Here is a 114,417-nt window from a genome sequence, read left to right on the forward strand (position 1 = left end):
CGTCTACCCGGACTGGGTGCAGATCGACTTCAACGGCATGCAGACGATCAGCGAAATCGATGTGTTCACGCTGCAGGACAACGCCTACTCGCCCTCAGTGCCGACGCTGGCGATGACGTTCAGCAACTTCGGTATCCTGCACTTCGAAGTCCAGTACTGGAACGGTGCCGGGTGGGTGGRTGTGCCGGGCGGCAGCGTCATCAACAACAACAAGGTGTGGCGGCAGTTCGTCTTCGCGCCCATCACCACACAGCGCATCCGCGTGCTGGTGAACAGCTCGGCCTACTATCTCTCGCGCATTGTCGAGGTGGAGGCGTGGACGCCGGGCAGCATGGCCAACCAGGCGCCGGTGGCCAACATCAGCGGCCCGACCAGCGGGCAGGTGGGCGCGAACCTGAGCTTCTCCGGCGCCGGCAGCACCGATGCGGAAGGCCCGATCGCCAGCTACGCGTGGACGTTCGGGGACGGCACGAGCGCCAGCGGGGTGTCGGYCACGAAGAGCTACAGCGCGGCAGGCAGCTACACGGTGACGTTGACGGTGACCGACGCTGGAGGCCTGACCCACAGCAAGACGCAGGCGGTGGTGATCACGGCGCCGGCCAACCAGGCGCCGGTGGCCAACATCAGCGGCCCGACCAGCGGGCAGGTGGGCGCGAGCCTGAGCTTCTCCGGCGCGGGCAGCACCGATGCGGAAGGCCCCATCGCGAGCTATGCATGGACGTTCGGGGACGGCACGAGTGCCAGCGGGGTGTCGGTCGCAAAGAGCTACGGCGCTGCAGGCAGCTACACGGTGACGTTGACGGTGACCGACGCTGGAGGCCTGACCCACAGCAAGACGCAGGCGGTGGTGATCACGGCGCCGGCCAACCAGGCGCCGGTGGCCAACATCAGCGGCCCGACGAGTGGGCAGGTGGGCGCGAACCTGAGCTTCTCCGGCGCCGGSAGCACGGATGCGGAAGGCCCGATCGCCAGCTACGCGTGGACGTTCGGGGACGGCACGAGTGCCAGCGGGGTGTCGGTCACGAAGAGCTACAGCGCGGCGGGCAGCTACACGGTGACGTTGACGGTGACCGACGCTGGAGGTCTGACCCACAGCAAGACGCAGGCGGTGGTGATCACGGCGGCAACGGGAGGACAGGCGGTCAATGTCGCTGCAGCCGCCAACGGCGGCGTCGCCACAGCGTCCAGCACTTTTGACTCCAGATTTCCCGCCAGCGCGGTCATCGACGGCGATCGGCTGGGGCTGAACTGGGGAGCTGGCGGTGCGTGGGCGGATGGCACTTCGGGCGTCTACCCGGACTGGGTGCAGATCGACTTCAACGGCATGCAGACGATCAGCGAAATCGATGTGTTCACGCTGCAGGACAACGCCTACTCGCCCTCAGTGCCGACGCTGGCGATGACGTTCAGCAACTTCGGTATCCTGCACTTCGAAGTCCAGTACTGGAACGGTGCCGGGTGGGTGGATGTGCCGGGCGGCAGCGTCATCAACAACAACAAGGTGTGGCGGCAATTCGTCTTCGCGCCCATCACCACACAGCGCATCCGCGTGCTGGTGAATAGCTCGGCCTACTATCTCTCGCGCATTGCCGAAGTGGAGGCCTGGACCGCATCTCAATAGTCAAGATGGCCAGGCCGTTGCAGGTGATGGGATGGATGCCCCAACCCGAAGAGGGCACCCAACCGTCAAAGTGGATAGGTCAGCAACCGCTTGATCGGTAGGAGGGACTTGCAGCCCGTCGTTCAGGCGAGCCGGTAGTCTGGCGCATGCCGGCGCAGCCACTGCTCCAGCATCATCAGGATCCAGACCATCTCGCCGTAGTAGCCGGCATGCTCCTTGAGCCGCTGGGTCAGCAGGCTTTCGACGAACTCGGTGCGCACGATGCCGCGTGCCGCCACGCCGCGCAGTGATTCCGCGGCCAGTGCGTTCAGCGCCGCGTCCTTGACGGCCCAGGGGCCGAAGGGCAGGCCGAAGCCATGCTTCTTCTTGGTCAGGATCTCGTCGGGCAGGAAGCCGCGCAGCGCCTCCTTGAAGAACCAGCGCAGCTTCAGGCCCTTGAGCTTGTAGCTGGTCGGCAGCTTCAGCGAGAAATCCAGCAGCCGCGTGTCCAGCAGCGGGAAGCCGACGTCCACACCAGCCAGGGCTGTCGTGCCGATGACCTTGGGCAGGTCGTTCTCGGCCAGCGTGTAGCGCCAGTCGAAGGCCAGCATCTGGTTGACGAGGCTGGCCTCGTGCGGGCCGGCGGCCCAGGTGGCGCGCTGGTGGTCGCGCGGTGCGCCGGTGTCCACGGCGGCCAGGAAGGCTGGCGTCAGCACCTCGCTCATGCCCAGTCGGTCCAGCAGGTTGTAGCTCTGCATGCGGTCGGGCATGGGCACGCGGGCCTGGCGGATGTAGCTGGTGCCCTTCTTGAGCAGCGGGATGTTGCCGGTGACCGGGTTGACGAACAGCGGGTTCAGCACGCCGGTGCGTAGCGGCGACGGAATCTGGCTGTAGACATGGAAGACGCGCTCCTTGGCATAGCGGGTGTTGCCGCCAAAGAGCTCGTCGCCGCCGTCGCCGGCCAGCATGCGGTGGTAGCCATCGTCATGCGCCTTGCGCGCGCAGTAGAAGGCGGGCACTGCGGAGGAATTGCCGAACGGCTGGTCGTAATGGGCGGCGACGTCGGGGATGGCCGCCACCAGATCGGCCGGTGTCACGTAGTACTCGTGATGGTCGGCGCCAAACGCCTTGGCGGCGATGCGCGCGTATTCCATCTCGTCATAGCCCTCGGCCTCGAAGCCGATGGAATAGCTGGCCGGCGCCTGGCCCGTGGCCTCGCGCAGCAGGCCGGCGACTGTGGAGCTGTCGGTGCCGCCGCTCAGGAAGCAGGCGGTCTTGCCGTCGGCGCTCAGCCTGTCCTTGACCGCCGCGCGCAGGATGCCGTGGAACTCCTCCTTCAGCGCGTCGAAGCTGGGCCGGGCCTGCTCGTCGAAGCGCGCGACCCAGTAGGGTGCGACGGTCAGCTGGCCGTTCTCGAACAGCGCGTAGTGGGCCGGCGGCAGGCGGTGGATGCCGGCGTAGATGGTGCGCGGGGACGGGATGCAGTGATGGAAGAGGTAGTTGAAGAGGGCCTGGGTATCCAGCTCGCGGATGCCGAGCTGGCGGGCCAGTTCGTCGGCCCGCGTCGCGAAGTGCAGGCGGCCGTCCCGCACGGCGTAGCACAGGCTGTGCACGGCGAAGCGATCGATGGCGAGGTAGCTGCCCCCACCGGGGAGGTCGAGCGCGACGGCGAATTCGCCGCCCACGTCGGCCGCGCAGGCGGCGCCGCGCGCGGCATAGGCTTGGCGCCAAGCGGCCAACGCATCTCCGGCGCGCGCGCTGAAGCGGGGGGAGCCGGAGGCGAACGGCGTGTCGGGCGGCAGGGCTTGGGCTTGCATGCGGGTCTTGGGGTCAGGACGCGGGATTGTCGTTGGGATGGGCAGTGCTTCGCAGTGCGTGCAGGCGCCGCCAGGCATTGCCGACGGTCTGGCGCACCAGGCCGACCAGGCCGCGCAGCGTCAAGGGGTCGTAGGCGACCAGCCCGAGGCGTTCGCGGCGCTGGCTCATCCATTCGGCCTTGTACGGGGCGTCGCCGATCAGATAGTCCACCTCCTGGACGCGCTCCAGGTCGAGCGCCTGCTCCATCAGCAGGGCGGTCAGCAGCGTGCCCGGAGCCAGCGCCTTGTAAGCCTGGTCGTAGGCCAACTTGTAGATGTTGGCACGGCCGTTGGCGATGATCCAGATCTGGGCCGCCACCGGTTTGTCGTGAAGCCAGGCCAGGCCCAGGCGCAGCCAGCCGCGGCGCGCGCACAGGCGGATCAGGCCTGGCATGAAGTCGGGGTAGGGCTCGGGCACCTTCCAGCTGTGGGCGTAGACATCGCGATAGGCGGCCAGTGCGCCTTCGAGCGCGTCGCCGTCGCGCACGACCTCCAGCCGACCGCCTTCACTCGCGAACTTCTTGCCCATGCGCTTGATCGTGCTGCGCAACTGGCCGCTGCGACCCTTTAGATAGTCGGCCCAGTTCTGGCGCACCGGCTCATACCAGTTGCCAAACGAGAAGTAGGCATGCGTGCTGAGGCCGGCAAGAGTCAAAGCCCTCTTGAGCAGCGCGAACTCTCGCGAATCCGGGTCCATCGGCGAGAAACGATAGGCGGCCGCGCCGCCGCCCGTCCGTCGCAAGGCGCGTGTCAGCGGCAGCAGATCCTCGGCCTCGACGTCGTCTTCCATCGCCAGCGCGTAGATGGCTGTGTAGAAGTTGGACAGCGCGCTGATTTCACGGCCCAGTGCCCCGCTCTGCGCGACGGTGGGCAGCACGGCCAGCACGCGCCCCTGGCGGCGCAGCACGTGGATGCGCACCTGGGCCTGCGGCTCGCTGGCATAGACGGTGTCGATCAGGTTGGCGTACCAGTCTGCACCCAGCTCGACATGGCGCTGCTCGGCCTTGTGCATCAGGGCAAGTGCATCCGCCGGCAGCTCGCGCACGTGGACGTAGGTGTCGACGCTGGCGCCGCTGCGGCTCACCATGATGTCGGTGTCCACCGGTTGGCTGGCACGACCGTGCCAGCCGCGGCTGCCGCGCCTGAGCAGGCCATAGAGGGCCGGCAGGCCGCGGTGGCGATAGACGCTCACATGGTTGATCCAGCGCTGCGACGTGGACCATGCCAGCAGGTCGGATTCGGCGTTCGTGTAGAACTCGACGCCGCCGCCTGGTGCACGCGTGAACAAGTCCTCCAGCGTGCGCAGCAGCAGGATGCGGCCGGGCGCAAAGCGCTCGAACTGCTCGTGGAAGGCCGTCTTCAGCATGACGGCCATGCCACCACTCAGCAGCAGCATGCGCGAGGCCAGCAGTTCTTCGCCCAACCAGAGTTCGTAGACCAGCGCCTCGCCGCGGGCGGCGAACTCGCGCATGACTTCGGCGTAGAAGGGCCCCTGCGGGTTGTCGCTGCTGACGGCCGTGCCTTCGCGGCCTTTCCAGCCGCTGGACTCCAGCCCCGCGTAGCGTTGCACCGCAGCCTCGATCGACTCGGGTGCGCTGGTGACGGTCAACCGTTCTCCACCTGGCTCGGATTGCAGCCGGCGCAGGTAGCGGCGCATGTTCTGGATGAGCTTGCGCGGTCGTTGAGCCCAGTAGTCATCGAAGCTGCCCTTCAGGCTGACGCTCATCGTCAGCGCATGCGGCTGGCTCTGCACGGGCAGCCTGGGCAGCTCGCGCAGGTCGCCGAAGTGCGGGTCGTTGCACAACAGGTCCAGCTCGCTCGCATAGCCGGGCAGCGCAACGAGCAGGCCGCGCAGCTCCAACCCGGCCGGGATCAGGCTGGGGCCGATCTGCGTCTGCGAGGGCAGGAAGCTGGACCAGACACCCAGGCCGCGCGTCTGGGGGTTGATGAGCAGCATGGCGACGGCCTCGCCTTCGCGGCTGGCGATGGCGAGCAGCACGCCTTGCGCCGCGAAATGGCGCAGCAGGGCATCGACGAACAAGCCATCGAGCATGCCGTGGCCGCCCATGAGCTGCCCGTTGAGGCGATCCCAGGCCTCCCGGTGGGGGCCGAGGCCTTGCACCGGGGTCAGCGTGTGGAGTTGCCAGTCCAGGCCGGGGTTCATGGGGTGTCGAGATCCAGGAAATGTGCGCCCGTCCTGGCGCAGAGACGGGCATGGTGGCGGATGCGGCCCAGCTCCGCCAGCACACGCAGGCTGGCCAGCAGGCTGCCGAGGAAGGCCTTCAGGTCGTGGTTGGCAAGCAGCTCAGCCAGCGGCTGCACGACGCCAGCGGCCAGCAGCCGCAGCAACTGGCCGGGCAGGCTGCCGCCGGGGCGCTTGAAGTCCAGCAACAGCTCCGAGCGCTTGCGCTCACCGCGGCTGCTGACCTGGCTGCCCCAGCTCTGCGGCGGCCGGGCTGCCTTGGCGCGCAGATGCACGATGCGCGCGGCCGGCAGCAGCGCTGTGTGCAGGCCGTGATGGGCGAAGCGCTCGATGAGGTCGTCGTCCTCGCCGTACATGAAGAACAGCGGGTCGAAACCGCCGACGTGGCTGAACACCCTGGCGCGCAGCATCCAGGCCGCCGCATTGATGCCGCGGATGGGGTAGTGCGGCTGCACGCGGCCGAGGCAGGCGTCGGACAGATAGCCCGGCGCATGGCGCTGCAGATAGGCGCTCTGGGTGTTCGGGTCGACTCGCCCCAGGTCGGGGCTGCACTGCAGGGGACTGACGATGTCGAAGCCCGGCTCGGCCTCCAGGAAGGCCACGAGCTGGGCTATGGCTTCGGGCGTGACGTAGGCGTCCTGGTTCAGCAGGAAGATCGCGTCGGCGCCGGCGCGCAAGGCGTGGGCGATGCCCAGGTTGTTGCCGCGGCCGAAGCCGAGGTTGGTGGCGCTTTCGATGAGCACGGCTTCGGGGAAGTCCCGGCGCACCAGGTCGCGAGTTGCATCGGTGGACGCGTTGTCGACGACGACGGCCGTGCCGGGATGGTTGCTGTCGCGCAGGGACTGCAGCGCGCCGGCAATCCAGGCGGCGCCGTTGAAGGTGACGATGACGACGAAGACCTTCATGACGCGGCCGCCGCGGCACGGCGTCGATCGAGGAAAGCGCGGATTTCCGCGTACAGCGGATGGCCAAGCAGTTTCAGTCCGACCAGCCAGATCAGCACGGTCAGGCCGGCGCAGGCCAGCAAGGCGTGGAGGGCGAGCGGTTGGCCGGCCGGGCGCAGCCAGGCCGCCACCAGGGCGGCGGGCAGCAGGCAGGCCAGGGCCAGCAGCGCATTGCGCCCCAGCTCGCGCGCAATGGCGCCGAAGTCACTGGGCAGGCAGCGTTGCTTGAAGGCATAGAAATAGGGCACGGCCACCACGGCCATCGCCAGCACGCCCAGCGCCAGCGGCTCCAGCGCCCGCCAATGCCAGATGACGGCGATCAGCAGCAGCGCCTTGACCGGCTGGATGATGAGGTCAGCCAGCGCCACCAGCTTGGCATGGCCAGCGGCCAACATCAGCGTCGGGATCAGGCTGTTCAGCACGCTGACCGCGCCGGCGGCGCAATAGATGGGCACCAGGGGCGCCGACGCATCCCATTGCGAGCCGAACATCAGCCGCAGCACCTCGAGCGCGAACAGGCCGACGAAGCCGTAAAACGGCCAGGCGACGGCGCTGACAGCCCCCAGGCTCTGCACGAAGCGCTGCTCCAGCCGCTCATCGTCGCGGTGGGCTTGGGCGAAGGCCGGGTAGGCGACCGAACGCACCGTGCCCATGATGTCGCGGTGGAAGAGGTTCATCAGGCCTTGCGCGCGGCTCGCGATGGCCACCTGGCCGAAGTCCAGCAGCTTGCCCACGGCCAGGTCGTTGATGTCCATGGACACCGAGGTGACGACATTGGCTGCCGTGACCGGGCCGCCGAAGCGCAGGATCTCGCGCCAGCGGTGCAGCTGTGGCCGGGCGAGCCGCCCCCAGGCGCCGGCCAGGCTGACACCCAGCGCGGTAATGAGGCTGGCGCCGACGTCGCCCCAGGCCAGGCTGGCCGCGCCCACGCCGGCCCAGGCCAGGCCCAGCGTCGTGAAGGTGCCGACGACCGCGGCGGCGACGTTGACGCGCATCAGCACGTCGAAACGCATGTCGCGCCGCAGCAGCGCGATCGAGATCGAGTTGAAGGGCAGGATCAGGAAGTTGATGGAGATGATTCGCACAATGTGCGTCAGGCTCGCGTCGCCATAGAACTCGCCGATCCACGGCGCCACGGCGTGGATGCCGGCAAACAGGCCGCCGCCGAGCAGCAGCGAGGTGCCCAAGGCGCTGCCGACATCCTCAGGGCCCAGGTCCTTGCGCTGGATCAGGTAGTTGGCGAGGCCGAAGTCGCGCACGACCTGGGCCATGCTGATCAGCGCCATCGACACCGAGTACAGGCCGATCTGTTGCGGCGTCAGCAGGCGTGCCAGCAGCGTGAACGACAGCAGCTGCAGGCCGATCAGCAGATAGCGCTCCAGGAAGGCGAAGCCGAGCGAGCGGCGGACCGTGTTCATCAATACAGGCCCTGCTTCTTCTGCGAGTGGCGTTCCACCCAGGCAGAGTAGGTCGCCGGAGACCAGTGCGACCGCCAGCGGCTGTCCACGCGACCCCAGCAGCGCAGCAGGCGCAGTTCGCGCGCAAAACGCTCGGCCACGGGTTCGCGCCGCAACGGCCCGAGCAGCCAGCCGATGCCGTCCTGCAGCAGCTGCAGGTATTGCCACAGCGGCACGCCGGCGAACTCGCGGCTGCCGGGCGGCCACCAGGACGACAGGCCGGCCTTGAAGGCCCAGCGGCGGAAATAGCGGCGCGTCAGCACGGCCGCGTCGACGGGCGCAGTAATGCACAGCGACGGCTCATAGGTCACCGCCTCGCCGCGCGCCTGGCAGCGCTGGCCGAACTCGAGGTCCATGTGCCGGAAGTGCAGTTCGGAGAACAGGCCGACGCGATCGAACAGCGCTGCGCGCGCCACCAGGTTCGCGCCGGCCGGTGCGTACTCCGGCGGGGTCGGCGCGATGCGCTCAGGCCCGAGGTCGGCGCCGCCGACCACCGCGGCCATGCTGTCGTGATACCAGGCGGGCCGGCCACCGGGGGGCCATTGCAACTCCGTGCGTCCGCCGGCCAGGGCCGGGCCATCGGCGTCGAACACGGCGGCGATGTTCTCCAGCCAGTCCACGGGGAAGAGGATGTCGTCGTCGGTGAAGGCCAGCACATCGCAGCCCAGTTCGCGGGCGCGGCGGATGCCGGCGTTCAGCGCGAACTGCTTGCCCTGGCGGGGCTCGAACAGCACATGCAGGCGGCCCAGCGGCCAGCCCGGTTGCAGGGCCTGGAGTCGCGCCTGCGTGTCGTCGGTCGAGTTGTTGTCCACCACCAGCACTTCGACGGCCGTGTCGGCCGGCGCGTGCATGGCGCCGAGCGAGGCCAGCGTGGTCGCGAGCAGGGCGGCCCGGTTCCAGGTGCAGACGATGACGGCCAGCCGCTTCATCGCTGGGCGGCCACGCGGCGGTAAACCTCCAGATGGCGGCGCCAGCTCTCGCCCCAGCGAAAGCCCTGGGCCCAGGCGGCGGCACGGGCCGCCTTGTCGGCACGTGCCTCGGGAGGCAGCGTCGCGGCGTCGTTCAGCGCGGCAGCCCAGGCCGCCAGGTCCTCGGCCGGCACCAGCGTCGTCAACGGCCCGACCAGTTCGGCCAGGCTGCCCAGCGGGCTGAAGATGACGGGCGTGCCGGCGGCCTGGGCCTCGACGGCCGGGAAGCCGAAGCCCTCGTAGAGCGTTGGGTAGAGCACGGCGACGGCGTCGCGGTAGAGGGCCTGCAGTTCGGCGTCGGACAGGAACTCGGCAAATACGACCCGGCCCTGCAGCTCGTGGGGCAGGGCCTTGCGCGCGGCCTCGCGGGCGTCGGCGCCAAAGCCGCAGGCGACGAGTTTCAGCGTCGCATCGGGCTGGGCGGCCAGCGTCTGCAGGGCCCAGTCGAAGCGCTTGCGCTGCATCGGCCCACCGAGATAGACGGCGAAGCGCGCGCCGGCCAGGGCCGCCGTCAGCGTGGCCGGCAACGTGCTGATGGGGGGCTCGAAATAGGCCTCTTCAATGCCGTGCGGGATGACGGTCAGCTTGGCCTCGAGCTCGGGCCAGCGCGCCAGGATGTCGCGCTTGGACGACTCGCTGATCGTCACGACGGCCGCGCATCGCCGGAAGGCCGCCGGCATCAGCCGGTGCCAATACCAGTGCTGCCAGCGCGTGTCGGTCTCCATCTCCCAGGGGATGGTGTCGTGGATGGTGACGACGGCCGGGCAGGGCTGCCACCAGGCCATGGTGTTCTCGGCCCAGTGCAGCACGTCCAGGTGGTGCTGACCCGTGCGGCGCGGCATGCCGACCTGCTCCCACAGCGAGAAGCGGTCGCCGGGGAAATCGAAGATGTCGGCCTGCACCTGTTGCTCGCGCGGCAGGTGCATGGGGCGGCGCGCGTCCTGCGCGAACAGCGTCCAGGCCACGCCGTCCTCGGGCCGGGCCTGGCTGCACATCTCGAGCAGGTATTTGCCCATGCCGCGCAGATGCGCGGTGTTGAGGCTGGTAGCGCTGATGCCGACCCGCAGGCGTTCAGTCATTCGGCACCCAGCGGCGGAACAGCGATTTGCCCATCTTGGTCAGCGTGTGGCCGCGATCGGGGCCGCTGCGCAGCAGGCCGGCAAAGGTCTTCAGGCCCAGCGACAGATCGCCCTTGGCGGTGTGCGCGTCGGCGAAATTGCACCAGCCCTTGTGCTGGAAGCGCCGCAGCGCGACGGGGTCCACGTCGTGCCCGGCTGGCGAACTCATGCCGAAGCGCCGGATCAGCTCGGCGCGCATCAGCTCGGTGGTGTTGGTGGCCGGGATGCGGCGCGACAGCGAGACGGGATGCTGGCGGTACAGCACGTAGGACTCGGCCAGGCGTATGAAGCGGTGCTGGGTGCTGGCGCGCACCAGGTATTCCCAGTCGTCAGTCTGCTGGTTGTCCGTCAGGAAGCCGCCCATGCGATCCCAGGCGCTGCGCCGCCAGATGACCGAGGAGGGCAGGGCGTAGTTGTCGAGCACCAGCACGGGGTAGATCCAGCCGGACCGCGACTCATCGATGGTGCCCTGCCGGGTTTGCCTGAAATAGTCGGGCCGGGGCTCGCCATGCCAGACGTCGAATGCCGAGTAGCAGAAGTCGTGATCCGGCCTGGCCTGCAAGGCCTGCAGTTGCAGGCGCAGCTTTTCCGGGTGCCAGAGGTCGTCGGCATCCAGCAGCGCGACGAATTCCGAATCCGTTTCGGCCATGCCGCGATTGCGCGAGCGCGACATGCCGCGGTTTTCCTGCGAGATGACGCGCACGCGGGCGTCGTCCAGGGCGGCATTCGCGGCCGTTGCATCCTTGGAGCCGTCGTCGATGACGGTCACCTGCAGATCGGGGAAGGTCTGGCCCAGTGCCGAGCGGACGGTGTCGGCAATGAAGGCCTCGGCGTTGTAGGCAGGGATGACGATGTTGACGCGCGGCATGAGGCTCAGCGGGAGGTCTGCGAGGGAGTCGAGGCGGCCTGAGTGGCAGACGCAGCGGACGCGGCGGCGTCGGGGCCCTCGGTCGGCTCGGGATCCTTCCAGCGGCCGACCGAATTCAGTCGGTCGCGCAGCTCCGGCCTTGTCATGCCCATGGCCATGGCGCGGTGCGCCTGGGCCAATGCCTTGTCGTAGTCCTTCATGTCGAAATACAGCAAGCCCGCGTTGAATTGCGTCAGCGGGTTGTCGCCGGCCTGCTCCACCACGTAATCGAGAGACTTGCGCGCGTCGTCCATGCGATTGCGCCGGATCAGATAGCTCACGTAGAACATCCGGAACACCAGGTCGTTCGGTACGAAAGCCATGCCGCGGGCGTAATAGCACTCGACGGTCATGTCTGTGCCTTTGGCGGGATCCGATTTCTCCTTTTCCGCCAGGCGTTCGACGGACTGGATGGCGCGTGGATGGTTGGGAAATACCGCCAGCGTGTATCCGATGTCGTTGCCGAATGGGCCGGTAGCACCTCGGGTCAACGTCTCGACGCCATGCGTGAAATGCGCAATCTCGACGATGTAGCGCTGCGACTGGTGGGCCGTGCGGTAATCGAAGGGTCCATAGGTGTTGTGCGTTTCGCCACAGCCAGGCGGCGCCAGCGCCGGGCGCTGCATCTGCGCGGAAACCGGCAGCGTGGCCAGCGCAACGGTCAGGGCCAGCAGTGCTCGGCCGGCGCAGTTCATGGGGTTCAGATTGCTAGGCATCGCGTCCTCAACCAGTCCAAACAGATGCGACATTGGGAGTCCTGGTCCTGTATCGCCGAAAACGTGTGATCGGCCGTGGGCATGTCGTGCAGATCCAGCGTCGGGCGCACGAGCAGACCCTGCCAGGCCGCCGAGGACCGGGCAAAACCAACGAACTCCCGGGCAGTGTAGTCATCGCCGCTGAGGATCAGCAGCACCGGTCCGTTGAAAGCGCGCAGGCCGGCGGCCATGCGATCCTGGAAGCTGCGCGAGTCGGTCTTGGCCTTGCCGGCGCCGCGGGCCAGGCGCAGGTTGCCGCCCAGGGTGCGCAACGCCGTCAGGCCCACGCCACCGCGCAGCAGCTTGAGCCAGAAGCCCTTCTCGCGCAGCCGGCGCCAGTAGTAGTGCTTGACATGGGTCTGCGCCAGCGTCGCGGCGGAGCGGGCCCAGGGATTGAGCAGGGCCACGCCGGCGACGCGCGGGTCGCCGGTCGATTCCAGGTAGAGCAGGGCGGCTGAGGCCGCGTCGCACAGGCCCCAGAGCACCACACGCTTGAGGGCCGGGCGGGCCGCCAGCAGCGCGGCGATGGCCGCGGCGATGTCGGCGTCGACGCCGAGGAAATCGCGCGCTTCTCCGGGGCTGTCCCCCATGCTGCGGTAGTCGAAGCGCAGAGCGGCAACGCCGTGGTTCGCCAGATGCCGGGCCAGCAGCGTGAACTGGCGATGGCTTCCGACGCGGTACTGGGGGCCGCCGACGACGATGACCACGCCCACCTCGGCGGGTGCGGTGTTCGCCGGTTCGGCCAGGATGCCGATGAGGCGCTCGCCCTCGCAGTCGAAGTTCAGCACCGATTCCTTCATGACAAGGCCTCCGCGGTGCGGGCAATCAACTCGGGCGCCAGCTCGATTTCACTGGTGGCCCAGAAGCCCGGCCCCTGCACGATCTGCGGGCGAACCGCCCAGCCGGCGTCCTGCCAGGCCTTGACGGCCTGTTCGCTGACGGGCGTCAGCACGGCGTCCTCGCGGGTGCTGAGCTCCAGCCATTCGACGCGGCCGGGCGTGCCGGCGGGCGCGAGTTTGGCGGCTTCCAGCCCGAGGGCGAGTGGCGCGCCCAGCCGGTAGCCGGCGACCTCGACCGGGCGGCCCGCGGCCAGTTCGGTTTTCATCTGGTCCATCTGGCCCTTGTTCGCACCGTTGGCCATCTCGGCGGCCAGCCTCAGGCGCAGGAACTGCTGCAGTGCCAGCTTGCCATTCGTCATCGGCTGCCAGAACAGGTAGTTCACCGGCCGGCCCCAGTCGGCGGCGGCAAGCAGGCAGCCGGCGCGCAGGCCCCAGATCCACAGCGGTGCCTGAACCGAGTCAGGCACGCGGGCATCCAGGCATTCCAGGCCCAGACGCACATCGGCCTGCCAATCGGCCCAGCCCGCATCGCCAAAGTCGGCGGAGGAGTCGCCGCAGCCGCGCAGGTCGATCTGCAAGACCGCGTGGCCTGCCTGGGCCAGCGCGCGGCAGGCCAGGGTGGCCATGCGGCGCGACTTGTTCATCTCCTCGGCGAAGGGATGCAGATAGAGCACCCGGCTGCGTGGTGTACCTGCCGGCGCATGGAACAGGCACAGCCGCTGCTCGCCGCCGGCTGGCAGGAAGAAGGCGTCGATTGAGGCTTTCAAGCTGCGCGGGTCTTGCTGCGGTTGAGCCAGTCCTGCAGCGCCTTGAGCCAGGCCCACCGGTAGGCGGTCAGGTGGAAAAGCTGGCGGCTGTTGTCGGTCCAGCGCGTATGCCACTCCATCACGCGGCCAAAGAACTCGATGCGCTTGAAGCGGCCTTCGTCGAAAAGAGCTTTGAACTCCTCAGCGCGCATCAGCGTCGACGGGGACACCGCCTGGTGGGCCTGCTGATAGGCTGTCTTCAGGATCACCAGGCAGTCGTCCTGGTGCACGCACAAGTCCATCGCGACGACTTCGTCGCCGAACCAGTAGCGGTAGATCCGGGCCCGCCCGGCTGCTGCTGCGCTTTCCAACGCCTGGCGGTAGAAGTGCCCCTGGATGCCGTCCACGGAAATGGCGGTGCCGAGCTCGGCCTTCCAGCCGCTGCTTTCCAGCGTGCCGTACTGTTCGATGGCCAGTGCGACCGGTCCGGGCGTGTCGATCATCTCCAGCCGCGGCGTCACACCGGTGGCCTCGACCTTCTTCAGCTGCTTGCGGGTGTTCTGGCGCAGGTTCTTGCCGCGGCCCTCCCAGTAGGCCTCGAAACCGGTCTCGACGTCGACCCAGGCCGTGTCGATGTAGTGCTGGTGGCGCAGCCGCGCGCTGTTGAAAGGCCCGACGTGGGCCAGCGAGTCCAGTTGCGTCAGCCCGACGGTCAAGGCCAGGCCGGGCAGCGCCCGCAGCAGGGACTGCAGAGACGCCTCCAGGCTTTCGTCCTCCGGCAGCAGCACGGGTCCCAGCGGCAGCTGGGACGGCTGGAAGCTGTTCCAGCGACCCTGGCCCTGGGGCTGGATCAGCAGCGCCGCCGTCCAGCCCGTGCCGTCCTCGCGATAGGCGAGCAGCTCTCTACCCTGGCCGAACTGGTCCAGCAAGCACAGCAGGAAATCGCTGCGCAGGAAGGCATGCGGCAACGCCTTCGCCTGCAGTGCATCCCACTGTGTGGCCAGGGCGGCCAACTGCTTTGCCGGAACGAGTTTCCAGTCCATCTTTGAAGTTGTTTTCAAGGCAATCAACTCTTGCGGTAGGTGAGGAGAGAGTCGATCACCCAGTGTCGGTCCTGGTCGCTCATGTCTTGATGGCAATGCAACTGCAGTACGTGGCGGGACCAGGTTTTTCCTTGATCACCGGCCAGATCCGGCACTCCTGGCCACAGCCAGTCCCAGCGCGATACGGGCACGCCGAGCGCTCTCAAGGCCTGGTAGACGGCGTCCGGCTCGTCCACCCACAACGGGAAGACGTAGGGTGCGCTGCCCTCGGGCAAGGCCGGGAACAGGGGATGCATGCCCGCCTGGTTGGCCAGCGCCTGGGCCAGCGCGCGGTAGTGCTGCTGCCGCCTGGCGACGACGCGACCGCGGGACGTCAACAACGCCGCGCGCCTGGCAGCGCGCGTCGGTGCGCGATGGCACAGCGCCACGTCGATGCGTGCATAGTCGCCCGCTGGATCAAATTGGGCAGCTTGAGGCGCTGCACTGGGCGCCGGCGCGCTGCCACCGCGCAGCAACTGCTTGAGAGCCAGCAGCGGGCTCGCCCAGAGGCGCCAGTGCCCCAGGCGGCCATGGCGCGCACTGATTTCCAGATCGTCCAGCGACGCCTTCAGCTGGCCCTTCAGGCCCACGGGCGTCAGCGGCGCCACCGGCCGGGCCGGCTGCCGGACCAGCAGCAGGCCGCCGTCCTGCGCCGCGAAGAACTTGGGCAGGCTGGCAATGACCACATCGCCCAGCGCGCCCACGGCGCCCCCTTCACCCTGGCCGAACATGGCGTGCGCGCAGTCCTCCAGCATCAGCACGCCGCGGCGCTGGCACCAGGCGTGCACATCGCGCAGATCCAGCGGCAGGCCGAAGAAATGGGCGACGCACAGCACGCGCGTATCGGCGGGTGCATGCTGCTCCAGCCAGTCCAGGTTGGGGCGGCCATCCGCGTCGATGGGATAGAAACCCAGCTGATGCCCCAGCGTCAGCACCGGCGACACCATGGTGGGGCAGTGGTAGCTGGGCACCAGCACGCGCTGCTCCGGCGTGAGCGCCAGGCTCTCCAGGCCAAGCAGAATGGCTGCACGGCCGCTGCTGGTCAGCAGCGCTCCCGGCCGGTCAAGCAGGCAGGGCAGCGTCTGGGCCTCTGCGTCGACCTGCCTGTTGTGCGGTCCCGGCACCGGGTGCCGGGGCGCCAAGCGAGGCGTGAGGTCGACGTTCATTCGCGAATTTGATTCGGTCAGAGCCGGGCGGCGACGAAGTCCGCCAGCGAGCCCACGGTGGCAAAGGTGTCGCCGTCGATGTCGTCATCGTCGACGGCGAGACCGAGTTGCTCCTCCAGTGCGGTGATCAGGCTGACCACGGCCATCGAGTCCAGCTCGGGCAGGGCGCCGAGCAGGGCGGTGTCGCGGGTGAAGGTCTGGGCGCGGCCGTTCAGGCTCAGCACCTCGTCGAGAAGCCTCAGCACATGGCTGAGAACCTGATCTTTGTCCATTGGGAGCTTCCAAAAAGCAGCCGCGCAGTTTAGCCGTCCTCCCCCCCTTGCTCCCGGGGCGCTCACCCCTTGGCTCAAGGGTCGCGTGAGATACTTTTTTCATGCCCGAATCGACCCTGTTGCACGAGTTGGTGGCCGTTGCCGCCGAGCGCACGCCCGACGCCCCGGCCCTGACCTATGGTGCGGCGACGCTGAGCTATGGCGAACTGGATGCCGCCGTGCGCGGCTTTGCCAGCGGCCTGATGCAACTGGGCCTGGCCCGTGGCGAACGGGTCGCCATCTACCTGGAAAAGCGCTTCGAGACCGTCGTCGCCAGCTTTGGCGCGCCCGCTGCCGGTGGCGTTTTCGTACCGCTGAACCCTTTGCTCAAGCCCGATCAGGTCGGTTTCATCCTGCAGGACTGTGATGTACGGGTGCTCGTCACATCGCCCGAGCGCCTGGCGCAACTGGGTGACGTGCTGACGCAATGCCCATCGCTGCGCCATGTCGTGCTGACCAGCGGTGCGGGCTCGGCACCGGTGCCGGTGCATGACTGGGCTGCGCTGCTGCAAAGCCCAGCGCATGCCGGCCATCGCGTCATCGACACCGACATGACGGCCATCCTCTACACCTCGGGCTCCACCGGGCGGCCCAAGGGCGTCGTGCTGTCCCACCGCAACATGGTGGCGGGCGGCAAGAGCGTGGCGAGCTACCTGGAAAACCGTGCCAGTGACACCCTGCTGGCCGCGCTGCCGCTGTCCTTCGACGCCGGTTTCAGCCAGCTGACCACGGCCTTCCACAGCGGCGCCCGCGTCGTGCTGCTGAACTACCTGCTGCCCAAGGACGTGCTCAAGGCCATGGAGCGCGAGAAGGTCACGGGCCTCACTGCCGTGCCGCCGCTGTACATCCAGCTGACCCAGCTCGAATGGCCGGCCGCCATCGACGCCAACCTGCGCTATTTCGCCAACACCGGCGGCCGCATGCCGCGGGCGACGCTGGACCTGCTGCGCGCCAAGGCGCCATCCGCCCAGCCCTTCCTGATGTACGGCCTGACCGAGGCCTTCCGCTCGACCTATCTGCCGCCGGGCGAGGTGGACCGCCGGCCGGACTCCATCGGCAAGGCCATCCCCAACGCCGAGATCCTGGTGCTGCGCGAGGATGGCAGCGAATGCGCGCCAGACGAGCCGGGCGAGCTGGTGCACCGCGGTGCGCTCGTCGGCCTGGGTTACTGGAACGACGCCGAGAAGACGGCCGAGCGCTACAAGCCGCTCCCGGTCGGCGTGGGCGGGCGCGAAGGCGGCCTGCAGTTGCCGGAGTTCGCGGTGTTCTCTGGTGACACAGTCAAGCGCGACGCCGAAGGCTTCCTGTACTTCGTCGGCCGCCGTGACGAGATGATGAAGACTTCAGGCTATCGCGTCAGCCCGACCGAGGTCGAGGAAGTGCTGTACGCCACCGGCCTGGTGGGTGAATGCGTGGCTTTCGGCGTCTATCACGACACCCTCGGCCAGGCCATCCAGGTCATCGCAACACCGCCGGAAGGCGCTTCCGAGCTGGATCTGGCTGCGCTGACTGCCGCTTGCAAGGCGCGCATGCCCGCCTACATGGTGCCGCACGGTGTCGATGTCCGTTCGGGCCCGCTGCCGCGCAACCCCAACGGCAAGATCGATCGCAAAACCCTCTCGACCGACTGGCTTGAACAGCACGCTGCATGAGCGATCCCATCCCCCAGAAGCGTGCCCTTGAGCATGCCCCCGTGCTCTTCCCCCGCGATGCCAACGGCGAACTGCTGGTCGGCGGCCAGCGCCTGTCCGTGCTCGCCGAGCGAGTCGGCCAGACGCCGTTTTACGCCTACGACCGCGGGCTGCTGAAAGCCCGCGTCGCCGAGTTGCGCGCGGCTCTGCCCTTGGGGCTAGAACTGCACTATGCGATGAAGGCCAACCCGATGCCGGCGCTGGTGCAGCTGATGGCCGGCTTGGTGGACGGTATCGACGTGGCCTCGGCGGGCGAACTGCAGGTGGCGCTGAACGCCGGTGCCGACCCGCACGAGGTCAGCTTTGCCGGCCCCGGCAAGCGCGACATCGAGCTGGGCCAGGCCGTCGCGGCCGGCGTGCTCGTCAATGTCGAGTCGGTGCGCGAACTGGTGCCGCTGGCCCGTGCCTCGCAGCGCCTGGGCCTGCCAGCCCGCGTCGCGCTGCGCGTGAACCCCGACTTCGAGCTCAAGGGCTCGGGCATGCGCATGAGCGGCGGCCCCAAGCAGTTCGGTATCGACGCCGAGGCTCTGCCCGAGGTGCTGGCTGAGGTGGGCCGGCTGAGCAGTGATGGCCTGGCCTTCGAGGGCTTCCATCTGTTCGCCGGGTCGCAGAACCTCAAGGCCGAGGCCATCTGCGAGGCCCAGCTCAAGAGCTACGAACTGGCCCTGCGCCTGGCCGAGGCCGCGCCGTCGCCCGTCAAGTTCCTGAACCTGGGGGGGGGCTTTGGCATCCCGTATTTCCCAGGCGAATCGCGGCTCGATCTGGCACCCATCGCCGGCAACCTTGCCGGGCTGCAAGCACGCGCCAAGACCGACCTGCCGCTGGCCAAGCTCGTCGTCGAGCTGGGTCGTTACTTCGTCGGCGAGGCCGGCGTCTATGTCAGCCGCGTCGTTGACCGCAAGATCTCGCGCGGCCAGGTCTTCCTGGTGGCGGATGGCGGCCTGCACCACCACTTGTCGGCCTCGGGCAACTTCGGCCAGGTGCTGCGCAAGAACTACCCGGCGTCCGTCGAACCCCAGGGCCGCAGCGAATCAGCGACCGAGCCGGCCAGCGTCGTCGGCCCGTTGTGCACGCCGCTGGACCTGCTGGCCGACCGCATGGACATGGCCAAGGGCGAGATCGGCGACCTCGCGGTCGTCTACCAGAGCGGCGCCTATGGCCGCAGCGCCAGCCCCGAAGGCTTCCTGGGCCACCCGGCCTGCGTGGAAGTGCTCGTCTAAACGTGCAGCCCAGGCCCTGGCCCATCGTGCGTGGTCGCCAATCGGGTCAATGCCCCGCGGGTCTGTCGGCATCCGGCTGCAACGCCGGAGTCGCCAGCCGGAACGCGTCAAGCCCGGCGCAGGCTTGGTCGATGCCTGCCAGGCGCGGCCAGCGATCGATGTCGACCTTGAAGCGCCGCGCACTTTCAATCTGCGGCACCAAGTAGACGTCAGCCAGCGTCGGCGTGTCACCGTAGGAAAACGGTCCACTGCGGCCGTGCGACGCCACCAGTGCATCGAACGCGTCGAATCCCGCTGCAATCCAGGTGCCACACCACTCGTTCACCGCCGCATCGTCGGCACCAAAGCTGCGGCGCAGTGTTTCCAGAATTCGCCGGTTGTTGACCGGGTGGATATCGCAGCCAACGACGGCCGCGAGCGCTCGAACCGTCGTTCGCGCCTGGGCGTCTTCGGGCAGAAATGCTGGCTTGGGAAAGCACTCCTCCAGCCACTCGATGATGGCGGGGGTTTGCGTCATCACCGTTGCGCCGGTATCGAGGCTTGGCACCAACTGCTGCGGATTGATTTGCCTGTACTCGGCCGTCATGTGTCGCTCGGTGCGCAGGTCGATGGGCACCTGTTCGTAGGCGATGCCCTTGAGGTTCAAGGCGATGCGCAGGCGGTGCGAGGTGCCGCTGCGGAAGAAACCGTAGAGCTTCATGCTCAGACTCCCAGATACTGGTGGATCAGGTGCGGCTGACTGCGGATGGCATCGGAATCTCCGCTCCAGACGACACGGCCCTTCTCAACGACGTAGTGGCGGTCCGCCAGGTCCAGCAGTCGGTTGATGTTCTTGTCGATGATGATCAGGGCGAGGCCTTCCGCCTTCAGCTGCCGGATGGTTCGCCAGATCTCGTCGCGGATGACCGGTGCCAGGCCTTCGGTGGCCTCGTCCAGCACCACCAGGCGCGGGTTGGTCATCAGCGCCCGACCAATGGCCAGCATCTGTTGCTCGCCGCCCGAAAGCTGCGAGCCGAGGTTGGTGCGGCGCTCCTTCAGCCGAGGGAACAGCGCGTAGATGCCGTCCAGCGTCCATGCCTTCGCCGGCCCTGAGGCCGCAGGCCCTCGGGCGGTCGCCACGAGGTTCTCCTCGACCGACAGTTCCGTGAAGATCTGCCGGCCCTCAGGCACCAGTGCCAGGCCTTGCCGGGCGATGCGATGGGGCGCCCGGCCATTGGCCCGTTCGCCGGCCACGGTGATGTCGCCGGCGAGGCAGGGCAGCATGCCGAACAGGCATTTGACGGTGGTGGACCTGCCCATGCCATTGCGGCCCAGCAAGGTGACGACCTCGCCCGGCCGGACGTCGAAGCTCATGTCGAAGAGCACCTGGGCACGGCCGTATCCGGCCTGCAGGCCGCGGACGGACAGATACGGCTCGCGTTCATTCATACCGTCTCCTCGCCCAGGTACACGGCGCGCACCTCGGGGTGATTGCGGATCTCGTCCGGCGTCCCCGTGAACATCACGCGGCCATAGACCAGCACGGAGATGCGGTCCGCCAGCGAGAACACGGCGTTCATGTCGTGCTCGACCAGGACGATGGTGTAGCGACCTTTCAGCTGCTGCAGCAGTGCCGTGACGGCGATGGATTCCTGCGCGCTCATGCCGGCCATCGGTTCGTCCAGCAGCAGCAGGGAGGGCTGGGCCGCCAAGGCCATCGCCAGTTCCAGCTGGCGACGCTGGCCGTAGGCGAGTTCGCCGGCCAGCGAACCGTGCTGAGCCGACAGCCCGGACAGGCCGATGGCCTCCTCGGCGGCGGTGCGCGCGGCCACGTCATCGAGCAGTGGACGCCAGAAGCGCCAGGGCTGGCGCGCAACGGCCATTGCCGCCAGCGTCGCGTTCTCGAGCACGGTGAATTCCTCGAAAATCGACGTGATCTGGTAGGAGCGCAGCAGCCCGGCGCGCGCCCGGCGGTCCATGCTGTGCCCGGTGACGTCGCGCCCGTCGAAATGCACGCGGCCTTTAAGCGGGCGCAACTCGCCACTGAGCTGGTTGATCAGCGTCGTCTTGCCGGCGCCATTGGGCCCGATGACGGCGTGCAACTCGCCGGGCCGGATGTCCAGCGACACGCTGTCGGTCACCAGCAGCGAGCCGTAGCGCATCACCAGGCCATCTGTTCTGAGTGCGGCGGCGGCCATCACGCATGCCCTTTCTGGATGGCCTGAACGACCGGGCCGGTCGCGGCCGGTTTGTGCAGGCGCTGCAGCAGGCCGGTGAGCCCTCCACGCCCCAGCAAGGCCATCAGCACGATGAGCGGGCCGAAGACGATCATCCAGTGCTCGGTATAGCCCTTGAGCAACTCCTCCACGCCCAGGAAGACCACCGCGCCCAGCACGGGGCCGAACACCGTGCCCATGCCGCCCAGCACCACCATGACGATCAGGTCGCCGGAGACCGTCCAGGCCATCGTGCTTGGCGAGGCATAGGCGTTCATGTTCGCCAGCAGCATGCCGGCGAGCCCGCAAATGGCGCCCGACAGCACGAAGGCGGCCAGCTGCACGCGGCGAGGCGCCAGGCCGATGGCCTGCACCCGGCGTGCGTTCTGGCGCGCGCCACGCAAGGCCATGCCGAAGGGCGACAGGCGCAGCCTGGCCACCCACAGGGTCAACAGCGCCAACAGCATCCAGGCCGTGCCGTAGAGCACCGGCGAAGCACCGAGATCGATGCCGGCGCCGAAGCGGCTGGTCGTCGCGATGGCCAGGCCATCGTCGCCGCCGTACTGCTTCAGGCTGACCAGCAGGAAGTAGCCCATCTGCGCGAAGGCCAGCGTGATCATGATGAAGGACATGCCCGAGGTCCTCAGGCTGATGGCGCCGACAGCCAGCGCGACGAGGCTGCAGACGCCCAGGCTGATCAACAGATGCACCCAGCCGCTGTCGATGCCATGCGCCGCGGGCAACGCCACGGCATAGCTGCCCAGGCCGAGGAACAGCGCATGGCCGAAGCTGACCAGCCCGCCGAAACCCAGCGCCACGTTGAGCGCCGAGGCGGCGATGGCGTAGATGAGGATGCGTGTGAAAAAGGAGATCCAGAACGGCTGGCCCGTTGCCTGGGCAACGAAAGGCACGGCCAGCAGACCCGCGAACAGAACCAGCGGAACCAGCGTTGCCGGCCGCAAATAGGCAGTGGACATCATCACTCTCCGATCAGGCGCGTCGAGCCGGGAACAGCCCCTGCGGCTTCAATGCAAGCACCAGGGCCATCAACAGGTAGACGCTCATGGACGCGAGCGCCGGGCCGGCCGCATCGGCGATGGAACGTTCGGCGATCTGGCGCAGCAGCAACGGCAGCAGCACGCGGCCGAAGGTGTCGACCACGCCGACGATCATGGCCGCGTAGAGGGCGCCCTTCACCGAGCCGATGCCGCCGATGACGATGACGACCAGGGTGGTGATGAGCACGGGCTCGCCCATGCCCGACTGCACCGAAAGCACCGGCCCTGCCATGGCACCCGCCAACCCGGCCAACGCAGCGCCCAGCCCGAACAGCACCGCGTTGAGCAAGCCGATGTTGACGCCGAGCGCGGACACCAGCTGCGGGTACTGCGCGCCGGCGCGTATCAGCATGCCCAGGCGCGTCTTGTGGATCACAAGGTGCGACCCCACGGCCACGGCCAACCCGACCGCGATGATCGCGAAACGGTAGGCGGGATAGGTGAAGCCGAACAGGTTCACGGTGCCCTCAAGCACCTGCGGCACCTGGACGAAGAGCGGCTGCGGCCCCCAGACCATGCGCACCAGCTCGTTGAAGAACATCACGAGGCCGAAGGTCGCCAGCACGTGGTCGAGGTGGTCGCGTCGGTACAGGCGCGAGACGATCACCACCTCAAGCGCAATGCCGACCACCAGCGCCCCACCGGCCGCCGCCAGCAGCGCCAGCGCGAAGGAATCGGTGGCGCCGTAGGCCAGCGCGCCGGCATAGGCGCCGAGCATGTAGAGCGAGCCGTGCGCCAGGTTGACGAAGCTCATGATGCCGAACACCAGCGTCAGGCCGGCGGCCAGCAGGAAGAGCAGCACCCCGTACTGCAGCCCATTGAGCAGCTGCGCCAGCAGCAGCGTGGCATTCATGCCCGCCTCCTCAAGGCAGCGGGCACTGCTGCCCGTACGGGTCGGCGTGAGCGCTCAGCGGCGTGCCGACCAGGCGCGTCGCGATCTTGCCCGCGTCGCGCCAGGTCTCGAAGGCGTAGTAGTTCTGCACCGGCATGTTGTTCTTGCCGAAGCGGAACGGGCCGCGCACCGACTTGAACTCGCTGCCCGCCGCCTTGACCGCCGCGGCCAGCTTCTTGGGGTCGCCGCCTGACTTGCGCAGGGCTGCATCGAGCAGCTGGGCCGCGTCATAGCCGGTGGCGGCATACAGGCTGGGCGTGCGCTTGTACTTGGCCTGGAAGGCGGCGACGAAGGCCTTGTTCTCGGGGCTGTCCAGCGATGCGTCGTACGTGGCGCCGCTGATGGTGCCGACCGCCGCGTCGCGCAGCGACGGCAGGGTGGTGCCGTCCACGGTGAACACCGAGTACAGCGGCAGCTTGCCCATCAGGCCGGCCTGGCTCATCTGCTTGACGAAGTTGATGCCCATGCCGCCGGGGTAGAAGACGAACACCGCGTCCGGCGCCGCCGCCTGAAGCTGCGCGATCTCGGCCGAGTAGTCGGGCTGGTTGACCTGGGTGAACACCTCGTCGACCACCTGGCCCTTGTAGTAGCGCTTGAAGCCGGCCAGCATGTCCTTGCCGGCCTGGTAGTTGGGGGCCATCAGGTAGACGCGCTTGATGCCCTTGTCCTGGGCGAACTTGCCCATGGCTTCGGCGGAGCCGTCGTTCTGCCAGGCCATCGAGAAGATGTTGGCCTTGCACTGCGCGCCGGCCAGCGGCGAGGGGCCGGCGTTGGTGGCAATCGCGACAACGCCCGACTCGACCAGCCGCGGCAGACTGCCCATCAACACGTTCGAGAAGGACAGGCCGACGATGGCATCGACCTTGTCCTTGTCGATCAGCTTGCGAACGGCCTGCTGGCCGATCTCGGGCTTGAGCTGGTCGTCCTCCTTCAGCAGCGTGAGCGGCTGGCCGCCGAGCTTGCCGCCGAGTTGCTCGACGGCGAGATTGAAGCCGTCGACCTGGTCCTGCCCGACGAGGGCCTGCGGCCCGGACAGCGGTGCCACCAAGCCGATGACGGCCGCTTGCGCTGCGCCAGCAACGGCCAGCGCAGTGGCGGCCAGGATGGCGATCTTGGATGTCGTGCTCATGCTTGTCTCCTTGTAGTAGTGGGTCAGTCGATCTGCAGATAAACGCGCTGGCCGTCGATCTTCACGGGGTAGCTGCGCAGGGCCTCGGTGACCGGCTCGCACATCGGGCGCCCGTCGCGAACGTCGAACTTGCCCTGGTGCAGCGGGCACTCGATCTCGTGGCCGTCCAGGAAGCCGTCGCACAGCCGCGCATGGCCATGCGTGCAGATGTTGTCGGTGGCGTAGACCTCGTCGCCGACGGTGTAGATGGCGATGTCGCGGCCGGCGACCGCCACGCCGATCACGTCGTCGGCAGGCAGCTGATCGCGCGCCAGCGCGTCGATCCAGTTGTCATGGTTCATGGCAGCGCTCTCAGATGGGATAGATGATGGAGTTCGGGATCATTTCGCTGTCGTAGATGCACTCGCGCGACGCGAACTTGAAGCCGCCCGGCGTGCGCACGACCACGTCGATATAGCGCCCGACGTTGAACACGGTGCTGGCCTCGGACAGCTTGGTGCGCAGCACCGCGTAGTTCGCTTCGGACTCGATGCAGTCGGCTTCAGCGCGGCGCACCACGGGCGCACCGACGATGTGGCGCTGGTAGTAGGGGTCGTGGAACAGCGTCTCCTTGATGCCGTAGACCCTGTCCTTGAGCATGCCCTTGCTGGTGAAGGCCAGCGTGGCCAGCGGGAAGCCGCGCTCATGGTTTTCGCGGGGCTGCAGGCGGTAGACGCAGTCGTCGACGAAGAACTCGGGCCAGAGGTCCCAGTTGCCGGAGTCGACGGCGGCGGCGTAGTCGGCGTACAGCTGGCTCAGCGCCAGCCAATCTTCGAAGTTGATGGATGCGGCCATGGCTCAGTCCTCCATCACCTGGCGCCAGTAGCGGTACATGCCGCGTATCAGCGTCTCGGTGACCATGTGCTCCGTGTCCTCGACCTCGCGCCCGCCCAGCTCGGCCAGCGTGCGGTGGAAGGGCTTGCTCTCGAAGGCCTGCTGCGAGAACTCGATCACCTCGCCGTCATCGGCCGAGACGAAGCCGGCCGGGCCGAACAGGTTGGACTGGCGCAGGCGCCGCTGGGTCATTTCCTCGGTGTCGTCCTCGTAGCCGAAATGGGTCCAGACGAAGTCGAAGCTGCCGTGGCCGCTGGGCTGGATGTGGCGCGTGGACACGCTGTTGACCTGCTGCTGCAGGATGACGCTCGGGAAGATCGTCGTCATCACCGCAGTCGGCCCGCCCCACCAGGGCTCCGGGACGATGTCCAGGAAGCTCGGGTCGTGCAGCTGCATGGTCTCCTTGAAGCTGGAGACCTGGGTCACCTGCTCGGACTTGCCGCCGCTGCCGCGCGTCGAGATCATGGACGCATGGCGATGGTGGTCGTCCATGCGGAGTTGCGACTTGTTGTCGGCGCGCCAGAGCCCGAAGGTGACGAACCAGGTGTGCAGCAGGCCCGGGTGATACGGGTCCTTGATGTTCTCCTGCATCAGCTTCCAGTTGCCCGGGATGCGCTGGCGGTTGTAGCCGAGGATCTTGAGCTTGCGGCCGTTGAACATGCGGTCGAAGTAGCCCAGGATGGTCGGGCCCATGAAGTCCTCGAAGGACTCGACGTCAGCATCGAACGAGGCGAACACCACGCCGCCACGCACGGCAACCTTGAGCTTGGTCAGCGCATGGTCGCTGGTCTTGAAGTCCGCCGGCATGCCGCCGTGCACCTGGCCGTCCTGCTTGACGCCGCGCCGGAAGGGCACGCCTTGCAGGTCGCCCTTGAGCGTGTAGCTCCACTGGTGGTAGGGGCAGACGAACTCCTTGCGGTTGCCGTGCCGCTCGCGGCAAAAGCGCATGCCGCGGTGCGCGCAGACGTTCTCGATCACGTTGATCGCGCCGTCGTTGTCGCGCGCCATGATGACCGAGCGCTCACCGATGACGGTGCGCTTGAAATCGCCCACATTGGGCACCTCGGCCTCCAGGCCGACGTAGCACCAGTGGTTCTTGTAGAAGAAGCGCTCCAGCTCGCGTTGGTAGAGCTGCTCACTGGTGTAGGCCAGGAAGGGGATGCGGGAACTTCCCGCGCCTTCCCACCGGGCCTCGGTTGGGAAGATGGTGGACGTGTCGGCCATGCCTGTCTCCTTGTTGTTCTGGGCGCTCAGCCTTCAGGCCGCGACGCGTACTTCGATCTGCCCGAGGCCGGTGATCGCGCCGAGCATCACGTCGCCCGCCACCACGGCGTTCACGCCCTCCGGCGTGCCGGTCATCAGCACGTCACCGGGCTGCAGTTCGTCGTACTGGGACAGCACGGCAATCGACTCGGCGACGGACCAGATCAGCTTCGCGATGTCGGACGACTGGCGTGCCTGGCCGTTGACGGTCAGGCTGATGGCAGCTTCGGCGGGATGCCCGATGTCTGCGGCCCGATGGACCGCACCGATGGGCGCCGATTGGGAGAAGGACTTGCCGAACTCCCAGGGTCGGCCCTTGTCGCGGGCTTCGAGCTGCAGGTCGCGGCGCGTCATGTCCAGGCCGACGGCATAGCCGTAGACATGGTCGAGCGCCTGTTCGACCGGGATGTTGCGCCCGCCCTTGCCCAGCACCACGACGAGTTCGATCTCGTGGTGGTAGTTCTTGGTGTGCGGCGGATAGGGCAGGCTCACCGGCGCGGCCGCGTCGATGACGGCGCTGGCCGGCTTCATGAAGAAGAACGGCGCTTCGCGGTCCGGGTCCTTGCCCATCTCGCGGACATGGGCGGCGTAGTTGCGGCCGACGCAGAAGACGCGATTCACGGCAACGCGCTCGTCGCTGTTGGCGATGGCGAGGGTGTGCAGCGGCGGGGCTTGGAGGGCGAGCTTCATGTGGGAGTCCATGGATCAGGGTTCATTGGCGTTGTTCGCGGAACAGGCCCAGCGCCTGTTGCACGGGGCGGTCAGAAAAGCTGAACAACAGGCTGTCGCGGTCCGCACGCAGCTGCAGTGCGTGCCAGGACGGCACGACGAAGACGTCGTTCTCCTGCATGCGCAGCGTCAGGTCGCCGATGCGCGCCTCGCCACCGCCTTCCAGGCAGACGTAGACGGTGCTGTCCGTGCTGCGATAGCTGCGGGTCTCGAAGCCGGCCGGCAGCCATTGCGCAAAGGCGCCTATGGTGGGCATGGGCGAGGCCCCCGTCGCCGGGTTCACGTAGCGCAGCTTGTGGCCCAGGTGCGCATCGATGTCGCCGCGCGAAACGCCTTGAAGCGCGGCGCGGGTGCGCTCGAACGGGTAGACGAAAACACGGGTCGGCTCCGCCAGCCGCGGCTGGTAGTCCACCGGCAGCATGTTGGCGCCATAGCGGGCCAAGGCATCGCCTTCAGGGCGGCGCAGCTGCTGGCTCGCGTTCTCGCTCTTCTCGGAGAAGCCGGCGTCCAGGAAGCGGACGATGGGGATGTCCAGCCCGTCCAGCCACACGACCGGATCGGTCCCGAGGTTGCCGTGGTCGTGGAAGGTCCAGGCCGGGGTGATGATGAAGTCGCCGCGGCGCATCGTCGTGCGTTCGCCGTCGACCGCGGTGTAGGCGCCTTCGCCATCGAGCACGAGGCGCAATGCCGACTGGGTGTGCCGATGCGCGGGTGCGACCTCGCCAGGAAGGATCAGCTGCAGGCCCGCGTACAGCGACTGCGTGATCGACGAATGGCCCCGTAGCGCCGGGTTCTCCAGGATCAGCACGCGGCGCTCGGCTTCCTCGGCGGTGATGAGCCGGCCAGCCTCCATCACCTGCTCGCGCAGCTCCGCATAGCGCCACAGCGCTGCCTGCAAAGGCGAGCGGGGCTGCGGCGGCACCAGCGCGCCGAGTACCTCCCACAGCGGCGTCATGTTCCGGGTGCCGATTCGTTCGTAGAAGGTCGCGCGCGCGGCCCGCTGCTCGGCGCTCAAGGCGGCAGCATGCATAAGGGGTCTCCTCAGGTTCCTTGGGTGTAGAAGGCGTCGGCATGGATGCGCTCGGGCTCGATGCCCTTGCGGCGCACCATCAGCGAGGCCGCTTCCACCATCGGTGGTGAGCCGCACAGGTAAGCGCGCCAACCGCGCAGGTCACCGAGGTCTTGCTCGATGGCATCGGTGACCAGGCCACAGCGGTGCAGCTTGGGATCGCCGCCCGAGGCGACGACGATATTGAGCTTCAGGCCGGCGTGATCGCGGGCCAGTTCCTGCAGCCAGGACAGGCCATAGACGTCCCGTGGCGAGCGCACCCCGAAGTACAGATGGATGGGGTTGCGCATGCCTTCGGCAACCGCACCGCGCAGGATGGACAGCACCGGTGCCAGACCCGTGCCTCCCGCGATGCAGAGCATCGGCCCGTCGTGCTTGCGGCGCAGGTAGGCCGACCCCAGCGGCCCGCTGACGCGCACGGCGTCGCCAACCTTCAACTGATGGGCGATGTAGCCGCTGACGCGCCCGTCGGGCACGACGCGCACATGGAACTCAAGATCGCCGCCCTCGAGCGGAATGCCTGCCATTGAATAGGGCCTGGCATGTTCCGGCGTGAACTGCAGTTGCGCGTATTGCCCTGGCGAGAACGCCAACGGCTTGGCCGGCTTCAGCACCACGCGCTTGATGTCATGCGTCATGTCCTCGAGTGCCGTGACCGTGGCTTTCAGGACGCGCGCCGGGTGCACCACGATCTCGTCCGGCTCCGGGATCTCGATCACACAGGGTTCGGTCAGATAGGTCCGGCACGCCAGCACGTAGCTGTCGGCTCCATCCAAGGGGCGCTGCTGCTCCTTGCCCCCCTCCAGCACCTCGCCCTCAAGCAGCTTGCAGCGACAGGTGCCGCATCGGCCGGCCATGCACGAGTAGGACATCGGCACCTGGGCCGCCTGCAATGCCTCCAGCAGATTCGCGCCCGGCTCGACATGGATGACGCGATTCAGTGGTTGGATGAGGACTTCCATGCAGCTTGCCGGCCAAGTCGTTTGCGATTGGCGGCATGTTGTCCACTTCGGTGACCTCAGCCAATAGAATCTGATGAATAGATCACATCACCAGGAATGATGTGACGGCGGAGACGACGCATGGAGCTCGGAGACATCGATCTCAACCAACTCGTGCTGTTCCACCACTTGATGGCGGAACGCCGGGTGTCCAGGGTGGCGGAGCTGATGGAGCTCACGCAGCCGGCCGTGAGCAACACGCTGGCCAAGCTGCGCAAGCAGTTCGGTGACGAGCTTTTCGTGCGAACGCCCAAGGGCATGATGCCCACGCCGTTTGCCGAGCAGCTGGCGGAGCCCATCGGCTACGCGCTCTCGATGATTCACAGCGGCATCAACCAGCGCGTGGAGTTCGACCCCGCCCAGGTGCAGCGCGCCATGACCATCGGCATGACCGACATCGGCGAGATCGTCTTTCTGCCTCGCCTGATGGAGCGCCTCAGCCGGGAAGCCCCCGGCATCACCTTGAACACGGTTCGCAACACCGCCGTGAACCTCCGGGACGACATGGAGGCCGGCCGCGTCGACCTCGCCATCGGCCTGCTGCCCATGCTCAAGGCCGGCTTCTTCCAGCGGCGCCTCTTCAGCCAGCGCTACGTCTGCCTGTTCCGGCGTGGGCACGCGGTGGAGAAACGCAAGCTCACGCTCAACGACTTCCGCAACGCTGAGCACCTCGTCATCGTCTCGGCCGGCACGGGCCATGGCAAGGTCGACGAACTGATACGCCGGGCGGGCATCAACCGCACGGTGCGGCTCTCTGTGCCGCACTTCGTCAGCGTCGGGCACATCCTGCAGGATTCCGATCTCGTGGCCACCGTGCCGGAGCGGTTGGCGCAGCAACTGACCGGCCCTTTCAACCTCAGCTACCTGCCGCATCCAGTCAAGCTGCCCGACATCGCGATCAACGTCTTCTGGCATGCCCAAGCCCATCGTGCGCCGGCCAACCAATGGCTCCGTGGCGTGATCTGCGAGATGTTCGGCGGCGACTGAAGCTTGGCGCCGCATGGCGCGGGCAAGACAAAGCAGTGAGCCGCCACCATCGTCACGTCTGAAATCTGTGGGTAATCACGTCGACTTGGACAGCGACCTGCTTGCGATTCGGGCCGCTTCCTGGGCCAGGAGCCGCACCTGCGAAATCAGCCTAGGACTTCCCGACGATGCAGGTCATTGTTTTGGTTCGCAAGCGACGTCCTCCCAGACGCCGTTCTTCAGGATCTGGTGGGGCCTGAACCCCGCCTTGTAGGCCATCTTCGGGCTCTCCTCGATCCAGTAGCCCAGGTAGAGGTGGTTGAGCTTGAGCTCCTTGGCCTGCTGGATCTGCCACAGCACGCCATAGGTGCCGAAGCTGCCCGGCACGTCCGGGTCGTAGAAGGTGTAGACCGCCGACAGGCCGTCGTTGAGGATGTCCAGGATGGACACCATGCGCAGCGGTGTGCTGCCGTCAGGCATCGTCTCGCGGAACTCCACGAGGCGCGAGTTGATGCGCGACTGCAGCAGGAACTGGGTGTACTGGTCAACGCTGTCATGGTCCATGCCGCCGCCAGAGTGCCGGCCGGCCTGGTAGCGCAGGTACAGGGCGTAGTGCTCGGGCGAATAGCCCAGGCGCATGACCTTGGCCTGCAGGTGGCGATGCGCCTTCCAGGCCCGCTTCTGGCTGCGGGTGGCCTCGAAGCTGGCGACCGGCACGCGCAGCGCGATGCAGGCGCGGCATTGGTCGCAGTAGGGGCGGTAGGTAAAGAGCCCGCTGCGGCGAAAACCTGCGGCAACCAGGTTGGAATAGGCGTCGGCGTGGATCAGGTGGCTGGGCGTGGCGACCTGGGAACGCGCCTGGCGGCCCGCCACATAGCTGCACGGGTAGGCGGCCGTGGCATAGAACTGGATCTGCGCGAGCGGCAGTTCTTTTGGATGGGTCACGTCGAGGTCAGAAGCCTGTGCCAGTAGTCCGGATGATAGGTCCAGGGGCCGGGCGTAGGTCCACCCACCTGGGTGGCGAGGTGGTCCTCGAAGGCTGCCCGTGGGACTTCTGCCGCACCCAGCGAGGCCAGGTGGGGGGTGTTCTGCTGGCAGTCGATCCAGGGGATGCCGAACTGGCGGCACAGGCAGATCAGGGCGCAAAGGGCGATCTTGGAGGCGTCGGTGCGGCGCATGAACATGGATTCGCCATAGAACATGCGCCCCAGGTTGACGCCGTACAGGCCGCCGGCGAGTTCGCCGTCCATCCAGGTCTCGATGCTGTGCATGGCCGGCCAGGCGAGATAGGCAGCCTGCAGTTCGGGCACGATCCAGGTGCCTGACTGACCCTCGCGCGGCGCGCTGGCGCAGGCACGCAGCACGGTGGCGCGATCAAAGTCGACGCGGATCTCACAGCCGGGCGTGGAGGCAAAGCGTGCCACCGTCTTGCGCAGCGAGCGCGAAAGCTTGAAGTCGGCCGTCTGCAGCACCATGCGCGGGTCGGGCGCCCACCACAGCGGCGGCTGGCCGGGGCCGTACCAGGGGAAGATGCCGCGCCGGTAGGCCGCTTCCAGGCGATCGGGGTCCAGGGTGCCGCCGGCGGCAAGCAGGCCGGGGGCATCGGTGCCAGGGCCCAGCGCCCGCGAGCTGGGTGGAAAGTCGAGGGAAGCTTCGTCAAGCCAGTCGATCATGGAGCCATGGTAAGTTGGCGCCCATGATCACCGTCTATGGCATTCCCAACTGCGACACCGTCAAGAAGGCGCGCTCCTGGCTGGCCGAACAAGGCCTGGAAGTCGCTTTCCATGACTTCAAGAAACAGGGCGTACCGGCCGAGCTGCTGCCGACCTGGATCAAGGCCTTTGGCCGCGACAGGATCGTCAACCGCCCCGGTAACACCTGGCGCAAGCTGGACGACGCCGCCAAGGCCGCCGTCACTGACGACGCGTCGGCCGCGGCGCTGATGCTGACCGAGCCTAGCGTCATCAAGCGGCCCGTCGTGCGCTGGCCGGACGGCCACTGGACGCTCGGATTTGGTGCGGAATCGTTCGAGAATAGTGCATTGAATGCACCAAAAAAGAGCTGATCGATTGCTTTGCTGCTTTCTGGCCGCGAATTCACGCCTTAAAGGCGGGCATTGAATTTGCAATTTCGGTGCGGTTTGGTTTGGATTGGTGCATGTCGCCCAAGTCTGGAGCCGCCGGCCGGAGGCAGCGTTGGAGTCATCGATCAAGCAGGGCGCAGACGCGCTCTTCATCCTACTGGGCGCCATCATGGTGCTCGCCATGCATGCGGGCTTTGCCTTCCTCGAGCTGGGCACCGTGCGCAAGAAGAACCAGGTCAATGCCCTGGTCAAGATCCTGGTGGACTTCGCGGTGTCCACGCTGGCCTATTTCCTGGTCGGCTACCTGGTCGCCTACGGCAGCCACTTCTTCGTCGGCGCCGAGCAGTTGGCGCAGAAGAACGGCTATGAGCTGGTCAAGTTCTTCTTCCTGCTGACTTTCGCGGCGGCCATTCCCGCCATCGTGTCGGGCGGCATTGCCGAGCGGGCCCGCTTCGGCCCGCAACTGGCCGCCACCTGCGTCATCGTTGGCTTCATCTACCCGGTGTTCGAAGGCGTGGCCTGGAACCAGGCCTTCGGCATCCAGGCCTGGCTGAAGGCCGCCACGGGCGCCGAGTTCCATGACTTCGCCGGCAGCGTCGTTGTGCATGCCGTGGGCGGCTGGATAGGTCTCGCCGCCGTGCTGCTGCTCGGCCCGCGCCTGAACCGCTACCGCAAGGACGGCGCGATGAGCGCCCACCCGCCGTCCAGCATTCCCTTTCTGGCCCTAGGCGCCTGGGTGCTGACGGTGGGCTGGTTCGGCTTCAACGTGATGAGCGCGCAGACGCTGGACAAGCTTTCCGGCCTCGTCGCCGTCAATTCGTTGATGGCCATGGCCGGCGGTACGTTGGTGGCCGTGCTGCTGGGTCGCAACGACCCGGGCTTTGCCTACAACGGCCCGCTGGCCGGCCTGGTGGCCGTCTGCGCCGGCTCGGACGTCATGCATCCGCTCGGCGCCCTGGTCACCGGCGGCATTGCCGGCTGGGTGTTCGTGCAGTTCTTCACCCTGACGCAGAACCGCTGGAAGATCGACGACGTGCTGGGCGTCTGGCCGCTGCACGGCCTGTGCGGCGCCTGGGGCGGCATCGCCTGCGGCGTCTTTGGGCAGAAGGCGCTGGGCGGCATCGGCGGCGTGTCCTTCAGCGCTCAGTTGATCGGCACGCTGGGTGGCGTGGCCTGGGCGCTGGCCGGTGGCTTCGTTGTCTATGGCGTCATCAAACGCATCACCGGCCTGCGCTTGGATGCGGAACAGGAATTCGAAGGCGCCGACCTGTCCATCCACAAGATCGGCTCGACGCCCGACCGCGAGGTCAGCTGGTAAGCTGGCCCGAACGCTGTTCAAAAAGGCCTCCTTGGAGGCCTGTTTTCCATGTTCACAGGCATTGTCCAGGGCGTCGCCCGCGTCGAATCCATCGAAGCCCGTGAGGGCCTGCACACCCTGCATCTGAAGTTCCCGCAGGGCTTCGACGCGGAGCTGGCTATTGGCGCCAGCGTCTCCTGCGACGGCGTCTGCCTGACCGTGACCGAGCGCCCAGCCTCCGACGTGGCCAGCTTCGACGTGATGGCGCAGACGCTCAGCCTCACCACGCTGGGCGGCCTGATGGTGGGCTCTGGCCTGAACGTCGAGCGCGCGGCCCGGGAAGGCGTCGAGATCGGCGGCCATCCGCTGTCCGGCCATGTGGACGTCTCCGCCCGCATTGCCGAGATCCGCAAGCCCGACAACAACCACGTCATCCGCTTCGCGCTGCCCGCGCCGTGGATGCGTTATGTCTTTGCCAAGGGTTACATCGGCGTCAACGGCTGCAGCCTCACCGTCGCCGAGGCCCGGCGCGAGCGCGACGGGTCGGGCTGGTTCGAGGTGTGGCTCATTCCCGAGACGCTGCGCATGACGACCTTTGGCGACAAGGGTGTGGGCGACGCCATCCACATCGAGATCGAGCGAAGCACGCAGGTGGTCGTCGACACGGTGCGCGACGCGCTGGACGAGAAGCTGGGCCCGCTGCTGCCTGTGCTGGAGGCGATTGCGCGGGAGCGCGGCATCGACATCACTCAGCTCGCGATAAGCAAATCTTGATGCTTTCTTGATACCCCCCGCCTCGATCTTGGCGAGGCTTTGAGGGCGCAATTTCCAGAATCACTTCCATCGTTATGGAGGTGTCATGGACATCATGTTTCTGGTTCTGGGCGCGGCTCTCGCGCTGTTGACCGGGCTCGCGGCCTGGGGCTGCGAAAAATTGGCGAGGAGGAAGTCATGAGTGGCTTCGAACTCGCCGCCGCCATCCTCGTCGTCGGGCTTGTCGGCTATCTGTTCTGGGCGCTGCTGTTCCCGGAGGACTTGTCATGAGTACCTCTGCCTGGGTCCAGCTCATCGTCTTTCTTGTCGTGCTGCTCGTGCTGGCCTGGCCACTGGCACGCTGGATTCACGCGGCCATGGAAGGCCGCGTCGGGTGGCTGCGCCGCGTCGAGCGCGGCCTGCTCAAGCTGGCCGGCGTGGATGCCGACGCCGAGCAAGGCTGGCTGCGCTATGCCCTCGGCCTGCTCGTCTTCAATGCCCTCGGCATCGCTGCCGTCTATGCGCTGCAGCGCCTGCAGCATCTGCTGCCGCTGAACCCGCAGGGCCTGGCCGCGGTGTCGCCAGACTCGGCCTTCAACACTGCCATCAGCTTCGTGACCAACACGAACTGGCAGGGCTATGGCGGTGAGTCGACGATGAGCTATCTGACGCAGATGCTCGCGCTGACGGTGCAGAACTTCCTGTCGGCCGCTACCGGCATCGCTGTCGTCATCGCCTTCGTGCGTGGCTTCGCGCGCCACAGCGCCCAGGCCATCGGCAACGTCTGGGCCGACCTGACCCGCGCCGCGCTGTGGGTGCTGCTGCCGCTGTCCTTCGTCTTCGCCATCGTTCTCGCCGGCATGGGCGTCGTGCAGACGCTCAAGCCTTATCAGGACGTCACGACCATTGAGGCTCAGACATGGCAGGAGCCCAAGCTCGACGAAGCCGGCCAGCCGCTGAAGGGCGCCGACGGTCAGCCCGTCATGGAAGACAAGCACGGCCAGAGCCAGAGCATTGCTCTCGGTCCGGTCGCTTCGCAGCTCGCCATCAAGATGCTGGGCACCAACGGCGGTGGCTTCTTCAACGCCAACTCGGCCCACCCCTTCGAGAACCCGACCGCGGCGACCAATGCGCTGCAGATGCTGTCCATCTTCCTGATCCCGGCGGCGCTGTGCTTCGTGCTGGGCCGCCAGGTGGGCGACATGCGCCAGGGTTGGGCGCTGCTGGGCGCGATGACGGCGATGTTCGTTGTCGCTGTCGTCATTGCCACGGCGGCCGAACAGGCGGGCAACCCGCATCTCACTGCGCTCGGTGTCGACGCGGCCCAGACGGCCACGCAGTCGGGCGGCAACATGGAGGGCAAGGAAGTGCGCTTCGGCATCGACGCCTCCTCGCTGTTCGCCGTCATCACGACGGCGGCCAGCTGCGGCGCCGTCAACGCGATGCACGACAGCTTCACGCCGCTGGGCGGGGCCGTGCCCATGGTGCTGATGCAGCTCGGCGAGGTCGTCTTCGGCGGCGTCGGCGCGGGTCTGTACGGCATGCTGGTGTTCGCCATCCTGGCCGTCTTCGTCGCCGGGTTGATGATTGGCCGCACGCCTGAATACCTCGGCAAGAAGATCGAGGCGCACGAGATGAAGATGGTCTCGCTGGCCATCCTGCTGACGCCATTGGCGGTGCTCATCGGCACGGCCGTCGCCGTGATCGTGGAGCCCGGCAAGGCCGGCATCGCGGCGCCTGGCGCGCATGGCTTCAGCGAGGTGCTGTACGCGCTCTCGTCCGCCGGCAACAACAACGGCAGCGCCTTCGCCGGCCTGTCGGCCAACACGCCTTTCTACAACGGGCTGCTGGCCCTGGTGATGTGGATAGGCCGCTTCGGCGTCATCGTGCCGGTGCTGGCCATGGCCGGCTCGCTGGCGGGCAAGAAGCGGCTGGCGGCGGGCGAGGGCACCTTGCCCACGCATGGCCCCCTCTTCGTCGTGCTGCTGATCGGCGCCGTGCTGCTGGTCGGCCTTCTGAACTATGTGCCGGCGCTGGCCCTCGGACCTGTCGTCGAACACCTCATCCTCTGGAGCAAATCATGAGTGCCCCCGAACCTGTCGCTGTGCGCCAGGCCCCCCGAGGGGGGCAAGAGAGCTCGGGAGCGGCCCGTCGCTCTCTTGAGACTCGCGCTGGTTTTTCCCTCCTCGACCCGGCGCTGACCCGTGCCGCCCTGGTCGACGCCTTCCGCAAGCTGGACCCGCGCACGCAATTGCGCAACCCGGTGATGTTCGTGGTCTATCTCGGCAGCCTGTTGACGACGGCGCTGTCCGTCGCGCAACCGAACGGCTTCGTTGTCGCGGTAACGGTCTGGTTGTGGTTCACCGTGCTGTTCGCCAACTTCGCCGAGGCTCTGGCCGAGGGCCGCAGCAAGGCGCAAGCGGCGTCGCTGCGCGGGTTGAAAAAGGAAACCTGGGCCAAGTTGACCGACGACTGGAAGCCCGGTGCGCCACGTGACACGATCAAGTGGCACCCCCGCGAGGCCGGCACGCTGCGCAAGGGCGAAGTCGTGCTGATCGAGGCCGGCGATGTCGTGCCGGCCGATGCCGAGGTCATCGACGGCGTCGCCTCGGTGGACGAGAGCGCCATCACCGGCGAGTCCGCACCCGTCATCCGCGAGAGCGGCGGCGACTTCTCGGCGCTGACTGGCGGCACCCGCGTGCTGTCCGACTGGGTCGTGGCCCGCGTGGCCGTGAACCCCGGCGAGACCTTTGTCGACCGCATGATCGCCATGGTCGAGAACGCCAAGCGCAAGAAGACGCCCAACGAGATCGCGCTGACCATCCTGCTGGTCGCGCTGACGCTGGTCTTCCTGGGTGTCTGCACCACGCTGCTGCCGTTCTCGCAGTTCAGCGTGGCGGTGGCCGGCGCGGGCGAGCCGGTCAGCCTCGTCGTGCTGGTGGCGCTGTTGGTCTGCCTGATTCCGACCACCATCGCCGGCCTGCTGTCGGCCGTCGGTGTGGCCGGCATGAGCCGCATGCTGCAGGCCAATGTCATCGCCACCTCGGGCCGCGCTGTTGAAGCCGCGGGCGACGTCGACGTGTTGCTGCTGGACAAAACCGGCACCATCACGCTGGGCAACCGCCAGGCCGATGCGTTCTGGCCGGTAGAAGGCGCCAGCGAGGCTCAGCTCGCCGAGGTGGCGCGCCTGGCGTCGCTGGCCGACGAGACGCCCGAGGGCCGCAGCATCGTGGCGCTTGCCGACCGCAAGTTCGGCGCGGCCACGGCCACGGCCACGGAACGGGGCGAGTTCGTGCCCTTCACGGCGCAGACGCGCATGAGCGGCGTGGATCTTGGCGCCCGCCGGATCCGCAAGGGTGCTGGCAGCGCGGTGCGCGCTCACGTTGAAGCCCTGGGCGGCCGCTGGCCGGCCAGCGTGCAGGCCAGCGTCGACGAGGCCGCCCGCCGAGGCAGCACGCCGCTGGTTGTCGTCGATGACGTGCGGGTGCTCGGCGTCGTCGAACTCAAGGACATCGTCAAGCCCGGCATCAAGGAGCGCTTCGCGCAGATGCGCCGCATGGGCATCAAGACGGTCATGGTCACCGGCGACAACCGGCTGACGGCCGCAGCCATCGCCGCCGAGGCTGGCGTGGACGACTTCCTCGCCGAGGCCACGCCCGAGGCCAAGCTGGCGCTGATCCGCGAGCACCAGGCCCAGGGCAGGCTGGTGGCCATGACCGGCGACGGCACCAATGACGCCCCGGCGCTGGCCCAGGCCGACGTGGCCGTCGCGATGAACAGCGGCACCCAGGCCGCGAAAGAGGCCGGCAACATGGTCGACCTGGACAGCAACCCGACCAAGCTCATCGAGATCGTCGAGACGGGCAAGCAGATGCTGATGACGCGTGGGTCGCTGACGACCTTCAGCATCGCCAACGACCTGGCCAAATACTTCGCCGTGCTGCCGGCGGCCTTCGTGTCGACCTATCCGCAGCTCGGCGCGCTGAACGTCATGCGCCTGGCCAGTCCCAACTCGGCCATCCTGTCGGCGGTCATCTTCAACGCGTTGATCATCGTCGTGCTGATCCCGCTGGCGCTGAAGGGCGTGCGCTACCGCGCCATCGGCGCCGCCGCGCTGCTGCGTCGCAACCTGCTCGTCTACGGCCTGGGCGGCGTCATCGTCCCCTTCATCGGCATCAAGGCAATCGACCTGCTGCTCGTGGCCCTTCACCTTGCTTGAATCATGAACACCCAACTCCGCCCCGCATTGACCCTGTTCGTGCTGCTCAGCCTCGTCACCGGCCTGGCCTACCCGCTGGCCGTCACCGGCCTGGCGCAGGCGCTCTTTCCCCATGCGGCCAATGGCAGCCTCTTCATCCAGGACGGCAGGCCGATCGGCTCCGAGCTGATCGGCCAGGCCTTCACCGACCCCGGGCATTTCTGGAGCCGCCCCTCGGCCACCGCGCCCTCGCCCTACAACGCGGCCAACTCCGGCGGCTCCAATCTCGCGCCGACGGCGCCGGCCCTGGTCGATGCGGTCAAGGCGCGCATCGACGCCTTGCGCGCGGCCGACCCGGGCAACCTGGCGCCGGTGCCGGTCGACCTCGTCACCGCCTCCGCCAGCGGCCTGGACCCCCACATCAGCCGGGCCGCCGCCGACTACCAGCTCGCCCGCGTCGCCCGCGCACGTGGGCTGCCACCGGAGCAGGTGAGGGCGCTGGTCGAGCAGCACACCGAGGGCCGCCGGCTCGGCTTCCTCGGCGAGCCGCGCGTCAACGTGCTGGCCCTGAACCTCGCGCTGGAGCGTGCGACGATCACCGCAAAATGACTCCAGGCAGACCGCCATGCTGATCAACAGCGCCGTGTACGAGGATGGCCGCATCGTGGCCGAGCCCAGCCTGGAGGGGGTGTCCGAGGCGCTGGAGAGAACGAGCGGCTTTGTCTGGATCGCGCTGCGCGACCCGAGCGATGAGGAGCTCAACCTGCTGCAGCACGAACTGGACTTGCCGCCATTGGCCGTCGAGGATGCCCGCAAGGGCCATCAGCGGCCCAAGGTGGAAGAGTACGGCGACATGCTGTTCGCCGCGATGCATCTGTTGGAGACCAGCACCGACGGCTTGGAGGTGGGCGAGGTGCACGTCTTCGTCGGCGCGCGCTTCATCGTCTCGGTACGCCACCGCAGCAGCCAGGGTTTCCTGGGCGTGCGCGGGCGTGCGGAGCGCGAGCCGCATCTGCTGCGCCAGGGGCCAGGTTTCGTCTTCTACGCACTGATGGACGCCGTCGTGGACCGCTACTTCCCGCTCATCGACGCCATCGAGGCCGAATTGGAGCAACTGGAAGCGACCATGTTCCAGCCCCATCAGGATCGCCAGTCCGTCGTGCAGCGCCTGTTCGCGCTGAAGCAGCGCCTGGCCACGCTGCGCCATGCCGTCACGCCGCTGCTGGAGGTGACGGCCAAGCTGCACGGTGGCCGCGTGCCCGTCGTCTGCAAGGCCCTGCAGGACTACTTCCGCGACGTCTACGACCACCTGCTGCGCATCCAGGCCAGCATCGACGCCGCGCGCGAAACCATCATCGCGGCGACCCAGGTCAACCTCACCCTGGTCACGCTGGACGAGTCCCTCGTCACCAAGCGCCTGGCCGCCTGGGCCGCCATCTTTGCGGCGTCCACGGCCCTGGCGGGCATCTGGGGGATGAACTTCGAGCACATGCCCGAGCTGAAATGGACGTTGGGCTACCCGATGGCGCTGGGCGTGATCGTCCTCGTCAGCGGGGCGCTGTACTGGCGCTTCAAGCGCCTCGGATGGTTGTGACCGACACCCGCCCCGACCCCGACGCGCTGCTGGCCCAGTTGCAGCGCGACGAAGCCGCCGCCCAGCGCGGCCGGCTGAAGATCTTCTTCGGCGCCAACGCGGGTGTTGGAAAAACCTTCGCCATGCTGGCCGCCGCGCATGCGGCTCGCGCCCAAGGCCGGGTGGTGCGCATCGGCGTCGTCGAGACCCACGGCCGCGCCGACACCGAGGCCATCGCGCGCGATCTGCCGCGCCTGGCGCTGAAGGACATCGTCCACCGCGGCCAGACCCTGCGCGAGTTCGACCTCGATGCCGCGCTGGCCTGGGGCCGCGAGCAAGCGGGCGGCGTGCTCCTGCTGGATGAGCTGGCCCACAGCAACGCGCCGGGCTCGCGCCACGCCAAGCGCTGGCAGGACGCGCAGGAGCTGTGCGAGGCCGGCATCGAGGTCTGGACGACGCTGAACGTGCAGCACCTGGAGAGCCTGAACGACGTCGTTGGCGGCATCACCGGCATCCGTGTCTGGGAAACCCTGCCCGACAAGGTCTTCGATGCGGCCGACGAGGTGGTCGTCGTCGACCTGCCGCCCGACGAGCTGCTGCAGCGGCTCAAGGAAGGCAAGGTCTATTTGCCGAACCAGGCCGAGCGCGCCGCCAAAAATTTCTTCCGCAAGGGCAATTTGCTGGCCCTGCGCGAGCTGGCCCTGCGCCGCACGGCGGACCGCGTGGATGACCAGATGCAGGCCTACCGGCGCGAGCACAGCGCCGGGACGGTGTGGCCCAACCGCGAGTCGCTGCTGGCCTGCATCGGCCCGGCGGCGGCGAGCGAAAAGGTCGTGCGCAGTGCCGCCCGGCTGGCGCAGCAGCTCGGGCTGGACTGGCATGCCGTGCACGTGCAGACGGCCCAGGGCCTGAGCGACGCCGCCCGCCAGCGCGTGCAGCGCACGCTGGAGCTGGCGCAGTCGCTCGGTGCCCGCACCGCCGAACTGTCGGCGCCCGAGGTCGCCGCGGCCCTGGTGGGCTATGCGCGCGAGCACAACCTGGCCCGCCTCGTGGTGGGCCGGCGCGAGCAGGCCTGGCGCTGGCCTGGCCGGCCGTCCCTGGCCGAGGCGTTGAGCCGCCTGGCCGACGAGATGGACGTGTTGCAGGTGGCGCTGCCCACCGGTGCGCGCGAGCAGCCCGCGGCGGCGACGCGTGGTGCCCTGATTCCTCTGCAGGCCTGGCGCGGCCATGCGGCGGCGCTGGCGGGCGTCGCGCTGACGACGGCCCTGGCCCACGTGTTGCTGGGTTTCATGGCGCCGACCAATATCGCCATGCTCTATCTGCTCAACGTTGTTGGCGTTGCGCTGCGCTTTGGCCGCGGGCCGGCGGCGCTGGCGGCGCTGCTCGGCGTGGCTGCCTTCGACTTTGCCTTCGTCGAGCCGAGAGGGTCGTTTGCCGTCGGCGATGCGCAATATCTCGTCACCTTCGCCGTGCTGCTGCTCGTCGGCCTCGTCATCGGCCAGCTCGCGGCCGGGCTGCAGGCCCAGGCCCGCGCGGCCCAGGAGCGTGAGCGGCGCGTGCGCGGCCTGTACACGATGTCGCGCGACCTCGGTGCCGCGCTGGTGGTGGAACAGGTTGCCGAGATCGCGACGCGCTTCCTGCGCGCCGAGTTCGGCGCCGCCTCGGCCGTGCTGGCGCCGCCGCCAGGGGCCACGCCCGGCCGCGAGATGCTGGTTGCGCTGCCGGGCGCAGGCGTGCAGCCGGACCTGGGTGTCGCCCAATGGGCCTTCGACCATGGCCAGCCGGCAGGGCAGGGCACCGACACGCTGCCGGCCAGCCCCTGCCTGATGCTGCCGCTGACCGCGCCGATGCGGCTGCGTGGCGTGCTGGCCGTCCAAGGGCAGGGCCGCCGCTGGTCGCCCGAGGAGCGCGAGCTGCTGGACACCTGTGCAGCGCTGCTGGCCATTTCGCTGGAGCGCATCCACTACATCGAGGTGGCCCAGCAGAGCACGTTGCAGATCGAGTCCGAGCGGCTGCGAAATTCGCTGCTGACGGCCGTGTCCCACGACCTGCGCACGCCGCTGGCCGCGCTGGTGGGGCTGGCGGATGCGCTCAAGCTCACGCCGCTGAACACGCCTCAGGCCGAGGTGGCCGATGCGATGCGTCGCTCGGCGCTGCGCATGACTGCGCTGGTCGGCAACCTACTCGACATGGCGCGGCTTCAATCCGGCACGGTGCAGCTGAACCGGCATTGGCTGCCGCTGCAAGAGGTCGTCGGCAGCGCACTGGCCAGCCTGGAAGAAGCCTTGATCGACCGCGATGTTGTCGTGGATCTGCCGGCGGACCTTCCCCTGGTCGAGCTGGACGCCGTGCTGATCGAGCGCGTGCTCGTCAACCTGCTGGAGAACGCGGCCAAGTACGCGGCCGGCGCCATCCGCATCCGGGCGCGCACGGCGGGGCGGCATGTCGAGATCGACGTCAGCGACGCCGGCCCTGGGTTTCCCGCGGGCCTCGAGGACAAGCTCTTCGACAAGTTCGAGCGCGGCGACCGCGAGAGCGCCACGCCCGGTGTCGGCCTGGGCCTGGCCATCTGCAAGGCCATCGTGGAGGCGCATGACGGCCGTATCAGCGCCCACAATGTCGCGACCGGCGGTGCCTGTGTGCGAGTGGAACTGCCGCTCGGCCAGCCGCCGGCGGAGAAACCAGAGTGAGCGCTGCACGCGTGTTGATGATCGAGGACGAACCGGAGATCCGGCGCTTCGTGCGCATGGCGCTGGAGAGCGAAGGCCTGGAGGTCTTCGAGGCGGCGACTTTGCAACGCGGGTTGATCGACTCGGCCACGCGCCGTCCCGAGCTGGTTGTGCTGGACCTGGGCCTGCCCGATGGCGATGGCCTGGACTTCATCCGCGAGTTCCGCGGCTGGTCGCAGGCGCCCGTCCTGGTGCTGTCGGCCCGTGAGGGCGAGGACCGCAAGGTACAGGCCCTGGACGCCGGTGCCGACGACTACCTCGTCAAGCCCTTCGGCGTGGCCGAGTTGCTGGCCCGCGTGCGCGTGCAACTGCGCAGGCACGGCGGCGGCGGCAACGACGCCGACCCGGTGCTGCGCTTTGGTGACGTCGCCATGGACCGCGCGTTACGCACGGTCACCAAAGCCGGCGAAGAGCTGCACCTGACGCCCATCGAATACCGGCTGCTGCAGGAGCTTGCCAACGCTCCGGGGCGCGTGTTGACCCACCAGCACCTGCTCAAGGCGGTCTGGGGCCCGGGCCATGCCGAGGACGTGCATTACGTGCGCGTGCACATGGCCAATCTGCGCAAGAAGCTCGAGGCCGATCCCAACCGGCCGCAGTGGCTGGTGACTGAGGCGGGCGTGGGCTACCGGCTCAAGACATGAGGGGCGAGCCGGGTGCACCCGGGCGGATACACGAAATCCTGCGTTCGAATCGGGCGCTGCGCGTGGTGTTGCTGACCGACTTCCTGGTCCGCCTTGCCGAGTTGGGTGCGATGGTCGTGTTGCCGTGGTGGATCACCAGCAGCGGTGGCGCCCACGCGATCGCGGCATTCGGGGTGGCGTTGGCCGTCACGACCTTCATTGCCGCACCGGCTGTCTCGCCCTTTGGCGACAGGATTTGCAAGCGCCGGCAGATCACCTGGGGGCTGGCCTGCCTCAGCCTCGTCGCCGCAATGCAGCTGGCGCTGTCACTGGCCAGCGCCTTCAATCTGGCAGCCCTCATGATGCTGGCGGTCGTGCAGGTGCTGGCGACATCGTTCGTGGACCCGGCGCGCGATGCCGTGTTGACCGAATTGCTGCCGCCGGAGCAGTTGCCCGAGGCGATCCGTTTGCGCAAGACGGCACAGGCGGTCAGCGGCGTGCTCGGGCCGCTTCTGGCAGGCGCGGCGATCAGTTCGGCGGGCGTCACCGGTGGGCTGTGCTGCTATGGCGGCTTGATGTGCATCGCGATGCTCGCTGCATCGCGCCTCCCACGTACTCCCGTCCTCGAACTGCCAGCCCGCGGGTTGGCCCTGTGGTGGCGCGATCTGCGCGCCGGGCTGGCCGCCAAGTGGCTGATGCCGATGGAGCGCGGCTGGACCCTCGTGAATTTCGCGGTCTGGATCTTCCAGGGTCCCGCCGTCGGCCTGCTGATCCCGCTCAAGGTGCATTCACTGGGCCTGCAAGGCAGCTGGCTCGGCGTCAGCTTGGGGGCTCTCTCGTTTGGTGTTCTGCTCGGCAGTGCCGTTGGCTCGCAGCGGCTGGTGAACCACTTGGGTCGGTATCGCGTTCGCGTGGGGCTGGGGCTCGCCGAGGGCCTCGCATTGGCCGTGGTCGGGTTTGTCACCTCGCCCGCGCTGATGCTGGTCGGTCTGGCGGCTGCGGGCTTTTGCAATGCGTCGATGGGCCTGGTGGGAGCGACGCATCGCGCCCTGGCGGTGCCCAAGGCCTACCGTGTGCGCATCTTTGCGGCCGGCTCAATGACCACGCAGGTCGCCGGTGCCATCGGCCCGGCTCTCGTCGGCGTGGCGCTGGCGAGCTACAGCGTGAAATGGGTCTATACGGCCTGGGGTTTGCTCATGGCCACCTGCGTTCTGGGCCTTCTCGCCGTGCCGCGCCTCAAGGAGTTCCTGACGCTCGGCCATGACGAGATCGCGGATTGGTATCGCCTCCAATACCCGACCGTCTTCAAGTAGCTGCAGGCCGGCTGAGCCATCGGTCAGCCCTCGACACCATCAAGGCAAACTGCGGCGATGAACCCGGAAGATCTCCTCAAGCTCGTCACGACCGAGATGCCCTTCGGCAAACACAAGGGCACGCTGATCGCGGACTTGTCCGGCAACTACCTGGGCTGGTTTGCGCGCGAGGGATTTCCGAAGGGCGAGATCGGACGGCTGCTGGCCTTGATGTACGAGATGGATCACAACGACCTGCGGGGCCTGCTCAAGCCGCTGCGGGGGCGTGGCCGATGAAGCGGCTGCTGCTGGCGTTGGTGCTGGGGTCTGCGCTGGTGGTGGCCAGCCTGGCTGCCCGCGCTGAAGGCGATGGCCGCTTCACCGTCGTGCGCGTGGACCTCGCCACGCAGAAGCTGCGTCTGTTCTGGCAGGATGACCGGGGCCGGGCGCTGCGCCGGCTGGACAAGTTGTCGGCCTGGTTGAGAGGACAGGGCAAGACGCTGGCTTTCGGCATGAACGCCGGTATGTACCACGCGGACGCAAGCCCCGTCGGGCTGCTGGTCATCGACGGGCGCGAGTTCGCGCCGCTCAATCTGTTGAGTGGAGAAGGCAACTTCTTTCTGAAGCCCAACGGTGTTTTCCTGCTGACGGCTCACGGAGCTCAGGTCGTCGACGCGGTGGACTACCCGGCGCTGCGCGAAGGTGTCCTGTTCGCCACGCAGTCCGGGCCGCTGCTGCTCAAGGACGGCCAGATCCATCCGGCCTTCAGCGCCAATTCGGCGTCGCGCTACATCCGCAACGGCGTCTGTGTGCTGGGCTCGCAGGCCCTGTTCGTCATCACCGAGCGGCCTGTCACGCTGCACGAGTTCGCCAGCTTCTTCCGCGACGAATTGCACTGCAAGGAGGCGCTGTATCTTGACGGCGCGGTGTCCAGCCTCTACGCGCCCAGGCTCGGGCGCAACGACCATTGGAGCGAGCTCGGGCCGCTGTTTGGCGTCGTCGAATGACGCCGGCCCAGGCCGCGCTTTCGCCGGCCTGAACCGCGCGGTGAGCGGTCTGTCGCAAGCGCGTTGGAGGCTGGCCTCTGGATCTCTAGGCTGCGCTCATTCACAAGATGAGGAGCGGCCATGCTGCAGATCCAAAACGTCTCCAAGACCTTCGGGAAACTCAATGCCGTCGACGGCGTGTCGCTGGAATTGAAGCCCGGTGTCGTCGGCCTGATCGGCCACAACGGCGCGGGCAAGAGCACGCTGATGCAGATGCTGGCCACGCTGACGAGGCCCAGCAGCGGGCGCATCCTGCTGGACGGTGAGGACATCGTCGCCAAGCCCGAACTGATGCGCCGGCGCCTGGGTTATCTGCCGCAGGACTTCGGCGTCTATCCGCACCTGACCGCACTCGAATTCCTGCAGTACTTCGCGGCGCTGAAGGGCGTGCGCGACCGGCAGCGGCTGCATGACCTGCTGGAGCTGGTGAACCTGCACGAGCAGGCCCACCGCCCGGCCATCGGCTTCTCGGGCGGCATGCGCCAGCGCCTGGGCATCGCGCAGGCCCTGCTGAACGACCCCGACGTGCTCATCGTCGACGAACCCACGGCTGGTCTCGACCCCGAGGAGCGCCTGCGCTTTCGTCACCTGCTGGGCGACCTCGGGCGCAAGCGCCTGGTCATCGTGTCGACCCACATCGTGTCGGACGTCGAGAACATGGCCTCGCACCTGGCCGTCATGCGTCAGGGCCGCCTTGTCGCCTTCGAAACCCCTGAAGCCGTGATCGCTCGCGCCGTGGGCAAGGTCTGGATGGCCCAGCTCGCGCCAGCCGATTACGAAGCGCTGAAGGGCCATGTGCAGGTGCTGCAGGCCCAGCCTCAGGGCAGCCGCATTCAGGTGCGCATGGCGCATCCGTCGCGCCCCTTTGCCGAGGCCGAGCCGGCGAACGCCAGCCTGGAAGAGGCGCTGATGGCTCAACGCTATGCCGATGCGCGGGAGGCCGCATGAACACCAGTCTCTACAAGACCCTGGTGCTGAACGAATGGCGCTTGCGCAGCCGCCGGCTCAGCAGCCTCGTCATCCTGCTGGCCGTGGTGGCCGTGAGCTGGTTGATGGTGCTGGACCCGAAAAGTGGCATGGCCATGATGGTCGTGAACAAGCAGCGCATCGCCTACGAGAGCCAGGCACTCGCCTTTGCGAGCAACCTGATCGCGTCGCTGCTGTTCGGCCTGGCTGGCTTCTACCTGGCGCGTGGTCGCACGCAGGAAGACGTGCGCTGCGGCACCGCTGCCGTGCTGGCCGCCACACCCGTCAGCAACGCGCAGCTGCTGGGCGCGCGCTGGCTGGGCGCCTTCGGCTTCCTGCTTTCGCTGGGCACCGTCGTGATGCTGACGGTCTGGGTGTTGCAACTGGTGCGCGGCGAAGGCCCGCTGCAGCCCTTGCCCTATCTGCAGATGCTGGTGTTCGGGCTGGCGCCCGGCCTGATGCTGTGCGCCAGCCTGGCCGTGCTGGCCGACGCCTGGGCGCCGCTGATGGGCAAGCGTGGCGACGCGCTCTACTGGGTCTTCTGGATGGTGCAGTTCGCCTTCATCCCGGCCACGCTGGGGCAGGGCGCCGTGCGGCTGACCGGCTGGCAGGTGTTCGACATCAATGGCATGTCGCCGTTGCTGGTCGGCGTGAGCCAGTTGATGGACGTGACCCACATCAGCGTCGGTGGCAGCCCCTTCGACGCGACGCTGCCCAGCCTGCACATGCCCGCTGGCCTGTGGAGCGCTGAGTTGATCGCTTTGCGCCTGGGCTCGATGGCGCTGGCCCTGCTGCCGCTGCTGCCCGCCGTGATGTTCTTCCATCGCTATGCACCAGACCGCGTGAAGCTGCGCAACCCCGCCGGTCGCTGGCGCATCGTGCAGTTGCTGCAATGGCTGCTGCGCCCGCTGCTGCGGCCTTTCACCGCCGCCCTTGGCCTGTTGCTGCGCGCCAGCGCCCGCCTGCCAGGCCTGCCCGGCCGCTGGCTGGCGGACGTGAGCCTGGTGTTGCTCAGCCAGCCGCTGTTGGCCTTGGCGATGGGGGCCGGCACGGTGGCCTGCGCGGTGGCGCCGATGGACCTCGTTCCCGCGCTGCTGGCCGCAACGTTGTGCGCCTGGGGCATGGCGGTGGCGGACGTGAGTTCGCGTGATCTGCAGAGCGGCACCTTGGCGCTGGCCAGTGCCGTACCTGGCGGCGCGTGGGAGCGCCGCTGGCGCCATGTGCTGGCGGCCTTGGGGCTGGGGTTGCTGCTGGCCTTGCCGGCCTTGCTGCGGATCTCAACGGTGCAAGCCTTGGCCTGCGTGGCCGGCCTGCTCTTCTTGAGCGCAGCCGCCACGCTGCTGGGCCGGCTGACCCAGGGCTCGCGCACCTTCCTCGCGTTGTTTCTGTTCGCGCTCTACCTCAACCTGCAAAAGACCGGTGTGGCGGCGCTGGACCTGTTGGGTGTGGACGGCGCGGCCAACGCAGCCAGCGTGGCCGGCTATGCGCTGGCGGGCGGGCTGGGGCTGGTAGCACTGCTGGCCTGGCCGCGGCTGCGTCGGACCTGAGCCGCCGGCCCTGGCCTACAGCGCCCATGCGAAGAATGGCGCAAGATTGCCAGGCCATGACTGCACGCTTCGCCGTCCTTCTGCTCGCCGCCACCTTTTGCGGGATGGTCGGCGCTGCTCAGGCCGAGGAGCTGCCCAGATCAGCGGCCTGTCGCACCGCGCTGAATGCGCTGGACGAAGCGGAGGAGGCCATCGCGGCGGCCGCTGCCGCTTCATCGACCAGCTTGTCCGATCAGCAGCGCCAGCACTCGGTGGCCGTGCGTCTGCAGCCGCTGCGCAAGCGCGTGGCGGATGCCTGCCTTGGCGGGCTCACCACCTCGCCGCCGCCCTCGCAGCACAGCTGGGTGGTGCCGACCGCGCCCGCACGGCCCGGCGTGGTGGCGCCCAGAGTGCCCATGCCGGCGCTGCCGCCTGTGGCCTTGCCGCGTCCGCAAGCGCCGGTCACCGTGACCCAGTGCAATGCCGCCACCTGCCTGGCCAGCGATGGCTCGACGCTGACGCGGGTCGGCCCCACCCTTGTCGGACCGCGCGGTTCATGCACCGTGCAGGGCGTCTTCCTGCGCTGCCCGTGATCAGCGCCGCGACCTGCTGGCCAGCACCAGCGCAATGCCGCCGAGGATGGCCGCCGAGGCCGCCAGCAGCCGCGGCGTGACGGCCTCCGACAGTAGCGCCACGCCGCCGAATGCGGCAATCAGCGGCACCGACAGCTGCACGGTCGCGGCCCGCAGCGCGGACAGCCCGCGCAGCGCGGCGTACCAGATGACATAGCCGATGCCGGACGTGACGGCGCCCGAGGCGACGGCCAGGGCGATACCGGTGGTGCTGGCGCGCGCCTGGGCTGCGAACAGCAGGCTCACCAGCAGAGCGAGTGGCGTGGCGCGCAGGAAGTTGCCCGCTGTCGCCGCCAACGGGTCGCTCACGCCGCGGCCGCGCAGCGAGTACAGGCCCCAGGCCAGGCCCGCTGCCGCCATCATGGCCGCGCCGAGGACCGGTGGCGCCGCCACGCCGGGTGACACCAGATAGATCAGCCCCGCCACGGCCAGAGCGAGGCCGAACCAGGCCAGGGGCCGGAACCTCTCGCCCGAGCGCAGCCCCGCGCTGAACATCGTCACCTGGACCGCGCCGAACAGGATCAGGGCGCCCGTGCCCGCGGACAGGCTGAGGTAGGCGAAGGAGAAGAAGGCGACGTAGGCGAACAGCATGGCTGCGGCGAGCCAGTCGGAATGAGTGGCGGCGGCCTGGCCGGGCCTGAGCCGCACGATGGCCGCGAGCGTGACCGCCCCGGCGGCCAGCCTGATGCTGCCGAAGCTGGCCGCATCGATGAGATCCTGCCGCAGGGCGAGCCGGCACAGCAGCGAATTCGCCGCGAAGGCCAGCATCGCCGTCGTGGTCAGGGCCAAGGTCTTCAGCAGGGGCAGGCCGGCGCGCGACTCAGACATGGACCCCCACCAGGACCGCGGCCCAGCCCAGCAGCGCGACGCCCAGCGGCGTGCTCAGCCGGTGGCCCCAGCGGACATTCTTCTCAACCGCCATGACCGCGGCCAGCAACAGCATCCAGCCGAGGCTGCCGGTGCCGAGCGCAAACATCAGCAGCATCAATGCCCAGCAGCAGCCGACACAGAACAGGCCGTGGTGGGCGCCCAGCATGAACGCGTGCCGCGCCTCGGCGTGGCCGCGCCAATGCTGCATGACGAAGCTCAAGGGGGTGCGGCACTTCTCCAGGCAGCGGTGCTTGAGGCTGCTGAACTGGAAGGCCCCGGCCAAGGCGATGATGGTCGTGCCGATCAGCCAGCCATGCCAGGCCAGCAGGGGCACGCCGTTGACGAGCGCCAGCAGCCCCGCGTGCAGCACATGGGCCACGAGCCCGAAGCCGCCCCACACCGCCATATAGCCCAGGCCCAGCAGCAGGAGCAGCCGGCGGTGGTCCGCCCGCCGCGCCGTCAACCGGTCGAAGGCATTGAACAGGGGCAGGGTGGTCGGCAGCATCATGGCCGTGGTCATCAGGATCCAGGCGGCGCTGTAGAGCAGCGCGGGCACGATGACGTTGCCACCGGGGATCGCCCGGCAGACGGAGGCGGCCGGGCCGGAGGCCGTCCAGTCGCCGTGTTCGAGGTAGCGCCCATAAGGGCTGCCCGCCCAGGCCCACAGCGCCAGCCAGGCGAGCCCGGCCAGCGCACTCAGCACGACGAGGAACACGCGGCGATGGCGGGAATCGCCGGCTGGCGGGTCCGCCGCTACGGCGCCGCCAGCGGCGCTCAATGGTGCACCCTTCGGCCTGCGGCCTTGCCTGGCCGACAGCGCGGCCAGGCGTTCGCCAGGCAGGGGATGCCCACAGGGCATCCCATGTCCGGGCTCACTCCCGCCAAGCGGGAGCGAGCTTGCTTGGGGCGGCCCGGCGCGGCGCTCATGCGTCGAAGACGAAGGTGCTCTGCAGCGCGTTGTGATTCTTGAGATCGAGATCGATGCCCAGTGCCGGGTTCTTGGAACGGTAAGTCGGGGCCTTGCCGACAAACACCGGCGCGCCCGGCACCGTCGAGAACACGGTGTCGGACAAGGTCGTCAGCCCACCCATCGCACCGCGATAGGGCTCGAGTTCGGCGTAGTAATTCGTGCCGATCTCGAGGATGCCCTTGCCGTCTTGCACGGTGAACTTGATGGGGGCCCGCTCGACCGACACCACCGTGCCAATGAGGGCAGCGAGATCGGCGACCGGCCCGCCGGCCTGGCCCGTGTAGACCTTGAGCAGGGCCGCCTCCTGCGCCGCCGAGGCCTTGTCATCGACAAAGATTGCGGCGGTCCAGTTGCCTTTGAGGATGTTGCCGGGGACGTGGGCCACGGCCGCGATGGTGTTGCCGCCGACGTCCACGCCGTCGATCACGCCCTTGTCGATGCGCCAGGCGACGATGGTGTCGCAGGTGCCGTTGTCTGGGTCCTCGCCGATCCAGCAGGGACACAGCACGTTGCAGTTGCAAACCTCCAGCAGACGACCTTCCAAGTGATAGCCCATATGACTCTCCGTCAAAGCCAAACACAATGAACTTGTCGCCGTGGCTCGGCCGGCAAGGCAAAAATCATCCTACGCCGCGGTGCCGGGTCGAGTCCAGGTTCGTTGAAGACGGCATCCTCAATCGATCACCCCTACTTCGTCGCATCTACTCCGTCGCATCGGCATTCGCCGCCCGCAGCGGATCCGACACCTCCAGCCAATCCAGATCGTTCTCCAGCGTGTGGAAGGCGTCGTCGCCGATCTCGCCGGCGTCGCGCATGGCCAGCAGCACCTGCCGGGCCGCCTGCAGCGCGGCGCGGTAGCTGTTGTCGTACTCGGCACCGAATGAAGCGAACGGGCTGCCGCTGTCATGCAGCGGCCGGCCCAGGTGCATCTTCAGGTTCTTGCGCACCAGGCTCACGGCGGCGGAGCTGTCTGCGGGCAGTTGCTCAAAGGCGGCCTCCAGCATGCGCTGGCGCGCGGCATGCTCTTCATGCGCCACCGGGTCGCCGTCCTTCAGATTGAGCGCGCGCAGCAAAGGCTTCAGTGTCAGCCCCTGGATCAGCAGCGTGCCCAGCACCACGAGAAAGGCCGTCAGCACGATCAGGTCGCGGGCCGGAAAGCCTTCGGGCAGCGCCAGCGCCGCCGCGAGCGTGACGATGCCGCGCATGCCCGCCCAGGAGATCACCAGCCCGCTGCCCACGCTGGGCCGCAGCATCGGCCGCGGCGGATTGAAGCCGTGGCGGTGGTCACGCCAGCGGATCGCGGCGTTGAAGGACATGTGCCAGGCGACGCGCACGACGATGACGGTAACCAGCACGGCGGCGGCCACCAGCAGGTATTGCGTTCGCGCCGACGGCTCCAGCGCCATCAGGATGGGGCGGATCTGCAACCCGATGAAGATGAACGCAAAAATGTTCAGCGCGAACACCACCGTGGCCCAGACCGCGTTGGTGGGGATGCGAACACGGGCAGGGATGCGCGCCGGTGCCATGCGCGCCAGCGTCATGGCGAAGCAGACCGTGGTCAGCACGCCCGACAGCCCGACATGCTCCGCCAGCTGCCACACGCTGATGGTGCCAATGAACTGCAGGATGATGGCCGTGGGAATGTGCTGCACATGCTCGAACATGCGCTGCACCAGCCAGCCCAGCGCAGGCCCCGCGATCAGGCTGCCCAGCACGGCCAGCAGGAAGGTCGGCGCCACCGCCTGCACCGAGAAGCCGCCGGCCGCCACTGCACCGACGGCCAGGCGGTAGATCAGCAGGGCGCTGGCGTCGTTGAGCAGGCTCTCGCCTTCGAGGATGCCCAGGATGCGCTGCGGCGGGCGCAGCGGCCGCAGCACCGCAGTGGCCGCCACCGCATCGGGCGGCGCGACGATGGCGCCCAGCGCCACGGCCGCGGCCCATGGCAGGCCCGGCACGAGGGCGTGAGCCACCATGGCCACTGCGGCCGTCGTGAGGCCGACCGCAAAGATCACCAGGCTGACCAGAGGCGCCCAGTTGTCTCTGAGGTCCCGCAATGACGCGTCGTAACCAGCGTCGACGAGAACCGGCGCGACGAACAGGGCCAGCACCAGTTCGGGCGGCAGGCTGGGGCTGGGTGCACCCGGCACCAGGGCCAGCAGCGCGCCGCCAATGGCCAGGAATACCGGGTAGGGCGCGCCCGCACGCCGCGCGGCGGCAGCCAGTGCCACGGCGGCGACGAAGAGGACCAGGATTTGTTCGAGCTCCTGCACCGGCCGGAGTATGGCGACCTCGCCCTGGCAAAGGAAGGCGGGCCCGGCAGGCCTACGGTCGTAGCATCGCTTCCCAACACCCAGTCCCCAGGCCGCGCCATGAAGGCGCGCCGGTTGCTTACCGAAAGCAAGTCATGACCGGCATCTCCGAGCGTCTGCTCACCGCCTTTGAAACGCACGACGTTGAAGACATCCGGGCCGTCCTCGATGCCGGCTTCGATGCGAGTTCAAGCATCGGCGGCAAGACGGTGGTCAACCATCTGATCGAGATGTACTTTCGTTCGGACCGGTTTGCCTCCTGCCTTCGGTTGCTGCTGGAACGTGGTGCCGTGCTGGACGACCCGCACCTGGCGCCCGTGCTGCTCAACGACGCCGACGCGCTGGCCTCGGCCGTGGCGGCGAACCCGGTGTTGCTGCGTCACCGCACGCAGATGCCCTGCACCTTCACGCCGCTTGACGGCGCCACGCTGCTGCATGTGGCGGCGGAGTACGGCCACGCAGAGGTCGCCGAGCGGCTGTTGGCACTGGGCGCAGACCCGAACGCCGCGGCCGATGTCGACGCCGACGGGCTGAACGGCCAGACGCCGCTCTTCCACGCCGTGAACTCGAATGCCAACCGTTCGGCGCCCGTCATGCGCCTGCTGCTTACGGCTGGCGCGCGGGCTGATGTGCGAGTGCGAGGCATCACCTGGGGCCGCGGCTTCGACTGGGAGACGGTCTGCTACGACGTGACGCCGCTGTCCTACGCCCAACTCGGCCTGCTGCCGCAGATGCAGCGCACCGAGGCCGATACCTACGCCAACATCGTCGAACTGCTCGCGGCCCTGGGGCGGCCCGCGCCGCGGCTGGGCAATGTGCCGAACCGGTATTTGCGCTAGCGCTCCCGCAGGCGATCCAGCACCGGCTTGACGTCGATGATCGGCGTGCCGTCGAAGGCTTCGAGATGGAGTGCCTGGTAGCGAAGCGGGCCGTCTTTCTCGACCAGCGTGACGCGGTGTAGCCCCACGGGGTTGGGCCGGTCCTGCGAGCGCGTGCTGAATACGCCGCGCAGCGGGGCGTTCAGGTCGTCGCGTGGATGCACGCTCAAGGTCTCGCGCTGGCCGCGGTCCAGCCAGGTCAGCAACAGGATGTCGTCGCCGACCTGCAGGTCGCGCAGGCCCGCCTCGAAAGCGGGCAGGAACTCCAGCCACGCCGTGGGGGCGCCTTCATCGCCTTGCTTGGGCGCCTGCTTCCGGCTCGTCAGCGGTGAGCGCACATGGCCGATGGGTTGGAGGGCGAACATGTGTCTTGCGCGGCGGTGGGGCGCCAGGCCTCAACGCTGACGCCAGGGCGGCGGCGTTTCGTTGGTGATGTCCGTCGCCCGCGCCCGCTCGGCGTCGAGGGGGCGGATCTCCAGCGTCAGACCGAAGGCCAGGCAGGGGTTCTGCGCGGCGAGTTCGGCCGCTTCCTCCAGGCTCGTGGCGACGATGAACCAGTAGCCGCCGACGATCTCCTTGGTCTCTGCGAAGGGACCGTCGGTGACCAGCCCATGGGCAACGAGCTTGCCTTCGGGCGCCAACCGGCTCCCGGGTTTCATCCGCCCTGCCGCCAACTGGCTCTCGTACCAGACGTAGAACTGATCGATGGCGCGCTGGACGTCCTCGCGAGACGCTTTTTCGTCCCACTGGCCGCGCGACACAACGAGGTATTCGTGCTGCGGTTGGTTCATGGGTGGATGGTAAATGCAGGGGGACCGTGGAGCGTTCTGTGGAGGCCGAGTTGAGGAGCCAGACCTCCCGCGCCACGGCCTTTGCATCGACCGCTGAAGCCTCCGATAGGCAGCTTCAGGCTGGCTGCCGTCATTCAATTTTGGTGGCCCGATGGCCGTTGCCGTCGTGAGCGGTCGTCCCGGGACGGGTGTTGCACCGCAGGAAAACGGTAGCCAGGGAGTTTGAACGGATCGCAGGCTGATGGTCGTTGGCCGGTTGCCTCGGGTCTGAGAGCCATTCGAGGTGCATCTTGGTGCGACTCCGGCCCTCAAGCGTGCATGCGCGCCCCAACTCCGCGCCTTTGCACCTTCCGGAAGCAATGCTGCCTCGGCTTTCCTGGCATCGACCTTGCGGAAGCTGTGGAAGGAGCAACTGGAGTGTGCGGTGGTCGTCAGCGATATTGACGTTCGGCTTCTCAGAGTATTTCGCGCTGTGGTTGAGGCCGGCGGGTTTGCGAACGCCCAGGCCATTCTCAACGTGGGCGCCTCAACGATCAGCGCGCAGATGTCGCAATTGGAGACACGGCTGTGCTACGTCGTGTGTCATCGCGGCCGCGGGGGATTCAAACTCACGGAGAAAGGCGAAGCCCTTTACCGTCTAGTTATCGAACTCTTCCAGTCGGTTCAAAGCTTTGAGATGCAAGCTAGCGAGCTTCGCGGCGGCATGAACGGACAACTGCGGATCGGCTTTATAGACAACATCATCTCGGACCCCGGATCACCGTTTAGGCCGGCTGTCGATCACTTCCGTAGACAGCCACGCAACCATGCAAGGCTCCTGTTCGAGGTGCTTTCGCCGCAAGAGCTCGAGCGCGGCTTGCAGGACCACCGCATCGACGTCGCCGTCGGAGTGTTCTACAGCCGGCTGCCGGGCTTGGCGTACGAGCCGTTGTATCTGCAGCGCGACGTGCTGGTCTGCCACCGCGACCACCACCTGGCACGCATCGAAGATCAGGCGGAGCTCGCCAACGCGATACCGTCTTGCCACAAGGTGCTGCGCTCGTTCTTAGGCACGAACGAGTTCCCTTACGCGAGCCCTGGCGGAGAGACGATGGTGTCGAGCTTCAGCCACATCGAGGCTGCGGCTCTGATGATCCTCACCGGCGGGTGCATCGGTTTTCTGCCATTGCACTACGTGAAGCCATGGATAGATTCCGGCGAGCTGGTGGTGCTTCTGGCGAACGAGCTGTATCGCGATACGCATTTCTCAATAGCAACGCGCGCTGACCAAGTCCGGCCACCACCGGCACTGCACACTTTCTTGAGCTGCCTGCGCGCCGCGAAGGTGCAGGATGTGGGCACCGCTGAGGTGCATCAGCCGTTCACTTCGATCGCTGCGTAAGTTACTTCGATTCGCGACGATTTTCCCGAACCGAAGGCGTCCATAGAGTCCATTCCATGACGCGTCCCGAGCAATTCGCGAGGGGCGTCTGGCACAGAAGGACTCAAGATGAAGACGTACGTCGTCACGGTTTGCGCGGCTGCGCTTGCAATCTCAGGCGCCGCTATGGCGGCCGACAAGCCCCTGACCAAAGTCAAGGCCGGCCACCTCGTCGCCATCGACTTGGCGCCACTGTTTGTCGCCAAGGAAAGCGGGTGTTTCGCACAGCAGGGACTTGATGTCGAGACTGTGTTCTTCGCCAACCCGGGCGACAACAATGCTGCGCTCGCGGGTGGCGCCATCGACTTCAGCACGAACCCCTTCACGCTGCCATTCTTCGCGGCCAACAGCGGCGTGCCAATTCGCGTCATCTCCGCCGCCGGTGGCTGGGGTGCGGTCGAGGTAGTGGCTCAAGGCAAGCTCGGCTTCAAAACCATCGATGACATCAAGGCGTACACGAAGTCGGGCAAGCCGAAGCTCAAGATCGCAACGCTCCAAGGAGACACCCTCGAGTTGATCCTCAAGCGTGATTTCGCACGCCTGTCGATTTCTGAGAAGGACGTCGAGCTGGTGTACTTCAACGACCTGATGGCGATGGTCGAGACCTTCCGAAGCGGCCAAGTCGATCTCTTGAGTCACATCAAGCCCTACACAACCGACATGGTTGTGAGCAAGGGCGCGGTGGTGCTGACCTCGAACGCCAAGACGTACTCGACCACGACGCCGAACTCGGTGGTCAGCGTCCTCGAGAAGACGCTCAAGGACCGGCCGCAGGTGGTTCAGGCCTATCTACAGGGCTTGATCTGTGGCGCGGCGACTATCAACAAGCAGCCCGAAAAGGCAGCTGACTACCTCGCCAAGGGCAACTACTACCGCGTAGATCCCAAGGTCCTGCTGCAAGCGCTGAAGACCGCGCCAGCGCCTGTGTCCTTCACTCCCGATGTCGCCGTGATCCAGAGCGTCGTCGACGAACTGACCAAGCTGGGCTACGTCAAGGGGACAACCAAAGCCGCAGACATCTTCCGCCTCGACACGATCAAGGCGCTTGAGAAGCAATGAGCGACGCTGATATGCCTACCGACGAAATCACAACGTTCGAGAGCTTGCCGCCGCTGGCGCGTGCCGCCGTACCAACGTACTCAACGACTTTCAAACCCGACCTGACTCTGTGGCGTGAACGCATGCCCGGCGGCATGCACTGGTCTGGCCTGCTGCGACGCGGCAACAGCCTTCGAATCACGACGCTCGCAGCAGGCGCCAACGTGTCCGCGCTCTTCTACAACTATGAAGACCGTGGTGAACGCTACAACATGCCCGACACGCTGAAGGAACAGAGCACGGCTTTCCTTCGCCAAGGCCTTGTCTGCTATTCAGACATGGGACGCGTGTTGTGCTCGCTCACCGAGTCGAACTGCGACTGGCACGACACCATCGGCGGGATGTCGGACGCTGCAGTAGTTGAGCAGCGCTACGGGACCAAGCGCTATCAGGAGCACCGCAATGCCATGCATCGCAACGCACGGGATGGCGTCCTGACGCAACTCGGCAAGTGGGGCATGGGCAAACGCGACGTCGTGCCCAACGTCAACTTCTTCAGCCGGGTCGTCGTGAACGACAACGGCGACATGCGTTTTGTCGATGGGCATAGCGGCAAAGGCGACTTCGTCGACTTGCGCTTCGAGATGAACACCCTTGTCGTGCTGTCAACCTGCCAGCACCGCCTCGATCTGAACCCTCGCTATGAACCAGCAGCGGTTGAGATGGTGTGCTGGCGTTCAGGCACTGCTGGCAGGGACGACCCATGCCGACTGTCGATGCCCGAGAACGGGCGCGGGTTCATCAATACCGAACGCTATTACCTCTGAACGGGCCGACCATCATGAACGCACAGATCGTTACGAGCGACCTTGACCCGGCCGACGCCATCTTTGATTTTGAGCATCCTCCCGGCACGCCCTGGACTCACGAAATCAAGAGGGGCCAGTTCTTCCGCATCGTCGACCTTGAAGGCAATCAGGCCGTCGACACGCTCTTCTACAACGCCCGCGATATCCAGGAGCGCTACAGCTTGCTCCACACCATGCTGGCACAGGAGAACCTCTACCTGGGCGTGGGTACGAAGATCATGTCCAGCGAGGGTCGGCCCATGTTGACCATCGTGGCCGACACCTGCGGCCGCCATGACACCGTCGGCGGCGGGGCCTGCTCCTCCGAGAGCAACACGATCCGCTACTCGCTTGAGAAGCGCTTCATGCACAGCTGCCGCGACAACTTCATGCTCGCCATTGCCGACCACCCGTCCGGGCTGACGAAGCGCGACATCGTCTCCAACATCAACTTCTTCATGAACGTCCCGATGACCCCGGCGGGACGGCTTACCTATGAGGATGGAATATCCGGGCCGGGCAAGTACATCGAGCTTCGCGCGGAGATGGACATCCTGGTCCTGATCTCAAACTGCCCTCAGTTGAACAATCCGGCGAACGGCTACAACCCCACGCCCGTTCGCTACCTCGTTTGGGATGCCACCGCAAATACTGTGGGTGCCGCATGATGGCGAGCAAGTCGTTGCGGGCTGCCGCACCTGCCGTCGTCGGTCTCGCGTCAGTCGCTGCGGTGCTAGGCGCATGGGAAGCCGCTGGCGCAGGTGGCGGCGCACTGGCCAGCGTCTTGCCGCCGCCTTCCCAGTTCCTGCGCAGCATCGCCGAGAGCAACTTCCGCATCGGGCTGGGGTCGCAGGCGGCGACGGTCACGCAGTCGCTGATGGCGACGTTCTTGCGAGTCTTCGTCGGCATGGGGATCGCCTTTGCTGCCGCCATCCTGACCGGAGCCTTGTTGAGCCTGTCCCGAGTGGCAACTTGGAGCCTGTCCCCGATCTTGCAGTTGCTCGCACCTATCGCGCCCATCGCGTGGATTCCAACGGCCATCGTGGTCTTCGGCATCGGGGACATCACGGCCATCTTCATCGTCTTCATGGGCGTCTACTTCATCTTGACCCTGGCGACGCTGGCAGAGATTCGGCGCATACCTCCCGAGTTCCAGACGGTTGCAGGCAACCTCGGCGCGACGCCGCTTCAATGCTGGCTCTGGGTGACGCTCCCGGCCATCCTTCCCGGGGTCTTCATGCTGCTGCGTACCAACTTCATCGCCGCATGGATGGCGGTTCTGGTTGCGGAGATGGTCGGCCTTCGAGACGGCCTGGGCGCCATCATCATGATGGGACGCAACCTCTTCAACAACGAGCTGGTGATGTTCGGAATGGTCGTGATCGGCCTCACCGGCTTCATCGTCGACAGACTGCTGCAGTTCATCGGCCAGCGGGTGCTGTGGTGGAGGGTATGAGCGTGCTCAAGAGAACCGAACCTGCCGTCGCTTTCCAAGTCGAGCGATTGACAGTTGACTTTGGCACGGACAAGACCGGTCCCCTGCAAGACTTCTCACTGAACATCCGCCAGGGAGAGATTACGTGCCTGCTCGGTCCATCGGGCTGCGGCAAGACGACGCTGCTGAAGTCGTTGGGTGGCTTCGTCGTCGGGCGAGACAGCGGTGGCGTGCTGTTTGAGTCGAGGTATCTCAACGGCCCTACGCCCGAAATCGTGATGATCTTCCAGGAGAACAACCTGTTCCCATGGCTGTCCGCGCGCGGGAATGTTGAGTTCGGCCTGAAGTTCAAGGCAGCCAAACGTGACGGCAAGCAGGTGGTGGACGAGATGCTCCGCATCGTCGGTCTCACCGAGGCTGCCGACCGGTTTCCGAATCAGCTCTCAGGCGGTATGCGGCAGCGCACCGCCATCGCTCGGGCCCTCGTTTCAGATCCGCATGTGCTCCTGCTCGATGAGCCCTTCAGCGCACTGGACATCAGTCTTCGCCGACGGATGCACACCCTGATGCTCGATCTGTGGAGCAAGACGGGCAAGACGATGGTGATGGTCACCCACAGCATCGAAGAAGCGCTTCAAGTTGGCCACCGGGTCATCGTTCTTGGCGACCGCCCAGCACGAGTCTTGATCGACGCCGACACCAGTGCCGACGCAATGAAGGACCGCTACTCGCCGGAGTTCCTGGAAATGCAGCGGCGGATCGAGGCCGTCATCTACTGAGCCCGACGCCAACAAACAACTTCTGCAGCATCAAGCCAACCATGCACCAATCTCTTGAGCCAAGCATCCGTTCTCTCGTCCAGAAGGCCGTCACGGGGGATCTTCATCCGCTGACCATCGTCGACGAAGTCCTGCATCGCCTCAACATTCATCGGGACAACCCGATCTTCATCTCAACGACGCCAGCAGATGCGCTCCGTCAACGGGCGGCCGAACTGGCAGAGCTGCCCGCCGCGACCCGATCTGCACTGCCTTTGTACGGCGTACCTTTTGCCGTGAAGGACAACATCGACGTCGCCGGCACGCCGACGACGGCCGGCTGCCCCGAGTTCGCATACGTTCCTGCCAAGAACGCATTCCTCGTCGACCGGTTGCTTGCTGCAGGCGCCATGCTGATCGGCAAGTGCAATCTGGACCAGTTCGCGACCGGGTTGACTGGCATGCGCTCTGTCTACGGCAGTCCCATCAATCCGTACAGCCCGGACCACGTCACCGGTGGCTCCAGCTCTGGATCGGCAGTCGCCGTCTCCTCCGGGATCGTGCAGTTCTCCCTGGGAACGGACACGGCCGGCTCTGGGCGCATCCCTGCCGGCTTCAACAACATCGTGGGCTACCGCCCCTCTAGCGGCCTGCTCAGCGCCTCCGGTGTCGTGCCGTGCGCGCGCTCACTCGACACGGTGTCCGTGTTCGGCAACTGTGCAGATGACGTTCGGCGCGTCTTGACTGTCGCCGCGGCGTTCGATCCAGCCGACCCCTACTCGGTCGACCTCGCACCGCGAGCTCTCCCCCTCGCGGCGCCGGTCTTCGGAATTCTGGACTCGCAAGACGACTTTTTCCTCGGTGACCAACAGGCCCGGGCGGCATACGAGCAAGGCATTGCAAAGCTCCAATCTCTCGGTTCCGCCACAGTCGTCATCGACTACGCGCCGTTCAAGGAAATTTCAGACATGACCTACTTCGGTCCATCAATGGCGGAACGCACTGCGGTCCTTGGCGACTTCATCTCGAGCCATCCGGACGCGTCTTACACGCCGGTCGTTCGCGACGCTCTGGTCAAAGCAGCCTCGTTTACCGCCGTGGATGCCTTCAAGATGCTTCATCGACTCAAAGCGCTAGAGCGCCAGATCGAGCTCCAGACTTGGTCCCAGGTAGACATGCTCTGCATCCCAACAGCACCGACCATTCACACTCGCGCCGACGTTGAACGCGACCCGGCCTACGGGTCAACAAGCCTTGGTGCGTATACCAACTTCGCGCCTTTCTTGGGTTTGCCTGCAGTGTCCGTGCAAAACGGCTTCCGACCAGACGGGTTGCCTAGCGGGATCATGTTCGTCGGCCAGCGGGCTGATGACATGAGACTGCTTCAGGTTGCAGAGGTGTTTGCAACCTGAGCGCAGCAGAACGCGCATCGCCGCGAGTCGTGAGCTCGTCCGTCCCCGTCGGGAGGGCAGGTTAGGCTCTATCGGACAGCAGATGAGCGCCGCCCGCTGCCTTCACCGCTAATGTCTGCATGACGGCATGTACCAGTCCTAGGYGCATGGTTGTTGAACGACGGCAACCGCTGCAAAACGGAATTTCCGCGCTCTCCGTTCGACAAATCGCCTAGCGCCGACAGCCACCTGAATGCCGAACCCGCGCCGGCAAGCATGAGTGACCCTCAGTAGTCGATCCCCACCCGAATCCCGTAGGTCCGCGGGTCGTTCCAGTAGGCGCGCACGAAGCCGCCGCCGTCCTGCACCGCGTTCTTGGTCATCTTGTTGGTCGCGTTCAGCACATAGAGCTCGGCGTGCCAGTATTTGGGCGCCTGCAGCTTGAGGCTGGCGTCGATCTTGGTGAAGGCCTTCTGGCCGTCGGAGATGTGCGGGTTGTCGAGGTTGAGCAGGGTGAAGTACATCTTGTCCTGCCACTTCAGGTTGACCCAGGGCGTCAGCTCCCAGCCCTCGCCCATCATGAAGCTCTGTGAGAAGTTGATGCCGAAGCTGTACTTGGGCGACAGGGGCAGGTGGTTGCCGGTGATGTCCAGGATCTGGCGGCCGGCGAACTCGCGGATGGGGCCGCTGTAGGGCTCGGGGCAGTGCGGTGCGCCCATCTCCTCACGCGCACCGCAGTTCCAGGTGTCGCTGTAGGACGGGTAGTCCTTCATCTTGCTGTTGATGTAGCTGAAGAAGGCCCCCAGGCGGGCGCCGGGCCAGGGCTTGTAGTCGACCTCCAACTCGATGCCCGGGATGCTGACGACGCCGACGTTGACGGTCTGCCACTTGGTGACGATGTCGCAGGTTGGGTTGTCTTCGGGGCAGGGCTCGGTGCGCTTGATGCGCGAGGCGAAGTTGTCGCCCGTGACCTGCATGTCCTTGTAGCGGCTGAAGAAGAGGGTGGCCGACAGGCTCAGGCGCTTGTTCAGCAGCAGGCCCTTGTAGCCGATCTCGAAGTTGGTGACGGTTTCAGGCTTGTAGGGGAAGAAGGTGTACTGCGGGCCGGCGGGGCCGTCCACGCAGTCGTGGCCGCCGCAGCGGTCGTCCTTGTCGCCGAAGCCGCCGGCCTTGTAGCCGGTGGACAGCGACGTGTAGACCATGTCCAGCGGCGTCAGCTGCTTCTGCAGGCCCAGGCGGTAGGTGACCTTCTTCCAGCTCTGGGCGTTGTCGTTGCCGGCCGGCAGGCCCCATTCGGCATAGGCGCCGGTGCCGGCGAAGGGCCCCATCTGCTCGGTCAGGTCACGGCCGTTGTGGGCGCGAAAGCCCGGCTCGCCGGGCGTGCCGGGATGGAACAAGCCGTTGTAGTAGGCCGGCGTGGAGCCGTCCCAGCCACCGAAGACCTGGCCGTTCTTGTCGGTCTTCTTGTCATGGCTGTAGCGGGCGCCGAGGGTGGCGGTCCAGGTCGGCGTGAACTTCCAGTCGGCCTGCGCGAAGACGGCCTTGGCGTCGATCTGGCGGTCGGGCTGGTGATAGAACTGGCTGGTCGGGAAGCCATAGGGGGCTGTGACGAGCTGCTCCTGCGCATAGTCGATGGCGTTCTTCTCGTGCATCCAGAACAGGCCGGTGACGAGCTGCAGCGTGTCGGTGTGGTGCTTGAACTGCAGCTCGTGCACGCTGGACTTGTAGGTCGAGCCGAGCGTGAACGAGGTCATATCGCTGACGGGCCAGGTGCCCCAGTCGCCGTCGGGGCCGACGGGCAGGCTGGCCGTCACCTGGCTGGCGATGGGGTGGTAGCCGCCGTCATCGTCGGACTGCTGCGTGCGCTTCTGGTTGGCGAAGGCGAAGCCGTATTCGATGCTGCTCTGCGGGCTGAGGTTCCACACCAGGTTGGAGCGCAGCGTGCCGATGGACATGTCGGTCTTGCCCGGCACGTTGATCTTGACGTCCCATTTGCCGCCGGTGCAGGCGAAGGCGGTGCTGGCTGCCATGTCGCAGTCCTTCATCGCGACGTCGCCGGCGCCATTGTTCTGGAACTTCTCGTAGGCCACCAACCACTCGATGTTGTCGGTGAGTTTCAGCCGCCCGGCGATGCGGGCCGCCCATTCGTCGCGGTTGTAGTAGTACTTGCTTTTGGAGACCAGGGTGTTGCGGCGTTGGTCCACGTCAGGGATGCCATCGGCGACAAAGCCATGCGCCGGCAGATTGACGTCATAGAAGTCCTGCTGCTGGTTGATCCAGCCGTCGCGCGTGACCTTGCTGACGGTGGCGCGCAGCGCGAACTTGTCGTTGACGGCGATGTTCTGGATCAGGTTGATCTGGCGCTTGCGGTAGTTGCCGAAGTCCGCTTCGACATTGCCGTAGGTCGAGCCGAACTCGGGCTTGGCCGGGATGATGTTGACGCTGCCGCCGGTGGAGTTGCGGCCGAACAGCGTGCCCTGCGGGCCGCGCAGCACTTCCACCTGCTCCAGGTCGAACATCAGCGCGAGCGCCCCTTGCGGCCGCGGCGAGTACAGGCCGCCGACATGCAGGCCGACCGCGGGGTCACCGATCTCGGTGAAGTTGGTGGAGCCCACGCCGCGGATGTTGATCTGGATGCCGGAGTCGGCGCCCGAGGAGATCTGCAGATTGGGCACGGTGCCGGACAGTCCGCGCACGTCGTGGATGCCTTCGCGGCTCAGCGCCTCCTGGGTGATGGCGGTGACGGCGACCGGCGTCTTCAGCAGGTTGGAGTTGACGCGCGTCGCGCTGACGGTGACGGTGGGCAGCTCATTCCTGGCGTTGTCCTTGTCCGTCGTGGCGGTCGTCGTCTCTTGGGCAAAGGCCGCGCCGGCCAGCAGGCTCACGGCGGCTGCGGTGACGGTCTTGGCGTATCCAGCTCGGTTCGTTCTCATCGCTCTCGGCTCCTTGTGTCTGTGTATGGGCGGCCGCCGTCCTGGCCCGAAAGCCACGGCGTGTTTGAGTCGGGAAGTCAGGCCCCGGGTCTGGGCTTTGGTTTAGTGCCGGACAACAACTGCGCCAGCGAGATGGTCTCGTTGCGCACGAGTGGCCTCGCCCAGGCGCTGACGCTCAGGATGTAGGCCAGGGTCAGGAAGACGGTGGTCATGGCGGCGCGCAGGCCGATGGCGTCGCCGAGCACGCCCACCAGCAGCGGCACGACGGCGCCGCCGAGGATGCCGGTGCACAGCACGCCCGAGAAGGCGCCGTGGTGGCGGGGTACGGAGTTCAGGCCCAGCGAGAAGACGATGGAGAACATCACCGACAGGCAAAAGCCCGAGGCCGGGAAGGCCCACAGCGAGGCGGCGGCCGAGCCGAACAGCGCGATACCGACGCAGCCCATGGCCAGCACCGTGAAGCCGGCCAGCACGATGCGTGAGTCCAGCAGCTTGAGCAGCACCAGGCCGAGCAGGCAGCCGACGGACATCAGGCCCCAGAAGCGCGCGACGGCGTCGGCGCCCTCGGCCGTGGCCGAGATGCCGTGATAGGTGGCCAGGAACTGCGACATCCAGTTGGCCAGCACCTGCTCGGTGCCGACATAGGCCAGGATGCCAAGGAAGAACAGGCGCACATCACGCCGCGCCAGCAGCTCCTTGTAGGCCGCCCAGCCGCCGGCGCGCTCGTCGTCCTTGAGCTCGACCTGGGGCAGGGGCAGGGTCTGGTTGGCGAGGATGAGGGCGACGAAGCCGGCCGTGAAGATCCAGTAGAAGGCGACCCACACCAGCGGGCTGCCAGCGGCACCGGGGCGCTCCATCAGCAGCTGGAAGGCCCAGGGGCTCAGGAAGGACGCCAGCCCGAAGACGAGTTGCCCCATCACCGAGAAGAAGGCGAAATGGGCCTCACCGCCGGCCGTGCGCAGCAGCGGGTTGATGACGACCTGCAGCAGGGCCATGCCCAGGCCGATGACGAAGAGACCAGCGATGGCCGTGCCATAGCTGGGCCACATCGCGATGGCCAGCGACCCGGCGAGGTTGAGCAGGAAGGCGATCAGGATGGTGAAGCGTGGTCCGCGCGCCTCGACCAGCATGCCGCCGGGCACCGAGACCAGGCCGTAGGCGAGGAAGAAGGAGAAGGGCAGGAAACCCGCGAGCGCCAGGCTGAGCTTGAAGTCCTGGATGATGATCGGCATCAGCGGGCCGATCAGGTTGGTGACGAAGGAGATCACGAACCAGATCAGCAGGATGTAGCCGACGATCAGCGCGCGGTGCTTCATGGCATTCAGGCGGCGACGCAGTCGGCGAATTCGCCGGCGCGGATGGTCTTGCGGGGGAAGCGGGCAAGGATGGCTCGCGCCGTGCGGCAGCCTGCGGCAAGAGCTTCGGCAAGAGGGGCGCCGCGCAGGCGGGCTGACAGATAGCCAGCGTTGAAGGCGTCGCCGGCGCCGATGGTGTCGAAGATGTCAGCGGGTTCTGTGTCATGGGCCACGCGCTGGCCGTTCTCGAGCCCCAGCGCCCCGCGGGCGCCGACCTTGACGACGAGGCTGGCGCCGGGCTTCAGCGCCTTCGCGATCAACGTCAGCGCATCGTCCAGATCCTTGGTGCCGGCAATGCTTCGCGCCTCCAGCTCGTTGATGAGCAGGTGGTCGCAGTGCGGCAGCCAGCCCAGCACCTCGTCGCGGTCCCAGCCCTCGGGCGGCCAGCCGGTGTCCAGCGCGATGCGGTAGCCGCGCGAAGCCGCTTCGGCCAGCAGGTCGGCGTAGCGAATGCGCAGATGGGGCAGTAGGAAGGGCGCCGTGAAGAGGGCGATGGACGGCACCGGCGTGGCGTGCAGGTGCTTGAGCACATGCTGCACCGACAGCTGCTGCAGATGGCCGTGGGTGGTGAAGAAGTTGCGCTCGCCGCAGCTGTGCATCAGACCGACCGAGATGGTGGTCTCGCGGTCGCAGACCTCCAGATTCGTGCGGATGCCGCTGAACTGCTCGGCCAGCCAGTGGCCGAAGTGGTCGTTGCCGACGGCGGAAATGAAGTGGGTGGCCTGGCCGATATGGCGGGCAGCGAGGGCTGCGTTCGCGCCGGAGCCGCCGGCACGCAGCTCGCTGCGCGGCATCAGCAGTTCGGTGCCGATGCTGGGCCAGCCCTCCAGCGAGCCGAGAACCAGGTCGACGCCGACGTCGCCGACGACGCTGAGCTGAGGGGTGAAAAGGGCGCGATCCGTGTCCATGGGCGCCGACTATAGGAGCCCGCCGGAAGCCGTGTCAATAATTAAATCCAATGGATTGAAATATTTATCAGCTTCGTTTGGTGGCGGGGCGATGGCCCAGCAATTCGCCCACATCGAGGTCGCTGCGGCGGTCCTGCTGCAGCACTTCCAGGCGCGGCGACAGCATCTCGTAGATGGGCAGCACGGCGGCGCCGAGGATGGAGGAGTCGTCCTGGCGGTCGGACAGCACGATGCGGGTCTCGGGCGCCGCCATGCCGCCACGCACCGAGCGGTGCCAGGGCAGGGCCAGCGCCACGAGATGCTCCACCAGCACCTTGGGCGCGGAGCCGCCGATGACGATGGAGCGCGGGTCCAGCATGTTCTCGATCATGCAGACGGCGTCGCGCAGGCGGTCGGCGGCCTGGCGGCACCAGCGGTGCAGGGCCTCGTCGCCGGGCTGCTGCAGGCGTGCACTGAGGTCCAGGGTCCAGACATCGTGGTCGCTCACGCCCAGGGCCTCGGCCAGGGAGTGCATGGAGACGTAGCGCTCCAGGCAGCCGCGGTTGCCGCAATAGCAGGGTGTGCCGCCGGGCACGATGGGCACATGGCCGATCTCGGTGGCATTGCCGTCGGCGCCGGGGTAGGCCGAGCGGCCGATGACCAGGGCCCCACCCAGGCCCAGGCCCAGGTGCAGGTAGAAGAAGTCGTCCAGGTGCCTGGCGACGCCGAACAGCGTCTCGCCCAGGGCGCCGGCAACGCTGTCGACGCGGTAAAAAAGAGGCAGGCCGGTGGTCTCGCGCAGTTCGTCCAGCACGGACAGGTCGTTCCAGCCTTCCAGCGCCGTCGGGCCGACAAAGCTGATGTCGGTGTGGCCGAGCGGGCCGGGCAGGGCGACGCCGATGCCCCAGAGGCGCTCGGTCGATTCACGGCGCAGGCGCGCCACGAGCTGCAGCATGGACGCCAGCATCTGCTGGCGGTCGCCGGTGTCCAGCTCGACTTCGCAGCGGCTGCGGATCTCGCCGACCAGGTTGACGAGGGCCGCCGAGGCCCGGCCCGGCTCCAGGCTGATGCCGATGGCGTTGCCAGCCTGCGGGTTCAGCTCGAAGGCGATGGGCGGCTGGCCGCGCGATTTGTCGACCTTCTGGCGCCGCGACACGATGAGGCCGATGGCCTCCAGGTCGTTGGTGATGTTGGCCACCGTCTGCGGGCTCAGGGACACCATGTCGGCGATGTCCTTGCGCGAGGCGGCGCCTTGCTGGCGGATGAAGTCCAGCACCACGCGGCGGTTGAAGGGGGCGCTGGACTGTTGGGTGGCTCCTCGGCCGGTGGTTCTCATGCGTGCTGACGGCGCTTTCGTGGTGCCCATGATAGGTGGGGCCTGTGCCCGGACCGCGATTCTGTCCGAGGCTGCTGTCGCGCTGCCGACTGCGTTTGAAATAAATTTATACAACCATTGGATTTAAATATTGACGATGCCGGCTTGGCGGCCCTACATTCGCCGCCCATGAGACGTGAAGTCCCGTTGGAGGGACGAGGTCTGGCCCGGCGCATCCAGCAGTGAAGTTGCGCTCCTCGCCGGCAGTGCGTGCGCTGCTCGTGGGCATCCACAACCCGTGGCTCTTCCATCGCCACAAGACTTCGTTGAGGCAAACATGCAATCACTCCGGATCGGCTCGTGTGCGGCCCTCGCCCTGTTGAGCCTGTCTTCGCTCGCAATTGGGGCTGGCAATGCGGCCGGCAGCAATGCCGCCAAGAGCACGGCCTATGTGCAGGACGGCTGGCTCTATACCAAGACCGAGACCGCCAGCGGCCAGGCCCTGGTGACGGCCGTCCAGCCGGCGGCGGCCAGCGGCGTCATCCCCGTGGGCGACGCCAAGGTCTACGGCAACGTCTTCGACAAGAACCGCAAGCTGACCGTCGCCCAATGGCAGGCCGTGCTCAGCATGGACGCCTACCCGGAGAACGGCACGACCAACTACCAGGACGTCGGCCCCTGGCGCTATTGCGAGGTGGACTACGAGGCCAGCCAAGGCATTTCCGACTACCGCGGCGACACCTTCGGCCCGGTCGGCGTGACGACGGTGGGCGACTTCCCGGATTACTTCAAGAATGCCTTCGCACCCTATGTGCTGGGCAAGACCGGCGCGACCAACACCGACATGAAGAACTGGGGCGTGCAAGTCACCGGCGTGTCGGCCGCCAACTTCAAGGCGGATGATTCGCGGCTCGACCCCTATCCCAACCTCAGCCGCTCCAACTCCACCAAGCGCGCGGCGCTGACCAAGATCTGCAAGGCCCTGCAGTCGGCCTTCGACAACCAGCAGGACAAGTATGTGATGAGCCATTACGCGCACATCAACAACGACAAGCTGCTGCCGGTCCTGAGCGCCTTGAAGGGCATCGGCTTCACGGCCTTCGACAAACACAACCTCGTCGGCATGGCCTTCCAGGTGCAGGTCAACACCGGCTCGATTGGCAGCGTCTCGGCCTTCACCTCGGTCAAGAACGCTGGCAATTGCGGCAGCCTGAGCGCCGAAACCTGCTTCGCCACCTACCTGACCGACCAGTACATCCGCTGGCTCAAGTCCTCCAGCCTCGGCGACGATGCGGGCAATTGCTGGCGGGCCAGCATGGCCCTGGACATCTACAAGAAGAACCCGGCCATGAACAGCGTCAGCACGGTCAACTCGGTCATCAACAGCAGCTACCCCGACAACAGCGGCAAGTGCCCGACCTCGGGCATCAAGTGGTCCAAGAACATGGCATGGGAATGAAGCGAATCCTGATTGCAGCGGCCCTGGCGACCGCCATGCCGCTGGCCGTTGCCGCCGAGGCGGCTGCGCCGGTGACGACGGTCTCGGTGCAACTGCCCACCGAGCCGCTGCTGGTGCAGATCAACCAGGTGGCGCTGGAGCGCGTCGGCCCCAAAAGGGCTGTCGTCGAGTCCACGGGCCCGGCCCAGGCTGGGCGCTACCGCGTGCTGGCCGGCGCCAAGGTCGTCGCCCAGGGCGAACTGAAGGCCTTGCCCGAGTTCTCGGCGTGGGGCGCGGGCAAGCGCTACTTCGAGGTCGACTTCTCGGCGGTCGAGAAGTCGGGCGTCTACCGCGTCGAAGCCGTGTTGGGGGGCAAGCGCGTGGTCTCGGCGCCGGTTCGCGTGCGTGACCAAGCCCTGTTCACGACCATTGCCGACAAGACGCTGGACTACTTCCACCGCAGCCGCCATACGGCCAAGGGGGACAGCCGCATCCGCATCTTCGAGACCGACCGTTTCGTCGACGTGCACGGTGGCTGGAAGGACGCCGGCGGCGACACGGGCAAGTATTTGTCCCACCTCGGCTACGCCAACTTCTTCAACCCGCAGCAGACGTCGATGGCGGCCTGGGTGCTGGCCTACACGTCGCACACCTCGGCCGACCTCTACCGGCGCGCGGGCCTGCTCAAGCGCGCCGAGAACGAGGCCTTCTGGGGTGCCGACTATCTGCACCGCATCCTCGACGCGGAGGGCTATTTCTACACGACGGTGTTCGACAAATGGGGCGACGAGAAGGCCGAGCGCATGGTGGTCGGCTACGAGGGCGAGGACGGCAAATACACCCGGCTCTACCGCTCGGCCTATCGCGCCGGCGGCGGCATGGCCATCGCCGCGCTCGCGCGGGCCTCGCTGCTGGCCAAGCAATCGGACCGGCAGGGAGAGTTCAGCGGCGCAACCTATCTGGCCGATGCGGTGAAGGCCTTCGACCATCTGCGCCAGTTCAATGCGCAGTACACGGCCAACGGCGTCGAGAACATCATCGACGACTACACGGCGCTGATGGCCGCCGTCGAGCTCTTCCACGCGACGCGCGAGCCGCGCTTTCTCGACGCGGCACGGCTGCGCGCCGAGAGCCTGATGGGCCGCCAGACCGCTGCCGGCGGCTTCATCAGCGATGGCGGCTCGCGGCCCTACTACCACGCGGTCGAAGCCGGCCTGCCGGTGCTGAKCCTCACTCACTATCTAGCCATCGAGACCCAGGAGGCGCGTCGCGGCCGCGCGACCGCTGCCATCGCGTCGGCACTGAAGCATGAGATCGCCATCACCCAGCGCGTGTCCAACCCCTATGGCTATGCACGCCAGTCCTTCCAGCTCGCGCCGAACGGCAAGGCAGAAGGCTCCGTGATGGAGGGCTTCTTCATCCCGCACAAGAACGAGACCGGCTATTGGTGGCAGGGCGAGAGTGCGCGCCTGGCCTCGTTGACCACGGCCATGGCGGTTGCCAGCCGCCAGCTCGGCACCGGCATGCCCGAGGGCTGGGCCGGCTATGCGCAAAGCCAGCTCGACTGGACGCTGGGCCGCAACCCCTACGGCATCTCCATGCTCTACGGCTTTGGCAAGCGCAACCCGCCGGCCGTGCCGTCGAGCGCGGGCGACATGTTTGCCGGCGGCATCTCCAATGGCATCACGGGCGCCGTCGGCAGCGATACGGGCGAGGATATTGCGTTCGGACCAGGGCCCGACGGCGAGCAGTGGCGCTGGGTGGAGCAGTGGCTGCCGCACTCGGCCTGGATGCTGCTGGCGGCGGTGGAGATCGCGCGCTGATGTCACAAATTGGGGGGGTGTTTCGTCAGGAGGGAGTTGAACCACGAAACTCCCGCCATGACCGACGACCTCTCGCCCACCGCCCGCGCTCTGCGCTTTGACCGTGACCACGCCCGCCGCCTGCGCGCGCTGGCTTACCGCATGCTCGGCTCGCGCGCCGAGGCCGAGGACATCGTGCAGGAGGCCTGGCTGCGTTGGGCCGAGGTGGATGCGGCCCCCATCCAGCACGAGGGCGCCTTCCTGTCGCGGCTGGTGACCAACCTCTGCCTGGACAAGCTGCGCTCTGCGGCCGTGCAGCGCGAACAGTACGTGGGCGTCTGGTTGCCCGAGCCCATGCTGGAGGACGAAGCGCTGTTCGGCTGGGCACCCGGCCCCGAGAAGCAGGCTGAGTTCGCCCAGGACGTGTCCATCGCCTTCATGCTGGCCCTGGAGCGCCTGTCGCCGCTGGAGCGCGCCGCCTTTTTGCTGCACGACGTGTTCGACCTCGACTACGACGAGATCGGCCGCCATCTGGACCGCAGCGAGGCCGCCTGCCGCCAGCTCATCAGCCGCGCGCGCAAGAACATCAAGGCCGACTACGCGCGCCGCGAGGTGGCCAAGGAGGAGGCCGATCGGCTCGTCAACGCCTTCATGGATGCCGTGCGCAGCCAGGACGTGTCGGCCCTGGCCCAGTTGCTCAGCGAGGACGCCGTGCTGATGGCCGACGGCGGCGGCAAGGTCAGCGCGGTGCCCAAGCCCCTGCATGGCGGTGCGCAGATCGCGCGCACCTTCATCGGCTTCGCGCAACTGCCCACCAGCCGGTCCTGGCGCCTGTTGCCGGCGGTCGTCAACGGCCTGCCGGGCCTGCTCATCCTCGACGACAGCAACGGCGGTCGACTCGTGCAGACCATTGCGCTGGCACCGTCGGCTGAGGCGGGCCAGGTGGGTGCCGTCTATATCCAGCGCAACCCCGACAAGCTCAGCGGGATCCGGATGCGTGTCACAAACGCCGTGGCTGATCCGTCTTGAGTGTGAGGCCGGCGATTTTGTCGGCCCACAACACCCAAGGACATCGCCATGAGCACGCACCAAGCCCGCCTCGACTATTTCCGCCAGTCCGCCGACCTGTCCAAGAAGTACCTGGACTTCAGCATGGCCTTCCGCATGGACAAGACCCTGGCCGTGCTGATCGACATCCGTGCCTCCCAGCTCAACGGCTGCGCCTTCTGCCTGGACATGCACGTCAAGCAGGCCAAGATGCACGGCGAGCGCGAGCTGCGCCTGCACCACGTCGCCATCTGGCGCGAGTCGACGCTGTTCACGCCCAAGGAGCGCGCCGCCCTGGCCTGGACCGAGCTGCTGACCCGCATCCCGGCCGAAGGCATTTCCGACGCCGCCTATGCCGAGGTCAGCGAGCATTTCTCCCCGGAAGAGCTGTCCGAGCTGACCTGGCGCGTTGCCGCCATCAATGGCTGGAACCGCATGAATGTGGCGGTGCGCAATGTGCCGGGCTCGGCGGACAAGATGTTCGGCCTGGACAAGGCGGGCCTGAACTGATCTGGCGCAAAGCGGCCGCCGGCTTCGCGTCCTACCCTGCAACGGCGCTCCCACCCTGCACCTGGGCAAGGCCTCGGAGTAGGGTGGCCTGACGTCATGGAACCTTCCAGGCGCGTAGCGCCTTTTGGAGGATTTCCCATGGCCATGATGAAAGCCGCTGTCTTCGTCGAGCCCGGGCGCATCGTGCTGGACGACAAGCCCATGCCCGATGTCGGCCCGCAGGACGCGCTGATCCGCGTCACCACGACGACCATCTGCGGCACCGACATCCACATCCTCAAGGGCGAGTACCCGGTCGAGCGCGGCCTGACCATCGGCCACGAGCCCGTGGGCGTCATCGAGAAGCTCGGCTCGGGCGTGCGCGGCTACCGCGAGGGCCAGCGCGTCATCGCCGGCGCCATCACGCCCAGCGGCTGGAGCACCGCCTGCCTGTGCGGCTGCAGCTCGCAGGACGGCGCCGGCACCGCGCATGGCTGGAAGGCCATGGGTGGCTGGAAGTTCGGCAACACCATCGACGGCTGCCAGGCCGAGTACGTGCTGGTGCCCGACGCCATGGCCAACCTGGCGCCGGTGCCCGACTCTCTGACCGACGAGCAGGTGCTGATGTGCCCCGACATCATGTCGACCGGCTTCAGTGGCGCCGAGAGCGCCGGCGTGCGCATCGGCGACACCGTCGCCGTGTTTGCGCAGGGTCCCATCGGCCTGTGCGCCACCGCCGGCGCCAAGCTCAGCGGTGCGTCCATGGTGATCGGCGTCGACCGCCTGGCCAACCGCCTGGCCATCGCCACGCAGATGGGCGCCGACCATGTCATCGACGCCAGCAAGGTCGACCCCGTGGAAGAAATCATGCGCCTGACCGACGGCCGCGGCGTCGACGTCGCCATCGAGGCCCTGGGCACGCAGCAGACCTTCGAGGCCTGCCTGCGCGTGCTGCGGCCGGGTGGCACGCTGTCCAGCCTGGGCGTCTACTCCACCGACCTGACCATCCCGCTCGGCGCCTTTGCAGCAGGTTTGGGCGACCACAAGATCGTCACCACCCTCTGCCCCGGCGGCAAGGAGCGCATGCGCCGGCTGATGTCCGTCATCGCCGCGCGGCGCGTCAACCTGGAGGCCATGGTGACGCACCGCTTCAAGCTCGATGACATCGAGGCGGCCTACGAGCTGTTCGGCCACCAGCGCGACGGTGTGCTCAAGGTGGCGATCACGCCCTGAAAGAGGGTGCGAGCAAATCCTGCATGCCCGCTCATCCCGCCCAAACACACCCACTCGGCGTTGCAAATGCTCGCCGTAGCCCCACTACGGCTCCGCTTTGCGCCTTGATTGGGCGCGTTTGAACGGGCCGCTCGAGCACGCCGAATTCACTCACACCCTCTATGAGCATCCGCCACCTCGACCAGCTTCTGTCACCACGCTCGGTCGTGGTGGTTGGCGCTTCCAACCGCTCTGGCAGCGTCGGCGCGACCGTCTGGCGCAACCTCCGTGCCGGCACGTTTGCTGGCCGTGTTTTCGGCGTCAACCCCAAGCACGCCGAGCTCGACGGCGTGGCGCTGGCAGGCCGCATCGGCGACCTGACCGAAGCGCCCGACCTGGCCGTGCTGTGCACGCCGCCCGACACGGTGCCCGGCCTCATTGCCGAGCTGGGCCAGTTGGGCACGCGCGCCGCCATCGTCATGACCGCCGGCCTGAACGCTGTTCAGAAGCAGGCCGCGCTGGACGCCGCCCGGCCGCATCTGCTGCGCCTGCTCGGCCCCAACTGCCTGGGCCTGCTGTCGCCGCGCATCGGCCTGAACGCCAGCTTTGCCCATGTCGACGCCTTGCCCGGCGACATCGCCTTCGTGTCGCAGTCGGGCGCGCTGGTCACGGCGGTGCTCGACTGGGCGCGCTCGCGTCGCATCGGCTTCTCGCACATGGTGTCGCTGGGCGAGCGGGCCGATGTGGACTTCGGCGACCTGCTCGACCACTTCGCCAGCGACCCGCACACGCGGGCCATCCTGCTCTACATCGAGTCCATCGAGTCGCCGCGCAAGTTCATGTCGGCGGCGCGCGCGGCGGCGCGCAACAAGCCGGTCATCGTGGTGAAGGCCGGCCGCGCGGGCAAGGGCCTGCAGGCCGCTGCGTCGCACACGGGTGCGCTGGCGGGGTCGGACGTGGTCATCGATGCCGCCATCCGCCGCGCCGGCATGCTGCGCGTGGATACGCTGCAAGACCTGTTCATGGCGGCCGAGACGCTGGCGCATTTCCGCGGCAGCCCACAGCGCGGCCTGACGCTGATGACCAACGGCGGCGGCGCCGGTGTCATGGCGGCGGATGCCGCCTCGCTGGCCGGGGTCGAGCTGCCGCCGTTGAGCGAGGCACTGCGCGGCAAGCTCGACGTCGTGCTGCCGCCGACCTGGTCGCGCGGCAACCCCGTCGACATCATTGGCGACGCGCCGGTCGAGCGCTACACCGCCACGCTGCGCGCGCTGCTGGACGACCCCGGCACCGGCACGGTGCTGTTCATGCACGCGCCGACGGCCATCGTGCGCAGCGAGGACATTGCGCTGGCCTGCGCGCCGCTGGCCCGCGAGGCAGCGGGCCGGCTGATGAGTTGCTGGCTGGGCGACGCCGGCGTGGCCGAGGCGCGGCGCACCTTTGAAGGCGCGGGCGTGGCCGGCTACGACACGCCCGAGGAAGCCGTGCGCGCCTTCGCCATGCTGGCCCGCTACGCCAGCAACCAGGCGCTGCTCACCGAGGCGCCCACCGCCAGCGAGGCCGGGCCGGCGGACCGCGCAGCAGCGCGCGCCGTCGTCGAGGCGGCACTCGCCGATGGCCGCGAGATGCTCGACGAGCTGGAGGCCAAGGCCGTGTTGCAGGCCTACGGCATCCCGGTCGTGCCGACGGTCGCGGTGGGTCCCACCGCTGACGAAGCGGTGACAGCCGCAGTCGCCATCGGCTACCCGGTCGCGCTGAAGATCCTGTCGCCCGACATCAGCCACAAGTCGGACGTGGGCGGCGTGGTGCTGGGCCTGAGCGACGACGCGGCCTTGCGGCTGGCCGCCCGGCAGATGCTGGCGCGGGTGCGCTCGATCAAGCCGCTAGCACGCATTGCCGGCTTCACGGTGCAGGCCATGGTGAGCCGGCCGCATGCGCAGGAGCTGATCGTCGGCGCCAGCGTGGACCCGGTGTTCGGCCCGGTCATCCTGTTCGGCCAGGGCGGCACGGCGGTGGAGGTGATGGCCGACCGCGCCATCGGCCTGCCGCCGCTGAACCGCGTGCTGGCCCGCGAGCTGGTGGCCGGCACACGCGTGGCCAAGCTGCTTGCCGGCTACCGCGACCATGCGCCCGCGCGCATGGACGCCATCTGCGACGTGCTGGTGACCGTCTCGCAGATGCTGGCCGACCTGCCCGAGCTGGCCGAGCTGGACATCAACCCGCTGCTGGCCGACGGCGACGGCGTCATTGCGCTGGACGCCCGCCTGCGCGTCACCCCTGCGGCCAGTGCCGGGACATCGCGCTTCGCCATCCAGCCCTATCCGGCTGAACTTGCCGAGACCTGGACGTGGCAGGGCCGGCAGCTGCAGGTGCGCCCGATCCGGCCCGAGGACGAGGCGCGGCACCTCGCCTTCGCCGGGCAGCTCGCACCCGAGGACATCCGCCTGCGCTTCTTCAGCATGCGGCGCGAACTGCCGCGCAGCGAGCTGGCCCGCCTGGTGCAGATCGACTACGACCGCGAGATGGCTTTCGTCGTGATTGAGGCGCAGGCCGACGGCACGCAGTGCACGCTGGGCGTCGTGCGCGCCGTGGCCGATCCCGACAACGTCGAGGCCGAGTTCGCCATCATCCTGGCCACCGAGCTGCAAGGGGAGGGCCTGGGGCAACGGCTGCTGGACAAGATGGTGGGCTACCTGCAAGGCCACGGCACGCAGCGCCTGGTGGCGCTGGTGCTGCGCGAGAACGTAGGCATGCGCGAGCTGGCGACGCAGGGCGGGTTCAGGCTCGACAAGGCCGGGTCTGACCATGAAACCCTGCGTTATGTGCTGGACCTGATTTGAAACGTTGAACAGTCTTTCGGCCCAGCACGAGGAGTCCCAATGCAGATCATGGTTCTAGGTTCGGGTTGCAGCAAATGCCGCAGCACCATCGCGATGATCGAGCGGGTGGCGAAGGAGCAGGGCGTCGAGGTCGAGATCATCAAGGTCGAGGATCACGAGGCGATCCAGAGCCATGGCGTCAGCGCGACGCCGGCGGTCGTCATCGACGGGCGGGTCGTGCACAGCGGCGGGCTGCCCTCGCATGCCGAGGTGCAAGCCTGGCTGACGCTGGCCGCGCAGGCGCCGGGCTTCCTGACCCAGGCCACGCGGCACCTGTTCTTCACCGGCAAGGGCGGCGTCGGCAAGACCTCGCTGTCCACCGCCGCCGCGCTGACGCTGGCCGACGGGGGCAAGAAGGTGCTGCTGGTGAGCACCGATGCGGCTTCCAACCTCGATGAAATGCTGGGCGTCGAGCTGCGCAACACGCCGACGCCGGTGCCCGGCGCGCCGGGGCTGTCCGTGTTGAACATCGATCCCGACACGGCGGCCGAGTCCTACCGGCAGCGGGTGCTCGCGCAGATGGGCGCTGGCGCCAGTGACGCCGAACTCTCCACCGTGCGCGAGCAGCTGTCCGGCGCCTGCACCACCGAGATTGCCTCGTTCGACGAGTTCGCCGCGCTGCTGTCCGACAAGGACGGGCGCTTCGATCACATCGTCTTCGACACCGCGCCGACCGGCCACACGTTGCGGCTGCTGAGCCTGCCCAAGGCCTGGAGCGGCTTTCTCGACGGCAACGACCGGGGCGCCTCCTGCCTGGGCCCGCATTCGGGGCTGAAGATGCAGGAGGAGCGCTTCAAGGCGGCGCTGGAAGCGCTGAGCGACCCGGCCCAGACCACCGTCATCCTGGTGACGCGGGCGGACAAGGGCGCGATCAATGAAGCCGCGCACACCTCGGCCGAGCTGCATGAGCTGGGCTTGCACAACCAGCGGCTGGCCATCAACGGCGTGTTCCACGCCAGTGAGCGCAGCGACGCCGTGGCCTGCGCCATCGAAGGCCTGGGGCAGCAGGCGCTGGACGCGATGCCCGCATCGCTGCGTGCGCTGCCGCAGGACCGGGTCCGGCTGCGGGCCTTCGACACGGTCGGCCTGCCCGCGTTGCGCGCACTGCTGACCACCGATGCCGGCCCGGTCGCGCCGCCCACGGCTGCGGTCGTGGAAGCCAGCGGCAAGCTCCCAGGCCTTGACGCGCTGGCCGACGAACTGGCCGCCGCCGGGCACGGGCTGATCATGGTGATGGGCAAGGGCGGCGTCGGCAAGACGACCGTGGCGGCGGCCCTGGCCCTGGGGCTGGTCGAGCGCGGCAAGACCGTGCACCTCAGCACCACCGATCCGGCGGCCCACCTGGCCTCGACGCTGGCCGGCGACGTGCCGGGTTTGAGCGTCAGCCGCATCGACCCCAAGGTCGAGACGCAGCGCTACATCGACAAGATCATGGCCGCCAAGTCACCGAAGCTCGACGCGGCCGAGCAGGCGCTGCTGCTGGAAGACCTGCAATCGCCCTGCACGGAAGAGGTGGCCGTCTTCCATGCCTTCTCGCGCATCGTCAGCGAGGGCCGCAGTGCCTTCGTCGTGCTCGACACCGCGCCCACGGGCCATTCCATGCTGCTGATGGACGCCACCGGCGCCTATCACCGCCAGATGATGCGGGAGTTCGAGGGGCCGGGAGCGGCCCGGGTGGTGACACCCTTGATGCGGCTGCAGGACGGCACGTACACCAAGATCATCCTGGTCACGCTGCCGGAGGTGACGCCCGTGTCGCAGGCGGCTGCGCTGCAGGACGACCTGCGCCGCGCTGGCATCGAGCCCTATGCCTGGGTGCTGAACAAGAGCGTGCTGGCGGCTGGAACGCGCGACCCCTTGCTGGCAGCGCGGCTTGCGGGCGAACGCAAGCAGATGGCACGCATGGCCAATGGCCTGGCCAGGCGCCTCTTCACGCTGCCCTGGCTGACCGTGCCGCCGATCGGATTTGCCGAGTTGTCCAGGCTGGTCGCCAAGGCATCGAACGCTGAAGCAACCACGCCTGAGCCTTTACCAGCCGGCTCCAACTGACGACACCGCACAGGGGAACCCAATGGAATTCAAGGACTACTACGCCACGCTCGGGGTGCAGCGAGACGCCACCCAGGACGAGATCAAGCGGGCCTACCGCAAGCTGGCACGCAAGTTCCACCCCGACGTCAGCAAGGAGGCGGATGCCGAATCGCGCTTCAAGGATGTGGCCGAGGCCCATGAAGCCCTGATCGACCCCGAGCGCCGTGCGGCCTACGACGACATCAGCCAGCGCCACGCCCGCGGCGAAACCTTCGAGCCGCCCCCGGGTTGGGACAGCGGCTTCGAGTTCAGCGGGCGGGGCGGCGCCGGGCCCGGCGGGCAGCAGGCGCCCAGCGCCGAGGACTTCAGCGCCTTCTTCGAGTCCATCTTCGGGCGCGGTGGGYCGGGCGCACGGCCCGCTGCAGGCGGCCGCCGGCAGGCGCCCGGCAGCGACCACCACGCCAAGGTGATGATCGACCTGGAAGACAGCTATCGCGGTGCACGCCGCACGATCTCGTTGCGCGTGCCGGTGGCCGACGCCCAGGGGCATGTCGCCCTGCATGACCGCCAACTGGAGGTCAACATTCCGCCCGGCGTGCGCGAGGGGCAGCACCTGCGCCTAGCGGGCCAGGGCGGCCCTGGCCACGGCGGCGAACCTGCGGGCGACCTGTACCTGGAGATCGCCTTGAAACCGCATCCGCAGTTCCGGATCGATGGCCGAGACGTGTATGTCGACCTGCCGGTGTCGCCCTGGGAAGCCGCGCTGGGCGCCACCGTCGCAGCGCCCACCCCCTCGGGTGAGGTGCACCTCACCATTCCCACCGGCTCCACCCAGGGCCGCAAGCTGCGCCTGAAGGGCCGCGGCCTGCCGGCCAAGCCGCCGGGTGACCTGTATGCCGTGCTGACGCTAACGCTGCCGCGCGCGGACTCCGACGCGGCCCAGGCGGCCTATGCCGCGCTGCGGGTGGCGTTTCCGGACTATGACCCGCGCGTCGCGCAGGAAGGATGACAACCATGGCCGACAACTCAAGTGATGTGATCGACGCTGTCATCGTCGAGGAAGAGATCGTCTTCAGCCTGAGCGGCCTGTGCCAGGCCGCCGGCGCGAGCCCGGCCCAGGTGCTGTCGCTGGTCGACGAAGGCGTGCTGCAACCCGAGGGCGACGCGCCGCAGCACTGGGCCTTCACGGGGCCATCGCTGCGCATGGCGCGCACGGCCTTGCGTCTGAACGCCGACCTCGCCCTCGGCACCGCTGGCGCAGCCCTGGTGCTCGACCTGCTGGAGGAGATCAATGCCTTGCGCGCCAGGCTGCGGCGCGCCGGCCTCGAATGACGCGTTGCCCCGGCGCGCACCCGACCCAAAGCCCGACAGTCTCCTATACCCCGCACTTGCGCAACAGGTCGCCCGGCAGTTGATGGCCACCGATGCGCTCGGCGCCCACACCCGCGACGAACTCGGCATCTCGGAGGCCGTCAGCGCCAGGCCCTTGCAGGCGGCGTGGGCCTCGGCAGCCGCATTCACGGTCGGGGCCGGACTGCCCCTGCTCAGCGCCTGGCTGGCACCGGCGCAAGCCCTGGTGCCGATCGTCGGCGCCACGTCGCTGCTGTTCCTGGCGCTGCTGGGGGGCTGGCGGCCTACACGGGCGGCGCCCCAATCGCACGCGGCATCGTGCGGGTGACGTTCTGGGGCGCGCTGGCGATGGCGATCACGGCGGGCGTCGGCAAATCGTTCGGCGTGGCTGCTTGACAGGATGAAGCGCTGCCAGCGCCCCGCCGGCCCGACGAGCGCGCCATCGACGCGCCCATGCTGTGGGGCGTGGTGTGGACGGGCCTGACGATGGCGCTGGCCACGCTGGCCACGCTGGCGACGATTTGACCTCTATCTGCCTGGCGGCCTGATTGCAGGGGAGGGCGACCTCACCACCGCGCGCACGGCCGGCTTCACGGTGCTGGTGCTGGCGCAGCTGTTCAACTGCTTCAACGCCGGTCAGAGACGGCCAGCGCGTTTCGTAACCTGTTCGTCAACCGCTGGCTGGGGGCGCGATTGCGCTGTCGCTGGGGTCGCAAGTGGCGGTGGTTCACTTCCCGCCGCTGAACCTGGCCTTTGGTACGGCACCGTTGAGCTTGCAGCAGTGGGCGGTGTGCGTGGGATGGCGAGCAGCGTGTTGTGGGTGGGGGAGATGCGCAAGGGGGTGATGCGGGTGGCGGGGGGCGGCGGCTGGGCGGTGACTGCCGCCATAGCGCTGGAGGGTGCGTCGACTTCTGGAAGCGGTCATTTGGCATCCTTAAATAACCGGCAGCCCATGAATCAAAGCAGGTGTATCCGGAGTTTCCTGAATCACCTTCAAGTGGACGGTCAATGTTGAGGCCTGGCCGAACTCATTGGTACCCGTGAAATGCACCCCTAGCAACGTCTTCAACCCGATATCCTGCCCTTCGTGACGACAACCAGGCGACAGGATGAGCGTACAGATCACCAAGGCGGTACTAAAAGACTTTTTGAGCAGCGCTGAAACTGACGTCTTAGCGTTAACGGGAGCTTGGGGCACTGGCAAGACCTACGCTTGGCGCGAGGCATTGCTGGCACACCAGGGCGACATCAAATTCAAACAATACTGCTATCTCAGTCTCTTCGGCATCAACAGCATGACCGAGTTACGAATGGCGTTGTTCACCAAGTCGGTCGCGGTGGCCACCCTCGGTAAGAAGCTCGACCTAGAAACAATCAACGAACACTGGGGCTCGATTACAAAGGACTGGTTAAAGGGGCGGTTCGACAGATTTAGCCCGATGATGAAAAGCCTGCCCCATGGCAGCAGCGTCTCGCTGGGGCTGGAAGCGCTAGCCCCCAGCGCGGTCCGCGACACTCTGGTGTGCTTTGACGACTTCGAGCGCCAGAGCACAATCAAGGCCGAGGACGTGCTGGGACTGATCACCGAGTTAAGCGAGGAACGTGGCTGCAAGGTCGCCCTCATCTTCAACGCCGAACAGCTCGGCGCAAAGGATGCATACCGCTCCTACCGAGAGAAAGCGATTGACTTCGAGGTGCTGTACGCGCCGACGGTTCAGGAGGCATTCGACCTCGTGTTTGATCCTACTTTCCCAAACCGCGATCTCGTCTTGCGTAATGTCGTCGATCTTGGCATCACAAACGTGCGGATCCTACGGAAGCTTCACCAGTTGATCAGGCGAATAGTGGCTGCCATCGGAGGCATGCACTCCAATGTCATCGAGGCCTCCATTGCGACCACTGTATTGCTTTGCTGGTGCGCGTATGCCCCCGACGTATCGAAGCCAAAAATTGAGGATATCGAGAGCTGGAACAAGGCCCTAGTCTCATTCAAGAAAGAAGCCGAGCAAGATCCCGTCACCTTGGCCTGGGTGCAGCGGCTGAAGGCCTACGGCTTCACACACGTTGGTGACCTTGATTTGGCCATTGCGCATATCGTCGAACAAGGCTACGTAGAAGGTACAGCCTTTGTCGACGTTGCCAAGAAGCTAGACGAAGATCAGCGCCGCAATGAGATGTCCGTGCCATTCATCGCGGCTTGGCGTCGTTTCCACGACTCATTTTCAAACGACCAGGAAGCATTCATCGCGGAGCTATATGACGCATCGCTGCACGCGATAGCCCACATCAGCAGTGGCGATCTCAACGGTACCGTCCGGCTGCTGCGCGATCTGAAGCGAGACGACCTTGCCGACACTTTGATCGACAAGTTTGTCGATGCGAACAAGGCCAAGCCCTCGACTTTTGATTTGAAAGAGCACCCCTTTGGCGGAACGATAGACGACACCAAGCTGCGAGCCACGTTCGATGCCGCTCATTCGGGACTCACACAGCTGCCAGGGTTGGAGGAGGCAGTCACCTTTATGGCCAAAAACAGTGGCTACAACCCCGAGCACATCGCAGCAATGACGAACGCTTCTGTCGATGAGTACCACGCCATGTTTCTTAAGCAGCACGATGACGTCAAGTTGTCGAACCTAATCAAGTGGTCATTGCGGTGGGCAGAGAGCGACCATCCTGAAATCACGGCCAAAGCAAGGGAGGCGCTCGAGCGCATCAAGGCTACGAGTTTGTTGAACGCCATCCGAGTAGGCAGATATGGCGTTTAAACGGGTACCTCAGCGCAGCCAGCGGCTTGGTTCAGCTCGGGCCGCGGCTGTTTGTCGTTGCCGACGACGAGCACACGCTGGCCGTGTTTGACGTCTCAGGCGAGCGCCCCGGCCAGTTGCATCGGCTCTTCGGCGGCGAACTGCCCGACAAGCCCAAGGCCCGCAGGGCCGCCAAGCCCGACTGGTGCTGGCCCAGCTATTCAACCTAGATCCGGCAGTTGACCGCTCACTACTCATCGAAAGTCTCGATGCATCAACACCTTGCGGGTTCGGCGACGCTCACCACTTCGGTGAGCAGCGCTTCACGCCCGCTGGTCTGGCGCTTCGAGCCGCTGGCCGCGTTGCTTCTCCTCGTGGGCAGGAGCCCACTTCGTCGGCGCGCCTTGCCAACGGCCCGCCTCGCCAGCCCCTCGGGCGCGCCCAACTACCGGATCTAGGTTCAACTGCTTCAACGCCCGATCAGAGACGGCCAGCGCCTTCCGCAATCTCTTCGTCAACCACTGGCTGTGGGGCGCGATCTTGGTATCGGCGCTGCTGCAGGTGGCGGTGGTTCACTTCCCGCCGCTGAACCTGGCCTTCGGCACCGCGCCGCTGAGCCCGCAGCAGTGGGCCGTCTGCGTGGCCATGGCCAGCAGCGTGCTGTGGGTGGGTGAGCTGCGCAAGGCAGTGATGCGGGTTACAACGGGCCCGCCTCCAGCGCATCGGCGGCATCACTGAACTGCAGGTCGTCAATGTGCTGACGCACCAGTTCGAACGTGCCCTTGCTCAAGAGCCGTTGCAGCTGTGGGGCGAGACCATTGAAACGTTCGATCGCCGACATGCTTTGCTGGCGCAGCAGGCCGACGAAATCGGCCAGGACCTGCGGCTCGAGGCTGTCGCCGCCGGTGGCCGCAGAAGGATCCTCGGCCTGGGCCGGCGCTGTCACGAGCAACGGCGCCACACATTCCCCCAGCCGGTGCAGCTTGATGGCAAGTCGCGTCGCGAGATCGCCGAATCTCTCGACGTTTCCTGCGGCACAAGCCGTCTCCGCCTCGCCCGCCAGTTGATGGATCTCCCTGGCTCCGAGGGTACCCGCGCTGCCCCTCAGTTTGTGCATGCGGCTGGCATGAATGGCGAGGTCGATCGGGGCTTGCGCTGCGATCGGAATTGAGATGTCCGGGAACTCGTCGAGCAGCCGCTTGAGCATCAATTTGAACAAGCCGAAGTCATTGCTCAGGCGTTCGCGCACGTCCAACCCGTCGATCCCCTCGATCTCCGGCCACGGCTGCGGCAGCGAATCCGGCGCCGACGTGTCGGGCGAGTCAGCAATCAGGTGCACGGGCCGGCCGTTCACAGGTGCAACGCGGCGCAGGATGCTGGCCACCAGGGACCGCGGGTCGAACGGTTTGACAAGGTAGTCGTCCATTCCGGCCGCCGTGGCGCGTTGTCGCTCGCTGCTCAGCGCACCGGCAGTCAGGGCGATGATCGGCAAGTCCGCCAGGTGCAGTTCGAGGCGGATTCGCCGGGTGGCGTCGTGGCCGTCGAGTACCGGCATCTGCACATCCATCAGCACCACGTCGATGGCGTGGGGCTGGGCCTCAAGAAGGTCGAAGGCTTCCTGTCCATTGTTTGCGAGCAAGACCTTCGCACCCTCGAGTTCGAGAATGCGCTTCGTCACATCCAGGTTGATGTCGCTGTCGTCGACGACCAGCACACGGATGTCCAGCAGCGCGCGTTCACCGGCTGCGGCGGGAGGCGCCTCCAGCCGCGCCACCGCATCCGGCGAGGCGAGCGCAAAGTCCAGCACGACGCTGAACACGCTGCCGACGCCGGGCGTGCTCTCCAGGTTCACGTGCCCGCCCATCAGGTTTGCCAATCGCTTGACGATAGACAACCCCAGCCCGGTGCCACCGAAGCGCCGTGTGATCGACGCATCCGCCTGGGCAAACGGCGCGAACAACTGCGTCTGAACTTCGGGCGCGATGCCGATGCCGGTGTCTTGCACGGCAAACGACAGCGTCGCATGCTGGGCCGTGGCGGCAAGCATCCGCACGTGCAGCTCGACACTGCCTTGCTCGGTGAACTTGATCGCGTTGGACAGCAGGTTGGTCAGGATCTGGCTCAGGCGCGTCGCATCGCCCTCCAGCACCACCGGCAGCTCGTCCTCGACGACGATCTCGAAGGCGACGCCCTTGGCCTCGGCCTGCACCGCCATCACGTCGCTCAGCTCCTTCAGCAAACTGCGCAGGCTGAATGCGGTGTTCTCGACGATCAACTCGCCGGCTTCGATCTTCGACAGATCGAGCACGTTGTTCAGCACCACGAGCAGCGACTTGCTCGCGAGCTTGACCTTCGCCAGAAAGGCCACCTGCTCCTCGTCCAGCGAGGTCTCCCCGAGCAAATAGGTCAGGCCGATGACCGCGTTCATTGGGGTGCGGATCTCATGGCTCATGTTGGCGAGAAACTCGCTCTTGGCACGATTGGCCTGTTCGGCCTTTTGCGTTGCGTGACGCAGCGATTCCTCGTACTGCTTGCGCTCAGTGATGTCGCGCGCCGCCGCGAAGACGCCTTGCAGCTGCCGGTCGCGGTCATGAAAGGTGGTGGCGTTGTATGACACCACGGTGAGCTTGCCGTCCCTGGCGCGCACGGTGAGTTCGTAGTTGGTGACCTTGCCCTCGGCCAGCACGCGCTTGATGCCTGCTTCCGCCCGGTGTGGCGCGGTGAAGTAGTTCTTGAACGGCGCGCCGATCAGCTCGTCGCGCGTGCAGCCGGTCAGGGCCTCCGTCTGCTTGTTGACGTCGGTGATGATGCCGCGCGGGTCGGTCGTCATCAGCGCGTCGATGTTGGATTCGATCAGCGAGCGCGTGTAGAAGTGCTGGTCGCGTAAGCGCTGGTCGAGCTTCTGGCGCTCCTCTTCGACCTGCTGGCGGGCGGTGTTGTCGGTGCCGATCAAGAGGTAGCCAATGATGGCGTCTTGCGCGTCGCGCAGCGCAGTCACCGACACCACCGCTCCGAAGCGGCTGCCGTCCTTGCGGATATAGGTCAGCTCGTAGATGTCCTCGATGCCGCGCGAGGCCTTGAACACCAGCGCCTCGAAGCCGGGGGCGATCGGGGTTTCGAGTTCGACGCTCAGCGCCTTGGCCCGCTCAATCAATTCCGGCGGGTCGGAGATGTCTGCCGGCGTGATCTTGTTCACCACGTCAGCGGCCGTGTAGCCCAGCATGCGCTCGGCGCCGACGTTGAAGATCTGGATCACTCCCTTCGCGTCGGTGGCGATGCTCGAGAAGTTGGCACTGTTGAAGATCGCGTTCTGCAAGGCGCCGGCCTTCAGCAGCGCTTCTTCGGCGCGCTTGCGCGCGGTGTTGTCGGTGCCGATCAGCAGGTAGCCAATGATGGCGTTCTGGGCGTCGCGCAGCGCAGTGACCGACACGACGGCCGGCAAGCGGCTGCCGTCCTTGCGGATGTAGGTCAGCTCGTAGATGTCCTCGATGCCGCGCGAGGCCTTGAATACCAGCGCCTCGAAACCCGGCGCAATGGTGGTCTCGAGTTCGACGCTGAGCGCCAAGGCGCGCGCGATCACCTCCTGTGGGTCGGAGATGTCGGCTGGCGTGATCTTGTTCATCACGTCGGCGGCCGCGTAACCCAACATGCGTTCGGCGCCGACGTTGAAGATCTGGATCACACCTTTCGCGTCGGTGGCGATGCTGGAAAAATTGGCGCTGTTGAAGATCGCGGATTGCAGGGCACCGGCCTTGAGCAGCGCCTCTTCCGCCTGCTTGCGGGCCGTGTTGTCGGTGCCGATCAGCAGGTAGCCGATGATTCGATCTTCGACATCGCGCAACGCCGTGACTGACACGACCGCCGGGAAGCGGCTGCCGTCCTTGCGGATGTAGGTCAGCTCGTACATGTCCTCGATGCCGCGCGAGGCCTTGAACACGAGGGCTTCGAAGCCCGGCGCGATCGAGGTGTCGAGTTCGACACTGAGCGCTTCGGCACGCGCGACCAATTCCTGCGGGTCGGAGATGTCGGCCGGCGTGATCTTGTTCATCACGTCGTTGGCCGAATAGCCCAGCATGCGCTCGGCGCCGACGTTGAAGATCTGGATCACGCCCTTCGCGTCGGTCGCGATGCTTGAGAAGTTGGCGCTGTTGAAGATTGCACTCTGCAGTGCGCCCGTCTTGAGCAATGCCTCCTGGCGCCGGACCTCGTTGAGGTACTCCACGGTGCCGTCGACGGGATTGGGAAGGGTGGGGGTATCGCCGGCGATTCTGGGCATGGGCAACCTTGTTGAGAGCGTGATCAATCAGCCGGACGGGAATGCGGTGCCGAGGAGTGCGCCGTGCTTCAGTTGCTCGGAGTCGTGACCGGCCGGAGGGCGGCGTGCCTCGCGCACCCCCTGCGGCGCATCCACGTCACAGATGTCCAGCAGCATGGCCCGGGCCCGGCCGGCGCGCTTGGCGCAATACATGGCCTTGTCGGCAGCGCGCACCAGGTCAAGCGGGGAGTGGCCCCTGCCAAGACCAGCGGCGCGAGAGTCGGCCGAGGGCTCTGCCCAGCACTCGCTCGCGTTGTCGTAGCAGGCGACGCCCACGCTGACGGTGACGTGGCATGCGGCCGACGAGGCGTCGTGACGGATGGTCAGCGCTTCGACGGCATTCAGCATGCTGTGGGCCACGTGCTCGGCGCCCAGACGCGATGTCTGCGGCAGCAGCACGACGAATTCCTCCCCGCCGTAGCGCGCAACCAGATCCGCCGGGCGCACGCTGGTGCTCGCCAGGGTCTGCGCGACGGCCCGCAGGCACACATCGCCCGCCGGATGACCATAGTGATCATTGAATGACTTGAAGTGGTCGACATCGATCATCAGCACGGCCAGCGGGTCACCGGCCCGCCGGGCGCGGCGCCATTCATGCGCCAGCGCGTCGTCGAAACCCCGCCGATTGGTGACACCGGTCAGCACGTCGATCGTCGCGATCCGGCGCAACTCGTCGGCGATGTGCTTGACACGCAGCTGGGTCTTGACCCGCGCCACGACCAACGGTGCGCTCACGGGCTTGGCGATGAAGTCGGCCGCGCCAAGCTCGAACCCAGACAGTTCGAATTCGGGCTCGCTGTGGCTGGTCACGAAAATCACCGGCACGTCCTCGAGTCCCGGGTCTGCCTTGAGCGCTTCGAGAATCTCGAACCCGCTCATGCCGGGCATTTCTGCATCGAGCAGTACCAGATCGGGCGCCGACTCTCTCGCAAGTCGCAGCGCATCCTCCCCGCTGGTCGCGAAGCGCAAGTTGCCCACGTCCGCCAGCATATGACTCAGCAGACGAATTGCGGATGGGTCGTCGTCGACCAGCAGGATGTTGTCGCTCATGGACCGTCGTTGACGTCGTGCGAAACGGCGTCACCCGCTCGAAGAGCGGCGTTTGATGATGCGTGGTTGATGGTGTCTTCACCGGGGTCGGGCGCACCGGGCAGCGAGATGGTGAAGCAGCTTCCCTGACCCGGCTCGCTCTCGACGCGCAACTGACCGTTCATCGCCTCCACGAACTGACGCGTGATCATCAGCCCAAGGCCTGCGCCGGGCGTCGAGCCCAGCTGTCTGCCGAGGCGGTTGAAGGGTTCGAACAGGTGCTGGCGCTGCAACGCGTCCATGCCGAAGCCGTTGTCGCTCACGGCAATCGCGACCGCTTGCGAATCGCCGGTCACCGCTATCCTTGCCCAACCGCCGGGCCGGTTGTACTTGATGGCGTTCGTCAGCAGGTTCAACAGGCACTGGTGCAGCCGTCCGACGTCGGCGGCGCAGCGGGCGGGTGCCGACGGGAGCGGGCATGTCAGCGTCACGCCGGCCCGCTGCGCCAGCGCCGAGACCGCCTCTGCGGCGTCTTGCGCGCACCGGGCGGCGTTCACTGGGCGCAACTCGACCGTCAGCTTGCCGGTCTCCAAGCGGCCGAGGTCCATCACGTCGCGCATCAGGACTTCCAAGTGCTTGCCGCTGGCCAGGATCTGCGTCAGGCGCTGTGCCTGGACCGCAGACATCGGGTGCTTCTCATCGGCCGCCATCAGCTGGGCGAAACCGAGCATGCCATTCAAGGGGTTGCCCATCTCGTGGGCGATGTAGGACAGCATCAGCGTCTTGGTGCGGCTGGCCGTTTCGGCTTCGATGCGCGAGCGTGATTCGGCCTCGAGCCGATCACGGTCGCTGATGTCGCGCAGCATCACGGTGGTCAGGCGGTCCGGACCTTCGCCAACCCGCGACACCGACATCTCGGTCGGGAAGCATTCACCGCTCGCACGCGTGACCGTGGTGCGGACCGGGGCGTTCTGAGCTTGGTTGTCAATCAACGCAGCCTCGCCCAACAGCGCTTGCATCGGCGACCCGATGGCCTGCTGGTGCTCGACGGCGAACATGCGGCAAGCCGCAGCGTTGATCAACACCACCTTGTCGTCGGCATTGCAGGTGACGATGGCGTCCGATGCGGCGCCGACGATGTCTGCGACGCGCGCATCACCCACGCGCTGCAGGTGTTCGCGCACCGACTCCAGCTCGGCATCGGTGCGTCGCTTCAGGTCGAGCAGGTTGCGCACACGTGCCTGCAGAACAGCCCGGGTGTAGGGCTTGGCGATGAAATCTGCCGCACCGAGATCGAGCGCACGCATCTCGCTGCGCGGATCGGAGAACCGGGTGATGAAAGCGATCGGCACGTGCCTGAAGGCGGCTTCCGCCTTGAGCGTCCTGCACACGTCGAATCCGTCGATACCCGGCATGTGCGCGTCGAGCAGGATCAGGTCCGGCAGCAGGCGACGCGCGAGGTCCAAGGCTTCCTCGCCGTTCTTGGCAAAGTAAAAATCGCCCATTGCGGCCAGCGTCTTGCGCAGCACGTAGATCGATGCAACGTCATCGTCGACGACCAGCAGTCGCGGAGTCTGCGTGCCTGGCGGCGGCGGCGCGGCACCCGATGCGAGGCTGTCGCGTTGCAGATCCTCGATCAGCAGTTTGGTGCGCAGGTGCGCACGCACGCGGGCTGTCAACTGGACCGCGATCAGCGGCTTGGTGACGAAATCGGACCCGCCCTTGCGGAAGGCCGTGACTTGCAGCAGGGTCGTGGGGTCGTGGCTGGTTGCGAAGATGACAGGGACATCAGCCAAGACCGGGTCGGCCTTCAGCGCCTCACACACGTCGAGCCCGGTCATGCCAGGCATGTCGACATCCAGCACGATGAGATCAGGGGTCAGCTCACGTGCCAGCCGCAGTGCGGCTTGGCCTGATGTGGCGAAGCGCTGATCGGGGTACTCCGACAACATCCGCGCCATGACCTGGATCGCGGACGGGTCGTCGTCGACCAAAAGCAATCGAACCTCACGCGGTGCCATCAGAGCCTTTCAGGTTCGTGTGCGGTTCGCCGCTCAGTATGGGGTTTAGCGATCGATCCGATCACCTGAACTGCCGACCATTCATCGGTTTGCGCTCGAGATTTCGTGACGAAATGTGCACATCGAGCCCTTCATCTGGAACACAGGACTGGTGTCGGGACGCGTGTGGAGGTAGGCGGTGGACGTCATCGAGCTGATGCACACCCTTCCAAACGCGCCCCAGCTGGCGTCCCCACCTCAGCCTGGCGTCGATGCTGCTCTCCGGGCACGACTAGCATCGCCGGCACGCTTGCCGGAGTTTTGCCATGCTGGAGGTCCGAGTCATCCGAACACTGTCCGTCGAGACGGACGCCGCTCTGGGCCACCTCAGCGCAGCCAGCGGGTTGGTTCAGGTGGGGCAGCGGCTGTTTGTCGTTGCCGATGACGAGCACACGCTGGCCGTCTTTGGCTTGTCTGGCGACCGCCCCGGCCGGCTGCACAGGCTCTTCGACGGCGAACTGCCTGACAAGCCCAAGGCCCGCAAGGCCGCCAAGCCCGACCTGGAGGCGCTGGCCCGCTTGCCGCCCTGGGCGGGCTGCCCGCAAGGTGCGCTGCTGGCCTTGGGTTCCGGGTCCCGGCCCCAACGCCAACGCGCGGCGCTGCTGGCGTGCAACGCGGCGGGTGAGCTCCATGGCGCTGTCCGTGAGATCGATCTCTCGCCCTTGTACGCACCGCTGCACGCCCGGCACGAGGGCCTGAACATCGAGGGCGCCTTTGTCGCGGCAGGCCGCTTCTGCCTGCTGCAGCGGGGCAACCAGGCCAGCCCGGTCAATGTGCTGATCAGCTACGACTGGCTGGCGATCCAGGCTTGGCTGGACGGCGCGGGGCAGGCGCCCGAGCGGGTGTCGAGCACGCCGTACGAACTGGGTGACATCGACGGCGTGCCGCTGTGCTTCACCGATGGCGCGGCGCTGCCAGGTGGGGGCTGGGTGTTCTGCGCGGCGGCGGAGGCCACGGATGACAGCTATCTGGACGGCCCGTGCCGAGGGTCGGCCGTCGGGGTCGTGGCGGCGGATGGGCGCTTGGTCGGCATGTGGCCGCTGTCCTTGCGCTGCAAGGCCGAGGGCATCGCCGTGAACGTCGGGAAGGGCGCCCTGCAACTGTTGCTCGTGACCGACCCGGATGACCGCGCCACGCCGGCCTTGCTGCTGTCGGCGAGCCTGGGGCTGCCGGCCTAGGATGCGTGCCTGCCCGACTCAACTTCGCCAGCCATGTCCTTCAAGACCGCCACCGTCGCCGCCGCACTGATCGCTGCCACCGGCCTGGCCCAGGCGCAAGCCGCCGATGCGGCCGATCCCGTCGCCACCCTGGTCAAGCACCTGGAGCTCGAGAAGTACAAGGCCACCATCAAGGGTCTGACCCAGTTCGGTGACCGTCGCCAGGGCACCGCGCGCAACCGGGCGGCGCTGGACTGGATCGAGGCGCAGTTGAAAAGCTATGGCTGCACGAACACCGAGCGGTTGCAGTACTCCTTCACCGAACCCGCCAAGCGCACACCGGCCGCGCCGCGCGGCCCGCTGGCCGGTGGCCCGGCGGGGCAGGGCGGCAGCACGCTGTTCGGCAAGCGAGCGCCCATCGGCGTGAATACCGACCCGCTGGCCCAACCCGACGAGCGCCTGCGCAAGCTCAATGCCGAGCCGACGCCCGAGGGCACTTCGCTGCGCGAGAACGTCTACTGCACCAAAGTCGGCACCACCCGGCCCGACGAGATGTACATCGTCGGCGCGCACATGGACGGCATCGGCTGGGGCGAGGCGGCAAATGACAACGGCTCAGGCACGGCGCTGGTCATGGAGCTGGCGCGCATCTTCAGCCTGCCCGGCGTGACGACGGAGCGCTCCATCCGCTTCGTGCTGTGGAACAACGAGGAGACCGGCCTGAACGGCGCCTATGCCTATGTCGAGCAGCGCAAGGGGCTGCAGGGCATCGAATCGCCCAAGGGCTCAGGGCTTTACCCGGAGCCGAAGTGGCTGGGCATGATCCAGCACGACATGATGATGTTCGACCACGGCATGCCGGTCCCAAAGCTGGACGCGGCGGGCAAGCCAGTGCTCGATGCCAAAGGCCAGCCGGTCTACGCGCCGCCGAAGGAGCAGCGTGCCGAGGCCGACGTGAACATCGAGTATCAGTCCACGTCCAAGCATGCGGACGGCGCGGCCAAGCTGGCCTGGCACTTCCGCGCTGCGAACGACAAGTACGCGACGAACTACCCAGCGGCCGTGGGCTTTCACATGACCAACACCGACTCCACACCTTTCATGGACGAGGTACCGGCCATCTCGCTGCGCGAGAACGAGCGCGGCCAGCAGATCGGCGCAGGCTGGAACCCGCATTGGCATCAGCCGACCGACCTGTTCGTGAACTACTCGGACAAGGATTTCCTGCTCGGCCTCAACGCGGCGCAGACAACACTCGCAGCTGTCGCGCAACTTACAGGAGTGAAGGTCAAGCCCTGACCCTGTGATGTCCTGCCGCCCGCATTCGCGGGGATGTAGTTTTGTTGCATATGGATACAGTTGCGGTCATTGCGCGGTTGCGGAAACGTATTCACGTGCTGGCATAGATGTCGCAGGGCCAGGTGTAGTCAGCACCGGCGCCCCAAGCGCACGTAGGGAGGAGCGAGGTTGTCCGAATGGTTTCGGACGACCGTTCTGGGTTCATCGATGGTGGACTCATCCTTCCCGATGTCGTGCCGACAAGCAGGTGCATGGCGCTCTTCGCAGCGCCATGCGGCCTTCCGGTGCGGTGTCTATCGACTGCTGCAACGTGGAATCAAATACTGCTCTCGCCCCGTTCTATACCGAGGCGTCCCATCCGGCGTCGGATGGGGCGCGCGAACCTGCCGTGCGCGACGCCGCCGATTTGCTGGTCGATGCATTGGCCGCGCTGGGCGTCGAATATGTGTTCGGCGTCCCGGGCGGCGCCATCGAACCGCTCTACAACGCCCTGGCGCGCAGCGCTCGCCGCGGTGGCCCACAGGCCGTCGTGGCCCGCAACGAACAAGGTGCGGCTTACATGGCCGACGGCTATGCCCGCGAGACCGGCCGCATCGGCGTGTGCATCGCCACCTCGGGGCCGGGTGCCACCAACCTGATCACCGGCGTGGCCTGCGCCTATGACAACAACGTGCCCATGCTGGTCATCACCGGCCAGCCGCCGATCAAGAACTTCGGCAAGGGCGCGCTGCAGGAATCGAGCTGCACCGGCATCAACACAATGGCGATGTTCCGCCCCTGCACGCGCTACAACTCGCTGGTCTCGCACGCCGAGCAACTGCCCACCAAGCTCTTCAACGCGCTGATGCAGGCGCAGCGGGCCCCCAGCGGCCCCAGTCACCTGTCCATCCCGGTGGACATCCTGCGCGAGCCTCTGCCCGACGGCATGGAAACGCCGGACTTCGCCGGCCTGCTGCGCCGCGCGCCAGCCATGGTCGACCTGCCCTCCGTGCGCCAGCTCGCGCGCCTGCTGTTCTCGGCCCGCCAGCCCGTGTGGCTGATTGGTGATGGATGTGGCGATGCCGCCAACGAATTGATGCAGCTGGTGCAGCTGACCGACGGCAGCTTCATCACGACGCCCGACGGCAAGGGCTTCATCAACCCGCGTCACCCGCGTTTTCGCGGTGTGTTCGGCTTTGGCGGCCACGCCAGCGCGGCCGAGCTGCTGTCGAGCGAGCCCGATCTGGTCATCGCCCTGGGCACGGGCTTCGGTGAGTTCAACAGCGGCGGCTGGTCGGCCGCGCTGCTGAACAGCCGCCTCGTCCATGTGGACGACAGCGACGAGAACCTGATGCGCTCGCAGATGGCGCGGCTGCATGTGCGCGGCCACATCAAGTCGGTGTGCGAGCAGCTGATGACGCTGCTGGCCCCGTCGCAGAACGGTCCGGAAGGGCAACTGCTGCCCTTCATGCATCCGCAGGTGGCGCGCCAGGCCTACGAGGCCATGGTCGACAACCCGCAAGCCATCCACAGCGACAGCGCGCCGGTGAAGCCGCAGCGCCTGCTGGCCACCCTGAGCGAGCGTTGCCCGCCGCAGACCCGTTTCGTCGCCGACGCCGGCAACAGCGCCGCCTGGGCGGTGCACTATCTGGCGCCGCACGACCAGCGCGCCCGCATGCCGGGTGGTGCCTATCTGCCGGCCGGCAAGGAAAGGCGCTCGCGCAGCTCCAGCTGGCTGCGCGTGACGATGGACTTCGCGCCCATGGGTTGGGCCATTGGTTCGGCGGTGGGCATTGCGATGGCCAACCGGCGCTGCCCGGTCGTCTGCCTGACGGGGGACGGCAGCTACCTGATGAATGGCCAGGAGATCACCGTGGCCGCCGAGCTGGGTCTGCCTGTGCTCTATGTCGTGCTCAACGACGGCGCGCTGGGCATGGTCAAGCATGGCCAGCGCCTGGCGGGTGCGGAGCCCATCGGCTTTCAGCTGCCCAAGGTCGATTTCGCCATGATGGCCATGGCCATGGGCATCCCGGGGCACGTGATCCGCTCGCCGCAGGACCTGGACGCGCTGGACTTCGACGCGCTGCTGTCGCGCCAGGGGCCGACTCTGCTGGACATCCGCATTGATGGCGAGGAAGTGCCGCCGATGAATCTGCGCATGAAGACGCTGGGTACGGCGCGATGACAGCGCTGCAGCGAGTGCACACGCGCATCTGGCTGGAGGAGCCCGAGCCCGGCAACGCCTTCGCCACGCGCGCCGCCTACTGCCACGGTTATGACGTCTATGGCGAGATGCTGGGGCGTGCGCGTTGGGTCGAGATGCTCTTCCTGCTGTTCCGCGGTGAAGCGCCCGAGCCCGCGCAGGCTGCGTTGCTGGAAGACCTGGCACTTGCGCTGGCCAATCCGGGGCCGCGCGACCCGTCGGTGCATGCGGCGATGTGCGCCGGCACCGGTGGCTCGACCGCCGCCGCCAGCCTGATGGCCGCGCTGGCGGTGGGCGCCGGCCAGCAAGGCGGTGCGCGCGAGGTCTTCCATGCGATGCAACTCTGGCAGCGCTGCGGCACCGACCTCGCGCCGTGGACGCAGGCACTCCGCCAGACCGACGCTGGCGTGGCCAGCATCTGGCCCGAATGCGATCACCTGCCGGGCTTCGACGCGCACGCCGAGCGCATGGCGCCCCTCGCCCAGCAACTGCTGGCCCACCTGGCGCGCAATACCAGGAGCCTGCGCAGCGCCTGGCTGGCAAGCCAGCAGCCGGCGCTGGAAGCCGTGGCGGGCATGCCGCTGGCCATGACGGGCGTGGCCGCCGCCGCCTTGACCGACCTGGGCTTCACGGCAGAGCAGGGCGAGATGCTTTACCTGCTGCTGCGTCTGCCCGGTGCCGCCGCGCATGCGCTGGAGCAGCGCGGCATCGGCCCCAAACAGTTCCCGTTCTTCGAGCTGGACCTGCTGAACGACCCTGCCGAACAGGTGGCCGCATGAAGCCGTTGGCAACACGCGCCGGCAAGGCCTTTGTCGGCACCCGTGCGGTCTTTCTTGGCCATGACCTGCACGAAGACCTGCGGCACGCAGACTGGGTCGAGCTCTACATGCTGTCGATCACCGGCCGGCGCTTCGACGAACCGGCGCTGAAGCTTCTGCACGCGATGTGGGTCTGCACCAGCTACCCCGATGCGCGCCTGTGGAACAACCGCGTCGCGGCGCTGGCAGGCAGTGCGCGCAGCACGCCGGCGCTGGGCATGTCGGCCGCGCTGGGCATGTCGGAGGCGACCGTCTACGGCGGCCATCCCTGCGTGCGGGCGATCGACTTCCTCATCAAGGCGCAGCGCGGCGTCAGTGCGGGTGAACCGCTGGCGGACATCGTGCAGCAGGAGCTGGCGCAGCGGCGCATCTTTGGTTACGGCCGCCCCATCCACTCGACCGATGAGCGCCTGCCCTGGCTGCTGGGCATTGCCCGCGAGCTGGGGCTGGCCGGCGGACCCCACCTCGCCCTGGCGCACGAGGTTGAGCGCTTGCTGGTCGCACGCGATGCGCGGCTGAAGATGAACTATGCGGCTTTCACCGCGGGACTGGCCGCGGACCTGGGCCTGTCGGTCACCGAATTCCACCACTTCCAGGTGCCGATGCTGCTGGCGGGCATGACGCCCTGCTATATCGAGGCTGCCGAGCGCCCCGCGGGCGCGCTGTTCCCGCTGTCCTGTGATCACATGGCCTATGAGGGCGCGCCCAAGAGGCGCTGGCCTGGAACTCAGAACTTGTAGCTGGCTTGAGCTGTCAGCGAGCGCCCCGCCATGGGCAGGTCGTTGGCAATGCCGGTGCTGGGCAGGCTGGGTTCGCGCACATCGGCGTTGAGGGCGTTCAGCAGCGCGAGGGACAGCTCCCAGCCTGTCTTGGCAAGTGCGGTCCTGAGGCTCAGGTCCAGCGTCGTGTAGCCGGGCAGGTTGGGGCGGGCATCGCCGTAGACGCGCACGCGGTCGCCCACGCGGTTGACCCGTCCGCTGAGGGTGGAATCACCCACGAATGACCAGTCGAGCCGTGCATTCAGGTGGTGGTGCGGGGCATAACCGGCGTCGGTCCGGTTCAACTCGTCGATGGAGCGCTGGTAGGCATAGTTGCCGGTGAAGCGCAGATCGCGCCGCGCATCCCACACCCACTCGACCTCGGCGCCGGTGCCATGCTGCGAGCCGGCATTGCGGAAGGTCGCGCCGGGTGCGGGCGCCGGGTTGGAGGTGGTCTTGATGATGTCCCCCATGGCATAGCGGAAGACATTGAAGTTCAGCTGCAGCTCCCGGCTGGCATGCCACTGCAGCGCGGCTTCGACTGTACGCATGGTCTCGGGCCGGATGGCCGCATTGCCGCTGGCCACCGGGTTGACGCCGTATTGCTCGTTGAACGACGGCGCCCGGAACGCGCTGCCGTAGAGCAGCTTGGCGGTGAGGTCCAGGCTGGCGTCCCACACCAGCGCGACGCGCGGGTTGGTGGTGCGGCCGAAATCGGAATAGCGGTCCTGCCGCACGCCGGCCGTCAATGTCCAGTCCCTGGCGAAGCTCCATTCGTCCTGGATGTAGGCGTAGTCGACACGGCGCTGGTGAGGCGCCAGGAAGGAGTCGTTCACCGGCGCCTCGATGAGCTGGCCGCCGGGTGTGGGAACCGGCACGCCGGTGAGAGGCCCCGACGTGATGACGTTGAAGTTCCTCAACTCCCGGGTGCGGTAGAGATTCAGGTCGTCGTGACCGAGACCGATGCGCCAATGATGGCCGGCCCAGCCGCTGTAGGTGAGGGCGGTGGACAGGCGCGCCTGCCGCTCCCAGGTGTTGGGTGAGCCGAACACGCCGTTCGGGAATGAGCCGCCAAAAGCCCCGGGCGGGAACAGTTGGACGGGCACGGAGAGCTTTTGCGTGTAGTGCAGATAGCTGGCGTTCACGCTCAGCCGCCACCCCGACGACAGGTCGACATCACTGAGACCCGTATCGAGTTCGGCGCGTTGCGATCCCATTCGCCCCACGGGATCGAGGGCGCCGGCGATGCCCGCGCCTGTGCCCACGTCGCGGCGGTCCTTGTAGCCGGCGTGCAGCCGCCACTTGCCGTAACCCAGCTCCAGGCCGCCATCGACGGCGTGATAGCCCGTGCTGACGGGGCCCGGCGCCAGGCTGGCGTGGGTGCCGAACACGGCGTCCAGGCCGGTCTGGGCGTCCGACTCGACGATGCGCCTGAAACCATCGCTGCGCCCGACGCGCAGGAAGGCGGCCAGGTCAAGGGCGCCCAGTTTGCCGCCATGCTGCAGCCAGGCGTCCCGGGTGCTGAAGGAGCCGGCGCGCAGGCCCAGCTCGGTGCCTTGGATGTCCTGTGCGCTCTTGGTGATGATGTTGATGACGCCCGAATAGGCGTCGGCGCCATACAGCGCCGAGCCTGGGCCGCGGATGATCTCGATGCGCGCGATGTTCTGCAGCGGCAGGCCGCCCCAGATGACGCCACGGCTGCCGACATACAGCGTGGTCATGGGCACGCCGTTCTGCAGCATCAGCACCTGAGGATTGAAATCGCTGGCCACGCCGCGGATCAGGTACTGCGGCGAATAGGCCCCGGTGCTGCGGCTCACGTGCAGGCCCGGCACGGTCTCCAGTACCTCGTCCAGGTCGGCGGCGCCCATGACGGCAATGTCCTGGGCCGTGATGACGGTCGCCACGGCAGGCGCGCGGCGCAGGGTCTGGGCCGTACCGGTGGCGATGCTGATGGTGGTCTTGTCGCCGTAGACCTGGGCCAGTTCTTCCTCTTCGCTGGGCCCCTGTGCGAGGGCAGGTGACGACGCGGCCGTCAGGCAGACGCCGCCGAGGATCACCAAGCCAAAGAAAGGTCTCATTGCCAGCGTCTCCGAGGTGGAGGGTGAATGGGCGCGTATTGTGCTGTTACCCAGGGGCGGTCCGGCTAGTCGCGTCAGAGACTGTGGCGCGATCGTGAACTCCTCCCGGAGCGGAGCGCATGAGGCCTGTGGCCGTCTGCATAATGCCCCACCTTGCGCCCGGCGTCGGAACGCTCAGAGCCCCATTGATTGCCTCCGGTTGCCTATCGAAAGCCTCTTGCCATGCGCCGTTGCGACGGGCTTTCGGCGTCGTTGCGGTGGCGTTTGCCGCTGTGCATCCGCCTCGGCATCTGCAGCCTGTTCATGCCTGAACCGCTGCTGCGCAACGGCATGTCGAGGACGACGCTGTTCCTCGGCGCGCGCCGCTGTTCCGGCTCTGTACCGCCAAGGCGTCCGGGCCTTTGCATAATGCCGCCCACCTGTCCCGACCCTGCCACACAGCGTTCTTCTTTTGACTGAGCCCGGTTGCCTTCGCCCCGCCACGCGCCGCGCCTTGTTGCAGCAGGCCCTGGGCGGTGCCGTGGTGCTGACCGGTGGTTCGGCCGCGGCGGCCGAGCTCGGGCGCTCGCTGGTGGTTGTCTATCCCGAACTCGGCGAGCCCTTTCGCCAGGTCTTCACCACCATCATCGAGGGCATCGAGGACAAGCTCGGCGGCTCGGTCACGAGCTTCGCGTTGGCCAGCAACGCCAATCCGGCGCAGGTCGCCGACGAGGTGCGCAAGCGAGAAGTCAAGGTATTGATCGGCCTGGGGCGCGGCGGCATGCGCGTCGCGGCGGCGCTGGCCGACGAGCTGGCCGTGATGGTCGGCTGCGTCGTGTCGGTGCAGGAGTCCGAGGCCCGCAACTTTCCCATCCACACGCTGGCGCCCGACCCGGCCTTGCTGCTCGCGCGACTCCGGCGCCTGAAGTCGTCCACGCGTCGTGTGCACCTGGTCTACGACCCCAAGCTGAACACCTGGCTGGTGAAGCTGGCGCGCGAGGCGGCCCGGGCCGAAGGCCTGGAGCTGCTGGCCCAGGAAGCCGCCGATCAGGCCGAGGCTCTGCGCGCCTACGCCCAGCTGCTGGCCTCGGCCGACCCGGCCCGCGACGCCGTCTGGCTGCCGCAGGACCCGACGACCGTGGACGACAACGTCGTGCTCACGCTGGTGCTCAAGGAAGGCTGGAACCGCAACATCGCCGTGTTCTCCAGCCACCTGGCGCATGTGAAGCGCGGCGCACTGTTTTCGCTCTACCCGGACAACCATGAACTCGGGCGCTCACTGGCCGTGTCGGCCCAACGCCTCGCGTCCAACCCTAAAGCGGGCGCGGCCGGCGTGCTGCCGTTGCGCCAGGCACGCGCCGCCATCAACATCCGCACCGCCGCGCACCTGGGACTTGACGTCGCCACCGTGCAGTCGGGATTCGATCTGGTCTATCCCTCCAGCTGAGGTTCGAGAGTGACGCCACCCGTTCCACTGGACAGCCAGCCGCCCCTCATCCTTCGGGATGAAAGCGTGCCTGTGGCCGCGCCGCCGCAGCGGTCGTGGCCGCTGCGCATCTACGCGCGCTGGTTGCGCGAGACCTCGTTCCGCCGCCATCTCAGCGTCGCCGTCGCGCTGGGCACGCTCTGCCTGGCCCTGCTGATGGCGGTCGTCAATGCCTGGCAGGGTGGCCGCCAGGTGCGGGCCATGCTGATGGAGCAGGGGGGGCGCGTGGCAGCCAATCTGGCGTCCAACAGTTCGCTGGCCCTGCTGTACGCCGCTGCCGACAACGCCGAGGAGGCCGTGCGCGCGTCGCTGGCCTTCCCGGATGTGATGGGCATCGAGATCCGCGACACCAAGGGCCGGCTGCTGCTGGCGCTGGGCCCCGAGCGGGACCGTCTGCCCACGACCACGTCACCGGCCGTGCCCGACCCGGCGGCCAGCGAACCCTGGCTCGACCAGGAGACGGAAGACAGCTGGGCCTTCGCCGCACCGGTCTGGACCCGCCCCGAGGCTTCACCCTTTGACGTGACGCTGCGCCCCGCGCAACTGCTCGGCCATGTGCGCATCGTGCTGAGCAAGGCGACGCTGCACCGCACCCAGGCCTCGCTCTTCCTCGCCAACTTCGGCGTGGCCGTGCTGTTTGCAACCATCTTCCTGCTGGCGGTGCGCTTTCTCATCCTGCGCCTGACGCGGCCGCTGGGTGCCTTGTCCGAGGCCATGGAGAGGGTCGAGCTTGGCGACAACGATGCACGTGCGCCGGCTGGTGGCCCGCGCGACATCGCGGCGATGGCCGACACCTTCAACCGCATGATCACGGCGCTGCAGGAGCGCGAGACCGAACTTGGCGCCCACCGCGACCACCTTGAGGACCTGGTGACCGAGCGCACGCTGGAACTCAGCGATGCCAAGGAGCGTGCCGAGATCGCCAGCCGTGCCAAGAGCCAGTTCCTGGCGCGCATGAGCCACGAGCTGCGCACGCCGCTGAACGCCGTCATGGGCTATGCGCAGATCCTGAAGATGGACGACGGCCTGACGCCGAAGCAGCGCAACGGCCTGGACATCATCCACAGCAGCGGCCAGCACCTGCTGACGTTGATCGTCGACATCCTCGACCTGTCGCGCATCGAGGCCGGCAAGGCCGAGTTGCGCATCGGCCCCGTCGAACTGGTCCCGCGCCTGCAGGCCGTGATCGACATCGTGCGCGTGATGGCCGAGGGCAAGCACATCACGCTCGATCTGCAGCTCGACCCGCAGCTGCCAGCGGTCGTGCTGGCCGACGAGAAGCGGCTCAACCAGATCCTGCTGAACCTGCTGGGCAACGCGGTCAAGTTCACCCATGTCGGCGGCGTGCTGCTGATGGCGCGCGCGCTGCCGCCGCTGGCCGACACCGAGCCGGGCCATGTGCGGCTGTGCTTCGAGGTGCAGGACACCGGCGTGGGCATCGCCGACGACCAGGTCTACCGCCTGTTCGAGCCCTTCGAGCAGGCCGGCAATGCCGAGCAGCGTGTCGGTGGCACGGGCCTGGGCCTGGCCATCAGCCGGCAGCTGGTGCGCATGATGGGCGGCGAGATCAAGCTGGAGAGCCGGCTGGCGCAAGGCAGCCGGTTCTGGTTCGAGATCAGCGTGCCGGTGCAGGCCTAGGATTTCTTGGCTCGCGCCTTGGGCTTGGTCGCGCCGACGTAGTCCGCCAGATGCTCGCCCGTCAGGGTTGAGGGCTTGGCAATCAGATCGGCCGGTGTGCCCTCGAAGACGACCCGGCCACCGTCATGGCCCGCGCCTGGGCCGAGGTCGATGATCCAGTCGGCATGGGCCATGACGGCCTGGTGGTGCTCGATGACGATGACGGACTTGCCGGCGTCCACCAGCCGGTCCAGCAGGCCGAGCAATTGCGCCACGTCGGCCAGGTGCAGGCCGGCGGTGGGCTCGTCCAGCACATAGACGTCGCCCTTCTCGGCCATCTGCGTCGCCAGCTTGAGACGTTGGCGCTCGCCACCGGACAAGGTGGTCAGCGGCTGGCCGAGGCTGACATAGCCCAGGCCGACGTCGGCCAGCCTTTCCAGGATGGCATGCGCCGCCGGCGTCTTGGCCGGGCCGTTGCCGAAGAAGGCGGTGGCCTCGCCGACCGACATCGCCAGCACCTCGCTGATGTCGCGGCCACCGAGCTTGTACTCGAGCACCGCAGCCTGGAAGCGCTTGCCGCCGCAGTCTTCGCAGACGGTGGACACCGTGGCCATCGGGCCGAGGTCGGTGAAGATCAGGCCGTTGCCGTTGCAGGTCGGGCAGGCGCCCTCGGAGTTGGCGCTGAAGAGGGCGGGCTTGACGCCGTTGGCCTTGGCAAAGGCGCTGCGGATGGGGTCGAGCAGGCCGGTGTAGGTGGCCGGGTTGCTGCGCCGCGAACCGCGGATGGCGGCCTGGTCGATGGCGACGACGCCATCCAGCGTGGACACCGAGCCGTGGATCAGCGAGCTCTTGCCCGAGCCGGCCACGCCGGTGACGACGCAGAGCACGCCGAGCGGGATGTCAACGTTGACCTTCTGCAGATTGTGCGTGCTGGCGCCGCGAATCTTCAGCGCGCCAGCGGGCTTGCGCAGCTTGTCCTTCAGCGCGGCGCGGTCGTCGAGGTGTCGGCCCGTCAGCGTGCCGCTCTTGCGCAGGCCGGCGACGCTGCCTTCATAGACGACCTCGCCGCCGGCCGCACCCGCGCCGGGACCGAGGTCGACGACATGGTCGGCAATCGCGATGACCTCGGGCTTGTGCTCGACGACGAGCACGGTGTTGCCCTTGTCGCGCAGCCGGCCCAGCAGCTCGTTCATGCGCTGGATGTCGTGCGGGTGCAGGCCGGTGGTCGGTTCATCGAAGACATAGCTGACATCGGTCAGGGACGAGCCGAGGTGGCGGATCATCTTCACGCGCTGGGCCTCGCCGCCCGACAGCGTGCCGGTTGGCCGGTCCAGCGACAGATAGCCCAGGCCGATCTCGCCGAAGGCATCGAGCAGGTGGCTCAGGGCCTTCAGCAGCGGTGCGACTTCAGCGCCCTTCAGCCCGCGCACCCAGTCGGCCAGGTCGCTGATCTGCATGGTGCAGGCATCGGCAATGCTGTGCTTGCCGATCTTGCAGCTGCGGGCCGCTTCGCTGAGCCGCGTGCCATGGCATTCGGGGCAGGTCTGGAAGGTGATGACGCGGTCGACAAAGGCACGGATGTGCGGCTGCAGCGCATCGACGTCCTTCGACAGAAAGGACTTCTGGATCGAGGGGATGAGGCCGGCATAGGTCAGGTTGATGCCATCGACCTTGATCTTGGTCGCCTCCTTGTGCAGCAGGTCATGCAGCTCTCGCTTGGTGAATTTGGCAATCGGCTTGTCGGGGTCGAAGAAGCCGCAGCCGCGGAAGATGCGGCCGTACCAACCTTCCATGCTGTAGCCGGGGATGTTGATGGCGCCGCCGTTGAGGGACTTGCTCGAGTCGTAGAGCTGGTCGAGGTCGAAGTCCGACACCGATCCCATGCCCTCGCAGCGCGGGCACATACCGCCGGTGCGCGAGAAGGTCTGCTTGACGGCCTTGCTCGCGCCGCCCTTGTCGACCGTAATGACGCCGGTCGCCTGCACCGAGGGCACATTGAAGGCAAAGGCGCTGGGCGGGCCGATGTGGGGTTTGCCGACGCGGCTGAACAGGATGCGCAGCATGGCGTTGGCGTCGGTGGCCGTACCGACCGTGGAGCGGGCATTGGCGCCCATGCGCTCCTGGTCGACGATGATGGCCGTGGTGATGCCCTCCAGCACGTCCACCTCGGGCCGCGTCAGCGTGGGCATGAAGCCCTGCACGAAGGCGCTGTAGGTCTCGTTGATGAGGCGCTGCGACTCGGCTGCGATGGTGCCGAAGACGAGGGAGCTCTTGCCCGAGCCGGACACGCCGGTGAACACGGTCAGCCGCCGCTTGGGGATGTCGACGCTGACGTCCTTGAGGTTGTTTTCCCGCGCACCCTGCACGCGGATGCGGTCGTGGTTGTCAGCGTCGGCCATTCAGCGCTTCTCTTGGATGCGCAGCAGGTTGCCGGCGGGGTCGCGGACGGCGCAGTCGCGCACGCCGTACGGTTGCATCGTGGGCTCTTCGACGATCTCGGCGTCCTCGGCTTGGAGCTTGGCGAAGGTCTTGTCCAGGTCGGCCGTGGCGAGGATCAACATGCCGAAGGTGCCCTTGGCCATCATCTCGGTGATGGTGCGGCGCTCGTCCTCGGTGACGCCGGGCGTGACGGCCGGCGGGTGCAGCACGATGGAGGTGCCCGGCTGGCCGACCGGGCCGACCGTGATCCAGCGCAGGCCGTTGTAGCCGACGTCGTTGCGCACCTCGAAGCCGAGGGTGTCGCGGTAGAAGGCGAGCGACGCTTCCGGGTCGGATTGGGGCAGGAAGCTGGAGTGAATGCTGATGTCCATGGGGTCAATCTCCGTGGGTGGTTAAGGCACGGAAAGAAGTCTAGGTTTCGCTCGATTCCGGCGCTTCTCGATTCCTGATCGGTTTCGTTACCTGGCGCGCGACGCACGACGGCATGCCCGCCGTCGCCTGTGCCTGGTCGCGCTTGTAGGCGCTTGGCGACTGGCCCACCAGTTCGCTGAAGCGCGTGCTGAAGGTGCCGAGCGATGAGCAGCCGACGGTGAAGCAGACCTCGGTGACGCTCAGGTCGCCACGCCGCAGCAGCGCCATGGCGCGTTCGATGCGCCGCGTCATCAGATAGCTGTAGACCGATTCGCCATAGGCCTGGCGGAACTGCCGGCTCAGGTGGCCGCCCGACATGTGCACGCCGCGCGCCAGGGCCTCGACGTCCAGTGGCTGGGCGTACTCGCGGTCGATGCGGTCGCGCACGCGGCGCAGCCGGGCGAGGTCGCGCAGGTGGAGTTCGGAGCCGGGTTGGATCGTCATGCCGGCATGCTGCCAGTTTCAATGGTTCGCGGCGAGCGGGCCAGGCGGTCGCGCAGTTGCAGGCCCGGCTTCTCGACGAGATAGTGCAGGGCGGCGCCAACGGCCAGGATGACGACGGCATAGACCGGGAACAGGGCCGGTCCCTGCAGCGGCAGCGCCGGTGCGATCCAGACATGCACGACGTGCATCGCGATCTTGTGGCTCAGGTAAAGGCTGTAGGAGATGGCTGCCAGCCAGCCCGTGCCGGGCAGGGCCCAGGCCCGCGGCGTGCTGGCCGCCAGTACGAGCAGGCCGAAGCCGAACGAAAGCAGCGGCCAGCCAACCGCGTTGGCAACCAGGCCGGTGCGGTCGCGGAACAGCCAGAAGGCGAGGGCGGTCATGGCCAACCCGGTGAACAAGAGCGCCGTCGAGCGCGCCTGCAGCCGCGTCCACAGCTGCGGCCGGTAGACGCGCAGCGCGGCCAGCATGATGCCCATCAGCAGTCCGTCCAGCCGCGTCCAGGTCGGGTAGTAGATGTCCTCGATGAACCAGGGTCGCTGCGGCTGGATGGCGTCGTTGTGCAGCCAGATGCCGGCGCGCAGCGCAATGCCGCCCAGCACCAGGGCGGCGCACAGGCCGGCGAAGCGTGCAGAGGAGGGACGACGTGTGATCCACCAGGCCAAGAGCGGGAAGAGCAGATAGAAATGCTCCTCCACGCACAGCGACCAGGCATGCGAGAAGGCCTGGTTGTGGCCGTAGTCGATCAGCAGGTTGAGCGTGAAGCTGGCGAACTGCCACCAGGCTTCCAGGTTCGGCTCCTCGCGCAGCACCGGGAAGGTCACGTAGACGGCCAGCACGACGGCAAAGGCCGGCAGGATGCGCCAGGCCCGGCGCCAGTAGAAGTCGCTCAAGCGCAGCGCTTCGCCCCGCTGCAGCTTGCGCAGCAGTTGCGAGCCGATCAGGAAGCCGCTGAGCACGAAGAAGATGTCCACGCCCGCCCAACCGAAGCGGGTCAGCCAGGTCCAGTCCGGCCCCAGGCCACCGATGAGGAAGGTGTGGAAGCACATCACCCAGACGATGGCGATGCTGCGCAGGAGGTCGAGGCCAGGAAGGCGGTGCATGGAGGGCGGGGGGAGCGAAAGGGCGGCAGCGTAACGCCGCTGTCGGCGGCAGTCGTTCGTCAGGTGAGGCCGTCAGCGGTTCAGCGTGACTTCGCCGCAGTCCTGGTCCAGGCCTCGGTGCTGGGCGCGCGGCCGTGGCGGTGTGCCGCGGAGCATCATGTCGTGCCAATGCCAGTGGGCCTGCAATCGCAGGGTCCCGGTGGGAGGCACCGCGAAGGCGTCGTTCAGCGTCAGTTCAGCGCTCAGGTTCGCGCCGGCTGGCAGGTGCAGATAGTCCTGGGCCGACGGATCGCCGCGTTTGCGCATCGCGCCCTGGAAGGTCAGCTTCCCCTGTGGCGTGCTGGCCTGCACAAAGGGTCCGAACCAGGCGCCCTCGAAGGGGCTGCCCCAGCGCAGCAGGTGCAGATCGCGCTTGCCGTTGTTGCTCAGCTTGAACTGCAGCAACACCTGGCCGTCGGGCTTGGGTGTGGCCTGGAACTGGCAGCTCAGCTCGGCATGCTGCAGGGGCGTTACGGCAAGGGCCATGGGCGAAAGGCAGGCTGTGAACAAGGCTGCGGTTGCGAGATATAGGCGGTGAAGACGCATGGTTGCGAGCCTAGCCCAGGGCCGCACGATCGGCAGCCCCCAACAAAAAGCGCCGCCCGAAGGCGGCGCGTCAAACGCGAGGGAACTCAGTTCTGGAATGGGTTGTTCTCAGCGAAGTATTCGTGGTTGTCCGAGTTGTCCAGCGCCTTGGTCGGGTTGGACTTGGCCAGGCTCTTGGCCGCGCTCTGGCCATAGGCCCAGTCGTCGGTGCCGGCAATGACGTTGAAATGCATCATCTCGTGCACCAGGGTGCCGCCCTTGCTGTCGGTGCCCGTCATCGGCGCGCTCCAGAAGGCGCCGCAGACGTAGATCTTGTACGGCTGCGTCGGGTAGACATAGGCGTAGGTGCCGCTGTCCTTGCAGCTGCAGTCCAGCGTCAGGGCGGCGGTCTGGAAGGCGTTGCGGGCCTTGGTGAAGTGATCCTTGGCCGTGTTCCAGCGTGACGAGGTGTAGGCGCCGAACCAGCTCGTGTAGCGCGGCGTGCCCGACGGCGTGCCGTTGAGGTAGGTGGTCGAGCTGGACGCGTAGTTGGTGGCTGCCGTGACGGCTGAGGCCAGCGAGGACTTCTGGCTGCTGGTGCAGGAGCCGGTGTAGGAGATGCTGGCGGCTGCCGCGGTGGCGTTGGCGCGCATCGTGGTGGCCGCCTCGTCGTCGGCGCTGGCAGCGTCCAGCTTCTCGTTGCGGCCCTGCGCCCACAGGTAGGTGGTCGTCGCGCTGTGCATGGACTGGGCGCCCGAGCCGTGGGTGCCGCGGTCGCTGTGGAACTCGATGGCGTAGCGGCCGTTCTTGCTGAAGTCGTAGTGGCCGGTCAGTTCGACCTTGTAGTTCAGCGTGGCGCCAGCGGCGATCTCCACATAGTCCTTGGCCTGGGGCGCCGCGCGCTTGATGACGGCGCCGGTGTAGCGAACCGGGCGGTCGTCGCGCGTCACGGTGAACAGCGAGCCGCTCATGGTGTCGCTGGGTAGCTGCCAGCGCAGCACCTGCACGGCGGTGCGGCACTGGTTGGTCACGGCGACGTCCACGTGGACGTCCACATCGCCGTTCACGACGGGCGAGGCGTTGCTCACGCGCACATCCAGGCACTCGGTGCTGGCGGCATGGCTGCTGCTCATGGCAGCAACGGCAAGGGCAGCGGCGGTCAGCTTGAACCAGGTCTTCATGCAAGCTCCTGTCGGCCCCGGGTCGGGGCACTGGGTTGAAGAAGCCGCGGATTCTGGTGAGGTGGATGGCGTGCGTGTCGTGGGACAAACCTGTCCCATAAACCTGCTGCGTACTTGTCTAGACAGGGGGAGGACTTGCGGGTCGAGCGCCGGGCCGCTCCCTAGCCGGCCCGCGTTGGGCGATGTGCTTGCCGGTCAATCCGGCAAGCATCGCCGTCTCCTCGGGAGACCGACCAAGGTACTCCTTGGGCGAGAGGTCTCAGGCCGCGAGCAACTGTCTCAACACGAACGGCAGGATGCCGCCGTGGTAGTAGTAGTCCACCTCGATGGCCGTGTCGATGCGCAGCGTCAGCGGTACCTGCCTGACCGATCCGTCGGCGTAGGTGATCGTCATCGCCGCGTCGCCTTGCGGCTTGATCACCTCGGCCAGGCCGATGTCTATCGTCTCCGCGCCTGTCAGGCCCAGCGACTCCCAGCTCGTGCCGGCCTTGAACTGCAGCGGTAGCACACCCATGCCGATCAGGTTGCTGCGGTGGATGCGCTCGAAACTCTTGGCGATGACGGCCTTGATGCCCAGCAGTTGAGTTCCCTTCGCGGCCCAATCTCGACTCGACCCGGTGCCGTATTCCTCGCCCGCGAAGATGACGGTGGGCGTGCCTTCCTGGATATAGGCCATGGCGGCGTCGTAGATGGTGGTCTGCTGGCCGCCCTTCAGCGTGTAGCCGCCTTCCTCGCGCGAGCCGTCGGGCCGGGCGGGCAGCATCAGGTTCTTCACGCGCACATTGGCGAAGGTGCCGCGCATCATCACGTCATGGTTGCCGCGGCGCGCGCCGTAGGAATTGAAGTCGGCCTTGGCCACGCCGTTGGCCGTCAGGAACTGGCCGGCCGGCGTCGTCTCCTTGAAGGAGCCGGCCGGGCTGATGTGGTCGGTGGTGATCGAATCGCCGAACAGCGCCATGACCTTGGCGCCCTTGACGCCAGACACCAGCGCCGGTGGGATCATCGTGAAGCCTTCGAAGAAAGGCGGCTGGGCGATGTAGGTGCTCTTGGGCCAGTTGTAGACCTGGCCCTTGACGCCCTTGATGGCGTCCCACAGCTTGCCGGGCTTGGTGGCGACCTGGTCGTAGTTGGCCTTGAAGGCAACGGGGTCCATCGCATGCTTCATCAGCGCGTAGATCTCGTCGCTGCTGGGCCAGATGTCGCCCAGGAAGACGGGATGGCCCTTGCTGTTGTAGCCCACGGGCTGCGTCATCAGGTCGCGGGTCACGGTACCAGCGATGGCATAGGCCACGACCAGCGGCGGGCTGGCCAGGAAGTTGGCCTTGAGGTTGGGGTGGATGCGGGCCTCGAAGTTGCGATTGCCCGACAGCACGGCCGCGCAGACCAGGTCGTTGTCCTGGATGAGCTTGTTCAGCTCGGGCGTCAGGTCGCCGGCGTTGCCGATGCAGGTCGTGCAGCCATAGGCGGCGACGTTGAAGCCGAGCTTTTCCAGATAGGGCAGCAGGCCGGCCTTCTCCAGGTACTCGGTGACGATGCGCGAGCCGGGCGCGAGGGACGTCTTGATGTGCGGGGCGACCGTGAGGCCGGCTTCCACCRCCTTCTTGGCCAGCAGGCCGGCGGCCAGCAGCACGCTGGGGTTGCTGGTGTTGGTGCAGGAGGTGATGGCAGCGATCAGCACGTCGCCGTTCTTCACCGGCAGGCCCGATTCGGTGACGAAGTTCTGCGCCAGCTTGTCCGCGGGCTGGTTGAAACCGTTCTCGGCGGTGGGCTTGCTGAAGAGCTGCGCGAAGGTGGAGGCGAGATTCGTGATCTCGATGCGGTCCTGCGGGCGCTTGGGGCCGGCCAGGCTGGGCGCCACGGTGCCCAGGTCCAGCGAGACCACCGAGGTGAAGTCGATGTCGCCCGCCTTGGGCACGCCGAACATGCCTTGAGCCCGCCAATAGGCCTCGAAGGCCTCGATCTCGGCGGCGGTGCGGCCCGTGCCCTTGAAGTAGTCGACGGTCTTCTCGTCGACCGGGAAGAAGCCCATGGTGGCGCCGTACTCGGGCGCCATGTTGGCAATCGTCGCGCGGTCGGGCAGGGCCAGCGTGCGGGTGCCTTCGCCGAAGAACTCGACGAACTTGCCGACGACCTTGTGCTTGCGCAGGATCTCGGTGACGGTGAGCACCAGGTCGGTGGCTGTCACGCCCTCGCGCAGTTGGCCCGTCAGCTCGAAGCCGACGACGTCGGGCGTCAGGAAGTAGACCGGCTGGCCCAGCATGCCGGCCTCGGCCTCGATGCCGCCCACGCCCCAGCCGACGACGCCGATGCCGTTGATCATGGTCGTGTGGCTGTCGGTGCCGACGAGACTGTCCGGGTAGAAGACGCCGTCCTTGCCCTTGTGCACGCCGCGCGCCAGGTACTCGAGGTTGACCTGGTGGACGATGCCGAAGCCGGGCGGTACGACGCCGAAGGTGTCGAAAGCCTGCATGCCCCACTTCATGAACTCGTAGCGCTCGCGGTTGCGCTCGAACTCCAGCTTCATGTTCAGGTCCAGCGCCTTCTTGGTGCCGTAGTAGTCGATCATGACCGAGTGGTCGACGACGAGGTCCACCGGCACCAGGGGCTCGATGGCCTTTGGGTTCTTGCCCATCGCGGCGGCCACGTTGCGCATGGCGGCCAGGTCGGCCAGCAAGGGCACGCCGGTGAAGTCCTGCAGCACCACGCGAGCGACGACGAAGGGGATCTCATCGACGCGGGCCGCGTTGGGCTTCCAGTTGGCCAGTTGCTCGACATGCTCGGCCGTCACCTTCTTGCCGTCGCAGTTGCGCAGCACGCTCTCCAGCACGATGCGCATCGAGATCGGCATGCGCGCCACGTTCGGGTAGGCCTCGGCCAGCTTGGGCAGGGAGAAAAACTGCCCGGACTTGCCTGCGGCGAGCTTGAACTTGGCCTGGGTGTTTGCAAACGCGTGGGCCGCGGGTTTCGGCATGGTTACTCCTATAGGATGACTGGGGTCTATTGGCCTGTGAGTCGTCCCCGCGTGAGGTCCCGCTCAGGGCCAAATCTAGGCGCAAGGCGTAGTCGGGTTGGTGACCCGGCGAGCACTTGCAACAACGAGTTGGCCCTGAGCGGGACCTCACCCTTCGGGCTGGGGTGGCCAAGGGCGCAGCGCGTTGTTGCAGCCCTTGCCCAGGTGCGCCTAGCTCTGCACCCTTGGCCACCCCAGCGCGGGGACGATTCACAGGTCAATAGACCCTAACCATTCTGGCGAGCTTGTCGTGACTTGTGTGAATCCCGTCGTTAAGACCCGGTAATGACCGCCTTGTCCGCTCGTCCCCGTCTGTTTGCGCTGACCTGGCCGATGCTGCTGGAGCTGCTGCTGGGCATCGGCATCGGCATCATCGGCACCGGCCTGGCCGCCCGGCTGTCCGACAACAGCGGCGCCGCCTTCGGCCTGGCCAACCAGGTGTTCGCCGCGGTCTTTGTATTGTTCCGTGTCATCGGTGCCGGTGTCAGCGTGGCTGTCACCCAGGCCCTGGGTGCGGGCCGGCGCGACCAGGCCGATGCGGTGGCCCGCGCCGTGGTCGGCGCCAGCACCTGGCTGGGCGTGGGCGGGGCTGTGGTGGCGCTGCTCGCGGCCGGCCCGCTGCTGACGCTGGTGAACGCGCCGCCCGAAGTGGCGCCGCTGGCCAAGACGCTGCTGCAGGCGCTGGCGCCGGCGCTGCTGCTGGACGCCTGGAACGCCAACATGTCCAGCGTCATGCGTTCGCACCTGCGCAGCCGCGAGGCGCTGGCCGTCGTCGTGCTCATCCAGGTCGTCACGCTGGTGGTGGCCCTGCTGGCCATGCCGCGCCTGGGCCTGGTGGGCTATGCACTGGCCTGCACCTGCGGGCGCGGCATGGGCCTGATGCTGCATATCTTGCTGTGGCGCACGCGCTTGAACCTGCGGCTGCGCGCGGCCGACTGGTGGCGGCTGGTGCGTGCGCCGTTGAGAACGGTGCTGCACATCGGCATCCCCGGCGCGGCGGAGAACATCTCCTGGCGTCTGGCCTTCATGACCAGCCTGGCCGCCGTGGCGCAGCTTGGCGCCCATGCGCTGGCCACGCACGCCTATACGACGCAGTTCCTGCACGTGATCCTGATGTTCAGCCTGGCCATCAGCTTTGCGGTGGAGATCATGGTCGGCCACATGATCGGCGCGGGCAAGTTGCGTCGGGCTGACCGGCTGGTTCGGCGTTCCCTGGCGCTGGGCATTGCGCTGGCGCTGGTCGTCTCGACGGCTTTTGCGCTGGCAGGGCCCTGGCTGCTGACCCGCTTCACCTCCGACCCGGCCATCATTGCGCTGGGTTGCACGCTGCTGTGGTGGACGGTGCTCGTCGAGCCTGGGCGCAGCTTCAACCTCGTCGTCATCAACGCGCTGCGGGCCGCCGGCGATGCGCGCTACCCGGTGATGGTCGGCTCGGCCTCCATGGCCATCGTGCTAGCGGGCGGCAGCTGGTTTCTCGGGGTTTACCTGGGGTGGGGCCTGGTTGGCGTGTGGATTGCTTATGCCGCTGATGAATGGATTCGCGGCCTTTTGATGTGGCGGCGTTGGGCGACACTCGGCTGGCTGCCCCATGCCCGTGCGGCTCACCGGCGGCTGCGCCACAGCCGGGCCCATTGATTCGCGTGAATCGGTATTTTCCTATCCAGTAAAACTTGAGGGATGTTTTCTACAATGCGCCCCTTCCGCCTTGCTCACCCCATGCCCATGACGACCTCTCTGCCCCGTCTTGCTGCCTTGACCCTGCTGGTCGCATCGGCCATGGCCCAGGCCCAGCAGCCCGCGGTGATCTTCGACATGGGCGGCAAGTTCGACAAATCCTTCAACCAGGCCGGCTACCAGGGCGCCGAGCAGTGGAAGAAGGAAACCGGCAAGACCTATCTCGAGTTCGAGATCAGCAACGACACCCAGCGCGTGCAGGCCATCCGCCGCATGGCCGAGCGGGGTGCCAGCCCCATCATCAGCATCGGCTTCGCCCAGGCGTCGGCCCTGCAGCAGGTGGCCAAGGACTTCCCCAAGACCCAGTTCGCCATCATCGACGCCAAGGTTGACCTGCCCAATGTGCAGTCGCTGCTGTTCAAGGAGCACGAGGGCAGCTACCTCGTCGGCGCCATGGCGGCCCTGGTCACCAAGACCAACAAGGTCGGCTTTGTCGGCGGCATGGACATCCCGCTGATCCGCAAGTTCCAGTGCGGCTACGAGCAGGGCGCCAAGGCGACGAACCCCAAGATCGAGGTGTTCGCCAACATGACGGGCACCACATCGACCGCCTGGAACGACCCGACCCGCGGCGGTGAGCTGGCCAAGAGCCAGTTCGCCAAGGGTTCGGACGTCGTCTTCGCCGCCGCCGGCGGCACAGGCGTCGGTGTATATCAAGCTGCCAAGGACGCCGGCAAGCTCGCCATCGGCGTGGACAGCAACCAGAACCACATCCAGCCCGGCACGATGCTGACCTCCATGGTCAAGCACGTGGACGTGGCCGTCTACAACGTGCTGAAGGCCTGGAAGCCCGGCGTCAGCGTGCTGGGCCTGAAGGAAGGCGGCGTCGACTATGCGCTGGACGACAACAACGCCAAGCTCATCACGCCACCGCTGAAGGCCAAGGTTGAAGCCATCAAGGCCGACATCATTGCCGGCAAGGTGAAGGTGGCCGACTACATGGCGGACAACGCTTGTAAGTTCTGAGCGGCGCGATGACGCCCGCCGTCCGCCTCCGGGCGATTTCCAAGCGCTTTGGCGCGGTCCAGGCCAACCGCGAGGTGTCCTTCGACATCGCCGCGGGCAGCGTGCATGGCCTCGTCGGCGAGAACGGCGCGGGCAAGAGCACGCTGATGGCCATCCTGTATGGCTACTACCACGCCGATTCAGGCCATATCGAGGTCAACGGCCAGCAGGTCCACATCGCCAATTCCCAGCAGGCCATTGCCCTGGGTATTGGCATGGTGCACCAGCACTTCATGCTGGTCGACACGCTGACCTGCCTGGAAAACATCATGCTGGGCGCCGAAGGGCGCTTCTTCCTGGCGCCGGCCAAGGCCGATGTGCGCAAGAAGCTGCAGGCGCTGATGCAGGAGACCGGCCTCACCGTGCAGCTCGACGCCGTCGTGGCCGACCTGCCCGTGGGCGAGTTGCAGCGCCTGGAAATCCTGAAGGCGCTGTACCGCGGCGCCAAGATCCTGATCCTGGACGAGCCGACGGCCGTGCTGACTCCGCAGGAGACCGACCAGCTTTTCGTCACGCTGCGCCGGCTCAAGGAGCGCGGCACGACGCTGATCCTCATCACGCACAAGCTGCGGGAGGTCATGAGCCTGTGCAGCGCCGTCACGGTGATGCGGGCGGGGCAGGTGGTCGAGACGCGACCGATCGCTGAGTGGAGCGAGGAGTCGCTGGCCGAGTCCATGGTGGGCCGCAAGGTCACGCTGGGTCGCCCTGAAGGCATGGAAGTGCATGCCGGCGAAGTGCGCTTGCAAGCCTCCGGCCTGAGCCTCAAGCACGCCAACGGCGTACCCGCGCTGAAGGA

General features: G+C 67.1%; 98 protein-coding genes and 3 pseudogenes (1 of these 101 only partly in view). 52 read left to right on the plus strand and 49 right to left on the minus strand.

The features are described from left to right. Window positions 1–1,621 (plus strand): PKD domain-containing protein (locus ACXJLH_RS24630; RefSeq protein ID WP_457446906.1); only part of this gene is annotated, 1,621 nt, incomplete at its 5' end. Between the two features lie 122 nt (window positions 1,622–1,743). Here the strand turns inward: ACXJLH_RS24630 and ACXJLH_RS24635 are convergent. The 13 genes from ACXJLH_RS24635 to ACXJLH_RS24695 are packed head-to-tail and all read right to left on the minus strand — an operon-like array spanning window position 1,744 to window position 15,913. Then, entirely contained in the window at window positions 1,744–3,417 is a 1,674-nt protein-coding gene (locus ACXJLH_RS24635) for an asparagine synthetase B family protein (protein ID WP_457446908.1), read from the minus strand. A gap of 13 nt (window positions 3,418–3,430) precedes the next feature. Continuing rightward, on the minus strand, window positions 3,431–5,620 hold the full coding sequence (locus tag ACXJLH_RS24640) for a GNAT family N-acetyltransferase (RefSeq protein ID WP_457393178.1): 2,190 nt from the start codon (window positions 5,618–5,620) through the stop codon (window positions 3,431–3,433). After that, window positions 5,617–6,564 carry a glycosyltransferase family 2 protein gene (locus tag ACXJLH_RS24645; protein ID WP_457446910.1) on the minus strand — a complete coding sequence of 316 codons (948 nt, stop codon included), beginning with the start codon at window positions 6,562–6,564 and terminating at the stop codon, window positions 5,617–5,619. The genes ACXJLH_RS24640 and ACXJLH_RS24645 overlap by 4 nt, the downstream gene beginning before the upstream one ends. Beyond that, window positions 6,561–8,021 (minus strand): lipopolysaccharide biosynthesis protein, encoded by a 1,461-nt coding sequence (locus ACXJLH_RS24650; protein ID WP_457446912.1) that lies wholly within the window; start codon window positions 8,019–8,021, stop codon window positions 6,561–6,563. The genes ACXJLH_RS24645 and ACXJLH_RS24650 overlap by 4 nt, the downstream gene beginning before the upstream one ends. After that, window positions 8,021–8,989 (minus strand): glycosyltransferase, encoded by a 969-nt coding sequence (locus ACXJLH_RS24655; RefSeq protein WP_457446914.1) that lies wholly within the window; start codon window positions 8,987–8,989, stop codon window positions 8,021–8,023. The genes ACXJLH_RS24650 and ACXJLH_RS24655 overlap by 1 nt, the downstream gene beginning before the upstream one ends. Further along, on the minus strand, window positions 8,986–10,107 hold the full coding sequence (locus ACXJLH_RS24660) for a glycosyltransferase (RefSeq protein WP_056195876.1): 1,122 nt from the start codon (window positions 10,105–10,107) through the stop codon (window positions 8,986–8,988). The genes ACXJLH_RS24655 and ACXJLH_RS24660 overlap by 4 nt, the downstream gene beginning before the upstream one ends. Further along, a complete protein-coding gene (locus ACXJLH_RS24665; protein WP_056195878.1) occupies window positions 10,100–11,014 on the minus strand; it encodes a glycosyltransferase family 2 protein in 915 nt (304 codons plus the stop codon). The genes ACXJLH_RS24660 and ACXJLH_RS24665 overlap by 8 nt, the downstream gene beginning before the upstream one ends. Before the next feature lie 5 nt (window positions 11,015–11,019). Continuing rightward, window positions 11,020–11,769 carry a tetratricopeptide repeat protein gene (locus tag ACXJLH_RS24670; protein WP_162247765.1) on the minus strand — a complete coding sequence of 250 codons (750 nt, stop codon included), beginning with the start codon at window positions 11,767–11,769 and terminating at the stop codon, window positions 11,020–11,022. Continuing rightward, entirely contained in the window at window positions 11,754–12,608 is an 855-nt protein-coding gene (locus tag ACXJLH_RS24675) for a hydrolase 1, exosortase A system-associated (protein WP_457446916.1), read from the minus strand. Before ACXJLH_RS24675 ends, ACXJLH_RS24670 begins: the two co-directional genes overlap by 16 nt. Beyond that, on the minus strand, window positions 12,605–13,414 hold the full coding sequence (locus tag ACXJLH_RS24680; RefSeq protein WP_457393166.1) for a hydrolase 2, exosortase A system-associated: 810 nt from the start codon (window positions 13,412–13,414) through the stop codon (window positions 12,605–12,607). Before ACXJLH_RS24680 ends, ACXJLH_RS24675 begins: the two co-directional genes overlap by 4 nt. Further along, the gene (locus ACXJLH_RS24685) at window positions 13,411–14,454 is read right to left on the minus strand and encodes a GNAT family N-acetyltransferase (protein WP_457446918.1); all 1,044 of its coding nucleotides are present in this window, start codon (window positions 14,452–14,454) and stop codon (window positions 13,411–13,413) included. Before ACXJLH_RS24685 ends, ACXJLH_RS24680 begins: the two co-directional genes overlap by 4 nt. A gap of 5 nt (window positions 14,455–14,459) precedes the next feature. Further along, window positions 14,460–15,641, minus strand: coding sequence for a DegT/DnrJ/EryC1/StrS family aminotransferase (locus tag ACXJLH_RS24690; RefSeq protein ID WP_457446920.1), 1,182 nt, complete (start codon window positions 15,639–15,641; stop codon window positions 14,460–14,462). 17 nt (window positions 15,642–15,658) lie between these two features. Further along, on the minus strand, window positions 15,659–15,913 hold the full coding sequence (locus ACXJLH_RS24695) for an acyl carrier protein (RefSeq protein WP_056195895.1): 255 nt from the start codon (window positions 15,911–15,913) through the stop codon (window positions 15,659–15,661). A gap of 101 nt (window positions 15,914–16,014) precedes the next feature. Here ACXJLH_RS24695 and ACXJLH_RS24700 point away from each other — a divergent pair, with 101 nt between their 5' ends. Continuing rightward, window positions 16,015–17,604 (plus strand): acyl-CoA ligase (AMP-forming), exosortase A system-associated, encoded by a 1,590-nt coding sequence (locus ACXJLH_RS24700; protein WP_056195898.1) that lies wholly within the window; start codon window positions 16,015–16,017, stop codon window positions 17,602–17,604. After that, window positions 17,601–18,863, plus strand: coding sequence for a pyridoxal-dependent decarboxylase, exosortase A system-associated (locus ACXJLH_RS24705; protein ID WP_457446921.1), 1,263 nt, complete (start codon window positions 17,601–17,603; stop codon window positions 18,861–18,863). Before ACXJLH_RS24700 ends, ACXJLH_RS24705 begins: the two co-directional genes overlap by 4 nt. A gap of 46 nt (window positions 18,864–18,909) precedes the next feature. Here the strand turns inward: ACXJLH_RS24705 and maiA are convergent, their stop codons facing one another. The 13 genes and pseudogenes from maiA to ACXJLH_RS24770 all read right to left on the minus strand — a co-directional run bounded on the left by maiA (window position 18,910) and on the right by ACXJLH_RS24770 (window position 29,033). Continuing rightward, complete coding sequence (gene maiA, locus ACXJLH_RS24710) at window positions 18,910–19,563, minus strand: maleylacetoacetate isomerase (protein ID WP_457446923.1); 654 nt, start codon at window positions 19,561–19,563, stop codon at window positions 18,910–18,912. Between the two features lie 2 nt (window positions 19,564–19,565). Further along, window positions 19,566–20,291 (minus strand): ABC transporter ATP-binding protein, encoded by a 726-nt coding sequence (locus tag ACXJLH_RS24715; protein WP_457446925.1) that lies wholly within the window; start codon window positions 20,289–20,291, stop codon window positions 19,566–19,568. Next, window positions 20,288–20,560, minus strand: a complete 273-nt coding sequence (locus ACXJLH_RS24720; protein WP_457447072.1) for an ABC transporter ATP-binding protein C-terminal domain-containing protein — start codon at window positions 20,558–20,560, stop codon at window positions 20,288–20,290. The genes ACXJLH_RS24715 and ACXJLH_RS24720 overlap by 4 nt, the downstream gene beginning before the upstream one ends. Window positions 20,561–20,569: 9 nt before the next feature. Then, window positions 20,570–20,968: pseudogene (locus ACXJLH_RS24725) on the minus strand (ATP-binding cassette domain-containing protein); the annotation flags it as partial. A gap of 71 nt (window positions 20,969–21,039) precedes the next feature. Continuing rightward, window positions 21,040–22,038 carry a branched-chain amino acid ABC transporter permease gene (locus ACXJLH_RS24730; RefSeq protein ID WP_457446927.1) on the minus strand — a complete coding sequence of 333 codons (999 nt, stop codon included), beginning with the start codon at window positions 22,036–22,038 and terminating at the stop codon, window positions 21,040–21,042. Window positions 22,039–22,048: 10 nt separating this feature from the next. After that, a complete protein-coding gene (locus ACXJLH_RS24735) occupies window positions 22,049–22,969 on the minus strand; it encodes a branched-chain amino acid ABC transporter permease (protein WP_457446929.1) in 921 nt (306 codons plus the stop codon). Between the two features lie 10 nt (window positions 22,970–22,979). Next, window positions 22,980–24,137, minus strand: a complete 1,158-nt coding sequence (locus tag ACXJLH_RS24740) for an ABC transporter substrate-binding protein (RefSeq protein ID WP_457446931.1) — start codon at window positions 24,135–24,137, stop codon at window positions 22,980–22,982. 23 nt (window positions 24,138–24,160) lie between these two features. Further along, window positions 24,161–24,478: a non-heme iron oxygenase ferredoxin subunit gene (locus ACXJLH_RS24745; protein WP_457446933.1), complete on the minus strand. Its 318-nt coding sequence runs from the start codon at window positions 24,476–24,478 to the stop codon at window positions 24,161–24,163. Between the two features lie 10 nt (window positions 24,479–24,488). Further along, window positions 24,489–24,971 (minus strand): aromatic-ring-hydroxylating dioxygenase subunit beta, encoded by a 483-nt coding sequence (locus tag ACXJLH_RS24750; RefSeq protein WP_200955258.1) that lies wholly within the window; start codon window positions 24,969–24,971, stop codon window positions 24,489–24,491. 3 nt (window positions 24,972–24,974) lie between these two features. Then, a complete protein-coding gene (locus tag ACXJLH_RS24755; RefSeq protein WP_457446935.1) occupies window positions 24,975–26,234 on the minus strand; it encodes an aromatic ring-hydroxylating dioxygenase subunit alpha in 1,260 nt (419 codons plus the stop codon). A 33-nt stretch (window positions 26,235–26,267) separates the two neighbouring features. Continuing rightward, window positions 26,268–26,963: a fumarylacetoacetate hydrolase family protein gene (locus tag ACXJLH_RS24760; protein WP_457446937.1), complete on the minus strand. Its 696-nt coding sequence runs from the start codon at window positions 26,961–26,963 to the stop codon at window positions 26,268–26,270. A gap of 22 nt (window positions 26,964–26,985) precedes the next feature. Continuing rightward, complete coding sequence (gene gtdA / locus ACXJLH_RS24765; RefSeq protein WP_457446939.1) at window positions 26,986–28,032, minus strand: gentisate 1,2-dioxygenase; 1,047 nt, start codon at window positions 28,030–28,032, stop codon at window positions 26,986–26,988. Between the two features lie 11 nt (window positions 28,033–28,043). Beyond that, a complete protein-coding gene (locus ACXJLH_RS24770) occupies window positions 28,044–29,033 on the minus strand; it encodes a 2Fe-2S iron-sulfur cluster-binding protein (RefSeq protein WP_457446941.1) in 990 nt (329 codons plus the stop codon). A gap of 120 nt (window positions 29,034–29,153) precedes the next feature. On the opposite strand from ACXJLH_RS24770, the gene ACXJLH_RS24775 reads away from it, so the two are divergent. Further along, complete coding sequence (locus tag ACXJLH_RS24775) at window positions 29,154–30,059, plus strand: LysR family transcriptional regulator (protein ID WP_457325459.1); 906 nt, start codon at window positions 29,154–29,156, stop codon at window positions 30,057–30,059. Between the two features lie 174 nt (window positions 30,060–30,233). Here the strand turns inward: ACXJLH_RS24775 and ACXJLH_RS24780 are convergent, their stop codons facing one another. Then, the gene (locus ACXJLH_RS24780) at window positions 30,234–30,983 is read right to left on the minus strand and encodes an arginyltransferase (RefSeq protein WP_457446943.1); all 750 of its coding nucleotides are present in this window, start codon (window positions 30,981–30,983) and stop codon (window positions 30,234–30,236) included. Further along, window positions 30,980–31,711 carry a leucyl/phenylalanyl-tRNA--protein transferase gene (locus tag ACXJLH_RS24785; protein WP_457446945.1) on the minus strand — a complete coding sequence of 244 codons (732 nt, stop codon included), beginning with the start codon at window positions 31,709–31,711 and terminating at the stop codon, window positions 30,980–30,982. Before ACXJLH_RS24785 ends, ACXJLH_RS24780 begins: the two co-directional genes overlap by 4 nt. A gap of 23 nt (window positions 31,712–31,734) precedes the next feature. Between ACXJLH_RS24785 and ACXJLH_RS24790 the strand changes: the two genes are divergently transcribed. From ACXJLH_RS24790 to ACXJLH_RS24865, 16 genes are all read left to right on the plus strand, one after another. Further along, window positions 31,735–32,103: an ArsC family reductase gene (locus tag ACXJLH_RS24790; RefSeq protein ID WP_457446947.1), complete on the plus strand. Its 369-nt coding sequence runs from the start codon at window positions 31,735–31,737 to the stop codon at window positions 32,101–32,103. Window positions 32,104–32,233: 130 nt separating this feature from the next. Continuing rightward, window positions 32,234–33,439 carry an ammonium transporter gene (locus ACXJLH_RS24795; protein ID WP_457393149.1) on the plus strand — a complete coding sequence of 402 codons (1,206 nt, stop codon included), beginning with the start codon at window positions 32,234–32,236 and terminating at the stop codon, window positions 33,437–33,439. 48 nt (window positions 33,440–33,487) lie between these two features. Then, window positions 33,488–34,192, plus strand: coding sequence for a riboflavin synthase subunit alpha (locus ACXJLH_RS24800; protein WP_457446949.1), 705 nt, complete (start codon window positions 33,488–33,490; stop codon window positions 34,190–34,192). A gap of 177 nt (window positions 34,193–34,369) precedes the next feature. After that, entirely contained in the window at window positions 34,370–34,462 is a 93-nt protein-coding gene (kdpF, locus tag ACXJLH_RS24805; protein ID WP_082532572.1) for a K(+)-transporting ATPase subunit F, read from the plus strand. Continuing rightward, window positions 34,459–36,255 (plus strand): potassium-transporting ATPase subunit KdpA, encoded by a 1,797-nt coding sequence (kdpA, locus tag ACXJLH_RS24810; protein ID WP_457446951.1) that lies wholly within the window; start codon window positions 34,459–34,461, stop codon window positions 36,253–36,255. Before kdpF ends, kdpA begins: the two co-directional genes overlap by 4 nt. After that, the gene (gene kdpB / locus ACXJLH_RS24815; protein ID WP_457393142.1) at window positions 36,252–38,390 is read left to right on the plus strand and encodes a potassium-transporting ATPase subunit KdpB; all 2,139 of its coding nucleotides are present in this window, start codon (window positions 36,252–36,254) and stop codon (window positions 38,388–38,390) included. Before kdpA ends, kdpB begins: the two co-directional genes overlap by 4 nt. A gap of 3 nt (window positions 38,391–38,393) precedes the next feature. Then, complete coding sequence (kdpC, locus tag ACXJLH_RS24820; protein WP_457446953.1) at window positions 38,394–38,978, plus strand: potassium-transporting ATPase subunit KdpC; 585 nt, start codon at window positions 38,394–38,396, stop codon at window positions 38,976–38,978. Between the two features lie 16 nt (window positions 38,979–38,994). Beyond that, window positions 38,995–39,963: a magnesium/cobalt transporter CorA gene (gene corA / locus ACXJLH_RS24825; protein ID WP_457324986.1), complete on the plus strand. Its 969-nt coding sequence runs from the start codon at window positions 38,995–38,997 to the stop codon at window positions 39,961–39,963. After that, window positions 39,954–42,632, plus strand: coding sequence for a DUF4118 domain-containing protein (locus tag ACXJLH_RS24830; RefSeq protein ID WP_457446955.1), 2,679 nt, complete (start codon window positions 39,954–39,956; stop codon window positions 42,630–42,632). Before corA ends, ACXJLH_RS24830 begins: the two co-directional genes overlap by 10 nt. 17 nt (window positions 42,633–42,649) lie before the next feature. Then, window positions 42,650–43,315, plus strand: a complete 666-nt coding sequence (locus ACXJLH_RS24835) for a response regulator (protein ID WP_056197196.1) — start codon at window positions 42,650–42,652, stop codon at window positions 43,313–43,315. Further along, window positions 43,312–44,607, plus strand: a complete 1,296-nt coding sequence (locus ACXJLH_RS24840) for an MFS transporter (RefSeq protein WP_457446957.1) — start codon at window positions 43,312–43,314, stop codon at window positions 44,605–44,607. The genes ACXJLH_RS24835 and ACXJLH_RS24840 overlap by 4 nt, the downstream gene beginning before the upstream one ends. A gap of 57 nt (window positions 44,608–44,664) precedes the next feature. Next, complete coding sequence (locus tag ACXJLH_RS24845) at window positions 44,665–44,883, plus strand: DUF3820 family protein (protein ID WP_056195958.1); 219 nt, start codon at window positions 44,665–44,667, stop codon at window positions 44,881–44,883. After that, entirely contained in the window at window positions 44,880–45,593 is a 714-nt protein-coding gene (locus ACXJLH_RS24850) for a phosphodiester glycosidase family protein (RefSeq protein WP_457446959.1), read from the plus strand. The genes ACXJLH_RS24845 and ACXJLH_RS24850 overlap by 4 nt, the downstream gene beginning before the upstream one ends. A 120-nt stretch (window positions 45,594–45,713) precedes the next feature. Further along, complete coding sequence (locus ACXJLH_RS24855) at window positions 45,714–46,580, plus strand: ABC transporter ATP-binding protein (RefSeq protein ID WP_457446961.1); 867 nt, start codon at window positions 45,714–45,716, stop codon at window positions 46,578–46,580. After that, a complete protein-coding gene (locus ACXJLH_RS24860; RefSeq protein ID WP_457446963.1) occupies window positions 46,577–48,145 on the plus strand; it encodes a hypothetical protein in 1,569 nt (522 codons plus the stop codon). Before ACXJLH_RS24855 ends, ACXJLH_RS24860 begins: the two co-directional genes overlap by 4 nt. 56 nt (window positions 48,146–48,201) lie before the next feature. Further along, window positions 48,202–48,717 carry a hypothetical protein gene (locus tag ACXJLH_RS24865; RefSeq protein ID WP_457446965.1) on the plus strand — a complete coding sequence of 172 codons (516 nt, stop codon included), beginning with the start codon at window positions 48,202–48,204 and terminating at the stop codon, window positions 48,715–48,717. Here the strand turns inward: ACXJLH_RS24865 and ACXJLH_RS24870 are convergent, their stop codons facing one another. The 4 genes from ACXJLH_RS24870 to ACXJLH_RS24885 form a co-directional block, all read right to left on the minus strand. Beyond that, window positions 48,718–49,584: a DMT family transporter gene (locus tag ACXJLH_RS24870; protein WP_457446967.1), complete on the minus strand. Its 867-nt coding sequence runs from the start codon at window positions 49,582–49,584 to the stop codon at window positions 48,718–48,720. It abuts the gene before it with no gap. After that, window positions 49,577–50,404, minus strand: coding sequence for a DUF2182 domain-containing protein (locus tag ACXJLH_RS24875; RefSeq protein WP_457446968.1), 828 nt, complete (start codon window positions 50,402–50,404; stop codon window positions 49,577–49,579). The genes ACXJLH_RS24870 and ACXJLH_RS24875 overlap by 8 nt, the downstream gene beginning before the upstream one ends. A 145-nt stretch (window positions 50,405–50,549) precedes the next feature. Further along, entirely contained in the window at window positions 50,550–51,152 is a 603-nt protein-coding gene (locus tag ACXJLH_RS24880; RefSeq protein ID WP_457323038.1) for a DUF1326 domain-containing protein, read from the minus strand. Between the two features lie 145 nt (window positions 51,153–51,297). Then, on the minus strand, window positions 51,298–52,869 hold the full coding sequence (locus ACXJLH_RS24885; protein WP_457446970.1) for a cation:proton antiporter: 1,572 nt from the start codon (window positions 52,867–52,869) through the stop codon (window positions 51,298–51,300). A 134-nt stretch (window positions 52,870–53,003) separates the two neighbouring features. Here ACXJLH_RS24885 and ACXJLH_RS24890 point away from each other — a divergent pair, with 134 nt between their 5' ends. Continuing rightward, on the plus strand, window positions 53,004–53,747 hold the full coding sequence (locus ACXJLH_RS24890; RefSeq protein ID WP_457446972.1) for an ankyrin repeat domain-containing protein: 744 nt from the start codon (window positions 53,004–53,006) through the stop codon (window positions 53,745–53,747). Here the strand turns inward: ACXJLH_RS24890 and tsaA are convergent. Next, window positions 53,744–54,151 carry a tRNA (N6-threonylcarbamoyladenosine(37)-N6)-methyltransferase TrmO gene (tsaA, locus tag ACXJLH_RS24895; protein WP_457446974.1) on the minus strand — a complete coding sequence of 136 codons (408 nt, stop codon included), beginning with the start codon at window positions 54,149–54,151 and terminating at the stop codon, window positions 53,744–53,746. The genes ACXJLH_RS24890 and tsaA overlap by 4 nt on opposite strands. Before the next feature lie 30 nt (window positions 54,152–54,181). Continuing rightward, complete coding sequence (locus ACXJLH_RS24900; RefSeq protein WP_457446976.1) at window positions 54,182–54,577, minus strand: YciI family protein; 396 nt, start codon at window positions 54,575–54,577, stop codon at window positions 54,182–54,184. Window positions 54,578–54,965: 388 nt separating this feature from the next. Between ACXJLH_RS24900 and ACXJLH_RS24905 the strand changes: the two genes are divergently transcribed. The 7 genes from ACXJLH_RS24905 to ACXJLH_RS24935 all read left to right on the plus strand — a co-directional run bounded on the left by ACXJLH_RS24905 (window position 54,966) and on the right by ACXJLH_RS24935 (window position 61,488). Further along, window positions 54,966–55,958, plus strand: coding sequence for a LysR family transcriptional regulator (locus tag ACXJLH_RS24905; protein ID WP_056195989.1), 993 nt, complete (start codon window positions 54,966–54,968; stop codon window positions 55,956–55,958). Window positions 55,959–56,066: 108 nt separating this feature from the next. Then, the gene (locus ACXJLH_RS24910) at window positions 56,067–57,056 is read left to right on the plus strand and encodes an ABC transporter substrate-binding protein (RefSeq protein ID WP_056195992.1); all 990 of its coding nucleotides are present in this window, start codon (window positions 56,067–56,069) and stop codon (window positions 57,054–57,056) included. Further along, window positions 57,053–57,862, plus strand: a complete 810-nt coding sequence (locus tag ACXJLH_RS24915; protein WP_268795248.1) for an urea amidolyase associated protein UAAP1 — start codon at window positions 57,053–57,055, stop codon at window positions 57,860–57,862. The genes ACXJLH_RS24910 and ACXJLH_RS24915 overlap by 4 nt, the downstream gene beginning before the upstream one ends. A gap of 14 nt (window positions 57,863–57,876) precedes the next feature. Further along, complete coding sequence (locus tag ACXJLH_RS24920) at window positions 57,877–58,551, plus strand: urea amidolyase associated protein UAAP2 (protein WP_056195998.1); 675 nt, start codon at window positions 57,877–57,879, stop codon at window positions 58,549–58,551. Continuing rightward, window positions 58,548–59,339 (plus strand): ABC transporter permease, encoded by a 792-nt coding sequence (locus ACXJLH_RS24925; protein WP_056196001.1) that lies wholly within the window; start codon window positions 58,548–58,550, stop codon window positions 59,337–59,339. Before ACXJLH_RS24920 ends, ACXJLH_RS24925 begins: the two co-directional genes overlap by 4 nt. Then, a complete protein-coding gene (locus ACXJLH_RS24930; protein WP_056196003.1) occupies window positions 59,336–60,097 on the plus strand; it encodes an ABC transporter ATP-binding protein in 762 nt (253 codons plus the stop codon). The genes ACXJLH_RS24925 and ACXJLH_RS24930 overlap by 4 nt, the downstream gene beginning before the upstream one ends. A 41-nt stretch (window positions 60,098–60,138) precedes the next feature. Continuing rightward, a complete protein-coding gene (locus ACXJLH_RS24935; protein WP_056196006.1) occupies window positions 60,139–61,488 on the plus strand; it encodes an allophanate hydrolase in 1,350 nt (449 codons plus the stop codon). Between the two features lie 266 nt (window positions 61,489–61,754). Here the strand turns inward: ACXJLH_RS24935 and ACXJLH_RS24940 are convergent, their stop codons facing one another. The 4 genes from ACXJLH_RS24940 to ACXJLH_RS24955 all read right to left on the minus strand — a co-directional run bounded on the left by ACXJLH_RS24940 (window position 61,755) and on the right by ACXJLH_RS24955 (window position 67,978). Continuing rightward, complete coding sequence (locus tag ACXJLH_RS24940) at window positions 61,755–64,400, minus strand: TonB-dependent receptor (RefSeq protein WP_457446980.1); 2,646 nt, start codon at window positions 64,398–64,400, stop codon at window positions 61,755–61,757. A gap of 77 nt (window positions 64,401–64,477) precedes the next feature. Continuing rightward, entirely contained in the window at window positions 64,478–65,716 is a 1,239-nt protein-coding gene (locus ACXJLH_RS24945) for an MFS transporter (RefSeq protein ID WP_457446981.1), read from the minus strand. A gap of 5 nt (window positions 65,717–65,721) precedes the next feature. After that, on the minus strand, window positions 65,722–66,663 hold the full coding sequence (locus tag ACXJLH_RS24950) for a carbohydrate kinase family protein (protein ID WP_457446983.1): 942 nt from the start codon (window positions 66,661–66,663) through the stop codon (window positions 65,722–65,724). Window positions 66,664–66,730: 67 nt separating this feature from the next. Further along, the gene (locus ACXJLH_RS24955; protein WP_457446985.1) at window positions 66,731–67,978 is read right to left on the minus strand and encodes an ROK family protein; all 1,248 of its coding nucleotides are present in this window, start codon (window positions 67,976–67,978) and stop codon (window positions 66,731–66,733) included. A 316-nt stretch (window positions 67,979–68,294) separates the two neighbouring features. Between ACXJLH_RS24955 and ACXJLH_RS24960 the strand changes: the two genes are divergently transcribed. The 14 genes and pseudogenes from ACXJLH_RS24960 to ACXJLH_RS25025 form a co-directional block, all read left to right on the plus strand. Continuing rightward, the gene (locus tag ACXJLH_RS24960) at window positions 68,295–69,416 is read left to right on the plus strand and encodes a hypothetical protein (RefSeq protein ID WP_457322049.1); all 1,122 of its coding nucleotides are present in this window, start codon (window positions 68,295–68,297) and stop codon (window positions 69,414–69,416) included. Beyond that, window positions 69,413–71,218: a glycoside hydrolase family 9 protein gene (locus ACXJLH_RS24965; RefSeq protein ID WP_457446987.1), complete on the plus strand. Its 1,806-nt coding sequence runs from the start codon at window positions 69,413–69,415 to the stop codon at window positions 71,216–71,218. Before ACXJLH_RS24960 ends, ACXJLH_RS24965 begins: the two co-directional genes overlap by 4 nt. A 57-nt stretch (window positions 71,219–71,275) precedes the next feature. Beyond that, a complete protein-coding gene (sigJ, locus tag ACXJLH_RS24970) occupies window positions 71,276–72,226 on the plus strand; it encodes an RNA polymerase sigma factor SigJ (RefSeq protein WP_457446988.1) in 951 nt (316 codons plus the stop codon). 48 nt (window positions 72,227–72,274) lie between these two features. Further along, the gene (locus ACXJLH_RS24975) at window positions 72,275–72,754 is read left to right on the plus strand and encodes a carboxymuconolactone decarboxylase family protein (protein ID WP_457322043.1); all 480 of its coding nucleotides are present in this window, start codon (window positions 72,275–72,277) and stop codon (window positions 72,752–72,754) included. A 138-nt stretch (window positions 72,755–72,892) separates the two neighbouring features. Beyond that, entirely contained in the window at window positions 72,893–73,966 is a 1,074-nt protein-coding gene (locus tag ACXJLH_RS24980) for an NAD(P)-dependent alcohol dehydrogenase (RefSeq protein ID WP_457446989.1), read from the plus strand. A 161-nt stretch (window positions 73,967–74,127) separates the two neighbouring features. Continuing rightward, window positions 74,128–76,785: a bifunctional acetate--CoA ligase family protein/GNAT family N-acetyltransferase gene (locus tag ACXJLH_RS24985; protein WP_457446991.1), complete on the plus strand. Its 2,658-nt coding sequence runs from the start codon at window positions 74,128–74,130 to the stop codon at window positions 76,783–76,785. Between the two features lie 39 nt (window positions 76,786–76,824). Beyond that, window positions 76,825–78,873, plus strand: a complete 2,049-nt coding sequence (gene arsA / locus ACXJLH_RS24990; RefSeq protein ID WP_457446993.1) for an arsenical pump-driving ATPase — start codon at window positions 76,825–76,827, stop codon at window positions 78,871–78,873. A 22-nt stretch (window positions 78,874–78,895) separates the two neighbouring features. Further along, window positions 78,896–79,864: a DnaJ C-terminal domain-containing protein gene (locus ACXJLH_RS24995; protein WP_457446995.1), complete on the plus strand. Its 969-nt coding sequence runs from the start codon at window positions 78,896–78,898 to the stop codon at window positions 79,862–79,864. Between the two features lie 5 nt (window positions 79,865–79,869). Beyond that, window positions 79,870–80,187, plus strand: a complete 318-nt coding sequence (locus ACXJLH_RS25000; RefSeq protein WP_457446997.1) for a chaperone modulator CbpM — start codon at window positions 79,870–79,872, stop codon at window positions 80,185–80,187. 43 nt (window positions 80,188–80,230) lie between these two features. Next, window positions 80,231–80,601: pseudogene (locus ACXJLH_RS25005) on the plus strand (VIT1/CCC1 transporter family protein); the annotation flags it as partial. A 326-nt stretch (window positions 80,602–80,927) separates the two neighbouring features. After that, window positions 80,928–81,050, plus strand: coding sequence for a hypothetical protein (locus ACXJLH_RS25010; RefSeq protein ID WP_457447074.1), 123 nt, complete (start codon window positions 80,928–80,930; stop codon window positions 81,048–81,050). Between the two features lie 264 nt (window positions 81,051–81,314). Then, window positions 81,315–82,973 (plus strand): hypothetical protein, encoded by a 1,659-nt coding sequence (locus tag ACXJLH_RS25015; protein ID WP_457446999.1) that lies wholly within the window; start codon window positions 81,315–81,317, stop codon window positions 82,971–82,973. Next, window positions 82,961–83,182 (plus strand): DUF6929 family protein, encoded by a 222-nt coding sequence (locus ACXJLH_RS25020; protein ID WP_457447076.1) that lies wholly within the window; start codon window positions 82,961–82,963, stop codon window positions 83,180–83,182. Before ACXJLH_RS25015 ends, ACXJLH_RS25020 begins: the two co-directional genes overlap by 13 nt. Window positions 83,183–83,420: 238 nt before the next feature. Then, window positions 83,421–83,690: pseudogene (locus tag ACXJLH_RS25025) on the plus strand (cation transporting ATPase C-terminal domain-containing protein); the annotation flags it as partial. Here the strand turns inward: ACXJLH_RS25025 and ACXJLH_RS25030 are convergent. Genes ACXJLH_RS25030 through ACXJLH_RS25040 form a run of 3 tightly spaced genes read right to left on the minus strand, consistent with a single transcriptional unit; the run spans window position 83,650 to window position 90,317 of the window. Next, on the minus strand, window positions 83,650–87,228 hold the full coding sequence (locus tag ACXJLH_RS25030; protein WP_457447000.1) for a PAS domain S-box protein: 3,579 nt from the start codon (window positions 87,226–87,228) through the stop codon (window positions 83,650–83,652). The pseudogene ACXJLH_RS25025 and the gene ACXJLH_RS25030 sit on opposite strands and share 41 nt — an antisense overlap. Window positions 87,229–87,255: 27 nt before the next feature. Continuing rightward, window positions 87,256–88,317 carry a diguanylate cyclase gene (locus ACXJLH_RS25035; RefSeq protein ID WP_457325068.1) on the minus strand — a complete coding sequence of 354 codons (1,062 nt, stop codon included), beginning with the start codon at window positions 88,315–88,317 and terminating at the stop codon, window positions 87,256–87,258. Further along, window positions 88,314–90,317: a response regulator gene (locus ACXJLH_RS25040; RefSeq protein WP_082532583.1), complete on the minus strand. Its 2,004-nt coding sequence runs from the start codon at window positions 90,315–90,317 to the stop codon at window positions 88,314–88,316. The genes ACXJLH_RS25035 and ACXJLH_RS25040 overlap by 4 nt, the downstream gene beginning before the upstream one ends. Window positions 90,318–90,622: 305 nt before the next feature. On the opposite strand from ACXJLH_RS25040, the gene ACXJLH_RS25045 reads away from it, so the two are divergent. The 5 genes from ACXJLH_RS25045 to ACXJLH_RS25065 all read left to right on the plus strand — a co-directional run bounded on the left by ACXJLH_RS25045 (window position 90,623) and on the right by ACXJLH_RS25065 (window position 96,552). Further along, window positions 90,623–91,534 (plus strand): DUF6929 family protein, encoded by a 912-nt coding sequence (locus ACXJLH_RS25045; RefSeq protein WP_457447002.1) that lies wholly within the window; start codon window positions 90,623–90,625, stop codon window positions 91,532–91,534. A gap of 33 nt (window positions 91,535–91,567) precedes the next feature. Further along, a complete protein-coding gene (locus ACXJLH_RS25050; RefSeq protein WP_457447003.1) occupies window positions 91,568–92,812 on the plus strand; it encodes a M28 family metallopeptidase in 1,245 nt (414 codons plus the stop codon). A 310-nt stretch (window positions 92,813–93,122) separates the two neighbouring features. Further along, window positions 93,123–94,976 (plus strand): thiamine pyrophosphate-binding protein, encoded by a 1,854-nt coding sequence (locus ACXJLH_RS25055; protein ID WP_457447005.1) that lies wholly within the window; start codon window positions 93,123–93,125, stop codon window positions 94,974–94,976. Further along, window positions 94,973–95,773 carry a citryl-CoA lyase gene (locus ACXJLH_RS25060; protein WP_457394102.1) on the plus strand — a complete coding sequence of 267 codons (801 nt, stop codon included), beginning with the start codon at window positions 94,973–94,975 and terminating at the stop codon, window positions 95,771–95,773. The genes ACXJLH_RS25055 and ACXJLH_RS25060 overlap by 4 nt, the downstream gene beginning before the upstream one ends. After that, entirely contained in the window at window positions 95,770–96,552 is a 783-nt protein-coding gene (locus ACXJLH_RS25065) for a citrate synthase family protein (protein ID WP_056196054.1), read from the plus strand. Before ACXJLH_RS25060 ends, ACXJLH_RS25065 begins: the two co-directional genes overlap by 4 nt. Here the strand turns inward: ACXJLH_RS25065 and ACXJLH_RS25070 are convergent. After that, a complete protein-coding gene (locus ACXJLH_RS25070) occupies window positions 96,540–98,651 on the minus strand; it encodes a TonB-dependent receptor plug domain-containing protein (RefSeq protein ID WP_457354954.1) in 2,112 nt (703 codons plus the stop codon). The genes ACXJLH_RS25065 and ACXJLH_RS25070 overlap by 13 nt on opposite strands. 451 nt (window positions 98,652–99,102) lie before the next feature. Here ACXJLH_RS25070 and ACXJLH_RS25075 point away from each other — a divergent pair, with 451 nt between their 5' ends. Beyond that, window positions 99,103–100,077, plus strand: coding sequence for a hypothetical protein (locus ACXJLH_RS25075; RefSeq protein ID WP_457447007.1), 975 nt, complete (start codon window positions 99,103–99,105; stop codon window positions 100,075–100,077). Between the two features lie 9 nt (window positions 100,078–100,086). Beyond that, window positions 100,087–101,754 (plus strand): ATP-binding protein, encoded by a 1,668-nt coding sequence (locus ACXJLH_RS25080; protein ID WP_457447009.1) that lies wholly within the window; start codon window positions 100,087–100,089, stop codon window positions 101,752–101,754. On the opposite strand, the gene ACXJLH_RS25085 is transcribed toward ACXJLH_RS25080, so the two are convergent. The 7 genes from ACXJLH_RS25085 to acnA all read right to left on the minus strand — a co-directional run bounded on the left by ACXJLH_RS25085 (window position 101,751) and on the right by acnA (window position 110,843). Beyond that, window positions 101,751–104,132: an ATP-binding cassette domain-containing protein gene (locus ACXJLH_RS25085; RefSeq protein WP_457447011.1), complete on the minus strand. Its 2,382-nt coding sequence runs from the start codon at window positions 104,130–104,132 to the stop codon at window positions 101,751–101,753. The two genes, ACXJLH_RS25080 and ACXJLH_RS25085, sit on opposite strands and share 4 nt — an antisense overlap. Beyond that, complete coding sequence (locus ACXJLH_RS25090) at window positions 104,133–104,543, minus strand: VOC family protein (protein ID WP_457354946.1); 411 nt, start codon at window positions 104,541–104,543, stop codon at window positions 104,133–104,135. A 40-nt stretch (window positions 104,544–104,583) separates the two neighbouring features. Further along, the gene (locus tag ACXJLH_RS25095; RefSeq protein ID WP_457394085.1) at window positions 104,584–105,027 is read right to left on the minus strand and encodes a helix-turn-helix transcriptional regulator; all 444 of its coding nucleotides are present in this window, start codon (window positions 105,025–105,027) and stop codon (window positions 104,584–104,586) included. Then, window positions 105,024–106,127 (minus strand): acyltransferase family protein, encoded by a 1,104-nt coding sequence (locus ACXJLH_RS25100; protein ID WP_457447013.1) that lies wholly within the window; start codon window positions 106,125–106,127, stop codon window positions 105,024–105,026. The genes ACXJLH_RS25095 and ACXJLH_RS25100 overlap by 4 nt, the downstream gene beginning before the upstream one ends. Window positions 106,128–106,199: 72 nt before the next feature. Further along, entirely contained in the window at window positions 106,200–106,652 is a 453-nt protein-coding gene (locus ACXJLH_RS25105; RefSeq protein WP_457447015.1) for a hypothetical protein, read from the minus strand. A gap of 146 nt (window positions 106,653–106,798) precedes the next feature. Next, entirely contained in the window at window positions 106,799–107,872 is a 1,074-nt protein-coding gene (locus ACXJLH_RS25110) for a M35 family metallo-endopeptidase (RefSeq protein ID WP_457447017.1), read from the minus strand. A gap of 259 nt (window positions 107,873–108,131) precedes the next feature. Further along, window positions 108,132–110,843 (minus strand): aconitate hydratase AcnA, encoded by a 2,712-nt coding sequence (acnA, locus tag ACXJLH_RS25115; protein ID WP_457447019.1) that lies wholly within the window; start codon window positions 110,841–110,843, stop codon window positions 108,132–108,134. A gap of 324 nt (window positions 110,844–111,167) precedes the next feature. Here acnA and ACXJLH_RS25120 point away from each other — a divergent pair, with 324 nt between their 5' ends. The 3 genes from ACXJLH_RS25120 to ACXJLH_RS25130 all read left to right on the plus strand — a co-directional run. Then, entirely contained in the window at window positions 111,168–112,517 is a 1,350-nt protein-coding gene (locus ACXJLH_RS25120; protein ID WP_457447021.1) for an MATE family efflux transporter, read from the plus strand. An 81-nt stretch (window positions 112,518–112,598) separates the two neighbouring features. Next, the gene (locus ACXJLH_RS25125; protein ID WP_056196083.1) at window positions 112,599–113,582 is read left to right on the plus strand and encodes a BMP family lipoprotein; all 984 of its coding nucleotides are present in this window, start codon (window positions 112,599–112,601) and stop codon (window positions 113,580–113,582) included. An 8-nt stretch (window positions 113,583–113,590) separates the two neighbouring features. Further along, on the plus strand, window positions 113,591–114,417 hold the 5' portion of the coding sequence (locus ACXJLH_RS25130; protein ID WP_457447023.1) for an ABC transporter ATP-binding protein. It continues 706 nt past the right edge of the window; 827 of the gene's 1,533 nt are visible here — the first part of the coding sequence; it begins with the start codon at window positions 113,591–113,593; its stop codon lies off the right edge, out of view.

It is taken from the genome of Roseateles sp. P5_E4, assembly GCF_054049255.1.

Bases quoted from the DNA above. Each gene is read 5' to 3' on its own strand.
- ACXJLH_RS24655 (WP_457446914.1), bottom strand. From the start codon at position 8,989: ATGAAGCGGCTGGCCGTCATCGTCTGCACCTGGAACCGGGCCGCCCTG.
- ACXJLH_RS24865 (WP_457446965.1), top strand. From the start codon at position 48,202: ATGACTGCACGCTTCGCCGTCCTTCTGCTCGCCGCCACCTTTTGCGGG.
- ACXJLH_RS24670 (WP_162247765.1), bottom strand. From the start codon at position 11,769: ATGCCTAGCAATCTGAACCCCATGAACTGCGCCGGCCGAGCACTGCTG.
- ACXJLH_RS24745 (WP_457446933.1), bottom strand. From the start codon at position 24,478: ATGAACCATGACAACTGGATCGACGCGCTGGCGCGCGATCAGCTGCCT.
- ACXJLH_RS24900 (WP_457446976.1), bottom strand. From the start codon at position 54,577: ATGAACCAACCGCAGCACGAATACCTCGTTGTGTCGCGCGGCCAGTGG.
- ACXJLH_RS24955 (WP_457446985.1), bottom strand. From the start codon at position 67,978: ATGAGAACCACCGGCCGAGGAGCCACCCAACAGTCCAGCGCCCCCTTC.
- ACXJLH_RS24635 (WP_457446908.1), bottom strand. From the start codon at position 3,417: ATGCAAGCCCAAGCCCTGCCGCCCGACACGCCGTTCGCCTCCGGCTCC.
- ACXJLH_RS25095 (WP_457394085.1), bottom strand. From the start codon at position 105,027: ATGACGATCCAACCCGGCTCCGAACTCCACCTGCGCGACCTCGCCCGG.
- maiA (WP_457446923.1), bottom strand. From the start codon at position 19,563: ATGAAGCTCTACGGTTTCTTCCGCAGCGGCACCTCGCACCGCCTGCGC.
- ACXJLH_RS24690 (WP_457446920.1), bottom strand. From the start codon at position 15,641: ATGAACGTCGACCTCACGCCTCGCTTGGCGCCCCGGCACCCGGTGCCG.
- ACXJLH_RS24935 (WP_056196006.1), top strand. From the start codon at position 60,139: ATGCACCAATCTCTTGAGCCAAGCATCCGTTCTCTCGTCCAGAAGGCC.
- ACXJLH_RS25090 (WP_457354946.1), bottom strand. From the start codon at position 104,543: ATGGACATCAGCATTCACTCCAGCTTCCTGCCCCAATCCGACCCGGAA.
- ACXJLH_RS24980 (WP_457446989.1), top strand. From the start codon at position 72,893: ATGGCCATGATGAAAGCCGCTGTCTTCGTCGAGCCCGGGCGCATCGTG.
- ACXJLH_RS24770 (WP_457446941.1), bottom strand. From the start codon at position 29,033: ATGGAAGTCCTCATCCAACCACTGAATCGCGTCATCCATGTCGAGCCG.
- ACXJLH_RS25000 (WP_457446997.1), top strand. From the start codon at position 79,870: ATGGCCGACAACTCAAGTGATGTGATCGACGCTGTCATCGTCGAGGAA.
- ACXJLH_RS24675 (WP_457446916.1), bottom strand. From the start codon at position 12,608: ATGAAGGAATCGGTGCTGAACTTCGACTGCGAGGGCGAGCGCCTCATC.
- gtdA (WP_457446939.1), bottom strand. From the start codon at position 28,032: ATGCATGCTGCCGCCTTGAGCGCCGAGCAGCGGGCCGCGCGCGCGACC.
- ACXJLH_RS24660 (WP_056195876.1), bottom strand. From the start codon at position 10,107: ATGACTGAACGCCTGCGGGTCGGCATCAGCGCTACCAGCCTCAACACC.
- ACXJLH_RS24705 (WP_457446921.1), top strand. From the start codon at position 17,601: ATGAGCGATCCCATCCCCCAGAAGCGTGCCCTTGAGCATGCCCCCGTG.
- ACXJLH_RS24925 (WP_056196001.1), top strand. From the start codon at position 58,548: ATGATGGCGAGCAAGTCGTTGCGGGCTGCCGCACCTGCCGTCGTCGGT.
- ACXJLH_RS24975 (WP_457322043.1), top strand. From the start codon at position 72,275: ATGAGCACGCACCAAGCCCGCCTCGACTATTTCCGCCAGTCCGCCGAC.
- ACXJLH_RS24835 (WP_056197196.1), top strand. From the start codon at position 42,650: ATGATCGAGGACGAACCGGAGATCCGGCGCTTCGTGCGCATGGCGCTG.
- ACXJLH_RS25120 (WP_457447021.1), top strand. From the start codon at position 111,168: ATGACCGCCTTGTCCGCTCGTCCCCGTCTGTTTGCGCTGACCTGGCCG.
- ACXJLH_RS24945 (WP_457446981.1), bottom strand. From the start codon at position 65,716: ATGAAGCACCGCGCGCTGATCGTCGGCTACATCCTGCTGATCTGGTTC.
- ACXJLH_RS25040 (WP_082532583.1), bottom strand. From the start codon at position 90,317: ATGGCACCGCGTGAGGTTCGATTGCTTTTGGTCGACGACGACCCGTCC.
- ACXJLH_RS24650 (WP_457446912.1), bottom strand. From the start codon at position 8,021: ATGAACACGGTCCGCCGCTCGCTCGGCTTCGCCTTCCTGGAGCGCTAT.
- ACXJLH_RS24960 (WP_457322049.1), top strand. From the start codon at position 68,295: ATGCAATCACTCCGGATCGGCTCGTGTGCGGCCCTCGCCCTGTTGAGC.
- ACXJLH_RS25110 (WP_457447017.1), bottom strand. From the start codon at position 107,872: ATGAAGACCTGGTTCAAGCTGACCGCCGCTGCCCTTGCCGTTGCTGCC.
- ACXJLH_RS24845 (WP_056195958.1), top strand. From the start codon at position 44,665: ATGAACCCGGAAGATCTCCTCAAGCTCGTCACGACCGAGATGCCCTTC.
- sigJ (WP_457446988.1), top strand. From the start codon at position 71,276: ATGACCGACGACCTCTCGCCCACCGCCCGCGCTCTGCGCTTTGACCGT.
- ACXJLH_RS24950 (WP_457446983.1), bottom strand. From the start codon at position 66,663: ATGGACACGGATCGCGCCCTTTTCACCCCTCAGCTCAGCGTCGTCGGC.
- ACXJLH_RS24915 (WP_268795248.1), top strand. From the start codon at position 57,053: ATGAGCGACGCTGATATGCCTACCGACGAAATCACAACGTTCGAGAGC.
- ACXJLH_RS24755 (WP_457446935.1), bottom strand. From the start codon at position 26,234: ATGGCCGACACGTCCACCATCTTCCCAACCGAGGCCCGGTGGGAAGGC.
- kdpC (WP_457446953.1), top strand. From the start codon at position 38,394: ATGAACACCCAACTCCGCCCCGCATTGACCCTGTTCGTGCTGCTCAGC.
- ACXJLH_RS24920 (WP_056195998.1), top strand. From the start codon at position 57,877: ATGAACGCACAGATCGTTACGAGCGACCTTGACCCGGCCGACGCCATC.
- ACXJLH_RS24750 (WP_200955258.1), bottom strand. From the start codon at position 24,971: ATGGCCGCATCCATCAACTTCGAAGATTGGCTGGCGCTGAGCCAGCTG.
- ACXJLH_RS25060 (WP_457394102.1), top strand. From the start codon at position 94,973: ATGACAGCGCTGCAGCGAGTGCACACGCGCATCTGGCTGGAGGAGCCC.
- ACXJLH_RS25105 (WP_457447015.1), bottom strand. From the start codon at position 106,652: ATGGCCCTTGCCGTAACGCCCCTGCAGCATGCCGAGCTGAGCTGCCAG.
- ACXJLH_RS25070 (WP_457354954.1), bottom strand. From the start codon at position 98,651: ATGAGACCTTTCTTTGGCTTGGTGATCCTCGGCGGCGTCTGCCTGACG.
- ACXJLH_RS24760 (WP_457446937.1), bottom strand. From the start codon at position 26,963: ATGAAGCTCGCCCTCCAAGCCCCGCCGCTGCACACCCTCGCCATCGCC.
- ACXJLH_RS24730 (WP_457446927.1), bottom strand. From the start codon at position 22,038: ATGATGTCCACTGCCTATTTGCGGCCGGCAACGCTGGTTCCGCTGGTT.
- ACXJLH_RS24800 (WP_457446949.1), top strand. From the start codon at position 33,488: ATGTTCACAGGCATTGTCCAGGGCGTCGCCCGCGTCGAATCCATCGAA.
- ACXJLH_RS25085 (WP_457447011.1), bottom strand. From the start codon at position 104,132: ATGGCCGACGCTGACAACCACGACCGCATCCGCGTGCAGGGTGCGCGG.
- ACXJLH_RS24645 (WP_457446910.1), bottom strand. From the start codon at position 6,564: ATGAAGGTCTTCGTCGTCATCGTCACCTTCAACGGCGCCGCCTGGATT.
- ACXJLH_RS24785 (WP_457446945.1), bottom strand. From the start codon at position 31,711: ATGATCGACTGGCTTGACGAAGCTTCCCTCGACTTTCCACCCAGCTCG.
- ACXJLH_RS25035 (WP_457325068.1), bottom strand. From the start codon at position 88,317: ATGAGCGACAACATCCTGCTGGTCGACGACGACCCATCCGCAATTCGT.
- ACXJLH_RS25015 (WP_457446999.1), top strand. From the start codon at position 81,315: ATGAGCGTACAGATCACCAAGGCGGTACTAAAAGACTTTTTGAGCAGC.
- corA (WP_457324986.1), top strand. From the start codon at position 38,995: ATGCTGATCAACAGCGCCGTGTACGAGGATGGCCGCATCGTGGCCGAG.
- kdpB (WP_457393142.1), top strand. From the start codon at position 36,252: ATGAGTGCCCCCGAACCTGTCGCTGTGCGCCAGGCCCCCCGAGGGGGG.
- ACXJLH_RS25065 (WP_056196054.1), top strand. From the start codon at position 95,770: ATGAAGCCGTTGGCAACACGCGCCGGCAAGGCCTTTGTCGGCACCCGT.
- ACXJLH_RS25100 (WP_457447013.1), bottom strand. From the start codon at position 106,127: ATGCACCGCCTTCCTGGCCTCGACCTCCTGCGCAGCATCGCCATCGTC.
- ACXJLH_RS24985 (WP_457446991.1), top strand. From the start codon at position 74,128: ATGAGCATCCGCCACCTCGACCAGCTTCTGTCACCACGCTCGGTCGTG.
- ACXJLH_RS24850 (WP_457446959.1), top strand. From the start codon at position 44,880: ATGAAGCGGCTGCTGCTGGCGTTGGTGCTGGGGTCTGCGCTGGTGGTG.
- ACXJLH_RS24855 (WP_457446961.1), top strand. From the start codon at position 45,714: ATGCTGCAGATCCAAAACGTCTCCAAGACCTTCGGGAAACTCAATGCC.
- tsaA (WP_457446974.1), bottom strand. From the start codon at position 54,151: ATGTTCGCCCTCCAACCCATCGGCCATGTGCGCTCACCGCTGACGAGC.
- ACXJLH_RS24830 (WP_457446955.1), top strand. From the start codon at position 39,954: ATGGTTGTGACCGACACCCGCCCCGACCCCGACGCGCTGCTGGCCCAG.
- ACXJLH_RS25030 (WP_457447000.1), bottom strand. From the start codon at position 87,228: ATGCCCAGAATCGCCGGCGATACCCCCACCCTTCCCAATCCCGTCGAC.
- ACXJLH_RS24720 (WP_457447072.1), bottom strand. From the start codon at position 20,560: ATGGCCTTGGCGGCCCAGCCCTCCCTGCTGCTGCTGGACGAACCGATG.
- ACXJLH_RS24740 (WP_457446931.1), bottom strand. From the start codon at position 24,137: ATGAGCACGACATCCAAGATCGCCATCCTGGCCGCCACTGCGCTGGCC.
- ACXJLH_RS24715 (WP_457446925.1), bottom strand. From the start codon at position 20,291: ATGAATGAACGCGAGCCGTATCTGTCCGTCCGCGGCCTGCAGGCCGGA.
- ACXJLH_RS25125 (WP_056196083.1), top strand. From the start codon at position 112,599: ATGCCCATGACGACCTCTCTGCCCCGTCTTGCTGCCTTGACCCTGCTG.
- kdpF (WP_082532572.1), top strand. From the start codon at position 34,370: ATGAGTGGCTTCGAACTCGCCGCCGCCATCCTCGTCGTCGGGCTTGTC.
- ACXJLH_RS24930 (WP_056196003.1), top strand. From the start codon at position 59,336: ATGAGCGTGCTCAAGAGAACCGAACCTGCCGTCGCTTTCCAAGTCGAG.
- ACXJLH_RS24790 (WP_457446947.1), top strand. From the start codon at position 31,735: ATGATCACCGTCTATGGCATTCCCAACTGCGACACCGTCAAGAAGGCG.
- kdpA (WP_457446951.1), top strand. From the start codon at position 34,459: ATGAGTACCTCTGCCTGGGTCCAGCTCATCGTCTTTCTTGTCGTGCTG.
- ACXJLH_RS24775 (WP_457325459.1), top strand. From the start codon at position 29,154: ATGGAGCTCGGAGACATCGATCTCAACCAACTCGTGCTGTTCCACCAC.
- ACXJLH_RS24640 (WP_457393178.1), bottom strand. From the start codon at position 5,620: ATGAACCCCGGCCTGGACTGGCAACTCCACACGCTGACCCCGGTGCAA.
- ACXJLH_RS24890 (WP_457446972.1), top strand. From the start codon at position 53,004: ATGACCGGCATCTCCGAGCGTCTGCTCACCGCCTTTGAAACGCACGAC.
- ACXJLH_RS25045 (WP_457447002.1), top strand. From the start codon at position 90,623: ATGCTGGAGGTCCGAGTCATCCGAACACTGTCCGTCGAGACGGACGCC.
- ACXJLH_RS24665 (WP_056195878.1), bottom strand. From the start codon at position 11,014: ATGCCGCGCGTCAACATCGTCATCCCTGCCTACAACGCCGAGGCCTTC.
- ACXJLH_RS24910 (WP_056195992.1), top strand. From the start codon at position 56,067: ATGAAGACGTACGTCGTCACGGTTTGCGCGGCTGCGCTTGCAATCTCA.
- ACXJLH_RS24880 (WP_457323038.1), bottom strand. From the start codon at position 51,152: ATGGGCTATCACTTGGAAGGTCGTCTGCTGGAGGTTTGCAACTGCAAC.
- ACXJLH_RS25050 (WP_457447003.1), top strand. From the start codon at position 91,568: ATGTCCTTCAAGACCGCCACCGTCGCCGCCGCACTGATCGCTGCCACC.
- arsA (WP_457446993.1), top strand. From the start codon at position 76,825: ATGCAGATCATGGTTCTAGGTTCGGGTTGCAGCAAATGCCGCAGCACC.
- ACXJLH_RS24860 (WP_457446963.1), top strand. From the start codon at position 46,577: ATGAACACCAGTCTCTACAAGACCCTGGTGCTGAACGAATGGCGCTTG.
- ACXJLH_RS24940 (WP_457446980.1), bottom strand. From the start codon at position 64,400: ATGAGAACGAACCGAGCTGGATACGCCAAGACCGTCACCGCAGCCGCC.
- ACXJLH_RS24695 (WP_056195895.1), bottom strand. From the start codon at position 15,913: ATGGACAAAGATCAGGTTCTCAGCCATGTGCTGAGGCTTCTCGACGAG.
- ACXJLH_RS24840 (WP_457446957.1), top strand. From the start codon at position 43,312: ATGAGGGGCGAGCCGGGTGCACCCGGGCGGATACACGAAATCCTGCGT.
- ACXJLH_RS24870 (WP_457446967.1), bottom strand. From the start codon at position 49,584: ATGTCTGAGTCGCGCGCCGGCCTGCCCCTGCTGAAGACCTTGGCCCTG.
- ACXJLH_RS24735 (WP_457446929.1), bottom strand. From the start codon at position 22,969: ATGAATGCCACGCTGCTGCTGGCGCAGCTGCTCAATGGGCTGCAGTAC.
- ACXJLH_RS24700 (WP_056195898.1), top strand. From the start codon at position 16,015: ATGCCCGAATCGACCCTGTTGCACGAGTTGGTGGCCGTTGCCGCCGAG.